The organism is Lysobacter arenosi (genome assembly GCF_016613475.2).
In the GTDB taxonomy this organism is placed as follows: Bacteria; Pseudomonadota; Gammaproteobacteria; order Xanthomonadales; family Xanthomonadaceae; genus Lysobacter_J; species Lysobacter_J arenosi.
Map to the genome: position 1 here is coordinate 3,772,028 of NZ_CP071517.1, position 113,605 is coordinate 3,885,632.

The 113,605-nt window shown below is 67.3% G+C and carries 96 protein-coding genes, 1 tRNA gene, 4 pseudogenes and 3 riboswitches (2 of these 104 cut by a window edge); of the genes and pseudogenes, 47 read left to right on the forward strand and 54 right to left on the reverse strand.

The window, feature by feature from the left end:
* The 3 genes and pseudogenes from HIV01_RS17285 to tkt form a co-directional block, all read left to right on the forward strand.
* Positions 1 to 1,193: the 3' portion of a BatD family protein gene (locus tag HIV01_RS17285; RefSeq protein ID WP_200604119.1), read on the forward strand. The gene continues 493 nt to the left of window position 1, outside the view; only the last 1,193 of its 1,686 coding nucleotides appear in the window; the start codon falls outside the window, past its left edge; its stop codon occupies positions 1,191 to 1,193.
* A gap of 61 nt (positions 1,194 to 1,254) precedes the next feature.
* Complete coding sequence (locus HIV01_RS17290; RefSeq protein ID WP_200604120.1) at positions 1,255 to 2,571, forward strand: dicarboxylate/amino acid:cation symporter; 1,317 nt, start codon at positions 1,255 to 1,257, stop codon at positions 2,569 to 2,571.
* Between the two features lie 170 nt (positions 2,572 to 2,741).
* Positions 2,742 to 4,734 (forward strand): annotated as a pseudogene (gene tkt, locus HIV01_RS17295) (transketolase).
* A gap of 308 nt (positions 4,735 to 5,042) precedes the next feature.
* Here the strand turns inward: tkt and HIV01_RS17300 are convergent.
* The 6 genes from HIV01_RS17300 to HIV01_RS17325 form a co-directional block, all read right to left on the reverse strand.
* Complete coding sequence (locus HIV01_RS17300; RefSeq protein WP_200604121.1) at positions 5,043 to 6,989, reverse strand: acetyl-CoA hydrolase/transferase C-terminal domain-containing protein; 1,947 nt, start codon at positions 6,987 to 6,989, stop codon at positions 5,043 to 5,045.
* A gap of 47 nt (positions 6,990 to 7,036) precedes the next feature.
* Positions 7,037 to 7,450 carry a YeeE/YedE family protein gene (locus tag HIV01_RS17305; protein WP_200604122.1) on the reverse strand — a complete coding sequence of 138 codons (414 nt, stop codon included), beginning with the start codon at positions 7,448 to 7,450 and terminating at the stop codon, positions 7,037 to 7,039.
* The gene (locus HIV01_RS17310; RefSeq protein ID WP_200604123.1) at positions 7,447 to 7,872 is read right to left on the reverse strand and encodes a YeeE/YedE family protein; all 426 of its coding nucleotides are present in this window, start codon (positions 7,870 to 7,872) and stop codon (positions 7,447 to 7,449) included. Before HIV01_RS17310 ends, HIV01_RS17305 begins: the two co-directional genes overlap by 4 nt.
* Positions 7,872 to 8,738 (reverse strand): MBL fold metallo-hydrolase, encoded by an 867-nt coding sequence (locus HIV01_RS17315; RefSeq protein WP_207527024.1) that lies wholly within the window; start codon positions 8,736 to 8,738, stop codon positions 7,872 to 7,874. The genes HIV01_RS17310 and HIV01_RS17315 overlap by 1 nt, the downstream gene beginning before the upstream one ends.
* 49 nt (positions 8,739 to 8,787) lie before the next feature.
* Positions 8,788 to 9,606: a S1/P1 nuclease gene (locus HIV01_RS17320; RefSeq protein ID WP_200604125.1), complete on the reverse strand. Its 819-nt coding sequence runs from the start codon at positions 9,604 to 9,606 to the stop codon at positions 8,788 to 8,790.
* Positions 9,607 to 9,681: 75 nt separating this feature from the next.
* Positions 9,682 to 10,305, reverse strand: coding sequence for an OmpW/AlkL family protein (locus tag HIV01_RS17325; RefSeq protein ID WP_200604126.1), 624 nt, complete (start codon positions 10,303 to 10,305; stop codon positions 9,682 to 9,684).
* 211 nt (positions 10,306 to 10,516) lie between these two features.
* Here HIV01_RS17325 and gap point away from each other — a divergent pair, with 211 nt between their 5' ends.
* Both gap and HIV01_RS17335 read left to right on the forward strand, forming a co-directional pair.
* A complete protein-coding gene (gene gap, locus HIV01_RS17330; protein WP_200604127.1) occupies positions 10,517 to 11,521 on the forward strand; it encodes a type I glyceraldehyde-3-phosphate dehydrogenase in 1,005 nt (334 codons plus the stop codon).
* Positions 11,522 to 11,622: 101 nt separating this feature from the next.
* On the forward strand, positions 11,623 to 12,033 hold the full coding sequence (locus tag HIV01_RS17335) for a group III truncated hemoglobin (RefSeq protein ID WP_200604128.1): 411 nt from the start codon (positions 11,623 to 11,625) through the stop codon (positions 12,031 to 12,033).
* 9 nt (positions 12,034 to 12,042) lie between these two features.
* Here HIV01_RS17335 and HIV01_RS17340 read toward each other — a convergent pair whose 3' ends face one another.
* From HIV01_RS17340 to HIV01_RS17360, 5 genes are all read right to left on the reverse strand, one after another.
* Positions 12,043 to 13,554, reverse strand: a complete 1,512-nt coding sequence (locus HIV01_RS17340) for a glycosyltransferase family 39 protein (RefSeq protein ID WP_200604129.1) — start codon at positions 13,552 to 13,554, stop codon at positions 12,043 to 12,045.
* Positions 13,555 to 13,682: 128 nt separating this feature from the next.
* Positions 13,683 to 15,959, reverse strand: coding sequence for a 5-methyltetrahydropteroyltriglutamate--homocysteine S-methyltransferase (gene metE, locus HIV01_RS17345; RefSeq protein WP_200604130.1), 2,277 nt, complete (start codon positions 15,957 to 15,959; stop codon positions 13,683 to 13,685).
* Between the two features lie 184 nt (positions 15,960 to 16,143).
* Positions 16,144 to 16,322, reverse strand: a riboswitch (cobalamin riboswitch).
* Positions 16,323 to 16,396: 74 nt separating this feature from the next.
* Positions 16,397 to 16,804, reverse strand: coding sequence for an acyl-CoA thioesterase (locus HIV01_RS17350; RefSeq protein WP_200604131.1), 408 nt, complete (start codon positions 16,802 to 16,804; stop codon positions 16,397 to 16,399).
* The gene (locus HIV01_RS17355) at positions 16,791 to 17,819 is read right to left on the reverse strand and encodes a ribonucleotide-diphosphate reductase subunit beta (RefSeq protein ID WP_245156862.1); all 1,029 of its coding nucleotides are present in this window, start codon (positions 17,817 to 17,819) and stop codon (positions 16,791 to 16,793) included. The genes HIV01_RS17350 and HIV01_RS17355 overlap by 14 nt, the downstream gene beginning before the upstream one ends.
* Before the next feature lie 103 nt (positions 17,820 to 17,922).
* Complete coding sequence (locus HIV01_RS17360; RefSeq protein ID WP_245157019.1) at positions 17,923 to 20,283, reverse strand: ribonucleoside-diphosphate reductase subunit alpha; 2,361 nt, start codon at positions 20,281 to 20,283, stop codon at positions 17,923 to 17,925.
* Between the two features lie 330 nt (positions 20,284 to 20,613).
* A riboswitch (cobalamin riboswitch) is annotated at positions 20,614 to 20,850 on the reverse strand.
* 177 nt (positions 20,851 to 21,027) lie between these two features.
* On the opposite strand from HIV01_RS17360, the gene HIV01_RS17365 reads away from it, so the two are divergent.
* From HIV01_RS17365 to HIV01_RS17385, 5 genes are all read left to right on the forward strand, one after another.
* Positions 21,028 to 22,200 (forward strand): phosphoglycerate kinase, encoded by a 1,173-nt coding sequence (locus HIV01_RS17365; RefSeq protein ID WP_200604133.1) that lies wholly within the window; start codon positions 21,028 to 21,030, stop codon positions 22,198 to 22,200.
* A 13-nt stretch (positions 22,201 to 22,213) separates the two neighbouring features.
* Positions 22,214 to 22,852, forward strand: a complete 639-nt coding sequence (locus HIV01_RS17370; RefSeq protein WP_200604134.1) for an HAD hydrolase-like protein — start codon at positions 22,214 to 22,216, stop codon at positions 22,850 to 22,852.
* Positions 22,853 to 23,061: 209 nt separating this feature from the next.
* Positions 23,062 to 24,528, forward strand: coding sequence for a pyruvate kinase (gene pyk, locus HIV01_RS17375; protein WP_200604135.1), 1,467 nt, complete (start codon positions 23,062 to 23,064; stop codon positions 24,526 to 24,528).
* Between the two features lie 244 nt (positions 24,529 to 24,772).
* Positions 24,773 to 25,375 (forward strand): hypothetical protein, encoded by a 603-nt coding sequence (locus HIV01_RS17380; protein ID WP_207527025.1) that lies wholly within the window; start codon positions 24,773 to 24,775, stop codon positions 25,373 to 25,375.
* A gap of 151 nt (positions 25,376 to 25,526) precedes the next feature.
* A complete protein-coding gene (locus tag HIV01_RS17385; protein WP_200604137.1) occupies positions 25,527 to 26,537 on the forward strand; it encodes a class I fructose-bisphosphate aldolase in 1,011 nt (336 codons plus the stop codon).
* Positions 26,538 to 26,620: 83 nt separating this feature from the next.
* On the opposite strand, the gene HIV01_RS17390 is transcribed toward HIV01_RS17385, so the two are convergent.
* A complete protein-coding gene (locus HIV01_RS17390; RefSeq protein ID WP_200604138.1) occupies positions 26,621 to 28,309 on the reverse strand; it encodes a M14 family zinc carboxypeptidase in 1,689 nt (562 codons plus the stop codon).
* 240 nt (positions 28,310 to 28,549) lie between these two features.
* Between HIV01_RS17390 and napE the strand changes: the two genes are divergently transcribed.
* From napE to HIV01_RS17420, 6 genes are read left to right on the forward strand one after another with little or no spacing between them, the layout of a single operon-like run.
* Positions 28,550 to 28,711, forward strand: coding sequence for a periplasmic nitrate reductase, NapE protein (gene napE, locus HIV01_RS17395; protein ID WP_200604139.1), 162 nt, complete (start codon positions 28,550 to 28,552; stop codon positions 28,709 to 28,711).
* Position 28,712: 1 nt separating this feature from the next.
* Positions 28,713 to 29,210, forward strand: a complete 498-nt coding sequence (napF, locus tag HIV01_RS17400) for a ferredoxin-type protein NapF (RefSeq protein ID WP_200604140.1) — start codon at positions 28,713 to 28,715, stop codon at positions 29,208 to 29,210.
* Positions 29,207 to 29,515, forward strand: coding sequence for a chaperone NapD (locus HIV01_RS17405; protein ID WP_200604141.1), 309 nt, complete (start codon positions 29,207 to 29,209; stop codon positions 29,513 to 29,515). Before napF ends, HIV01_RS17405 begins: the two co-directional genes overlap by 4 nt.
* Positions 29,512 to 32,004, forward strand: a complete 2,493-nt coding sequence (gene napA, locus HIV01_RS17410) for a periplasmic nitrate reductase subunit alpha (protein ID WP_200604142.1) — start codon at positions 29,512 to 29,514, stop codon at positions 32,002 to 32,004. Before HIV01_RS17405 ends, napA begins: the two co-directional genes overlap by 4 nt.
* A 12-nt stretch (positions 32,005 to 32,016) precedes the next feature.
* Entirely contained in the window at positions 32,017 to 32,595 is a 579-nt protein-coding gene (locus HIV01_RS17415) for a nitrate reductase cytochrome c-type subunit (RefSeq protein ID WP_200604143.1), read from the forward strand.
* Complete coding sequence (locus HIV01_RS17420) at positions 32,595 to 33,194, forward strand: NapC/NirT family cytochrome c (protein WP_200604144.1); 600 nt, start codon at positions 32,595 to 32,597, stop codon at positions 33,192 to 33,194. The genes HIV01_RS17415 and HIV01_RS17420 overlap by 1 nt, the downstream gene beginning before the upstream one ends.
* A 24-nt stretch (positions 33,195 to 33,218) precedes the next feature.
* On the opposite strand, the gene HIV01_RS17425 is transcribed toward HIV01_RS17420, so the two are convergent.
* Both HIV01_RS17425 and cysK read right to left on the reverse strand, forming a co-directional pair.
* Complete coding sequence (locus HIV01_RS17425; RefSeq protein WP_200604145.1) at positions 33,219 to 33,743, reverse strand: O-acetyl-ADP-ribose deacetylase; 525 nt, start codon at positions 33,741 to 33,743, stop codon at positions 33,219 to 33,221.
* Positions 33,744 to 33,759: 16 nt separating this feature from the next.
* Positions 33,760 to 34,713, reverse strand: coding sequence for a cysteine synthase A (gene cysK / locus HIV01_RS17430; RefSeq protein ID WP_200604146.1), 954 nt, complete (start codon positions 34,711 to 34,713; stop codon positions 33,760 to 33,762).
* 302 nt (positions 34,714 to 35,015) lie between these two features.
* On the opposite strand from cysK, the gene HIV01_RS17435 reads away from it, so the two are divergent.
* Entirely contained in the window at positions 35,016 to 36,113 is a 1,098-nt protein-coding gene (locus HIV01_RS17435; RefSeq protein WP_200604147.1) for an efflux RND transporter periplasmic adaptor subunit, read from the forward strand.
* 3 nt (positions 36,114 to 36,116) lie between these two features.
* Positions 36,117 to 39,242 carry an efflux RND transporter permease subunit gene (locus HIV01_RS17440; protein WP_200604148.1) on the forward strand — a complete coding sequence of 1,042 codons (3,126 nt, stop codon included), beginning with the start codon at positions 36,117 to 36,119 and terminating at the stop codon, positions 39,240 to 39,242.
* Between the two features lie 80 nt (positions 39,243 to 39,322).
* On the opposite strand, the gene HIV01_RS17445 is transcribed toward HIV01_RS17440, so the two are convergent.
* The gene (locus HIV01_RS17445) at positions 39,323 to 39,523 is read right to left on the reverse strand and encodes a DUF3079 domain-containing protein (RefSeq protein ID WP_200604149.1); all 201 of its coding nucleotides are present in this window, start codon (positions 39,521 to 39,523) and stop codon (positions 39,323 to 39,325) included.
* A 248-nt stretch (positions 39,524 to 39,771) separates the two neighbouring features.
* Between HIV01_RS17445 and HIV01_RS17450 the strand changes: the two genes are divergently transcribed.
* The 6 genes from HIV01_RS17450 (at position 39,772) to HIV01_RS17475 (ending at position 45,818) form a co-directional block, all read left to right on the forward strand.
* Positions 39,772 to 40,518 carry a M48 family metalloprotease gene (locus HIV01_RS17450; protein ID WP_200604150.1) on the forward strand — a complete coding sequence of 249 codons (747 nt, stop codon included), beginning with the start codon at positions 39,772 to 39,774 and terminating at the stop codon, positions 40,516 to 40,518.
* Between the two features lie 46 nt (positions 40,519 to 40,564).
* On the forward strand, positions 40,565 to 41,140 hold the full coding sequence (locus tag HIV01_RS17455; protein WP_200604151.1) for a hypothetical protein: 576 nt from the start codon (positions 40,565 to 40,567) through the stop codon (positions 41,138 to 41,140).
* Positions 41,141 to 41,256: 116 nt separating this feature from the next.
* Entirely contained in the window at positions 41,257 to 42,780 is a 1,524-nt protein-coding gene (locus HIV01_RS17460; RefSeq protein ID WP_207527026.1) for an OmpA family protein, read from the forward strand.
* 286 nt (positions 42,781 to 43,066) lie between these two features.
* Positions 43,067 to 43,648, forward strand: coding sequence for a GNAT family N-acetyltransferase (locus HIV01_RS17465; RefSeq protein WP_200604153.1), 582 nt, complete (start codon positions 43,067 to 43,069; stop codon positions 43,646 to 43,648).
* Positions 43,638 to 44,612, forward strand: coding sequence for a TrmH family RNA methyltransferase (locus HIV01_RS17470; protein ID WP_200604154.1), 975 nt, complete (start codon positions 43,638 to 43,640; stop codon positions 44,610 to 44,612). The genes HIV01_RS17465 and HIV01_RS17470 overlap by 11 nt, the downstream gene beginning before the upstream one ends.
* 90 nt (positions 44,613 to 44,702) lie before the next feature.
* Entirely contained in the window at positions 44,703 to 45,818 is a 1,116-nt protein-coding gene (locus HIV01_RS17475) for an alpha/beta fold hydrolase (RefSeq protein WP_245156863.1), read from the forward strand.
* Between the two features lie 10 nt (positions 45,819 to 45,828).
* Here the strand turns inward: HIV01_RS17475 and HIV01_RS17480 are convergent, their stop codons facing one another.
* Positions 45,829 to 46,617: a serine hydrolase domain-containing protein gene (locus HIV01_RS17480; RefSeq protein WP_280633602.1), complete on the reverse strand. Its 789-nt coding sequence runs from the start codon at positions 46,615 to 46,617 to the stop codon at positions 45,829 to 45,831.
* A gap of 601 nt (positions 46,618 to 47,218) precedes the next feature.
* Between HIV01_RS17480 and HIV01_RS17485 the strand changes: the two genes are divergently transcribed.
* On the forward strand, positions 47,219 to 48,325 hold the full coding sequence (locus HIV01_RS17485) for an NAD(P)-dependent alcohol dehydrogenase (protein WP_200604156.1): 1,107 nt from the start codon (positions 47,219 to 47,221) through the stop codon (positions 48,323 to 48,325).
* On the opposite strand, the gene pip is transcribed toward HIV01_RS17485, so the two are convergent.
* The 6 genes and pseudogenes from pip to HIV01_RS17515 form a co-directional block, all read right to left on the reverse strand.
* Positions 48,312 to 49,292: a prolyl aminopeptidase gene (gene pip, locus HIV01_RS17490; protein ID WP_200606221.1), complete on the reverse strand. Its 981-nt coding sequence runs from the start codon at positions 49,290 to 49,292 to the stop codon at positions 48,312 to 48,314. The genes HIV01_RS17485 and pip overlap by 14 nt on opposite strands.
* 79 nt (positions 49,293 to 49,371) lie before the next feature.
* Positions 49,372 to 49,848, reverse strand: coding sequence for a helix-turn-helix domain-containing protein (locus HIV01_RS17495; RefSeq protein ID WP_207527028.1), 477 nt, complete (start codon positions 49,846 to 49,848; stop codon positions 49,372 to 49,374).
* Positions 49,849 to 50,070: 222 nt separating this feature from the next.
* A pseudogene (locus tag HIV01_RS17500) lies at positions 50,071 to 51,496 on the reverse strand (M28 family peptidase).
* A 94-nt stretch (positions 51,497 to 51,590) separates the two neighbouring features.
* Positions 51,591 to 51,992, reverse strand: coding sequence for a large-conductance mechanosensitive channel protein MscL (gene mscL / locus HIV01_RS17505; protein WP_200604159.1), 402 nt, complete (start codon positions 51,990 to 51,992; stop codon positions 51,591 to 51,593).
* Positions 51,993 to 52,055: 63 nt separating this feature from the next.
* Complete coding sequence (locus HIV01_RS17510; protein ID WP_200604160.1) at positions 52,056 to 52,790, reverse strand: fumarylacetoacetate hydrolase family protein; 735 nt, start codon at positions 52,788 to 52,790, stop codon at positions 52,056 to 52,058.
* A 4-nt stretch (positions 52,791 to 52,794) separates the two neighbouring features.
* Positions 52,795 to 53,109 (reverse strand): hypothetical protein, encoded by a 315-nt coding sequence (locus HIV01_RS17515; protein ID WP_200604161.1) that lies wholly within the window; start codon positions 53,107 to 53,109, stop codon positions 52,795 to 52,797.
* Positions 53,110 to 53,220: 111 nt separating this feature from the next.
* Between HIV01_RS17515 and HIV01_RS17520 the strand changes: the two genes are divergently transcribed.
* Entirely contained in the window at positions 53,221 to 53,556 is a 336-nt protein-coding gene (locus HIV01_RS17520; protein WP_200604162.1) for a Rieske (2Fe-2S) protein, read from the forward strand.
* A 13-nt stretch (positions 53,557 to 53,569) separates the two neighbouring features.
* Here HIV01_RS17520 and HIV01_RS17525 read toward each other — a convergent pair whose 3' ends face one another.
* The 6 genes and pseudogenes from HIV01_RS17525 to thiS form a co-directional block, all read right to left on the reverse strand.
* Positions 53,570 to 53,710: a hypothetical protein gene (locus HIV01_RS17525; protein WP_200604163.1), complete on the reverse strand. Its 141-nt coding sequence runs from the start codon at positions 53,708 to 53,710 to the stop codon at positions 53,570 to 53,572.
* 108 nt (positions 53,711 to 53,818) lie between these two features.
* Positions 53,819 to 54,655 carry a helix-turn-helix transcriptional regulator gene (locus HIV01_RS17530; RefSeq protein WP_200604164.1) on the reverse strand — a complete coding sequence of 279 codons (837 nt, stop codon included), beginning with the start codon at positions 54,653 to 54,655 and terminating at the stop codon, positions 53,819 to 53,821.
* A gap of 15 nt (positions 54,656 to 54,670) precedes the next feature.
* Positions 54,671 to 56,509 carry an SLC13 family permease gene (locus HIV01_RS17535; protein WP_200604165.1) on the reverse strand — a complete coding sequence of 613 codons (1,839 nt, stop codon included), beginning with the start codon at positions 56,507 to 56,509 and terminating at the stop codon, positions 54,671 to 54,673.
* A 38-nt stretch (positions 56,510 to 56,547) separates the two neighbouring features.
* Positions 56,548 to 57,289, reverse strand: a pseudogene (gene trmB, locus HIV01_RS17540) (tRNA (guanosine(46)-N7)-methyltransferase TrmB).
* The gene (locus tag HIV01_RS17545; RefSeq protein ID WP_200604167.1) at positions 57,289 to 58,083 is read right to left on the reverse strand and encodes a thiazole synthase; all 795 of its coding nucleotides are present in this window, start codon (positions 58,081 to 58,083) and stop codon (positions 57,289 to 57,291) included. The pseudogene trmB and the gene HIV01_RS17545 overlap by 1 nt, the downstream one beginning before the upstream one ends.
* 62 nt (positions 58,084 to 58,145) lie before the next feature.
* Positions 58,146 to 58,346, reverse strand: a complete 201-nt coding sequence (thiS, locus tag HIV01_RS17550; protein ID WP_200604168.1) for a sulfur carrier protein ThiS — start codon at positions 58,344 to 58,346, stop codon at positions 58,146 to 58,148.
* Between the two features lie 216 nt (positions 58,347 to 58,562).
* Here thiS and HIV01_RS17555 point away from each other — a divergent pair, with 216 nt between their 5' ends.
* The 6 genes from HIV01_RS17555 (at position 58,563) to HIV01_RS17580 (ending at position 64,554) form a co-directional block, all read left to right on the forward strand.
* Positions 58,563 to 60,374 carry an autotransporter domain-containing protein gene (locus tag HIV01_RS17555; protein WP_200606229.1) on the forward strand — a complete coding sequence of 604 codons (1,812 nt, stop codon included), beginning with the start codon at positions 58,563 to 58,565 and terminating at the stop codon, positions 60,372 to 60,374.
* 180 nt (positions 60,375 to 60,554) lie between these two features.
* Positions 60,555 to 60,628 (forward strand) — tRNA-Gly (locus HIV01_RS17560).
* 28 nt (positions 60,629 to 60,656) lie between these two features.
* The gene (locus tag HIV01_RS17565; RefSeq protein ID WP_342367053.1) at positions 60,657 to 61,169 is read left to right on the forward strand and encodes an ATP-dependent zinc protease family protein; all 513 of its coding nucleotides are present in this window, start codon (positions 60,657 to 60,659) and stop codon (positions 61,167 to 61,169) included.
* Positions 61,166 to 62,071 carry a 30S ribosomal protein S6--L-glutamate ligase gene (gene rimK, locus HIV01_RS17570; RefSeq protein ID WP_200604169.1) on the forward strand — a complete coding sequence of 302 codons (906 nt, stop codon included), beginning with the start codon at positions 61,166 to 61,168 and terminating at the stop codon, positions 62,069 to 62,071. Before HIV01_RS17565 ends, rimK begins: the two co-directional genes overlap by 4 nt.
* 442 nt (positions 62,072 to 62,513) lie before the next feature.
* A complete protein-coding gene (locus tag HIV01_RS17575; protein ID WP_158733826.1) occupies positions 62,514 to 63,194 on the forward strand; it encodes a response regulator transcription factor in 681 nt (226 codons plus the stop codon).
* A gap of 4 nt (positions 63,195 to 63,198) precedes the next feature.
* Positions 63,199 to 64,554: a sensor histidine kinase gene (locus tag HIV01_RS17580; protein WP_245156864.1), complete on the forward strand. Its 1,356-nt coding sequence runs from the start codon at positions 63,199 to 63,201 to the stop codon at positions 64,552 to 64,554.
* Between the two features lie 48 nt (positions 64,555 to 64,602).
* On the opposite strand, the gene HIV01_RS17585 is transcribed toward HIV01_RS17580, so the two are convergent.
* From HIV01_RS17585 to metK, 6 genes are all read right to left on the reverse strand, one after another.
* A complete protein-coding gene (locus HIV01_RS17585) occupies positions 64,603 to 65,514 on the reverse strand; it encodes a branched-chain amino acid transaminase (protein ID WP_200604171.1) in 912 nt (303 codons plus the stop codon).
* 85 nt (positions 65,515 to 65,599) lie between these two features.
* Complete coding sequence (locus HIV01_RS17590; protein ID WP_200604172.1) at positions 65,600 to 66,163, reverse strand: hypothetical protein; 564 nt, start codon at positions 66,161 to 66,163, stop codon at positions 65,600 to 65,602.
* 111 nt (positions 66,164 to 66,274) lie between these two features.
* On the reverse strand, positions 66,275 to 66,853 hold the full coding sequence (locus tag HIV01_RS17595; RefSeq protein WP_207527029.1) for a hypothetical protein: 579 nt from the start codon (positions 66,851 to 66,853) through the stop codon (positions 66,275 to 66,277).
* Between the two features lie 78 nt (positions 66,854 to 66,931).
* Entirely contained in the window at positions 66,932 to 67,753 is an 822-nt protein-coding gene (gene metF / locus HIV01_RS17600) for a methylenetetrahydrofolate reductase [NAD(P)H] (protein WP_200604174.1), read from the reverse strand.
* Between the two features lie 128 nt (positions 67,754 to 67,881).
* Positions 67,882 to 69,327: an adenosylhomocysteinase gene (ahcY, locus tag HIV01_RS17605; RefSeq protein WP_200604175.1), complete on the reverse strand. Its 1,446-nt coding sequence runs from the start codon at positions 69,325 to 69,327 to the stop codon at positions 67,882 to 67,884.
* Between the two features lie 42 nt (positions 69,328 to 69,369).
* A riboswitch (S-adenosyl-L-homocysteine riboswitch) is annotated at positions 69,370 to 69,450 on the reverse strand.
* A 455-nt stretch (positions 69,451 to 69,905) separates the two neighbouring features.
* On the reverse strand, positions 69,906 to 71,129 hold the full coding sequence (gene metK, locus HIV01_RS17610; RefSeq protein WP_200604176.1) for a methionine adenosyltransferase: 1,224 nt from the start codon (positions 71,127 to 71,129) through the stop codon (positions 69,906 to 69,908).
* 227 nt (positions 71,130 to 71,356) lie between these two features.
* On the opposite strand from metK, the gene olsF reads away from it, so the two are divergent.
* Both olsF and HIV01_RS17620 read left to right on the forward strand, forming a co-directional pair.
* On the forward strand, positions 71,357 to 73,123 hold the full coding sequence (gene olsF / locus HIV01_RS17615) for a bifunctional ornithine lipid synthase OlsF (RefSeq protein ID WP_200604177.1): 1,767 nt from the start codon (positions 71,357 to 71,359) through the stop codon (positions 73,121 to 73,123).
* On the forward strand, positions 73,120 to 73,944 hold the full coding sequence (locus tag HIV01_RS17620) for a UDP-2,3-diacylglucosamine diphosphatase (protein WP_200604178.1): 825 nt from the start codon (positions 73,120 to 73,122) through the stop codon (positions 73,942 to 73,944). The genes olsF and HIV01_RS17620 overlap by 4 nt, the downstream gene beginning before the upstream one ends.
* Positions 73,945 to 73,963: 19 nt before the next feature.
* On the opposite strand, the gene HIV01_RS17625 is transcribed toward HIV01_RS17620, so the two are convergent.
* The 5 genes from HIV01_RS17625 to HIV01_RS17645 all read right to left on the reverse strand — a co-directional run bounded on the left by HIV01_RS17625 (position 73,964) and on the right by HIV01_RS17645 (position 82,981).
* Positions 73,964 to 78,259, reverse strand: a complete 4,296-nt coding sequence (locus HIV01_RS17625; protein WP_200604179.1) for a WD40 repeat domain-containing serine/threonine protein kinase — start codon at positions 78,257 to 78,259, stop codon at positions 73,964 to 73,966.
* A complete protein-coding gene (locus HIV01_RS17630) occupies positions 78,256 to 78,906 on the reverse strand; it encodes a hypothetical protein (RefSeq protein ID WP_200604180.1) in 651 nt (216 codons plus the stop codon). The genes HIV01_RS17625 and HIV01_RS17630 overlap by 4 nt, the downstream gene beginning before the upstream one ends.
* 17 nt (positions 78,907 to 78,923) lie before the next feature.
* On the reverse strand, positions 78,924 to 81,713 hold the full coding sequence (locus HIV01_RS17635) for a TonB-dependent receptor domain-containing protein (RefSeq protein WP_200604181.1): 2,790 nt from the start codon (positions 81,711 to 81,713) through the stop codon (positions 78,924 to 78,926).
* Positions 81,714 to 81,865: 152 nt separating this feature from the next.
* On the reverse strand, positions 81,866 to 82,189 hold the full coding sequence (locus HIV01_RS17640) for a hypothetical protein (protein ID WP_200604182.1): 324 nt from the start codon (positions 82,187 to 82,189) through the stop codon (positions 81,866 to 81,868).
* A 102-nt stretch (positions 82,190 to 82,291) separates the two neighbouring features.
* A complete protein-coding gene (locus tag HIV01_RS17645; protein WP_200604183.1) occupies positions 82,292 to 82,981 on the reverse strand; it encodes an RNA polymerase sigma factor in 690 nt (229 codons plus the stop codon).
* 98 nt (positions 82,982 to 83,079) lie between these two features.
* On the opposite strand from HIV01_RS17645, the gene HIV01_RS17650 reads away from it, so the two are divergent.
* The gene (locus HIV01_RS17650) at positions 83,080 to 84,162 is read left to right on the forward strand and encodes a metal-dependent hydrolase (protein WP_200604184.1); all 1,083 of its coding nucleotides are present in this window, start codon (positions 83,080 to 83,082) and stop codon (positions 84,160 to 84,162) included.
* A gap of 135 nt (positions 84,163 to 84,297) precedes the next feature.
* On the opposite strand, the gene HIV01_RS17655 is transcribed toward HIV01_RS17650, so the two are convergent.
* From HIV01_RS17655 to HIV01_RS17695, 9 genes are all read right to left on the reverse strand, one after another.
* Positions 84,298 to 84,615 (reverse strand): hypothetical protein, encoded by a 318-nt coding sequence (locus tag HIV01_RS17655; protein WP_200604185.1) that lies wholly within the window; start codon positions 84,613 to 84,615, stop codon positions 84,298 to 84,300.
* A 231-nt stretch (positions 84,616 to 84,846) separates the two neighbouring features.
* The gene (locus HIV01_RS17660; protein ID WP_200604186.1) at positions 84,847 to 85,680 is read right to left on the reverse strand and encodes a class I SAM-dependent methyltransferase; all 834 of its coding nucleotides are present in this window, start codon (positions 85,678 to 85,680) and stop codon (positions 84,847 to 84,849) included.
* 53 nt (positions 85,681 to 85,733) lie between these two features.
* Complete coding sequence (gene dusB, locus HIV01_RS17665) at positions 85,734 to 86,747, reverse strand: tRNA dihydrouridine synthase DusB (protein WP_200604187.1); 1,014 nt, start codon at positions 86,745 to 86,747, stop codon at positions 85,734 to 85,736.
* 25 nt (positions 86,748 to 86,772) lie between these two features.
* A complete protein-coding gene (locus tag HIV01_RS17670) occupies positions 86,773 to 87,846 on the reverse strand; it encodes a PepSY-associated TM helix domain-containing protein (protein ID WP_200604188.1) in 1,074 nt (357 codons plus the stop codon).
* 13 nt (positions 87,847 to 87,859) lie between these two features.
* Positions 87,860 to 89,977, reverse strand: coding sequence for a TonB-dependent receptor (locus HIV01_RS17675; RefSeq protein ID WP_200604189.1), 2,118 nt, complete (start codon positions 89,975 to 89,977; stop codon positions 87,860 to 87,862).
* A 121-nt stretch (positions 89,978 to 90,098) separates the two neighbouring features.
* The gene (locus HIV01_RS17680; RefSeq protein WP_200604190.1) at positions 90,099 to 91,073 is read right to left on the reverse strand and encodes a ribokinase; all 975 of its coding nucleotides are present in this window, start codon (positions 91,071 to 91,073) and stop codon (positions 90,099 to 90,101) included.
* Positions 91,074 to 91,086: 13 nt separating this feature from the next.
* The gene (locus HIV01_RS17685) at positions 91,087 to 92,382 is read right to left on the reverse strand and encodes a NupC/NupG family nucleoside CNT transporter (RefSeq protein ID WP_200604191.1); all 1,296 of its coding nucleotides are present in this window, start codon (positions 92,380 to 92,382) and stop codon (positions 91,087 to 91,089) included.
* A gap of 124 nt (positions 92,383 to 92,506) precedes the next feature.
* Positions 92,507 to 93,643 carry a GGDEF domain-containing protein gene (locus HIV01_RS17690; protein WP_200604192.1) on the reverse strand — a complete coding sequence of 379 codons (1,137 nt, stop codon included), beginning with the start codon at positions 93,641 to 93,643 and terminating at the stop codon, positions 92,507 to 92,509.
* A gap of 92 nt (positions 93,644 to 93,735) precedes the next feature.
* Positions 93,736 to 94,329, reverse strand: a complete 594-nt coding sequence (locus HIV01_RS17695) for a TMEM165/GDT1 family protein (protein WP_245156865.1) — start codon at positions 94,327 to 94,329, stop codon at positions 93,736 to 93,738.
* Positions 94,330 to 94,675: 346 nt separating this feature from the next.
* Between HIV01_RS17695 and HIV01_RS17700 the strand changes: the two genes are divergently transcribed.
* The 4 genes and pseudogenes from HIV01_RS17700 to HIV01_RS17715 all read left to right on the forward strand — a co-directional run bounded on the left by HIV01_RS17700 (position 94,676) and on the right by HIV01_RS17715 (position 99,447).
* Positions 94,676 to 95,644, forward strand: a complete 969-nt coding sequence (locus HIV01_RS17700) for an aldo/keto reductase (RefSeq protein ID WP_200604193.1) — start codon at positions 94,676 to 94,678, stop codon at positions 95,642 to 95,644.
* Positions 95,645 to 95,728: 84 nt separating this feature from the next.
* Positions 95,729 to 95,947 (forward strand): hemin uptake protein HemP, encoded by a 219-nt coding sequence (locus HIV01_RS17705; RefSeq protein ID WP_200604194.1) that lies wholly within the window; start codon positions 95,729 to 95,731, stop codon positions 95,945 to 95,947.
* A 197-nt stretch (positions 95,948 to 96,144) separates the two neighbouring features.
* Positions 96,145 to 98,457 (forward strand): TonB-dependent hemoglobin/transferrin/lactoferrin family receptor, encoded by a 2,313-nt coding sequence (locus HIV01_RS17710; RefSeq protein WP_200606233.1) that lies wholly within the window; start codon positions 96,145 to 96,147, stop codon positions 98,455 to 98,457.
* Positions 98,458 to 98,555: 98 nt separating this feature from the next.
* Positions 98,556 to 99,447 (forward strand): annotated as a pseudogene (locus HIV01_RS17715) (DUF6607 family protein).
* A 102-nt stretch (positions 99,448 to 99,549) separates the two neighbouring features.
* On the opposite strand, the gene HIV01_RS17720 reads toward HIV01_RS17715, so the two are convergent.
* The 3 genes from HIV01_RS17720 to HIV01_RS17730 are packed head-to-tail and all read right to left on the reverse strand — an operon-like array spanning position 99,550 to position 102,417.
* Positions 99,550 to 100,773, reverse strand: a complete 1,224-nt coding sequence (locus HIV01_RS17720) for a PDZ domain-containing protein (RefSeq protein ID WP_200604196.1) — start codon at positions 100,771 to 100,773, stop codon at positions 99,550 to 99,552.
* Between the two features lie 50 nt (positions 100,774 to 100,823).
* Positions 100,824 to 101,708: a hypothetical protein gene (locus HIV01_RS17725; protein ID WP_200604197.1), complete on the reverse strand. Its 885-nt coding sequence runs from the start codon at positions 101,706 to 101,708 to the stop codon at positions 100,824 to 100,826.
* Positions 101,701 to 102,417 (reverse strand): RNA polymerase sigma factor, encoded by a 717-nt coding sequence (locus HIV01_RS17730; RefSeq protein ID WP_245156866.1) that lies wholly within the window; start codon positions 102,415 to 102,417, stop codon positions 101,701 to 101,703. The genes HIV01_RS17725 and HIV01_RS17730 overlap by 8 nt, the downstream gene beginning before the upstream one ends.
* A gap of 57 nt (positions 102,418 to 102,474) precedes the next feature.
* On the opposite strand from HIV01_RS17730, the gene HIV01_RS17735 reads away from it, so the two are divergent.
* From HIV01_RS17735 to gcvH, 6 genes are all read left to right on the forward strand, one after another.
* Positions 102,475 to 103,431, forward strand: coding sequence for an SPFH domain-containing protein (locus HIV01_RS17735; protein ID WP_200604198.1), 957 nt, complete (start codon positions 102,475 to 102,477; stop codon positions 103,429 to 103,431).
* Positions 103,432 to 103,451: 20 nt separating this feature from the next.
* Positions 103,452 to 103,886, forward strand: a complete 435-nt coding sequence (locus tag HIV01_RS17740; RefSeq protein WP_200604199.1) for an NfeD family protein — start codon at positions 103,452 to 103,454, stop codon at positions 103,884 to 103,886.
* 7 nt (positions 103,887 to 103,893) lie between these two features.
* Positions 103,894 to 104,415, forward strand: a complete 522-nt coding sequence (locus HIV01_RS17745) for a hypothetical protein (protein ID WP_200604200.1) — start codon at positions 103,894 to 103,896, stop codon at positions 104,413 to 104,415.
* Positions 104,416 to 104,529: 114 nt separating this feature from the next.
* Positions 104,530 to 105,651, forward strand: a complete 1,122-nt coding sequence (gene gcvT / locus HIV01_RS17750) for a glycine cleavage system aminomethyltransferase GcvT (protein WP_200604201.1) — start codon at positions 104,530 to 104,532, stop codon at positions 105,649 to 105,651.
* A 19-nt stretch (positions 105,652 to 105,670) separates the two neighbouring features.
* Positions 105,671 to 106,303 (forward strand): 2-hydroxychromene-2-carboxylate isomerase, encoded by a 633-nt coding sequence (locus HIV01_RS17755; protein WP_200604202.1) that lies wholly within the window; start codon positions 105,671 to 105,673, stop codon positions 106,301 to 106,303.
* Positions 106,304 to 106,432: 129 nt separating this feature from the next.
* The gene (gene gcvH / locus HIV01_RS17760; RefSeq protein WP_200604203.1) at positions 106,433 to 106,828 is read left to right on the forward strand and encodes a glycine cleavage system protein GcvH; all 396 of its coding nucleotides are present in this window, start codon (positions 106,433 to 106,435) and stop codon (positions 106,826 to 106,828) included.
* A gap of 1,083 nt (positions 106,829 to 107,911) precedes the next feature.
* Here gcvH and HIV01_RS18210 read toward each other — a convergent pair.
* The 3 genes from HIV01_RS18210 to HIV01_RS17775 form a co-directional block, all read right to left on the reverse strand.
* Positions 107,912 to 108,340, reverse strand: a complete 429-nt coding sequence (locus HIV01_RS18210) for a hypothetical protein (RefSeq protein ID WP_245157020.1) — start codon at positions 108,338 to 108,340, stop codon at positions 107,912 to 107,914.
* Positions 108,341 to 108,634: 294 nt separating this feature from the next.
* Positions 108,635 to 110,008: a serine hydrolase domain-containing protein gene (locus HIV01_RS17770; RefSeq protein ID WP_200604205.1), complete on the reverse strand. Its 1,374-nt coding sequence runs from the start codon at positions 110,006 to 110,008 to the stop codon at positions 108,635 to 108,637.
* A 224-nt stretch (positions 110,009 to 110,232) separates the two neighbouring features.
* The gene (locus HIV01_RS17775) at positions 110,233 to 111,813 is read right to left on the reverse strand and encodes a GMC family oxidoreductase (protein ID WP_200604206.1); all 1,581 of its coding nucleotides are present in this window, start codon (positions 111,811 to 111,813) and stop codon (positions 110,233 to 110,235) included.
* A 212-nt stretch (positions 111,814 to 112,025) separates the two neighbouring features.
* Between HIV01_RS17775 and HIV01_RS17780 the strand changes: the two genes are divergently transcribed.
* Positions 112,026 to 113,429 carry an NTP/NDP exchange transporter gene (locus tag HIV01_RS17780; protein WP_200604207.1) on the forward strand — a complete coding sequence of 468 codons (1,404 nt, stop codon included), beginning with the start codon at positions 112,026 to 112,028 and terminating at the stop codon, positions 113,427 to 113,429.
* A 110-nt stretch (positions 113,430 to 113,539) separates the two neighbouring features.
* Positions 113,540 to 113,605: the start of a YciI family protein gene (locus tag HIV01_RS17785; RefSeq protein ID WP_200604208.1), read on the forward strand. 288 nt of this gene lie beyond the right edge of the window; the window shows 66 of its 354 coding nt (coding positions 1-66); the start codon lies at positions 113,540 to 113,542; its stop codon lies beyond the right edge, outside the window.

The window sequence follows — 113,605 nt, forward strand, 5'->3', positions numbered from 1 at the left end:
ACCAGCCCGCCCCGGAGGGCGCCTCGCTGCAGCGTGTCGGTGACGATGCCCAGTACCAGCGCGACGTCGGTGGCCGTCGCTACAGCGTGGTCGAGCGCCGGTTCCTGCTGGTGCCAGAGCGCAGCGGCACGCTGACGATCCCGCCGGCGAGCTTCGAGGGCCGCGGCGCCGGCGGCTTCTTCGACGATCTGTTCGGCAGCAATCGCGGCGCACTGCAGGCGCAGGCGGCGCCGCGCTCGCTGCAGGTGCGGCCGGTGCCCAACGATGCACCACAGCCTTGGCTGCCGCTGCAGGACCTGCAGTTGCGCTACCAGTCGACGCCACAGGAATTGCGCGCAGGTACGGCCGCGACCCTGGTCGTTGAAGCCGTTGCCGATGGCGCCACCGCCGTGCAGATGCCGGAACTGCAGTTGCCGGCGATCGATGGCGTGCAGGTGTTCGCCGAACCGGTCCAGGCCGACGAACGTTTTGTCGATGGCAGGCCGCGGGCGAAGCTGACACGGCGCTTCTCGCTGGTGCCCTCGCGCGCAGGCAAGATCCAGCTGGGTGGCATGCGCATGAGCTGGTGGGACGTGCGCGCCGGGGCGGTTCGCACCGCCACCCTGCCGCCGTTGTCCTGGACGGCGCTGGCCGGTGCCGCGCCAGCGTCGGCGGCAGCAACTTCCGCCACGGCCTCGCCAGCCCCGGCTGACATCGTGGCAGCCGACACCGAATCGTCGCTGCTGCCCATCCCGGGCGCCAGCAAGGGTTGGGTCCTGGCGACGCTGCTGTTCGCCGCCCTGTGGCTGTTCACCCTGGTCTGGGGTCTGCACCGCGGCGATGCGCGGGCCGCGGCCACTGCGCCTGCCACTGACGGCGGGGACGCGCCCGCCGCCAGCGGCGGCAACCTCAAGCAGGCGCTGGACCGTGGCGCGCTGGGCGACGTGGCCGAGGCCTTGTGCGCGGCGGCGAAGCCACGCGCGCAGGATCTGGAAGAGGTGGTCGCACGTCTGTCCGACCCCGACCAGCGTGCGGCAGTGGAAGCGCTCCAGCGTGCGCGCTGGGGCGGCGGAGATGGCGTCGCCGCGCGGCAGCAGCTGCGCAAGGCGTTCGCATCCGGTGCGCGCTGGCGAGAGCGCTCGGTCGATGCGCCTTCGCCATTGCCGCCGTTGTACCCGCCTGCGCCCGACCGATCCGGACGACTGCGCGGTTGAGCGGGGCAGGGTGCCGCCGGGCGGTTTGCTAAGCTCGCGCGGTTCCCCGAGGAGTTGCAGGATGAGTGATTCGAACACCAGCGCCGGCAAGGGCAAGCTGCCGCTGCACTGGAAGATGGCGATCGGCTTCGTCGCCGGCCTGCTGCTGGGCCTGGTCGTGCATTACGGCGTCGGCGCCGACACGGCCTGGGTCAAGACCTTCACGACCTACGTGACCCAGCCCGCAGGCACGCTGTTCCTGCGCCTGATCTTCATGCTGGTGATCCCGCTGCTGTTCTCGGCGCTTGTCATCGGCGTCGCCGAAATGGGCGACGTGCGCGCGCTGGGCCGAATCGGCTGGCGCACCCTGGGCTACACGGTCGTCGTCTCCGGCATCGCGGTCATCCTCGGGCTGCTGCTGGTGAACTGGCTGCAACCTGGCGCAGGCGTCGATCCGGTGCGCGCGCAGCAGCTGCTCAGCGAAGGCTCCGAACGTGCCAGCGCCATCGTCGGCAGCACCCACGTCCAGCCCAAGGGCCTGGACATGCTCATGGCGATCGTCCCCGACAACATCGTCAAGGCCGCCGCCGACAACACCATCCTGGCGGTGATGTTCTTCGCGCTGATGCTCGGCATCGGCTTGGTGCTCACCCGCACCAAGGCCACCGAAACCCTGCAGCGCGCCATCGAAGGCCTGTTCGAAGTGTCGATGACGCTGATCGGGATGGTCATCAAGCTGGCGCCGTACGCGGTGTTCTGCTTCATGTTCAACCTGGCGGTGCTGTTCGGCTGGGAGCTGCTCGGCAGCCTCGGCGCCTATGTCGGCGTGGTCGTCCTGGCGCTGGCGCTGCACATGTTCGTGGTCTATTCGCTGGTGCTGAAGTTCGCCGGCGGTTACTCGCCCAGGAAGTTCTTCAAGGGCGTGCAGGAAGCGATGGTGATGGCGTTCTCCACCGCCTCGTCCAACGCCACCCTGCCGACTGCATTGCGCGTGGCCGACGAGCAGCTCGGCCTGCCACGCCGGGTCTCGCGCTTCGTGCTGACGGTGGGCGCCACCGCCAACCAGAACGGCACGGCCCTGTTCGAGGGCGTCACGGTGCTGTTCCTGGCGCAGTTCTTCGGGGTCGAGCTGACCCTGGTGCAGCAGGCCACGGTGATGTTCGTCTGCATCCTGGGCGGCATCGGCACCGCCGGTGTCCCGGCCGGCTCGCTGCCGGTGGTGGCGCTGATCTGCGGCATGGTCGGCGTGCCGCCGGAGGGCATCGGCCTGATCCTGGGCGTCGACCGCTTCCTCGACATGTGCCGGACCACGCTGAATGTCACCGGCGACCTGATGCTCGCCACCGTCGTCTCGCGCGGCGAGCCGGCGGAAGTGCCGGCCGAGCCGGCCACGGCGTAGGCCTGCGGCAAGGGGGCCAGGCCTTGCCTGGCCTTTTCCTGGCCCCGGCAGCGGGCCGGGGCGACAGGGCGGCGCGGCAATGGGACAATGGCCAGCCCGTCCGGCCCGGCTTCGACCGCCAGGTCTCGCGCATGGGCCCCTCCCCGCAGCCGAAGACCCGCCCCGACGCCATGACGACGCCCAGCCGCCGCGAACTAGCCAACGCCATCCGCTTCCTTGCCATCGACGCCGTCCAGGGCCGCCAACTCCGGCCACCCGGGCATGCCGATGGGCATGGCCGACATCGCCGAGGTGCTGTGGAACGATTACCTCAGCCATAACCCGAGCAACCCGAACTGGTTCAACCGCGACCGCTTCGTGCTGTCCAACGGCCACGGTTCGATGCTGCAGTACGCGCTGCTGCACCTGTCGGGTTACGACCTGTCGATCGACGAGCTGAAGAATTTCCGCCAGCTCAACTCGAAGACCCCGGGCCATCCGGAAAACTTCATGACGCCGGGCATCGAGACCACCACCGGTCCGCTCGGCCAGGGCTTCGCCAATGCCGTCGGCATGGCGCTCGCCGAGAAGCTGCTGGCACAGCGCTTCAACAAACCCGAGCACAAGATCGTCGACAACCGCACCTTGGTATTCATGGGTGACGGCTGCCTGATGGAAGGCATCTCGCACGAGGCCGCATCGCTGGCCGGCACCTGGGGCCTGCACAAGCTGGTCGCGTTCTGGGACGACAACAAGATCTCGATCGACGGCAACACCGATGGCTGGTTCACCGACAACACGCCGGCGCGCTTCGAGGCGTACGGCTGGAACGTCGTGCGTGGCGTCAACGGCCAGGATGCCGCCGAGATCAAGACCGCCATCGAGACCGCGCTGAAGTCGACCGACAAGCCGACGCTGATCTGCTGCCGCACCACCATTGGTTACGGTTCGCCGGCCAAGGCCGGCAAGGAATCGTCGCACGGTGCGCCGCTGGGCAAGGACGAAGTCGCCGCCACGCGCCAGGCGCTGGGCTGGGAGTATGGTCCGTTCGAAATTCCCGAGGCGATCTACGACGGCTGGCGCGTGCGCAGCACCGGCGGGCAGCGCGAGTCGGAGTGGAACCAGTTGTTCGCCGCCTACAAGAGCCAGTACCCGGAGCTGGCCGCCGAGCTGACCCGTCGCGCCAGTGGCGCGCTGCCGGAAGGCTTCGTCGAGGCCGCCGATGCCTACATCGCCAAGCTCCAGGCCGAGGGCCCGGTGATCGCTTCGCGCAAGGCTTCGCAGATGGCGATCGAGACGTTCGCGCCGTTGCTGCCGGAACTGATCGGCGGTTCGGCCGACCTGGCGCATTCCAACCTGACCCTGTGGAAGGGCAGCAAGTCGGTCGCCACCGACGATCCCAATGCCAACTACATCTATTACGGTGTGCGCGAGTTCGCGATGACCGCGATCAGCAACGGCCTGGGCCTGCACGAGTGCTTCATTCCGTACGACGCGACGTTCCTGGTATTCAGCGATTACGCGCGCAATGCCGTGCGCATGAGCGCGCTGATGGGCGCGCATGCGATCCATGTCTACACGCATGACTCCATTGGCCTGGGCGAGGACGGTCCGACCCACCAGCCGATCGAGCACATGGCGTCGCTGCGCTACATCCCGCACAACGATCTGTGGCGTCCGTGCGATGCGGTCGAGTCGGCGGCTTGCTGGAAGGCGGCCATCCTGCGCGACGATGGTCCGAGTTGCCTGGTCTTCTCGCGCCAGAACCTCGCCCACCAGCAGCGCAACGAGCAGCAGGTGGCCGACATCGCCCGCGGTGGTTATGTGCTGAAGGATTCCAATGGCGCGCCGGAGGTCATCCTGATCGCGACCGGTTCGGAAGTGGGCCTGGCGATGGATGCGGCGGCGCAGCTCGGCGACAAGGTGCGCGTGGTGTCGATGCCGTCGACCAACGTGTTCGATCGTCAGGATGCGGAGTACCGCGAGTCGGTGCTGCCGCGCGATTGCCGCAAGCGCGTCGCAATCGAGGCTGGCGTGACCGGCTTCTGGCACAAGTACGTCGGTCTGGACGGTGCGGTGATCGGCATCGACGACTTCGGTGCGTCGGCTCCGGCCGAGAAGCTGTTCCCGGAGTTCGGCTTCACGGTCGAGAAGGTGGTCGAGGCGGCACGCGCGCTGGGCTGATTCTCCGCTGCGTGTAGCGTGTGTTGAAAGAAGCGGCTTCGGCCGCTTCTTTTTCTCGCGCGGCGCCTTTGCGTTTGCTGCTGCGGAGCGGCGTCGTCCGCCGGGCCGGGGATTGCTCCGCCCCTTCGTTCGGACATCCTGTCCGAAGGCGGGGCGTGGGCCATCCATGGCCCACTGCTGCGCAATCCCCGACCCGGCGGACGACGCTCCGGCATTTCATTGCCCGGTCTTCGGTGCGAACGCTCTGGGACACCGTCATCCCCGCGAAGGCGGGGATCCAAGGACGCCCTTTCTCTGCTGCTAGCGCCTCAACACTCGCTCGAAGCCTGCGCCAGCGCCAGATTCAGCAGGTGCGCCTCGATCCGCTCGCCAAAGCTTGAAGGCGCGGCCAGGCCCATGCGCTGCAGGGCTTCGTGGTCGGTCTCGCGTGCCGAAAGTGCGCGCCAGATTGTTCGCAGTTTCCCCCAGCGCGTTGCCGTGTTCGTCTTGAGCCATCCAAGTGCTTTCACCAGACGTTGTTCGACCTCGGTGAAGTCGCTGCCCAGCGGATAGTCGGGCAGGTTGCCATTGCGGCGAAACGGTTGCAGCTTTCCCTGCAGCGATTGCGCCGTGTTGCCGGCAGCACGCGCGGGCAGGACGAAATCACGGCGCAACTTGCCAGCGTTGCGCGCGGTGTCCAGCAGCGACTGCTGGAAGCGCGAGTCGCATATCGCTGCCATCGCCATGATGCAGTCCTCGTCGCTGCGCCCGCGCACATCCGCGATGCCGTACTCGCTGATGTAGATGTCGCGCAGGTGGCGCGGAATGGTGGTGTGGCCGTAGTTCCAGACGATATTGGACGTGGTCGCGCCGCCGGACTCGCGGCTGGCGCGCAGCAGCAGCACCGAGCGTGCATCGGGCAGCGCGTGCGCCATTGCCACGAAGTTGTACTGGCCGCCGACGCCGGAAACGACACGGCCGTCCCCGAGCGCATCCGACACCGCAGCGCCCAGCGCGGTCGCCATCATGCAGGTGTTGAAGAAGCGGGCGTCGCGACGTTGCAGGCGCTCCAATACCTCGTCGCCGCCGTAAAGTTCATTGACCTCGCCGACGCGCTTCATGCCGATGCCGCGACGCTCCTCGTCGCTGAGATCGCGCAGCCACTGGTAGAAGTCCGGTGAGCCTAGGTAGAAGGCGCCGTGCAGGAACTCGCCTTCGTGCTGCAGTCGTGCCAGGTCGTCCACGCTGGCCTGGCCGTCGGCAACGCGCTGCATCAAGCCGCGATCTTCGATGACCTTGCGCGACAGCACGCCGACCTCCACCAGACGGCGGAAGCCTTCGTTGATCATCTCGCTGCAGCCGTACAGGCCCTGCGCAAACGGCGCCAGCGCCGGGTCTTCGGCCTGCGCCGAGCCAAGCGCACGCAGCACCGCGCGGTAGGCCGCGTTGTCGGTGTGGCGCAGGACGAGGGCGTGGCACAGCGCGTCGGCCAGTGCGCCGATGCCGATCTGCAGCGTGCCGCCGTCGCGCACCAGGGTGCTGGCGTGGAAGCCGATAGCGTAGTCGACGTCGCTGACCGGCTGGCGTGGCAATCCGAACAGCTTCGGGTAGGGGCCGGGCGGTTGCACGATGGCGTCGAAGTAACCGGCATCGACTTCCGCGCTGCCGCCGAGCCAGGGCAGTTCCGGGTCGACTTCGGCGATCAGCAGCGGTCGCGGCAGGCCGCGTGCCGCGATCGCGTCGAGCGCATCGAAGGTGAGGTCGGTGTTGCACGACAGCGACAGCTTGGTGCCGTCCGCCGAGCGCGCCACCTTCTGCACGATGGCGTTGAGGCCGCGGTCGGCAAGCGCGCGCGCGACGTGGGTGTAGTTGAGGCTGGCGTAGCGCCGCTGCACCTGCGTCGAGCCGAGCATCGCGCCCGATTGCAGGTAGAACTCCTCGACTTCGATGTGCGCTGGCAGCGCATCGCGTTTAGCCGCCTGCACGTAGGCCAGGCGCGGGAAATCGTCGCCGAAGTGGCGTTGCGCGAATGGCTTGATGAAGCGGGCCTCCAGGCCCTTTCCGCCGCCGGGCGGGTCCAGCGACAGCGCGGTGTACAGATGCAGGGGGCGCGACGGATCCTTTTCGACGCGCGCATACAGCGCGTTGAGCAGGCGATGCGGCTTGCCCAGTCCAAGTGGGGCGCCGACATGCAGCGGGCCGTGACGGACGGTGAGCAGGAACTCGACGGCGGCGTCGAGTGAGTCGAACAGGGTTGGGGCGGGTCGTTCGTTCATGGCGACAGCCTAAGCGCTACGCGTGTAGGCATTGCCAAGAAACATGCTCACGTCCGCGCTACCAGACGGGCCAGTTGCGAGCCTGCCAGCAGCGCGACGACGAATACAACCGCCTCCTGCGTGCCATGGGCGAGGTTGGCCAGGGCCGGGCCGGGGCAGTAACCCGCGATGCCCCAGCCGATGCCGAACAGCGCGCTGCCAAGGAGCAGGCGACGGTCGATCGTGGTAGACGGTGGCGTCGGCATCGGATCGCCCGACAACGTGCGGCCGCGGCGGCGCACCCAGGCGAAACCCGGCAACGCCACTGCCAACGCGCCGCCCATGACCAGCGCCAGCGATGGATCCCAATGCCCGGCCAGGTCGAGGAAGTTCAGGACCTTGTCCGGATCGGTCATGCCCGATACCGCCAGACCCAGGCCGAACAGTGCGCCGGCGATGGCGCCATGGACTATCGGTCTCATGCCACGCCTCCGATCACGTGGCGCAGCACGTAGACGGTGGAGAAGCCGGCAGCCATGAACACCAGCACGGCGAGCAGCGAGCGCTTCGAAAGGCGCGCCAGTCCGCAGATGCCGTGGCCGCTGGTGCAGCCGTTGCCGAGTCGCGTACCAAAGCCGACCAGCAGGCCGCCGGCGATCAGCCACGGCAACGGGAAGCCGTGGCGACCGGGCGCTCCGGACCAGGCAAACCATGCACCTGCGGCGATCACCAGCCCGACCAGGAATGCGACGCGCCAGCCGCGTCCGGCGTCGCCATCGACGGTGCTGTTGAGGATGCCGCTGATGCCGGCGATGCGGCCGAGCGATAGCAACAGCCAGGTGGCGGCAAGGCCGATCAGGGCGCCGCCGATCAGCGCGGAAACTGGGGTGAACTGTGTGGGCATCAGATCTGGTCGAGTGGAATCTTGAGGTAGCGCACGCCGTTGTCTTCCGGCGGCGGCAGGGCGCCGGCGCGGATGTTGGCCTGCACCGCGGGCAGGATCAGCGCCGGCATCGCCAGCGTTGCATCGCGGGCCTCGCGCAGCGCGACGAACGCGTCTTCCTCGGTGCCGTCGCGGACATGGATGTTGTCGCGCTTCTGCGCACCGATCGTGGTTTCGCAGGCCACTTCGCGTCCGCCGGGGCCGTAGTCGTGGCAGACGAATACACGGGTGTCGTCGGGCAAGGTATGGAACAGGTGCCGGATCGAACGGAACAGCGTGCGCGCATCACCGCCCGGGAAATCGCAGCGTGCCGTACCGGCATCGGGCATGAACAGCGAGTCGCCGGTGAACAGCGCATCGCCGATCAGGTACGCACTGCTGTCGCAGGTGTGCCCGGGCACGGCGGTCACGCGCGCCTGGAGCGTGCCGATGTCGAACTGTTCACCGTCCTCGAGAAGATGGTCGAACTGCGAACCATCGACCGGGAAGTGTTCGCCAAGATTGAAGATCGGACGAAACGTTTCCTGCACCTTGCGGATGCCTTCGCCGATCGCCAGCCTGGCCTGCGGCCATTGCGACTTGAGCCAGTGGCCGCCGCTGAGGTGGTCGGCGTGCGCGTGCGTTTCCAGGATCCACTGCACCTGCAGGCCACGATCGCGCACGTAGTCGACAAGCTGCTGCGCGGAGGTCGTCGAAGTGCGCCCGGCCTTGGCATCGAAATCCAGGACCGCGTCGACCACCGCCGCGGCCTGCCCGGCGGGTTCGTGCACGACGTAGCTCCAGGTGTTGCTGTCGGCGTGGAAGAACGGCTGGACGTGGGGTTTCATCGTCTTGTCCGTGGAGGAACCGTGCCGGCAGTCTAGGCCGGTCCGGTCCCTAGCGTCGGACAAGCGCTGCGTTGAGGGTCGCCGCGAGCTCGGCGCCGGCAAGCCGCAGCTGCGCTTCGGCCACGGGGCGCCATGCCTGCAGGTAGTCCGGGCCGATCTTCGCGCGGGCCGGATACAGACCCGTGCGCCGGACGATCGCGCAGGATGCCTCGGCCCAGACCACGGACTGCGGCGGCAGGGGCTTGCCGGGCGTCAGCGTCGGTGCCGGCAGGGCGCGCAGTCGCGCCAGGTAGGCCGGCTCGTCGAGACCGGTGTTCTTGAGCATGCCGCTGTCCCACAGTGAATGCAGGTTGCTGCCGCCGCCGTTGGGCGTGATGCCATCGAGGTTGACCTGGAAGTCGTTGCCGCCCTTGTCGTGGCCGTAACCGGCATGCAGCGGCTGGTGGACGTCGCCGACGAAGTGGACGACGAACTTCAGTGCCTGCAGCCGTTCCGCCTTCGGCCGCTTCGTGTCGGCGAGGATCGCCGTCTGCGCGCGGATCGCCTCGACCACGCAGTCGCCATTGCGGCAATGGCGCGTCTGCTCGTAGACGCAGCCGTCCTCGGCGATGTTCACGTAGTGCCACTTGCTGGTGCGCTTGCCCAGGTCGGGGTCGTTATCGCGCAGGTCGTCGGCCCAGCTGGCGATGCCGGCCAGGGTCGGCTCCGGTTCGCCTTCGAGCAGCTGCAGGGCGGCCGCGCGGGCCGCCGGGGTCATTCCGTCCCGGGCCAGCGACGCCACCAGGCGATGGCCGAGCCGGCCCCACGCGGCAGCGGGGGCGGGCAGGAGGCTGAGGACAAGCAGGAAGGCGGTGAGGGCTCTGATCATGGCGCGCACTTTAGCCGACCTTCGATGACAGGCCTTTGCGCGTCGGGGTGTTCCCTGCGGAACGCGGTCCCGGGATCAGAACTTCATGACGTACGCCGCGCCATACACGATCGGATCGATCGCGACGGTGCCCAGCCTGGCGCCGTTGAGTGCCACGTCGCTGTCGATGTCGATCCAGCGCGCATCGATGCGGATCGCGCCGCGCTGCCCGACCGCGAAGTCGACGCCGGCATGCGCCGCCAGGCCCCAGGAGTCGTCGAGCTTGAGCTTGCTGCCGGCCAGCGCGCCGGTGGTGTCCTCGCTGAAGAACGCGGTGTAGTTGATGCCCGCGCCCACGAACGGCGAGATCCGTCCCTGGCCGTTGAAGTGGTACTGCAGCGAGACCGTCGGCGGAAGTTGCTTGGTGCTGCCGACGCGGCCCAGGCCGGCGATTTTGATGTCGTGCTCGAACGGCCAGGCCGCGAGCACTTCCACGCCGAGGTTGTCGCGCACGAAGTACTCGAAGGTCAGGCTTGGCTTGATGTCGCGGTCGACGTCGACGGCGAGGGTTCCGCCGGCCAGACGGCCGTTGTTGGACTTGGGGTCGACGGCGTGGACGCCGACGCCCAGGGTCCAGTCGCCGGCCGTCTGGGCCAGGGCGGGCAGGGCGGCGGTGCCCAGGACCAGCGCGGCGGCGCAGGAGAGGAGCGGCTTTTGCATGGTTGAGGAGCCTCGTTGTGGGAGGTCTCCAGTGTCTGCAGGGGGCTGCGGGCGCGCTTGATTCGGATCAAGTCCCCGTGGCCGGAGCCTAAATCGGCGTGACCCTTTCATCCCGGCCCCGCCGACGGGTCTGTTGGAATGGGCAGCCTGTTAGAATGGGGGTTCCCCGTCCATCCGCCGCGCCGGGCGCGGCTGCAGGAGTTTTCCAGCTATGACCATCAAGGTTGGTATCAACGGCTTCGGCCGCATCGGGCGCAACGTGCTGCGCTCGGCCGTGCAGAATTTCAATGGCGAGATCGAGATCGTCGCCATCAATGACCTGCTGGAGCCGGACTACCTGGCCTACATGCTCAGCTACGACTCCGTCCACGGCCGCTTCAAGGGCGACGTGAAGGTCGAGGGCAACACGCTGCTGGTCAACGGCAAGAAGATCCGCCTGACCCAGGAGCGCGATCCGGCCAACCTGAAGTGGGATGAGGTCGGCGCCGATGTCGTCATCGAGTCCACCGGTCTGTTCCTCGACAAGGCCACCGCGCAGAAGCATCTCGATGCCGGCGCGAAGAAGGTCGTGCTGTCGGCGCCGTCGAAGGACGACACGCCGATGTTCGTCTACGGCGTGAACCACACCAAGTACAACGGCGAGGCGATTGTTTCCAACGCTTCGTGCACCACCAACTGCCTGGCGCCGATCGCCAAGGTCGTCAACGACAAGTGGGGCATCAAGCGCGGTCTGATGACCACGGTGCACGCTGCCACCGCCACGCAGAAGACTGTCGATGGTCCGTCCAACAAGGATTGGCGCGGTGGCCGCGGCATCCTGGAAAACATCATTCCGTCCAGCACCGGCGCGGCCAAGGCCGTCGGCGTGGTGATCCCGGAGCTCAACAAGAAGCTCACCGGCATGGCGTTCCGCGTGCCGACCTCGGACGTGTCGGTCGTCGATCTGACCGTCGAGCTGGAAAAGCCGGCGACCTATGCCGAGATCTGCGCGGAAATGAAGGCGCAGTCGGAAGGCGCGCTCAAGGGCATCCTGGGCTACACCGAAGACAAGGTCGTGGCGACCGATTTCCGCGGCGACGTGCGCACCTCGATCTTCGACGCCGAAGCCGGCATCGCGCTCGACGGCACCTTCGTCAAGCTGGTCAGCTGGTACGACAACGAGTGGGGCTACTCGAACAAGTGCCTCGAGATGGTCAAGGTTGTCGCTGCCAAGTAAGGCGCGCCTTTACCGCATTACAGACAAGGCCGGCATTTTGCCGGCCTTGTTTTTTTGGGGTTACCTTGATTTCCAGGCCAAAAACCCCCAGTTGAAGAGCCATGAGCCAAACCCCACCGCTCGACGAGCAACAGCTGGCAACTCTCGTGGACCGCTTCTACGAGCAGGTCCGCGTGCACCCGGAACTCGGCCCCGTCTTCAACGCCGCCATCGACGACTGGCCCGAACACAAACGCCTGCTGACGTCGTTCTGGTCGTCGGTCCTGCTGGGCACGCGCAGCTATCGCGGCCAGCCGATGGCCGCGCACCGGCCACACCCGATCCGCCCCGAGCATTTCGACCAGTGGCTGGCGCTATGGCAGAAGACCGCGGACTCGTTGCTGGCACCGGAACATGCAGCGCTGGCCCGCGAACACGCCGAGAAAATTGGCTACAGCCTGCGTTACGGCCTTGGCCTGCAGGAGCGCAAGGGCGCCCTGCCGCTCGGCGTGCCGATCGCTGGCAACGCCTGAGCCATCGGATCAGCCGAACTTCTGCATCTTCGGCCACGCCTGCGGCCACGGAATGCGCAGGTCCCGGCAGATGAAGATGTCGGGATGGTCTTCCGTTTCCTCATTGGGCACGTTGTGGCGATTGCGGACCCGACCGGCGAACTCGCAATGGGCCGGTGCATCGGCGATGTCCTCGGGGGTATCGCCGAGCACGATCACCGTCTGCGGCGGCGTCGCACCATAGCCCTTGTACCAGTACGAATTGACCGGGCTGATCGCCGTCGGCAGACCCAGCTTCGGCCCGTACAGATTGATCGCCCCGGCCTCGCCGTAGTTGTTGGTGAACACCGCGGTGTGCGCGCGCTCGGCTGGCGGCAGTGCGTGGTAGATGCGCGCGACTTCCTCCACCAGCTCGGGCCAGCCGATCTGCTCGGCGAAGTTGTCGTGCGCGGCGCGGCTGATGCGCCAGCCTGCAGAGTTGACTGGCGAGAACTGCAATCCGATCAGGCCGCTGGCCATGGCCATCGCCACCACCCAAACGGTCAGCAGGGCGGTGCCGGTGAGTGCGTAGCCGGTGCGCAGCGGTCCCTGCCGGTGCAGGAACTGTTCGATCGCGACGCAGCCGGCCGCGAGCAGCATCGGATAGGCGCCCGCCAGGTAGTAGGAGCGGCCCTGGGCGAGCACGAACAGCAGCAGCGGTACCAGGTACATCCATGCGACCACCGCGTAGCGCCGGCCTGCCTTGGACAGCGTCAGCCACACCAGGCCGGCAAACCAGACCGGCAACGCCATCAGGCCGGCGTTGCCGTACAACTGCTCGACCAGGAAGTCGCGCGTGCGGCCAATGCGCACGTCACGCGCATGGATGAACTGCAGGAAATCCAGCGAGATGAAGTCGTGCCGCCATTGCCATAGCGCATTGGGCAGGAACAGGAGCAGCGAAATGGCGACGCCCAGCCACAGCCAGCGGCTGCGCAGGTGCGAGCGCAGCGGCGTCGCCAAGGTGGCGATGACTATGCCGGCGACGCAGAACACCATCGTGTACTTGGTCAGCATGCCCAGGCCGATGACCGCGCCGATCGCCAGCCACCAGCGCGCGTCGCCGCTGTTGACCAGTCGCAGAACCAGCCAGGCCAGCAACACCCACCACAGGTAGTCGATGCTGACGTACTGCATCAGCCCGCCGGCCACCATCGAGAACGGTGCCAGCGCGGTGAACAGCGCGGCGACTATCTGCGTGGCGCGCGTGCCGCCCATCTCGCGCGCGATCAGGCCGGCGAGGACGGCGGCGATGCTCTGCGCCAGCGCCGCGAATACACGGAAGCCACTGAGCGAATCACCGAACAGTTCCAGCGAGGTCCGTGCAAGCGCAGGCGTCAGCGGCGGGTAGGCGACGTAGCCCCAGGCCAGGCTGCGCGCGTCGTCGAGCAGCGCCAGTTCGTCGCGGTGGAAGCCGTAGTGCTGGTTGCTGAAAAGTCGCAGGACGAACAGCGCGATCGCGATCAGGGCGAGCCAGACGACATGGCTGCGGGGCAGGCGCATTGGCATGGCAGCGGCGATTCCCGTTCAGGATGTCGGCTATTTAGGCCTGCGTGCGGCCCGGATGCAATGGAGGAGGGGCGCAATGGAGGCCGCCCGCCGTTGGGGCAGGGCAGGCGGCTCCATCTTCGTCAGGAGGCCGCCAGCCCCAGGCGCAGTTCGCGCGTGGCCTGGACCATCGCGCTCAGCGCCTTGCGCACCTCCGGCCAGCCGCGCGTCTTCAGGCCGCAGTCCGGGTTGACCCACAGTTGCGCCGCCGGAATCACCTGCAACGCCTTGCCCAGCAGTTCGCCGATCTCCGTGGGCGACGGCACGCGCGGGGCGTGGATGTCATACACGCCCGGCCCGATGCCGTTGGGATAGCGGAACCTTGCGAAGGCATCGAGCAGCTCCATCCGTGAGCGCGAGGTCTCGATCGAGATCACGTCGGCATCGAGCGCGGCGACCGCGTCGATGATGTCGTTGAACTCGGCGTAGCACATGTGGGTATGGATCTGGGTGGTGTCCGCCACCGCGCCGGCGGCGAGGCCGAATGCTTCCACTGCCCATGCCAGGTACCGCGGCCAGTCCTCGCGCCGCAACGGCAGGCCTTCGCGCAGCGCCGGTTCGTCGATCTGGATGATGGCGATGCCGGCCGCTTCCAGCTCGAGCACTTCGTCGCGCAAGGCCAGGGCGATCTGCCGGCAGGTGTCTGCGCGCGGCTGGTCGTCGCGCACGAACGACCACTGCAGGATGGTGACCGGTCCGGTCAGCATGCCCTTCACCGGATACTGCGTGCGCGACTGTGCGTAGCGGGTCCACTCCACGGTCATCGCGCGCGGCCGGCTTACGTCGCCGTAAAGCACCGGCGGTTTTACGCAGCGCGAGCCGTAGCTTTGCACCCAGCCGTGCGAGGTGAAGGCGAAACCGTCGAGCTGCTCGCCGAAGTACTCGACCATGTCGTTGCGTTCGAACTCGCCATGCACCAGCACATCCAGGCCGATCGCCTCCTGCTCGCGCAGGCAGTTGTCGATCTCGCGCTCGAGGAACATGCGGTAGCCGGCGTCATCGAGCTTGCCGGCCTTGTGGTCGGCGCGTGCCTTGCGCACCAGCGACAGCTGCGGGAATGAACCGATCGTGGTGGTGGGCAGTGGCGGCAACGCGAGGCGCTCGTGCTGCAGTCGCGCGCGCTGCGGGTAGGGCGTGGTGCGCTGGCTCATTGCTGGCAGCAGGCCGGCCAATCGCGCGCGTACCGTGGCGTTGCCCAGTTCCGGCGCATTGCGATGTGCAGTGCGCGCTGCCTGTGCGCTGGCAACTGCTGCCGCGGCGGCGGCATCGCCGGCGTGGGCATCGGCGAGCAGTCGCAACTCCTCCAGCTTCTGGCGGGCGAACGCCATGCCGCCACGCAGGGGCTGTGGCAGCTTGCGCTCGAGTTCCAGGTCGATCGGCACGTGCAGCAGGGAACACGACGGTGCCAGCCAACGCACGCGCGACCCGGCGGTGTGCACAAGCGCCAGTGCCGCATCGAGGTCGGTGCGCCAGACATTGCGTCCATCGACAACGCCAAGACTCAGCGATTGCTCGGCCGGCCACGCTTCAAGCACTCGCGAGAGCTGCTGCGGCGCTCGAGCCAAGTCGATGTGCAACGCGTCCACCGGCAGCGCGGCCACCAGTTCCAGGTTGTCGCCGAGATCGCCGAAGTAGGTCGCAAGCAGGATCTGCGGGATGTCTGCGGCAGCCAGTGCGGCGAATGCGCGGCGGTAGGCGTCGCGGTCGGCGTCGCCCAGGTCGAGTACCAGGCACGGTTCGTCGATCTGCACCCACGACGCACCCTCGGCCTTCCACTGCTCAAGCAGGTGCACATACGCCGGCAGCAGCGCATCGAGCAGTTCGAGCGGGCAGCCGCCGTCTTCCCGTTTGCCGAGCTTGAGGAACGACACTGGCCCGAGCAGCACGGGGCGCGCCTCCAGCCCGAGCGCACGGGCTTCACGCAGTTCGGCCAGCGGCTTGTCGCCGCGAAGCCGGAACGTCTGGTCGACCTGGAACTTCGGCACGAGGTAGTGGTAGTTGCTGTCGAACCACTTGGTCATCTCCAGCGCGTGCAGGTCGTGCTGGTCGTCCTGCAGGCCACGGGCAAGGGCGAAGTAGCCCGCCAGCGGATCTGGCTCGAACACGTCGCGGTGCGAGGGCGGGATGGCGTCGAACAGGACCGCTGTGTCGAGCACGTGGTCGTACAGGGAGAAGTCGTTGCACGGAACGACATCGACGCCGGCATTGCGTGCCAGCTGCCAGTGCCGGGCACGCAGTTCGCGTGCGGTTGCGTGAAGGTCGGTCGATGTCGTCTGGCCTTTCCAGAACGATTCGAGGGCCTGCTTGAGCTCGCGTCGCGCGCCGATGCGCGGGAAGCCGAGATGGGTTACCTGGATCATGGTGATGTACCTGCGATGCGTTATGCATGACGCAGGGCAACGAAGGAGGGCACGGCCACGCACCGACGCCGCGAACGGCGCCGGAAGGAGACCTGCCTTCGACCTTCGCCCCCGCGGGCGAACCGGCCGCGCGGCGTGAGCCGTGCGGTCGGGGGTCGGACGGAGGGCGGACCCTCCGGTCGGGGCAGGTCTTCGGGCTCGTGGGCGCGGGGACACGAGGTCCCCATCTACTGGCCACCGCTTCCCGGACAACGCCCAGTGCATGGATGGCGGTCGTTCCCATATACCGCTGCGGGGCAGCTCCGGAATTGGACGGGTGTCCGTACCGGATTCCCTCTGGCGCCGCCGGTCACCCGGCGGTACTTGTCACATCGCTCCATCTTTATGAAGCGATGATCACCACGACGGCGCTACGTTAGCCCCGCGGGCAGGGGGCGTCAATCGCCCGATGGCGCCAGCGCGGGAACCGGCGTCGGCTGGCCGTGCATGTCGAGCGCGACCATGGTGAAGCGGCCGCGCGTGGCCAGCTGCGTGTCGCCGGTCATCAGGTCCTCGCGGTGCATGTCGACTTCCACCTGCAGCGAGCTGCGGCCGGTGGCGACCACGCGCGCGACCAGTTCCACCAGCGCGCCCTTGGGCACGGCGACGTGGAAGTCGATCTGTTCCGAGCGCGCGGTGACCACGGTGCTGCGCGCATAGCGCGAGGCGGCGACGAAGGCGGCCTTGTCCATCCATGCCAGTGCCTGGCCGCCGAATAGCGTGCCGAGGTGGTTGGTGTGGTCGGGGAAGACTATCTCCGTCATGCGCGCTTCGGTGGGAGGCGACGCCGCTTCAGAACGCGGCATCGAAGGCGACCTCGCCCTGCACGCCGACCTGGTAGGCCGAGACGCGACGCTCGAAGAAGTTGGTGACTTCCTGCACGTCCTGCAGGTCCATGAACGCGAACGGGTTGGTCGCGCCGAAATGGCGCGGCATGCCCAGCTGCGCCAGGCGCTGGTCGGCGCAGTACTGCAGGTACTGGCGCATGTCCTTCGGCGAGAGGCCGGCAACGCCGCCCGACAGCACGTCCTGGGCGAACTGCATTTCGCACTCCACCGCTTCCTCCAGCATCTGCACGACCTGGCGCTGCAGTTCGTCGTCGAACAGTTCCGGCTGCTCGCTGCGCGCGGTGCGGATCACTTCGAAGGCGAAGGCCATGTGGCAGCTCTCGTCGCGGAACACCCAGTTGGTGCCCGACGCCAGGCCGTGCAGCAGGCCGCGCGAACGCAGGTAGTAGACGTAGGCGAAGGCGGCGAAGAAGAACAGGCCCTCGATGCAGCAGGCGAAGCAGATCAGGTTGAGCAGGAACTGGCGGCGCTGTTCGGTCGTTTCGATGCGGCGGATGTCCTGGATCGAATCGATCCACTTGAAGCAGAACTCGGCCTTGGCGCGGATCGAAGGAATGTTCTGCACCGCATCGAACGCTTTCGCGCGTGCGACCGGGTCGGGCAGGTAGGTGTCGAGCAGGGTCAGGTAGAACTGCACGTGCAGCGCTTCCTCGTACAGCTGCCGCGACAGGTACATGCGCGCCTCGGGCGCGTTGATGTGCTGGTACAGGTTCAGCACCAGGTTGTTGGCGACGATGCTGTCGCCGGTGGCGAAGAAGGCCACCAGTCGCTCGATCAGATGCCGCTCGGCCGGCCCCAGCTTGTGCTTGAGGTCGTTGACGTCGAGCGAGAAGTCGACCTCCTCGACGGTCCAGGTGTTGCGGATCGCGTCGCGGTACATCTCGTAGAACTGCGGATAGCGCATCGGCCGCAGGGTGAGGTCGAAGCCGGGGTCGAGCAGGCGCATGTCGGTGGTCATGGAAATCCTTTGCATGGAATCCCTCTCCGCTGGCGGGAGAGGGTGGCGCATGGCGCCGGGAGAGGGGGACGCTGTTGTTCTTCCTGGGGGGAGGGCGCGTCCCCTCTCCCTGGCGCAACTACTGGCAGGCCTCGCAGCTTTCCGGGTTCTCGAGCGAGCACGCCACGGCTTCCACCGCGCTGTACTCCGGCTTGGCCGCTTCGGCGACGCCGCTGACGGTGGCCTTGGCGATCTTCGTCGCCGGACGCGAGCGCAGGTAGTAAGTGGTCTTCAGCCCCTTCTTCCACGCGTACATGTACATCGACGACAGCTGGCCGATGTTCGGGCTCTCGATGAACAGGTTCAGCGACTGGCTCTGGTCGATGAAGGCGCCGCGGTCGGCGGCCATGTCGATCAGCGAGCGCATCGGCAGTTCCCACGCGGTGCGATAGACCGCGCGCAGCGACTCGGGAATCTGCGTGATGCCCTGGATCGAGCCTTCGGCCATCTTGATGCGGTCGCGCAGTTCCGGCGTCCACAGGCCCAGCGTCTTGAGTTCTTCGGCGAGGTAGCGGTTGACCACGAGGAAGTCGCCCGACAGCGTCTCGCGCTTGAACAGGTTCGACACCTGCGGCTCGATGCACTCGTAGCAGCCGGCGATGGAGGCGATGGTCGCCGTCGGCGCGATCGCGATCAGCAGCGAGTTGCGCAGGCCGTGCTCGGCGATGCGGGCACGCAGGCTGTCCCAGCCGTGGGCGTCGGACGGCGTCACGCCCCAGGCTTCGAACTGCAGCTCGCCCTGCGAGGCGCGCGTGTCGGCGAAGGACGGATGGCGGCCGCGTTCCATCGCCAGCTCGTTGGAAGCCGACAGTGCATGGAAGTACACCGCCTCGGCGATCTGCTTCGACAGTGCGCGCGCCTGGTCGGAGTCGAACGGCATGCGCAGTTTGAAGAACACGTCCTGCAGGCCCATCACGCCCAGGCCGACCGGGCGCCACTTGAGGTTGGCGCGGCGGGCGGTCTCGATCGGGTAGAAGTTCAGGTCGATCACGCGGTCGAGCTGGCGCACGGCCAGGCGCACGGTCTCGGCGAGCTTCTCGAAGTCGAAGCGACCGTCCTCACCGTGCACCGGACCCTCGGCGAACAGCTCGACGTGGTGGGAGAGGTTGATCGAGCCCAGGTTGCACACCGCGGTCTCGTCCTGTGAGGTGACTTCCAGGATCTCCGTGCACAGGTTCGACAGGTGCACCACGTTGCCTTCGCGCAGGGTCTGGTTGCAGGCGCGGTTGGACTTGTCCTTGAAGTTCATCCAGCCGTTGCCGGTCTGCGCCAGCGTGCGCACCATGCGGCTGTACAGCTCGCGTGCCTTGACGGTGCGCGCCGCAAGGCCGGCCACTTCGGCGGCGTGGTAGGCGCGGTCGAAGGCCTCGCCCCACAGGTCGGTCAGCTGCGGCACCCTGGCCGGGTCGAACAGCGACCAGTCGCCGTCGGCCTCGACCCGGCGCATGAACTCGTCGGGAATCCAGTTGGCCAGGTTGAGGTTGTGCGTGCGCCGCGCCTCGTCACCGGTGTTGTCGCGCAGTTCCAGGAACTCCTCAACGTCGGCGTGCCACGGCTCCAGGTACACGCAGGCCGCGCCCTTGCGCTTGCCGCCCTGATTGACCGCGGCGACCGAGGCGTCGAGTGTCTTCAGCCACGGCACGATGCCGTTGCTCAGGCCGTTGGTCGAGCGGATCAGCGAGCCGCGCGAACGGATGCGGGTGTAGCTCAGGCCGATGCCACCGCTGAACTTGCTCAGCTTGGCCACGTCCATGTAGCGCTTGTAGATGCTTTCCAGCGAGTCTTCCGGCGAGTCGAGCAGGAAGCAGCTCGACAGCTGCTCGTGCGTGGTGCCGGAATTGAACAGCGTCGGCGAGCTGGGGATGTAATCCAGCTGCGCCATGCGCCGGTACAGCGCCAGCGCGTCGCTGACATCCTCGCTCAGTGCGCAGGCGATGCGCAGGAAGAACTGCTGCGGCGTCTCGATCACCGTGCGCGCGGTCGGGTGGCGCAGCAGGTAGCGGTCGTAGAGCGTGCGCAGGCCGAAGTAGTCGAAGCGCTGGTTGAGGCTCGGGTCGATCGCGTCGTTGAGCTTGCGCGCGTTGGCCTGGACGAAGGTCAGCAGGCGCTCGTTGATCAGGCCTAGGTCGAAGCCGCGCTGCACCGACTGCGAGAACGCGTGGATCTCGATGCCGGCGACTTCCTTCTCGATCACGCCGGCGAGCAGGCGCGCGGCGAGGCGGCCGTATTCGGGTTCTTCGGCAGTGAGCAGGGCGGCGGTGCGGATCGACAGTTCGTCGAGCTCGCGCGTGGTCGCGCCGTCATACAGGCCGGAGATGGTGCGCGTGGCAACGCGCATCGGATCTACGGAGAACAGGCCTTCGCAGTTGCGCGTCACCGCGCGCACGATCTTGTTGAGGTCGACCGGGTCGCGGCGGCCGTTGCGCTTGGTCACCGTCATTGTGAGGTTGGCGGCCGGCGGGGTCAGGGTGAAGCCGGCGGGGGCGGTCTGTTCCGAGCCGGCCTGCGCGGACGTGGCGGCGGCAGGCTTGCTCACGGCAGGCGCGTTGGTGGTGGTGGTCATGGCGGTAGCTCCGGTGCGTGGGCGCACGGCTCGTTGTCCTTCCCTCGAAGGGCAACGTGGCGCGGGTTCCGAAGCGTGCGGTTGCGGCGTCGCGCAGGCCGAGACGGACCTGTGGTGGCGGGCGCGTTCCTCGAGAGAAAACGGGCGCCACCCTGCGACACCGACCGTCTTCCCTCCGAAGACTCGCTGGCCGGTCACCGCGCGGTGTGCAACGCGCGGCTGTCGGCAGGTCTTCGGGCTCTGGACGCGAGGACCGGGCGCATGCCGCTGGTGCCTCACCTAATGACCGTCGCTTCCCAGGCCCATGCCCAGTGCCATGACGGCGTTCGTTTCCACTACCGCTGCGGGGCAGCGCCGGAGTTGGCCGCTCGCTGTGAGCGTGGCCGCACCGGACTTCCCTTTTAAGCCGACCGCGAGGTCGGCACCGACGGCCACAACATAGTGGGGGTTGGATGATCCGTCAACGCTAAATGTTGTGGATAAGTTGTGAGCGAGTGCTGGCGCGGATTTGCCGTGCGGGAGCATCGAAGGGACAATGCCGGTCCTCGTCGCGTTGTCGCGACTGCAACCCATCCCCTCCCAACCCTCCCCACGAAAGGGGGGCTTCAAAGGCCAATGCCCATGTCCATCCTCCGCATGTCCGACCTCGACCTCGCCGGCAAGCGCGTGCTGATCCGCGAAGACCTCAACGTGCCGATCGACGACGGTCGCATCACCTCCGAACAGCGCATCACCGCCGCCGTGCCGACGATGAAGCTGGCGCTGGAGAAAGGCGCGGCGGTGATGGTCACCTCGCACCTGGGGCGGCCGAAGGAAGGCGTGTGGAGCGAGGCCGATTCGCTGGCGCCGGTCGCCAGGCGCCTGTCGGAGCTGCTCGGCATCGACGTGCCGCTGGTCAAGGACTGGGTTGACGGCGTCGATGTCGCACCGGGTCAGTTGGTGCTGCTCGAGAACTGCCGCATGAATGTCGGCGAAGGCAAGGACGACGAAGCGCTGTCGAAGAAGTACGCGGCGCTGTGCGACGTCTACGTCATGGACGCCTTTGGCACCGCCCACCGCGCGCAGGCGTCCACGCACGGCGCGATCCGCTTCGCCAAGGTCGCCGCCGGCGGTCCGCTGCTGATGGCCGAACTCGATGCGCTGGCCAAGGCGCTCGACAACCCGGCGCGTCCGCTGCTGGCGATCGTCGCCGGCTCGAAGGTCTCGACCAAGCTTGAACTGCTGTCGTCGCTGGTCAGCAAGGTCGACCAGCTGATCGTCGGCGGCGGCATCGCCAACACCTTCATCGCCGCGATGGGCCACGGCGTCGGCAAGTCGCTGGTCGAGAACGACCTGATCGACACCGCGAAGAAGATCATGGCCGACGCCAAGGCCCGCGGCGCCGACATCCCGGTGCCGACCGATGTCGTGGTCGCGCCGGCCTTCGCCGCCGATGCGCCGGCCACGGTCAAGGCCGTCGATGCCGTCGGCGCCGACGACATGATCCTCGACATCGGCCCGGACACCGCGGCGCGTTATGCCGAGCTGATCAAGGCCGCCGGCACCGTGGTCTGGAACGGCCCGGTCGGCGTGTTCGAGTTCGATGCGTTCGGCAAGGGTACGCAAACCCTGGCGCGTGCGATTGCGTCCAGCAAGGCGTTTTCGATCGCCGGCGGCGGCGACACCCTGGCCGCGGTCGACAAGTACGGCATCGAGCAGGACGTGTCCTACATCTCCACCGGCGGCGGCGCCTTCCTCGAGTTTCTCGAAGGCAAGGAACTGCCGGCCGTGACCGCGCTCAAGGCGCGCGGCTGAGTCCGTAACCGCGATGGCCACGGTGTTCTTCGACATGGACGGCACGCTGATCGACTCGGCCGTCGGCATCACCCGCTGCGTCGAGCATGCACTGGTGAAGATGGGCCTGCCGGTGCCGCCGCAGTCGGAACTGCGGCGCTGGATAGGTCCGGCGCTGCGCACCAGCTTTGGTCCGCTGCTCGACGATCCGCAGGACGTCGAGCAGGCGGTGCTGCACTACCGCGACCGCTTCGAGAGCGACGGCTGGGCCGAGCACGAGGTCTATGCCGGCATCGGCGAGACGATCGAGGCGCTGCATGCGGCCGGGCATCGGCTGGCGGTGGTCACCGCCAAGAACGAGCCGCACGCACGCAAGATCGCCGCGCACCTGCCGTTCGGGCATCGCTTCGACGACATCGTCGGCGCGACCCTGGACGGTCGCATCAGCCACAAGGACCAGTTGATCGCCGAAGCGTTGCGGCGCTTCGACGTTGCCGCCGGCGAGTGCTGGATGATCGGCGACCGGCGCATGGACATCGAAGGCGCGCGTCATCACGGCATGCGCAATGTCGGCGTGCTGTGGGGTTTTGGTGGCGAGGCGGAACTGCGCGAGGCCGGGGCGCTGCACCTGGCGGCTGCGCCCGGGGAGCTGCAGGGGCTGCTGGCGGCCTGATCGCGGGTCGGGAGTGTGGGTGGTCTGCTTTTGGTGGGGTGATTCCAGACCACTTGCCTGCATGCCCCGCGGTATGGACGACCCTCGTCCCGGATTGCATGCGTATTCAATTCGAATGACCGCACAGCTGTGCTAGCGTCGCCCGAATCAACGGATTCGCTCTTGAGCCAATCCGCACCGACAATCCGCACCAGGCGAAGCAGCATTCGATGACGACCACCCAGCGCCGCACCAAGATCCTCGCCACCCTCGGCCCGGCCACTGATCCGCCGGGCGTCCTCGACGCACTGCTCACTGCCGGCGTCGACGTAGTCCGACTCAATTTCTCGCACGGCGATCCGTCCTCGCAGGTCGCCCGCGCCGAAGCCGTGCGCGAAGCGGCCAAACGTGTCGGCGTGGAAGTCGGCATCCTCGCCGACCTGCCCGGTCCGAAGATCCGCATCGAGCGATTCGCCGAAGGCAAGGTCCTGCTCAAGGCCGGCGACCGCTTCGACCTGGTCGCCAGCGCCGATGCGCCTCCCGGCAACCTGCGCGAGGTCGGCGTGAGCTACCTCGGCCTGCCCGACGACGTGCGCCCCGGCGACGTCCTGCTGCTCGACGATGGCCTGCTGCAGCTGCGCGTCGGAGCGATCGAAGGCGAGCGCATCATCACCACCGTCCTCAACGACGGCGCACTGTCGGACCGCAAGGGCCTCAACAAGCAGGGCGGCGGCCTGTCGCTGGGCGCGCTGACCGAGCGCGACAAGGAACTGATCCTGGTCGCGGCCGAACTGGGCGCAGACTTCATCGCGGTGTCGTTCTGCCGCAACGCCGAAGACATGAACGAGGCGCGCCGCATTGCCCGCGCCGCCGGCTGCGACGCCGCACTGGTGTCGAAGATCGAGCGTGCCGAGGCGATCGAGAACCTGTCGGAGATCGTCGACGCCAGCGACGTGGTCATGGTCGCGCGCGGCGACCTGGGCGTGGAGATCGGCGATGCCGAGCTGCCCGGCCTGCAGAAGAAGATCATTCGCGAGGCGCTCGAGCGCAATCGCGTGGTGATCACCGCCACGCAGATGCTGCAATCGATGGTCGACAGCCCGATCCCGACCCGCGCCGAAGTGCTCGACGTCGCCAACGCCGTGATCGACGGTACCGACGCGGTCATGCTGTCGCAGGAATCGGCCGCCGGCCGCTATCCGGTGAAGGCGGTCGAGGCGATGGCGCGCATCTGCCTGGGTGCCGAACGCCAGTTCAACCGCGACACCGATTTCGAGGCCGCCCCGCGCAACCTCGAGCGTGCCGACCAGGCGATCGCGATGGCGGCCATGTTCCTGTCCGAGCACATCGGCGTGCGCGCGATCGTGGCGATGACCGAATCGGGCGGTACCGCGCGCTTCCTGTCGCGCTTCCGCTCGCAGGTGCCGATCTTCGCGATGTCGCGCCACGACGGCGCGCGTCGTCGCATGACGATGATGCGCGATGTCGTCGCCTATGCCTTCGACAGCCGTGGCCTGAGTTCGCGTGACGCCGCGCGCAGCGCGATCAAGGAACTGTACGACCAGGACCGTCTCAGCGTCGGTGACCGGGTGATGTTCACCAGCGGCGACCACATGGAACAGCACGGCGCGACCAACACGCTGCGCCTGTTGCAGGTCGGTGCGGACGGCACCGCCGAAGGCCTGGGCGAACTCTAGCCTGCCATCCGCAGGAGCGAGCTTGCTCGCGACGAAGTTCGCTCCTACGAATGCTGGAAATCGTGCGAAGGCGGCGTGATGGCCGCCTGATCAATCCGGGCGCGTTGGCGATAGCAATCCCTCCCCCAGGGGAATTGCCGTGGCAAACGCAAGGTTCGGTAGACCCAGCCGCTCGTCGCTGCTGTTGCAAGGCATCGCGACAATCGCCTCCAGCATCATGCTGTGCGCGTGCACGACCGTGGGCATGCACACCCAGGAGCGATTCGCCGTCAATTACGGTCCGCCGGTGCAGATGCGCGTGTGCGTGCTGCGCACGGCCGATGTCAGCGAGCAGCGCGTCGAGAAGTTGATCGCCGCGGTCAACACCGAGTTCGAGCCCTACGGCATCGACGTGGTGGTGCCCTGGGTGCGGCCATGGACGCGTTCCGGTTTCGCCCACCGCAGCCTGTTCGACGATGTCATCGCACACGAACTGGAAGCGCCGTGCGATCGCCTGGTGGCCTTCGTCGACCGCAACGCCGGCGATTTCCTCTGGGGCCTGCTGATGCCCGAAGTGCTGGGCAGCGTCGATGATCCCACCCACACGCGCGGCTTCGTGGTGGCCACGCAGGTCTCGCTCAACCAGGTGTTCACGCCGCCGGGCAAGGCGACAGTGCACGAGTTCTACCATCTGCTTGGTTGTCCGCACGCCGGCGAGTTGACCGACTGCTACGCGCAGATCGCGGCACTCAAGCGCAACATCGATCCTGCCGCCGATTTCTTCCCGGGGGTGGACGAGTACGGCCAGCCGCTGAAGACGCGGGACGCCGCCAACCACACGTTGCGCCAGGCCATCGCTGGGCAGTGAGCCGGCGCGGGCCGGCAACGGCGCCCGAAATTGGTATTGAAATTCGGGGTGCCGGTTGCGCAAGTCATTGATTCACCGTGGCCGGCCCCGGGCGGGAATGCTGCGCTGCCGCTATAATGCCGGGCTTCCCACCGCTCCCGCAGGACGTCTCATGAGCATCGAACAGCTTGCCGAAACCGCCCAGGCCATGGTGGCCCCGGGCAAGGGAATCATCGCCATCGATGAGTCCACCAGCACCATTGCCAAGCGCTTCGCAGGCGTCGGCATCGAGAACACCGAAGAGAATCGCCGCGCCTACCGCGAGCTGCTGCTGGCCACGCCCAAGCTGAACGACTACATCTCCGGCGCGATCCTGTTCGACGAGACCATCCGACAGTCGACCAAGAGCGGCATCCCGTTCGCCCAGTACATGTCCGACAACGGCATGATCCCGGGCATCAAGGTCGACAAGGGCACTCATGCGCTGGCCGGCTTCCCGGGCGAAGTCGTCACCGAAGGCCTCGATGGCCTGCGTGCGCGCCTGGAGGAGTACTACAAGCTCGGCGCCCGTTTCGCCAAGTGGCGCGCGGTGATCAACATCGGTGACGACATCCCGTCGGGTACCTGCATCGACTCCAATGCCCATGCGCTGGCCCGCTACGCGGCGCTGTGCCAGGAGCAGGGTCTGGTGCCGATGGTCGAGCCGGAAGTGATCATGGACGGTTCGCACGACATCGAGACCTGCTACGAGGTCACCGAGGTCACGCTGCGTTCGCTGTTCGCTTCTCTGTACGAGCACAACGTGATGCTGGAAGGCACGATCCTGAAGGCTTCGATGATCCTGCCGGGCACCACCAGCGGCGAGAAGGCCAGCGTCGAGGACGTCGCCGCGGCGACCCTGCAGTGCCTGAAGTCGACCGTGCCGGCGACCCTGCCGGGCATCGTGTTCCTGTCCGGTGGCCAGGCCGACGAGGACGCCACCGCGCACCTCAACGCCATGAACCAGATGGGTCCGAACCCGTGGCCGCTGTCGTTCTCCTACGGCCGCGCCATGCAGCAGGCGGCCCTGAAGCTGTGGTCGCAGGACCTGATCAACAACTTCGCCAAGGCCCAGCAGACGGTGTACGAGCGCGCTCGTGACAACGGCCTCGCCGCGCTTGGCCAGTGGAAGCAGGCCGCGTAAGCGTCGCTTTCAGGAACCATCAGAAAAGCCGGCCTTGTGCCGGCTTTTTTGTTGGCGAGTGGTCTGCCGGCGGACCGGTGTGCCTAGTCGGCGATTACCGTGAAATACGCCGCATCCGGCGTGCCGACGCTGCCACCGGCGTCGCTGCCGCGGACGAAGACGACATGGCGGCCTGGCGCCAGGCCCTGCGTGTTGACCACCGCGCGAACGCTCTCGCGGCTGGTGTCCCAAGTGCCGTCGCTGGGCTGCATCGCGACCCTGGTCGCACCGGCGGTCCAGGGACGCTGGTCGAGGTAGGCCGAAGCGGCGCGGATCGCGTGCACCGGCTCGGCACCGTTGCTCTGGTTGCTGCGGCCGTCGTCGATCGTGGCGGTCACGGTCACTGCCTGGCCGGCGCTGACGCTCGCCGGCGATACCGCCACCGCCAGCGTGTCGGGCCCGGTCGGATAGACGTAAGGCGCGGTCAGGTTGCGCGCGGCGTAGCGCAATGCCGCCAGGTTCTTCGGCAGCGTGGTGGACTCGAACGTCGCGCAGCTCTCGAAGAACGCCACGCCCATCTCGATCGTGTAGCTGGGCACGCCGAGCAGGCCGTACATCGTGTCGGTGTTGGTGCCGTCGGCGACATACAGCCCGACCCACTGCTTCGGCGCATAACCGTTGTGCCAGGCAATCCGGCGGCCGAGCGTGCGCAGCGCCGTCGCGTTCGCGGTCGCCGTGGAGGAGTACGCCCAAGGCCACAGCACCAGGCGCGAGTAGCTGTGCAGGTCGACGAACAGACCGCGATAGTCCTGCGGTGCCGCGGCCGTGGCGGCATCGCCACGGCGATCGGGGAACACGCCGCCGCGCCAGGTGCCGCCGGCATCGGCGACACCGGCGATGTAGCGCAGCAGGTTCTGCGTTTCCGGCTCCGAACCCTGCTGCGGACCGCGATAAGTGCCCGCGCACGGATTGCCGCTGGAGCCACCGGCGGCGCCGTTCCAGCGAAACGGGAAATTGCGGTTGAGGTCGATGCCGTAGTTGCTGGCGGTGCACGAACCGTTGCTGGTGTTGACGTTCTTGCGCCACGAGGCGCCAGCCTCGGCGCGCTTGCGCCCGTCCGGATTGCCCTGCAACACGAAGTGGAAGCGGTACGTATCCAGCAACCACGTCGCCTCGGCGTTGCTGCCGTACCCGTCGACCAGCCATTGCGCGAAGCGGGTCAGCACCTCAGCAGGCGTGTACTCGCGCGCATGGATGGAGCCCAGCAGCACCATGCTCGGCTTGTTGGCAATGCTGGCGTCGGTGGCGCTGTTTCCGAGCACCAGCACCTTCATCGGGTAGCCCGCCGCCGGATCGCGACTGCGCAGCCAGCTCGGACCGATGTCCACGACCCGCGCCAGATCCGGCCGGTCTCGCGCGATCTGCTGCATTGTGTCGTAGGTTTCCTCGATGGTGCGGTAGCAGGCGAACCCGGGGATCGCCTCGGTGCGCACCTGCCCGGATTGCAGCAGCGCTTCATCCACTTCGCGCATGCGTTCGGTGGCGACCTCGTCGACGCGGGCATCGACACCAGCCCTGCGCAGCGCAAGGTACTCGTCGTAGGTCGCCTCGAACGCGGCGGTTCGGGCGTGCTCGTCAACGCTCACGTGCTGGAAACGTGCCGCCAGGTATTGCAGCTGGGCACGGTTCCCATACTGGACGCTGACGAAGAGCAGCTGATCATCTTTGCCGACCGCGCCCGCGCCACTTGCGGCGGCCGACCATAACAACAGCGCAGCGAGTCCCGGGCGCATCAAACAGCTCCATTGCCGGACTTCCGGATCGTGCGCCGGTACGGTGTAAATGCGGCTGAAGCCCGCGCACGCGGTCATTTTACGGAGCGTTAACACGAGGCCTTAACACGCCGTGGGTTACCAATGACGGCGGCGTTGATCCGTCCCTTCCTGACCGGATTTGAGTTGGATCAAGGAAGGCGACGGAGCGTGGCGTCATCCTCGCTGCGAACGGAATGGATCTTCGTGATGGAGCCAGCCATGGGCCAGCCAGACCACGCGGTCATCAAACGGCGCGAACGCATCGCCTTCCTGCTGCTGACCGCGGTCGTATTCCCGCTGGTGACGGTGATGATCGTCGCCGGCTACGGTTTCCTGGTCTGGATCTGGCAGATGTTCGCCGGCCCGCCGACGGGCCACTGACATGTCCGCCGTGCCGGATCGCTCACGTCGCGCGCTGCTGCTGGGCCGCAGCCAGGCCCGCGCGCCGCTGCGCCCGCCGTGGGCGTTGGCCGAAGCCGACTTCGTCGAGGCCTGCACCGGCTGCGGCGCCTGCATCGAGCGCTGCCCCGAGCAGGTGCTCGTGCGCGGTGCCGCCGGCTACGCCGTGTTCGACCCGCGCCTGGGTGAGTGCACCTTCTGCGGCGATTGCGCCGACGCGTGCGAGCCGAGGGCGATCAATCGCGCCGCTGTCGACGTCCCCTGGCGCACGCTGGCCAGCGCCGGCGACGCCTGCCTGCCGCGCCATGGCGTGGTCTGTTCGAGCTGCCGCGATGCCTGCCCGGAGCGGGCGATCGCGTTCCCCCTTTCGACTTCCGTGCCGACGCCCGTCATCGACCCCGCGCGCTGCACCGGCTGCGGTGCCTGCGTGAGCGTGTGTCCGGTCGACGCTCTGACACTGATGCAGCAGGAGCAGGCATGAGCAGCGATACCAGCGCCAACGAAGTCCACATCGCCAGCTTCGTCGTCCAGCACCGTGACGAGGCCGCGGCCGCTCTCGCGACCTGGATAGCCGCCAGCGACGACATGGAGCTGGCGCGCAGCGAGGGCACGCGCAGCATCGTGCTGTGCGAATGCGCCGACCAGTACGCGCTGCTCGATCGCATCGAGGCCCTGCGCTCCGTCCCGGGCGTGCTCAACGTGCTGCTGGTCTACCACCACGCCGAACCGGGCGATGCGCTCGACGCGCCCATGCCCACACTTACCGTCACCGGAGTCGCGCCATGACCACCCGCCGCGAGTTCATCCGCAATACCGCGGTCACCACCGCCGCGGCCGCCGCCGGCATGTCACTGCCGGGTGGCGCCGCCAACATCGTCACCGAAGGCGACCTGACCGCGTTGAAGTGGGACAAGGCGCCGTGCCGGTTCTGCGGCACCGGCTGCGGCGTCAACGTCGCCGTCAAGAGCGGTCGCGTCGTTGCCACGCACGGCGATGTCCATGCCGAGGTCAACCGTGGCATCAACTGCATCAAGGGCTACTTCCTGTCGAAGATCATGTACGGCAGCGACCGCCTGACCAAGCCGCTGCTGCGCAAGAAGGACGGCGTCTACGCCAAGGACGGGGACTTCGTCGAAGTGGAGTGGGACGAGGCCTTCGACGTCATGGCCGCGCAGTTCAAGCGTGTGCTCAAGAACAAGGGCGGCGACGGCATCGGCATGTTCGGCTCTGGCCAGTGGACCATCTTCGAGGGCTACGCCGCCAACAAGCTGATGAAGGCCGGCTTCCGCAGCAACCACATCGATCCGAACGCGCGCCACTGCATGGCCTCGGCGGTGATGGGCTTCATGCGCACCTTCGGCATGGACGAGCCGATGGGTTGCTACGACGACTTCGAGCACGCCGACGCGTTCGTGTTGTGGGGTTCGAACATGGCCGAGATGCACCCGATCCTGTGGACGCGGGTGACCGACCGCCGCCTGACCAATCCCAACGTCAAGGTTGCCGTGCTGTCGACGTTCGAGCATCGCAGCTTCGAGCTGGCCGACATCCCGATCGTGTTCAAGCCGCAGACCGACCTGGTCATCCTCAACTACATCGCCAACCACATCATCAAGAGCGGCAAGGTCAACAAGGAATTCGTCGACAAGCACACCAGCTTCAAGCAGGGCAACGACGACATCGGCTACGGCCTGCGCCCTGAGCACCCGCTGGAAGTGAAGGCGAAGAACGCCAAGGATGCCAACGGCGGCAAGGTCATCGACTTCGACCAGTTCGCCGCATTCGTGGCGCCATACACGCTGGAGAAGACGGTCGAGATGACCGGGGTGGAAGCGGGCTGGTTGCAGAAGCTGGCCGAGCTCTACGCCGACCCGAAGATCAAGGTCACCTCGTTCTGGACCATGGGCTTCAACCAGCACACACGCGGCGTGTGGGCCAACAACATGGTCTACAACCTGCACCTGCTGACCGGCAAGATCGCCACGCCCGGCAACAGCCCGTTCTCGCTGACCGGGCAACCGTCGGCCTGCGGTACCGCGCGCGAGGTCGGCACCTTCAGCCATCGCCTGCCGGCCGACATGGTGGTGACCAATCCCGAGCACCGCAAGCATGCCGAGGAGATCTGGAAGATCCCGCACGGCATCATCAAGGCCAAGCCCGGCTACCACGCGGTCGAACAGAACCGCGCACTCAAGGACGGCAAGCTCAATGCCTACTGGGTGCAGGTCAACAACAACATGCAGGCCGCGGCCAACCTGCGCGAGGAAGGCTGGCCGGGCTATCGCAATCCGGACAACTTCATCGTCGTCTCCGATGCCTATCCGACCGTGACCGCGCAGGCCGCCGACCTGGTGTTGCCGGCGGCGATGTGGGTGGAGAAGGAGGGTGCCTACGGCAACGCCGAGCGCCGCACGCAGTTCTGGCACCAGCTGGTCAATGCGCCGGCGCAGGCACGCTCGGACCTGTGGCAATTGATGGAATTCTCCAAGCGCTTCACCACCGACGAGTGCTGGCCGGCGGATATCCTCGCCGCCAACCCGGCCTTCAAGGGCAAGACCCTGTACGACGTGCTGTACCGCAACGGCAATGTCGACAAGTTCCCGCTGGACGACATCGAGAAGGGCTACGCCAACGACGAGTCCACGCACTTCGGCTACTACGTGCAGAAGGGATTGTTCGAGGAGTACGCCGCCTTCGGTCGTGGCCATGGCCATGACCTGGCGCCGTTCGACGACTACCACCGCACGCGCGGCCTGCGCTGGCCGGTGGTCAACGGCAAGGAAACGCGCTGGCGCTACCGCGAAGGCGCCGATCCCTACGTCAAGGCCGGCACCGGCTACCAGTTCTACGGCAACAAGGACAACCGCGCGGTGATCTGGGCGCTGCCCTACGAGCCGCCCGCCGAGTCGCCGGACAAGGAATACGACATGTGGCTGGTGACCGGGCGCGTGCTCGAGCACTGGCATTCGGGTTCGATGACGATGCGCGTGCCGGAGCTGTACCGCAGCTTCCCGACCGCGGTGATCTTCATGAATCCCGACGATGCCAGGGCGCGCGGCCTGAAGCGCGGTGACGACGTGCGCGTGATCTCGCGCCGCGGCGAGATGCGCACGCGGGTGGAGACGCGCGGTCGCAACCGCATGCCGCCGGGCGTGGTGTTCGTGCCGTGGTTCGATGCCGGCCAGCTGATCAACAAGGTCACGCTCGACGCCACCGATCCGATCTCCAAGCAGACCGACTTCAAGAAGTGCGCGGTCAAGGTACTGGGCGCCTAGGAGGGCATCGCCATGCGCAACAAGCCTTTGTGGATTGCCGCCGCCATGACCGTCGGGTTGATGGCGCTGATCTTCTTCGCCGGCTGGCTGTTCGGGCGAGTGGTCGGCAAGCACGAGCGCGCCTCGGAGGCACGCGTCGCGGCGACCGCGCCGGCGGAGCCCGCGGAGTCCGCGATCGGTCGCACCGGTGCGCGCCAGCTCGATGCGCTGCGCCGTGGCGTCCCGGTCGACCAGGAGGCGGTGCCGCTGCCGATGGCGCGAGTGGAGAACGTCGATCGCAAGCGCGAGCGCGCCTACCCGATGCAACCGCCGACCATCCCGCATGCCATCGACGGCTACCAGGTCGACAAGAACAGCAACCGCTGCATGCTCTGCCATGCCCGCGCCAATGCCGAGAAGTTCCAGGCGCCGCCGGTCAGCGTGACCCACTACATGGACCGCGACGACCAGTTCCTGGCGTCGATCTCTTCGCGCCGGTACTTCTGCAACCAGTGCCACGTGGTGCAGACCGATGCGCCGGTGCTGGTCGCCAACAACTTCGAGGACATCGACAAGGTCCTCGCCGCCGCTGAAGCGAAGGGGAACCCGTGATGTTCCGGCGCTGGTTCGAGCGTCTCAAACCGTACCTGCGCACGCTGCGCTCGCCCAGCGTGCATTACAGCTTGGGCTTCTTGGTGGCCGCGGGGTTCATCGCCGGCATCCTGTTCTGGGGCGGGTTCAACACCGCGCTGGAGGCGACCAACACCGAGAAGTTCTGCACCGGTTGCCACGAGATGCACGACAACGTGTTCCAGGAGCTCAAGTCGACGATCCACTACAGCAACCGCTCCGGCGTGCGCGCGACCTGCCCGGACTGCCATGTCCCGCATCAGTGGACGGACAAGATCGCGCGCAAGATGCAGGCGTCGAAGGAAGTGTGGGGCAAGCTCTTCGGCACCATCAACACGCGCGAGAAGTTCCTCGACCACCGCCTGGAACTGGCGATGCACGAATGGTCACGTTTGAAGGCCAACGATTCGCTGGAATGCCGCAACTGCCACGACTACGACTCGATGGACCTGACCCGGCAGGGATCACGCGCGTCGCAGATCCACAAGCGCTGGCTGGGCACGGGCGAGAAGACCTGCATCGATTGCCACAAGGGCGTGGCGCATCGCCTGCCGGACATGGCGGGCGTGCCGCAGGGGTGACTCGCGTCGCCTGGCTCGCGTCGCCTAGATCGAATCCAGCACAGCGCGGTAACGCTGCGCCATGTCGCTGCCGAAGCAGGCGAAGGTCACTGCAATCGGTTGCTTGTGCGCGGCCTGCCATGCATCCACCGTCGCCACCGCCAACGGCACCGCCAGTTGCGGTGGGTAGCCGTAGACGCCGCAGCTGATGGCGGGGAAGGTGATCGATTCGACACCGTGCTGCAACGCCAGCTCCAGGCTGTTGCGATAGCAGGCCGCGAGCAACGCGGGCTCACCCGCATGGCCGCCGTGCCAGATCGGCCCGACGGTGTGGATCACATGGCGCGCGGGAAGGCGATGGCCTCCGGTGATGCGCGCCTCGCCGGTCGGGCAGCGAACACCGGGCCGCACCTGCGGCAGCTTGCGGCATTCCTCGAGCAGGCCGGGGCCGGCGCCGCGGTGGATCGCACCGTCGACGCCGCCGCCACCGAGCAGTGTCTCGTTGGCGGCATTGACGATGGCGTCGACCGCCAGGATCGTGATGTCGCCTTCGAACACGTGCATGTTCATGACGGTTCCGGGTTGCTTACAACCCCGCCAGCCACTCGTCGTCGGAACCCTCGTTGACGCCCTCGAACAGGAACGTGCTCAGGTAGCGCTCGCCGGTGTCGGGCAGCATCGCCAGGATCACCGAACCCTTCTCGGCATTGCGCGCCACTTCCAGCGCCGCCGCGGCGGTGGCACCGGCGGAGATGCCGACGAAGATGCCTTCCTCGCTGGCCAGGCGCCGCGCGGTGTCGCGTGCGAGCACGTCGTCGATCGGCAGGATCGCGTCGGCGACGTCGCGGTTGAGCACCGCCGGAACGAAGTCGGGAGTCCAGCCCTGGATCTTGTGCGGCTGCCATTCCTTGCCCGACAGCAGCGCAGCGCCGGCCGGTTCGCAGGTGGTCACGCGCACTTCCGGTCGAGCGACTTTCAGCACCTCGCCGACGCCGGTGAGCGTGCCGCCAGTGCCCCAGCCGGTGACGAAATGGTCGAGCCGGCGTCCGGCGAAATCGCGCAGGATCTCGGCCGCGGTGGTCTGGCGGTGGTAGGCGGGATTGGCCTCGTTCTCGAACTGGCGGGCGAGGAACCAGCCGTGCTTCTTCGCCAGCTCCTCGGCGCGGCGCACCATGCCGCTGCCGCGTTCGGCGGCCGGGGTCAGGATGACCTTGGCGCCGAAGGCACGCATCAGCTTGCGGCGCTCCATCGAGAACGTTTCCGACATCGTCGCGACGAACTTGTAGCCGCGCGCGGCGCAGACCATGGCCAGCGCCACGCCGGTGTTGCCCGAGGTCGCCTCCACCACCGTGTCGCCCGGCTTGAGCTGGCCGCGCGCTTCGGCGTCGAGGATGATCGCCAGCGCCAGGCGGTCCTTGACCGAGCCGCCGGGATTGAAGGCTTCCACCTTGGCGTACACGGTGACGTGGTCGGGAGCGAGGCGATGCAGGCGCACAACGGGGGTGCGGCCAATCGTGTCGAGGATGCTGTCGTGGATCATTTCTTTCGACTCCAGGCTGGGGTGGGAAGTCGTGCGGGGCCGTCGCGTGGCGAGGGCCGGGCGCCGATGGGGCGCCGACAGTGTGATCGCCGGCGCAGATTGCCATAGTCCGGGCGCCGTGGGAGTCCGGGGAGCCCGGCGGGGAGCAGGGGCGAGGGCGGCCCCTGCCTCCCTGGCCGCAGGTCAGGCAGTCACAGGCTGTGCACAGTGAGCTGTCAACCAATGGCCTACGCAGGCGTTAACCCTGGACAGCTAGAATCCAATGGTTTGGGCACGCCGCTGCCCCACGTTCAGAGAGCCGCATGCGACTTACCCCGGGATTCCAAGCCAGCTGCCTGCTGGTTTTCGCCTTCGCGCTGGCCGCGTGCGGCAGCAATGACGCCAAGCAGCGCGACGGCGGCGGCGATCGTCCGATCCCGGTGACCACCCAGCAGGTGACCATGCAGCCCTGGAGCGACACCGTGCTGGCGCTGGGCAACGTCAAGGCGCGCGAGTCGATCACAGTGAGCGCCAAGGTCAGCGAGACGGTGGAGCAGGTGCATTTCAACAGCGGCGACATCGTCGTTGCCGGTGCGCCGCTGATCACCCTGACCGGCCGCCAGCAGCAGGCTGCCCTGGCCCAGGCCGAAGCGGCGGCCAACGAATCCGAGCAGCTCTTCCAGCGCCAGACCGAACTGGCCGGGCAGCAACTGATCGCACGCTCCACCCTCGACACCCAGCGCGCCGCACGCGACGTCGCCCGCGCCCGCGTCGCGCAGATGCGCGCCGACATCGGCGACCGCGTGATCCGCGCACCATTCAGTGGCGTACTGGGCATCCGCCAGGTCAGCCCGGGCGCGCTGGTCACGCCGGGCACGCCGATCGCCACCCTGGACGACACCGCGCGTGTCTATGTCGACTTCCCGGTGCAGGAGGCGATGCTGGCCAGCCTCGCCGTTGGCCAGCAGGTCAGCGGCACCAGCACGGCCTATCCGGGCCGCCGCTTCGAGGGCGTTGTCAGCACGATCGATGCGCGCGTCGACGAAGCCACCCGCGCGATCACTGTACGCGGCGACTTCGCCAACGACGGCCGCGAACTGCGTCCGGGCATGCTGCTGCAGGTGACGCTGGTACGGCCGGAGCGCCAGGCGCTGCTGGTGCCGGAAATCTCGATCGTGCAGGTCGGCACCGACAGCTTCGTCTACCGGGTCAAGCCCGATTCCTCGGTCGAGCGCGCCGACGTCAAGGTCGGCAGCCGCCGCGACGGCAAGGCCGAGGTCACGCAGGGACTGAAGGTCGGCGACCGCATCGTCGTCGACGGCACCGGCAAGCTGCGCGTGGGCAGCCGGATCACTGACCTGAAGGCCGACCAGAAAGCGGGCGCCCATGTAGACGGGGCCGCGACGGCCAACCGGGGCTGAGCCATGAACCTGTCCGATCTGTCGATCCGCCGCCCCGTGTTCGCCACGGTGATGAGCCTGCTGCTCATCGTGCTCGGCGTGATGGCGTTCTCGCGCCTGACCCTGCGCGAACTGCCGGCCATCGATCCGCCGATCGTGTCAGTGGACGTGAACTACCCCGGCGCCTCGGCGGCGGTGGTGGAAACCCGCATCACCCAGATCCTCGAGGACGCGCTGGCTGGCATCGAGGGCATCGAGAACATCGAGTCGCGCAGCGTCAACGGCCGCGCTTCGATCAGCATCGAGTTCACCCTGTCGCGCGAGATCGAGGCCGCGGCCAACGACGTGCGTGACGCGGTCAGCCGCGTCAGCAACCGCATGCCCGAGGAGGCCGACCCGCCGCAGATCGAGAAGGTCGAGGCCGACGCCGACCCGATCCTCTGGCTCAACATGAGCTCGACCAAGCTGGACACGCTGCAGCTGTCCGACTACGCCGAGCGCTACGTGGTCGACCGGCTCTCGTCCGTCGACGGCGTCGCCCAGGTCCGCATCGGTGGCCAGCAGCGCTACGCGATGCGCGTGTGGATCGATCGCGATGCGCTGGCCGCGCGCGGCATCACCGTCAACGACGTCGAGAACGCACTGGAGGCCGAGAACGTCGAGCTTCCCGCCGGCCGCATCGAGTCCAACGCCCGCGACTTCACCCTGCGCGTGGCGCGCAGCTACCAGAAGCCCGAGGACTTCGCCCAGATTCCACTGGCCAAGGGCACCGACGGCTACGTCGTGCGCCTTGGCGACGTGGCCCGGATCGAGCTGGCCTCGGCCGAACGCCGCGCCTACTACCGCAGCAACGGCGAGCCGAACATCGGCCTAGGCATCGTCAAGACGTCCACCGCCAACAGCCTCGATGTCGCCCGCGCCGTCCGCGCCGAGGCCGAGCAGGTGCAGAAGACGCTGCCGCAGGGCACCAAGATCTTCGTCGCCTTCGACACCACGGTGTTCATCGAATCGGCGGTCGAGCGTGTCTATCACACGCTGGCCGAGGCGATCGTGCTGGTGCTGCTGGTGATCTGGCTGTTCCTGGGCAGTTTCCGCGCCGCGCTGATTCCGGCAGTCACCGTTCCGGTGTGCCTGATCGCCGCGTTCATCCCGCTGTACCTGTTCGGATTCTCGATCAACCTGCTGACGCTGCTGGCGCTGGTGCTGTGCATCGGCCTGGTGGTCGACGATGCGATCGTGGTGCTGGAGAACATCCAGCGCCGCATCGACCTGGGCGAGCCGCGCCTGGTCGCGGCCAAGCGCGGCACCAAGCAGGTCGCCTTCGCGGTGATCGCCACGACCGCGGTGCTGGTGGCGGTGTTCCTGCCGGTCGGCTTCATGGAAGGCAACACCGGCCGCCTGTTCCGCGAGCTGTCGGTGGCACTGGCCGGCGCGGTGGCATTGTCGGCCTTCGTCGCGCTGACGCTGACGCCGATGATGTCGTCCAAGCTGGTGCGTGCGCACAGCGAGGAGAAATCCAACCCGATCAACCGCTGGGTCAATGCGCGCCTGGACGGCATCGGCAAGCGCTACCGCGGCTTCCTTGACGGCAGCGTCGACCGCCCGTGGGTGTTCGGCGGGATCATGATTGCCGCGATCGTGCTGAGCCTGGTGCTGTTCAAGGTGGTGCCGTCGGAACTGGCGCCGCCGGAAGACCGCGGCTCGTTCCAGATCAGCATCCTCGGCCCGGAAGGCGCCGGTTTCGATTACACGGTCGGGCAGGTGCAGCAGGTCGAGAAGATCGTCGCCGCGCACACCGGCAACGATGGCGTGATCCAGCGCTACAACCCGCGCGTGCCCGGCGGTTTCGGCGCCAGCGAAGAGATGCACACCGGCCGCATCGCGGTGTTCCTGAAGGACTGGAAGGAACGCGATATCAGCACCGCCGACGTCGCCAAGCAGTTGCAGGGCGAACTCGCCGGCCTGCCGGGCGTGCGCGCGATGCCGCAGGTCAGCGGTGGCCTGGTGCGCGGTCGCGGACAGCCGATCAACATCGTGCTCGGCGGCCCCGAGTATGCCGAGCTTGCGCAGTGGCGCGACAAGCTGCTGGCGAAGATGGAGCAGAACCCGGGCTTCTTCTCGACCGACTCGGACTACAAGGAAACGCGTCCGCAGATGCGCGTGGAGATCGACCGCCAGCGCGCCGCCGACCTGGGCGTGCCGGTGACCGACATCGGCCATGCCCTCGAAACGATGATGGGCAGCCGCCGCGTGACCACGTTCGTGCAGAACGGCGAGGAGTACGACGTCATCGTCCAGTCCGACCGCGAGCTGCGCGCGTCGCCGGCCGACCTGGAAGCGATCCAGGTGCGTGCGCGCGACGGTGCGCTGATTCCGCTGTCGAACCTGGTGACGCTGCGCGAGCTGGCCGAGCCGGGCAGCCTCAACCGCTTCAACCGCCTGCGCGCCATCACCATCAGTGCCGGCCTGACGCCGGGCTACCGCATGGGCGAAGCCATGCAGTGGCTGGAGAAGACGGTGCAGGAAGAACTGCCCGACCATGCCCAGATCGACTGGAAGGGCGAGTCGCGCGAATACCTCAAGGCCGGCGGCGCAGTGCTGATGACCTTCACCCTGGCGCTGCTGATCGTGTACCTGGTGCTGGCGGCGCAGTTTGAAAGCTTCATCCACCCGTTCGTGATCATGCTGACGGTGCCGCTGGGCGTGCTCGGCGCGCTGATCGGCCTGGCGTTGACCGGTGGCACGCTCAATCTGTTCAGCCAGATCGGCATCGTCATGCTGGTGGGCTTGGCGGCGAAGAACGGCATCCTGATCGTCGAGTTCGCCAACCAGTTGCGCGATGAAGGCCGCAGCATCCACCAGGCGATCGTCGAAGCTTCGGCGGTGCGCCTGCGTCCGATCCTGATGACGTCCATTGCGACCGTGGTCGGTGCGGTGCCGCTGGTGGTTGCCGGCGGCCCGGGTTCGGCGAGCCGCGCGACGATCGGCATCGTCGTGATCTTCGGCGTGTCGTTCTCGACGCTGCTGTCGTTGTTCGTGGTGCCGGCGTTCTACGTGTTGCTGGCCAAGTACACGAAGTCGCCAGAGGCGGTGTCGCAGGAGCTGGAGAAGCTCGAAGCACAGACACCGTCGGTAGGCGGCCACGCCTGACACAACGTCATCCCGGCGAACGCCGGGATCCAGTCTGACGTTGCCGTTCGCTCATCGGCCCTGCGTTCGAGCCGGGCCGATCAAAGCTTGGCGTTCTTTGGACTCCCAGGCGCCGGCTCGATACCCCAGTCCAGATACCACTGCTCGCCTTGCGTCTCGGCCGGATGCATGGTGCGCCCCGAGCCGTTGCCGCAAGCCAGCGAATCAGTCGCGCAATAACGGTCGCAGCCCCAGCAGATCCGTTCGGGATGCTTGGGATTCAATGGAAAGTTCTTCGCCATGTTCGCGACCGTTTCAGTTCACGCTCGCGGCCAATCTAGCCGGCGCGGCCTGGACGCGCCTTGACCTGGATCAGGGTATCGGCGCATGGCCGTAAGACGCGGCGAGCTGAATCGCTGGACCACGCGCTGGCGCTCACTGAGACCAGTCCTATGTACGCCAGTCGCCCCTTCTGGGAACGTTATCTGCGCCGCCGCGTCGCTCGACGCGGCCTGGCAACAGATGAACTGGCCCATTGGATTCGACTCGAATGCTCACGCAGCACACTCGCGCGTTGATCGCTGCAGCGCTCTGCTGCGGCGCAGTCGCAACTTCCCACGCAGCAGGAGTCGATCTCGAGAAGCTGATGGGCGCAGGCGCCAAGGCGGGCAAGGCCCTCACCTTGTCGGACAGCGAGGTGGTCGCCTCGGCCAATGATGCCTGCGCTTACTCGGACAAAGAGAACAAGGTCGCGCCCGCTGGAGACAAGTACGCGGTCCGCCTGGCAAAGATCGTCGAAGGCCTGGATAACGACGACGGCATGAAACTGTCGTTCAAGGCGTACCTGACGCCGGACGTGAATGCGTTCGCGATGGCCAACGGATGTGTGCGCGTGTTCTCTGGGCTGATGGACATGGCGAGCGATGACGAGATTCGCGGCGTCATCGGCCACGAGATCGGGCACGTGAAGCTTGGCCACAGCAAGGCCAAGCAGCGCGCCGCACTGCTGGCTTCGGCGGCGCGTGACGGCGCCGCGCTGAATGGAAAGGTGGGCGAGTACGCCAAAGGGCAGCTGGGCGATATCGCCGAGTCGGTGATCAATGCCCAGTTCTCGCAGAAGGAAGAGAGCGCGGCCGATGCATACGGTTACCGATTCATGGTCCGGCACAAGTACGACCCGAACGCGATGGTGACCTTGTTCAGGAAGATGCCCGGTGCCGGCGGCCTGACGTCGTCGCACCCGGCATCTGCCACGCGCACGAAGAACATCGAAGCCATGATCAGGAAGGGCGGCTGACGACATCACCATGTGCAGGCAATGGTTCGACAGACATCGACTGTCCGTGCACCCGGCAGCGGTGGTGGCAATCCTTCTGGCCGCAGGGGCTCTGGCAGGCTGCGACAAGGACGACGGCCACGCAGTGGCGCAAGTCGCCGCGCCGACGGTGGAGGCCCCGCTGTCGACGGCGCCGAGCGACCCCGGCACGCCCGGGGGAAAGCTGGTCTACAACCCGAAGGTCGACGAAATGCTGTTCGTTTTCGACAACCTCGGCACGGCTGTGACGATCCCCCACGCTTGGCAGGAAGGCGACGTCAGCATCGAGAAGCTGGCCACCGCCGGCGTCACGCAATCCTTGTGCGCATATGGCGCGCGGTTCCATCCTGCGCACGAGGATCCCAAGCTGTACTACCACGTGGCCCTGATTCGGGTGTACGACGAGGCGCGCTGGCAGGCGCTGAATGGCGCCGAGCGCGTGGGCGAAATCGAACTCGCCCACATCGACGGCAAGGTCTATTCCTTCGCCTCCGTTACGGCCAATCCGTTGCCGGACGGAACCGCGGAGTCGGAACGGTTCGACCAGCTCGTGATCTCCGACCAGGATGCTCCGAAGCAACTGGCCATCAAGAAGGCGTCGTAGAGCAACCTGCCGCGGCGCGATCTTTTCGCGCCTTGAGGCAATTCGCATGGATTCGGCCTCGCCGGGTCGATAGCGTTCGCAGCGTTCGCCAGGCGCCGATCGCGGGGCCAGGACGAATGATTGCGAACAAGCGCAGAGCCCTTCTGGCAGCGCACCTCAACGGAGCAGAAAGAAATGACCGTGTCCAAACCTGTGGTCTTCGTGCCGTGAACAATCAAATACTGTCGATGTTCGAGAACATCGTTGAGCAAGCATCCGTCCTGGTCGGAGACAGGAAGAAGGCCTCGCAGCTGGTAGGCATGCTGGTGGCGCTCATCTTCAACGAGAAGCGAGGCGGTCCAGGCGGTTTCGTCCAGGCGTTTCGCAACGCCAACCTCGGGCACCTGATCGCCACCTGGCTCGGTAGGGAAGCCAATTGCTCCATCAGCAGCAACCAGCTCGAGTCGGTACTGGGTCCGGCATTGCTCGGCTCCATGGCATCGCGACTGGCGCTGACGCAGAGCACCACCCTGGATGCGACGGCGAAGATCCTGCCCGAAGTGGTGGGGGCGCTCGCTCGCAACGGGCAGATGGCGCACGGCGCGATCGTGCCGGAACCGCTGCGCGGCCTCGTGGATGGCATCGGTGATTTCGTCGGCACCCTGGGCCAGTGGGGTTGGGGCGGAGTCGCAGCAGGCACGGCGGCAGTGGCGGGCGGGATCCGGGTGGTGGATCGGACCGCGCAGACGCACTCCCAAGCGCCGCGCAAGCGAACCAGCGGATCGCTGATCTGGCTGCTGTTGCTGGCCGCATTCATCGGCACGTTGCTGCTTTACCTGGGTTACTCGAGGCAGCATGCGGCCAGCGCGCAGACGGAAGCCAGTGCCCCGGTGGCTGCGGTTGTCGCCGAGCAGGTCGCCCCCCGCTTCCAGATCGAGAATGTCGACGGCAAGGTCGCGGTCGACGGCCAGCTGGCCAGCGAGCCAGAAAGAACGCGCTTGATGGAAGCGCTGCGCACCACCTTCGGAGCCGGCAACCTCAAAGGCGACATCACGGTGGATACGACCACCGCTCCGGCGCGCTGGATGGACAAGCTGATCGCACTGCTGCCGGAGCTCAAGCGCAGTGGCATCAAGCTCGGCTTCGATGGCGACAAGCTGCATCTGGACACCTCGGCGCTGCCGGAGGACCAGCGGTTCGCGTTGTCGCAGAAGCTGCGTGCCGACTTCGCCGGCCTGCAGATCTCCGGGCTGTGGGACAAGGCGATGGCGGCGCTGTCGATGCTCAAGGGAGGCTTCACCTCCGATGACCTGGTGAAGGCCCTGAACCTGTCGACGATCTATTTCGAGACCGGCTCGAGCACGATCACCGGCGACAGCATGGAAACCCTGGTCAAGGCCGCCGAGGCGATCAAGGCCGCGCCTGCGGGCACGCGTATCGAGATCGGTGGCCACACCGACAACTCGGGCGACGCCAACATCAACATGGCCGTTTCCCTGGAACGCGCGCAGGCCGTGCAGGCCAAGCTGGTCGAGTTGGGCGTGGCCGCCGACATGCTGGATGCGCGCGGATTCGGTCAGGACAAGCCGATCGCCGACAACGCCACCGAGGAAGGGCGCGCGCAGAACCGGCGCATTGAGTTCTCTGCGTTGAAGAACTGAGGGTTGCCTGGAGCAACGTCCATGGATCCCCGCCTGCGCGGGGATGACGAACTAAAGCCGAAGACCAGGCAATGAAATGCCGAAGCGTCGTCCGCCGGGTCGGGGATTGCGCAGCAGTGGGCCATGGATGGCCCACGCCCCGCCTTCGGACAGGAAGTCCGAATGAAGGGTCGGAGTAATCCCCGGCCCGGCGGACGGCGCCTTTTCGCAGACTGAAGCCGGACAAGCAACAGCACCAGCGACACAAGTAATGGTTCGCCACCGCCGCAACCGTTACCCTTGCGGCATGTCCGCACCTCCCCACCGGCACGAATTTCGCGACGTGCGCCTGGCCGGTGACGGATTCGTGCTGCGGCCATGGCGCCGCGACGACCTCGAAGACCTGCTGGCGCATGCCGATGATCCCGCCATCGTCCGCGGCCTCAGCGATCGCTTCCCGCACCCGTACACGCGCGAGGACGGCGAACGGTTCCTTGCCGGCGACGTGATCGACCTGAGCGACCCCGTCTTCGCCATCGAAGTCGACGGCCACGCCTGCGGCGGCATCGGCGCCGCACCCGGCCAGGCCGACCGACGGCACTCCGCGCAGATGGGCTACTGGCTCGGCCAGGCCCTGTGGGGTCGCGGGATCATGACGCGCGTCGTGGCACTGTACGCACCATGGCTGATGCGCGAACTGGAGCTGTATCGCCTGCAGGCGACCGTGCTCGACAGCAACCCCGCGTCGGCGCGCGTGCTGCAGAAGAACGGATTCGAAGAAGAGGGCGCACAACGTTGCGCCGTGGTGAAGTTCGGCGTGGTGCATGACCTGCGCGTGTTCGCGAAGGTGAGCCCGCCAATGAGAAGGAACCAGACAGATGCGACATGATCCGCCAGGCAAGCCGCCGCGTGGTCCGCGGCAACCCCCCACCGGCCAGCCCGGCACTGGAGGGCCCGGCACTGGAGGACCCGGCACTGGAGGGCCATGGGGTCGCCCACCGCGCGATCGCGGCGACGCCCCTCCGGAACGAGAGGCGCGACCGCCACGGGCGCCCTATGCACCACGCCCGGCCGAACCCTCGCACGAAGGCGATCACGAGCTGGGTCCATCGGCGCGCGAGCGTCGCAACGTCGAGCTGCGCCTGTACGGACTCAACGCCGTGCGCGCCGTCTTCGCCAAGCGACCGCAGGCGATCCGAAAGCTGTACCTGGCCGAGGCGCGCATCCCGGCAGTGCAGCCGATCCTGAAATGGTGCGTCGCCAACCGCGTCGGCTACCGCGTAGTCGACGAGGAAGACCTGCACAAGCTCGCCGCCAGCACCCACCACGAAGGCGTCGTCGCCGACGTGCTGCGCGAGGAACCGCTGGCATTGTCGAACTGGCTGCGTGACCTGCCGGCAGGTCCGCAATGCGCGATCTGGCTCGACGGCGTCGGCAACCCGCACAACTTCGGCGCGATCCTGCGCTCGGCCGCGCATTTCGGCGTCGGCGCGATCCTGCTGCCGAAGCATTCGACCCTGACGCTGTCGGGCGCGGCGGCACGCGTCGCCGAAGGCGGCGCCGAGGTCGTGCCGATGGTGCGCCTGGGCCGCACCGACAACGCCATCGCGCAACTGCGCAGCACCGGCTTCACCCTCGCCGCCACGGTCGTGCAGGGCGGCAGCGACCTGTTCTCGGCACCGCTGCCGCAGCGCGTGATCTACGTGCTCGGTGCGGAAGGCGAGGGCATGGATCGCGAGCTGGCCGCGGCCTGCGACCTGCGCCTTTCGATTCCGGGAACGGGTGCGGTCGAGAGCCTCAATGTCGCAGCGGCTGCGGCTGTGCTCCTGGCGAGCTGGCGCGCGCGCAGCTGACCTGCGCCGTACCATTGCAACCCTCGCGACGCTGATCGTATCCCTTGGCTCAAGGTCGGCGTATCACGCCGACTTTTCCAGGGAGAGTTCATGATCAAGAGATCGTTTGCGTTCGTGGCCCTGATGGCCGCATGCCTGTCCGCGCAGGCGCAGGAATGTCCGGACCGCTCGTCCTACGAGCCGTCGCGGGAAATCATCGCCGACATGCAGCACATCGTGGCGCCGGGCGGTGTGCAGGAGTCCTACAAGACCCGCATCGGCGGCATCGAGCAGTGGCTCAACGTGCGCGGCCAGGACCGCGGCAACCCGATGATCCTGTTCGTCCACGGCGGCCCGGCGGCACCGATCACGCCGACCGCCTGGCAGTTCCAGCGGCCGATGGAGGAGTACTTCACGGTCGTCAACTGGGACCAGCGCGGCGCCGGCAAGACCTACAACGAGACCACGCCGCCGGAGTCCATCGGCGACAGCATCCACATCCCGCGCTACGTCGACGACGCGATCGAGGTCGCCGAGTACCTGCGCAAGCGCTACCACAAGGACAAGCTGATCCTGGTCGGCCACAGCTGGGGCACGATCGTCGCCATGGGTGCCGCGCTCAAGCGTCCGGACCTGTTCCATGCCTACGTCGGCATCGGCCAGGTCATCAACACGCGCGACAACGAGCGCATCAGCTACGACTATGGCGTCGAGCAGGCGAAGGCGCACAAGAACGAAGAGGCGATGCGTGAGCTGGCATCGATCGCGCCGTACCCGGGCAACACGCCGATCACCCGCGACCGCATCATCCTCGCGCGCAAGTGGCCGCAGTTCTACGGTGGCCTGACCGCGTTCCGCGAGGACTCCAACTACTACTACCGCGGCCCGCGCCTGTCGCCCGACTACAACGATCAGGACCGTTGCGCGATCAACCTGGGCAGCATCTTCAGCCTCGGCCGGTTGCTGCCGGAATTCCTCGAGGTCGACTTCAAGGGCGTGCGTTCGTTCCCGATCCCGGTGGTGATGTTCATGGGGCGCCACGACTACACCACGCCGTCGCAACCGACCGAAGCCTGGTTGCGTCAGCTCAAGGCGCCCTACAAGCAGGGCGTCTGGTTCGAGCGTTCCGCCCACATGATGCCGTGGGAGGAACCGGGCAAGACCCTCGCCAGCCTGCTGCAGTACGTGCGGCCTCTGGCGACCGGCGAGACGCCGCCGCGCCGCTGACGTCGGACCGTCAGGGTGCCTGCGGCGTGGCTCGCCGCGCCGCGAGCACCTTGCCGATGAACTGGTCGAGCGCATCGCCGCGGTCGATCCATCGCACCACGATCAGCAGGTCATTGTCGCGGTCGATGTAGACGATGTTCTGGCCGTTGCCACGGAAGGTGACGCTGCTGGCCGGTGCCGACGGCAGTGACTTGCGGCCGGTGTTGAGGGTCCAGTTGCAGTAGCCGTAGTCGTCCTTGTCCGCGCCCGGCGTGCGCGCCTTGGCGATCCATTGCGACGAGACGATCTGCCGGTCCTGCCAACGACCGTCGCGCAGGAACAGGTAACCGAAGCGGGCCAGGTCCCAGCTGTCGATGAACATGCCGCCGCCCCAGTGGCCGCCGCCGGAGACCGACTGCATCTGCTGCCCGTCGAGTTCGATCCACGAATTGCGGTAGCCGTACCAGCGCCAGCGGTTGCTGGCACCGATCGGGTCCATGACGCGCTCGCGCAGCACTTGCGGCAGCGGCTGCCGCCACACTTGCAGCGCCGCCAACGCGAGCACGTTCACGCGCACGTCGTTGTACATGTAGTGGCTGCCCGGCGCATGGCGCGCGCGCTGCGGCCATTGCTCCTGCGGACCGGACGGCCGGTCGGCCCAGTCCGGTTTGCCCCACAGCGTGCCTTCCCAGTCGCTGGTCTGGCGCAGCAGGTGCTCCCAGGTGATGGGCGCGTTGTGTTCCGACTTGAACAGGTCGATGTCGCCGGGCGTGACGTTGCGAGGCATGTAGCCGGCAACGCGATCGTTGGTGTCGGCTATGCGGCCGTCCTGCCAGGGCCAGCCCGACCACGGTGCTGAGGAAGGACTTGGTGACGCTGTGGCTCATGTCGACACTGCGGGTGTCGCCGAACTCGGCGATCACGCGGCCGCGGTGGACGATCAGGCCATTGATGCCGGCGCGTTCCGCGGTCGGCCCGATCAGCCCGCCGAAGTGCGGTTCCCTGCTGCCGAAGCTCTGGGTCAGCGATTTCGCCTGGTCGCGCGGCTCCGGCGCTTCATGTGCCTGGGCGAAGGCGATGGCCTGCTGCAGGCGCTGCGGATCGAAGCCGGCCTGCGCCGGGGTCATCCGCTCCCAGTCACCGCGAGGTGGGTAGTAGGTAGATGCGCTCTCGCCGGCAGCAGCGACAAACGACACCAGCAGCAACAGCAGGCCCAGTGCGCGCAGGCGAAGGTGCTGGGAGAAGTCGGGCTTGGTGGGCATGTGTCGTCGACGTGGCGCGGGCGGTCGCCGGAGGATAGCGGACGCACCCGGTCCCAAGCCCCGGCCATCGGTCACGCCGACTTAACTTTTCTGGTGCAATCGTCCGCTGACACTGGAGCGCCCCGGCAACCGGAGCGACGCAGGTGCGGAGGGGACAACATGAAACTCAAGCGCGTGGCAGGCTTCGGCGCTGTCGTCGTGGTGCTTGCGATGCTGGCGTTCCTGGTCGCCTGGTGGCGTTCGGACAACGCCTGCAGTGATCCGGTGGCGATGCCGGTGCATCCGATGAAGGCGGTCACCTACTGCGATTACGGCACCGCCGATACGCTGCGCTATGGCGAAGTCGAGCGGCCGACCCCGGCCGACGATGAAGTGCTGGTGCGCGTGCGCAATGCCGCGGTCAACCCGCTCGACTGGCACTACATGCGCGGAACACCTTATCTGATGCGCATGGGCACCGGCCTGCGTCGACCGGAAGTGATCCGGCTGGGTGTCGATTACTCCGGAACGGTCGAAGCGGTTGGCAAGGGCGTCACCCGCTTCAAACCCGGCGACGAGGTGTTCGGTGGCCGCACCGGCGCCTTCGCCCAGTACGTCGTGGTCAAACAGGATCGCGCGATCGTCGCCAAGCCGGCCAACCTCGGCTTCGAGCAGGCGGCCGGCGTGCCGATCGCCGCGATCACCGCCCTGCAAGGCCTTCGTGACGGCGGCAAGTTGAAGGCCGGGCAGAGCGTGCTGATCAATGGTGCCTCGGGCGGGGTCGGCACGTTTGCCGTGCAGATCGCCAAGACGATGGGAGCCAACGTCACCGGCGTGTGCAGCACGCGCAATGTCGCGCTGGTGCGGTCGCTCGGTGCCGACCAGGTGATCGACTACAAGACCAGCGATTACACCCAGGGAACGCAGAAGTACGACGTGATCCTCGACAACGTCGGCAACCGCTCCCTTGCCGAGAACCGGCGCGTGCTCAAGCCCGATGGCCATTACGTGCTGATCGGCGGCGGCGGGCCCGACGACGGTCGCTGGGTCGGGCCGATGATCAAGCCGGTCGGGGCCGCGGTGACGTCATGGTTCGTGTCGCAGAAGATGGGCATGGTGCTGGCCGAGCTCAACCAGAAGGACCTGACCGTCCTCGCCGACCTGATGGCGGCTGGCAAGGTCACGCCGGTGATCGATCGCACCTATCCGCTGGCGGAATTGCCCGACGCGATCCGTTATCTGGAAACCGGTCGCGCCCGCGGCAAGGTGATCATCATGGTGCCGTGATCGTCGCGCGCTGCGTCGACGTCGACGTTGCCAGCGCATCGGTGGCCTCCACCAGCGCATCGACGATCGCGGGATCCGCGGCGCTGTGCCCGGCCAGCACGATCCGCAGCCGCGCCTGCGGCCACGCCGCGGCGAGGTCGCACGCCGCACGCACCGGGCAGATGATGTCGTAGCGGCCATGCACGATCGTGGCCGGAATATGGCGGATGAGGTCGACGTCGCGCAGCAGCTGGTCGTGTTCGAGGAACATGCCGTGGCGGAAGTAGTGCGCCTCGGCGCGGGCCACGGCCAGGGCCACCTGCGGGTCGGCGAAATTGCCCGGTTCGTCGGGGTCATGCAGCAGCGTGGTGCTGCCGCCTTCCCAATGCCCCCACGCATGCGCCGCGGCCAGGCGCGTCGCCTCGTCCTCGCTGTCGAGGCGGCGCCAGTAGGCTTCGATCATGTCGCCGCGCTCGGGTTCCGGAATGTACGACAGGTAGTGCGCCCAGCGCTCGGGAAAGATCTGCGACGCGCCGCCGTCGAGTTCGTTGAACCAGCGCAGCTCATAGGAACGGCCCAGGAAGATGCCGCGCAATATGAGGCCGGTTACGCGGTCGGGATGCGACTGCGCATAGGCCAGCGCCAGCGTCGATCCCCAGGAGCCGCCGAACACGGCCCAGCGCTCGATGCCCAGGTACTCGCGGATCGTTTCGATGTCGGCCACCAGGTGCCAGGTGGTATTGCCACGCAGCTCCGCGTGCGGCGTCGACTTGCCCGCGCCACGCTGGTCGAACAGCACGATCCGGTATTTGGCCGGATCGAAGAAGCGGCGATGGTAGGGCGAGACGCCCGCGCCCGGACCACCGTGCAGGAACACCACCGGAATGCCGTCGCGATTGCCGCATTCCTCGACGTGCAGCTCGTGGATCGGGTCCACGGCGAGACGGAAGCTGCGGTAGGGCTCGATCTCCGGATACAGGTCGCGCACGGTCGGGGTCCTGGTTGATCGCACCCCCGAAGTCTTGCATGCGCGCCCGGGCTTCGCACCCAAACCGCACTCGTCACCGTCAGTGCTGTTCGCGCGAAGGTTCCGGCCCGGCTTCGGGCAGGGTCGCGAAGATGTCGGAGGCCGTGCTCTCGTCTGCCGCCTGCGCGAACGGTTGGCCCAGCGTCTGGCTTGGGTACTCGCCGAAAAGCTCGTGGTACTCCGAGGCCATGCGGCCGCCGTGCGCGTATCCGAAGCGCGCGGAGATCGCCGCCACCGTGGTGTCGTAGGGGCTGGCGCGTTCGAGTGCGTCGTGCAGCATCTGCAAGCGTCGCAGGCGCAGGTAGCGGCTCGGACCGAGGTCGAACTGTTCCTTGATGATGGTGCGCAGCGTGCGTTCGCTGATGCCGGTCACCCGGCACAGGTCGGCCAGGCGCAACGGCCAATGCTGCTGGTCAATGAGTTCGAGCACCCGCGAGACCGTGGCGACCCGGGATGTCCTCGGCCTGCCGCGAACAGCGTGCTCCCGCGGCGACGCTTCGATCGTTGGAGTTCTCATCGAGATGCTCCGATCGCTTCATCCTGTCCGGAAAGACGCGTGGAGTCTGCACCCGCGAAATCGCAGCGTCATTAGCACGACGTGGCGAACTGTCGCTTCGGTCGGCTGAATGCGTGGCCACGGCGTCCCAGCCGACGAGCGGCGGGTGCCGTTGACGCAGGGATTACTTCGGCATCACGAGCGGTGCACATGCACCGCTCGTGGTCGATGCCATTGCGGCAATTACTTGCCCGGTTCCACCTTCGGTTCGCTGCCGAAGTCGCCTTCGGCCGACGCCGCCAGGTAAGCGAACACCGCGTAGGCGGCGACGTTCTGCGCCAGCGCCTTCGGATCGATCTTGTCGAAGGTGTCGTCCGGCGTGTGGTGCAGGTCGAAGTAGTCCGTGCCGTCCTGGGCCCAGGCGCGCCCAGGCCAGGCCCTTCTCGGCGAACGGACTGATGTCCGGGCCGGGGCCGCCCTTGCCGGGTGCGTGCGCGATGCCGAGCGGTGCCAATGCCTGCGCGATCTGCTCGTCGGCCTGCTTGGCGTACTCCGGTGCCGAACTCGAATACTCGTAGATGCGGCCAGCGCCGAAGTCGCTCTCGGCGCCGATCTGGTGCTTGCGCAGGTCGGCGATGTGCGCATTCGCATACGCCTTGCCGCCGTGCAGGCCCTGTTCCTCGTTGGCGAAGGCGACCACGCGGATGGTGCGCGCCGGACGCTGCTTGAGGTTGCCGATCAGCTTGCCGGCGGCCATGGTCAGGCCGACGCCGGCGCCGTCGTCGATAGCGCCGGTGCCCAGATCCCACGAATCCAGGTGCCCACCGATCACCACCACTTCATTGGGCTTGCTGGCGCCACGAATCTCGCCGATGACGTTGGCCGAGGTGTATTCGCCATCCCAGCCGCAGTCCAGCGCGACGCGCACCTTGACCGCGCCGCGCGCGAGCAGGCGCGCGAGCTGGTCGGCGTCGGGCACGGCCAATGCGGCCGACGGAATCGGCGTCAGGCCTTCATCGAAGCGGGTGATGCCGGTGTGCGGATTGCGATGCGAATCGGTACCGGCCGAACGCATCAGGTAAGCCGCGGCGCCCGCACGAATTGCAGCCGACGGACCGCGGCTGCGCACGCGCGAACCGGGACCGTAGCCGGCGCCGTCGCGGGCGCGTTCCATCTTGTAGTCGATGAAGGCGATCTTGCCGGCGAGCGAGCCGGCAGGCGCGGCCTCCAGCGCGGCCAGGTCGGCGAAGCGCACGACCTCGCCCTCGACCGTGCCTGCCGGGCTGCCGCCGAGTGCGGTCAGGTGCAGCGGCTGCGCGCTGGCGCCGAGCACGCGTGCGCTCTCGCTGCGGCGCTCCCACTTCGGGAAGGTGACCGGCTCGGTCCAGACCTTGTCGAAGCCCAGCTCCTTGAACTTGGCCACGGCCCAGGCGACGGCGCGGGCATCGGCTTCGCTGCCGGCCAGGCGCGGGCCGACTTCGGTTGTCAGCGATTCGGTGATGCGGTAACCCAGGTCGCTGGCCAGCGCGGTTTCGCGCAGCTGCGCGGCGGTGGCGATGGCCTTGTCGGGGATGCGCGTGGTTGCCTGTGCGGCAATGGCACTACCGCTGGTGGAAAGCACGGCGGCCGAAAGCAGGGTGGCGATGGCCACCGACAACGTTGCACGCATCAGCAAGGACTCCCCGAAGTCGAAACCGCGAGCGTATCAATTCGCCGGTTTGCGGTGGGGTGCCTATGGTCACGCGCAGGTGTGCGCGGTTTGGCTATTTCTTCAGCGAATCCCGGATCTCGCGCAGCAGCAGCACGTCTTCCGGCACCGCCGGGGTCGCCGCCGGCGCGCGCAGCCGGTTGTAGGCCTTGAGCACCAGGAAGATCACCAGCGCGATCAGCAGGAAGTCGATGATGGTCTGGATGAACAAGCCGTACTTGATGGCCAGTTCGGCGGCGACTTCCTTGCCGGCCGAATCCAGCTGCGCGGGCTTGAGCACGTACTTCCAGTCGGTGACGCTGGCGCCCTTGGTGAAGGCACCCACCGCCGGCATCACGATGCCGTCGACCAGCGAGGTCACGATCTTGCCGAAGGCCGCGCCGATCACCACGCCGACCGCGAGGTCGACGACGTTGCCGCGCGAGATGAATTCCTTGAACTCGCTGATCATTCCCATGGCTGCACTGTCTCCGTGGTTGCCCGAAGGTTAATGGTCCAATCCCGAAGCCGTAGCGGCCGACTATACCGCCGCGCTGTCAGCGCTCCGTGCAACGATACGGCCGGAATGCTCGACCACGCCGTCCAGGACGGCATGGAAGCGGTCGCCCGGTTGCAGCGGGCCCACCCCGGCGGGCGTGCCCATGAAGACCAGGTCGCCTGCGCGCAGCGCGTACAGCTTGGACAGCTCGTGCAGGATTTCCGGCACCGTCCAGATCAGGTCGGCGAGCGATCCAGCCTGGCGGGTTTCGCCATTGATCTGCAAGGTGAGCTTGCGCGGGCCGAGTTCGCCGACCTGCGCGGCCGGCACGATCGCGCTGATCGGCGCGGCATGGTCGAACGCCTTGCCGGTGTCCCACGGCAGGCCCTTTGCCTTGGCCGCGCCCTGCAGGTCGCGCCGGGTCAGGTCCAGGCCGACGGCGTAGCCGTAGACCAGCGCACCTGCGTCGGCCGGATCGAGCACGCCGGCGGGTGCGTCGCGACCGATCGCCACCACCAGTTCGACTTCGTGGTGCAGGTCGCTGGTGCCGGGCGGGTAGGGCACGTCCGCGCCGAGCGCGATGGCGTCGGCGGGCTTGAGGAAGAACACCGGATTGCCGCGCTCGGCCGCCGAGGCGGGAACGGCGGCGCCCATTTCGCGGGCGTGGTCGGCGAAGTTGCGGCCGACGCAATAGATGCGGTGGACAGGAAAAAAGAGATCGGCGCTGCCGTGAACCGGAACGCGCGGTTGCGGCAGCGCCGCGATCACGTCGCCCATCGGATTACAGCGCTTCGCGCTGCGAACGGGTGCGGCTGGCCTCCAGCACCTGCGCGTCGACCACGCGGTACTCGCCTTCGACGATGCGCGGATCGCGGGCGGCGGCCTTGCCGCGCCCCTTCCACAGCTTGTAGACGATGCCGGCGGCGATCATCGCCGCGCCGAGGACCACGCTGAACATCACCAGCACCAGCAACAGGCCCAACCCGACCACCCCGACTGCGAAGCGCAGCAGGCGATGACGGGGCTTGCGCGGCTCGAAAGCCGAACGCACGCGCTGGAACTGGGCGGAGTCGAAACGGAAGGTCTGGGCGAACATCGGGGACGTCGTGACACAATGCGGCAATACGCCGGGCAAGCGAGTATCGGGCCAGGGTCGGGCGAAGGTGTGAGAACTTCGTTAAGCATTGCGCACGAGGCAACCGTTCAGATGTCACCCCTGCTGCCACTGGAACGCTTGCCGGACGGGACTTTCGCCGAGGTCGAGGCGGTAATCGACGGCGATGCGGAATCGCTGATTCTGTACCGTGACGGCGATCACGTGCGTGCGTGGCTCAACATCTGCCCGCACGCGGGCCGTCGACTGGACTGGGCGCCAGGCCAGTTCCTCAAGAGCAAGGAAGGCTTGCTGGTCTGCGCCGCGCACGGCGCGAGCTTCGAACTGCGCGGCGGCGAGTGCGTGGCCGGGCCGTGCCGCGGCGAAGCGCTGCGCTCGGTGACCGTGTCGGTGCGCGACGGCGCGGTCTGGCTCGAGGGCAGCGCTTGACCGCGATCCGTCATTACTTGGTGGTGGCTTCGGCTTCGCGCAGCTTCTCCGCGCACTCCTCGCAGCACACTTCCACGGCGCGCCCGCCGATGGTCACCTTGATGGCGTTGCCGTCCAGGGGGTAGTCGCACACCGCACAGGTCTTCTCGCTCATGACACGCTCCAGTTGGTGCCCGACGTCCGGGCACGTGCAGGAGACCACCGCACAGGCATCGCCGCTGTCGGAATCTTTAGCGATGCGCGAGCCTGCCGAGGACGCGGGTCACGCGCTCTTGGCCAGCACCGAGGCGCGGAACTCGGTCGGCGTGCGGCCGTAGGCCTGCTTGAACGCAGCGGCAAAATGGCTGTGGCTGGAGAAACCCAGGTCCATCGCCAGCGCCGACATGTCCTCGCAGTCGGCGACGCGGTCGAGCGCGCGCGCCAGGCGCAGGCGCAGGTGGTAGCGATACAACGGCAGGCCTTCGACCTGCTGGAAAGCCTGGGTCAGATACACCGGCGAGCCGCCGATCTGATCCGCGATTTCCGCAAGGCTCCAGCGCCGGCCAAGATCACTGGCCAACAGCACCTTCACCCGGTCCACCAGCCGTTGCCGTCCCTGCGTCGCCGTGGTCGCATGCGCGGTTCGCGGCCCCAGGCTGCGGCAGATCAGTGTCAGCGCCAGGCTTTCGGCTTCCAGCGGCTCGATGACGCCGTGATGCAGGCTGTGCCGCAGCAGCGCTACCAGCACCTGTGCCCGCGCGTCGATCCGCAGCGCCTGCATACGGAAGCCCGTAGTGTCATGTCGCCGCAGCAGCGTGGCCGGAGACAACTCCCGCAGCAGCTCCGGCGATGTCGTCAGCACCAGGCAGGCATCGCCTCCCTCCACGGGATGGCTGACCTGATAGGCCTCGCCGGCGTTGAAGAACAGCACGTGGTTGGCGTCGGCCACCGACTGGTCATTGCCGACGTGCCGCAAATACAGTCCGCGGTACGGGAACACCAGGTGCGTCGTTGCCGAGCACTCCTCGGCACTGCGGTGGCGGCAGCTGCCCCGGCACAGCACGTCCTTCACCGTGACGGTGCCGGAGTCGAGCAATGCGCGTGCGGTCAGATCCGACATGACGTGAGCCGGCCATCAGTACATCAGGTTGATCATCGCCACGATGACCACCGTGTAGATCAGCGACAGCGGCCCGCCGATCTTCCACAGCTCCTTGCCGGTGTAGCCGGCCGGGCCGGTGATCATCGAGATCACCGGGTTGGACGCGGTCATGAAGTTGTTCGAGGCCGACAGCGCCACGATCAGCGCGAACGCAACCGGGTTGCCGCCCGCGGCCAGCGCCAGGTTGATCGCCAGTGGCACGGTCACGATGGTCGCGCCGACGTGGCTGATGACCAGCGAGAACGCTGTCGTGAAGATGCCCACCAGGATTTCCAGCAGCCACACCGGCGTGCCCGTGGGCAGTCGCTCGATGGTGTGTCCGGCCACCCACGCCGCCGCGCCGCTGGAGTCCATCGCCCAGCCCAGTGGAATCAGGCAGGCCATCAGGAAGACCGTCTTCCAGTTGATCGCCGCGTAAGCCTCGTCGATGTTGAGCACGCCGGCGATCAGCATGCCTGCCACGCCGGTCATCAGTGCGATCGACACCGGCAGTCGCGAGGACAGCGCCAGCAGCATCGAGATCGCGAAGATCGCCATCGCGATCTTGAACTTGTGCGGACGCTGTTCGCCCTTGGGGTAGTCGGTGACCACCACCAGGTCCTTGCTCTCGGCCGCCACTGCCAGGTCGGTCCAGATGCTGTGGAAGACCAGCATGTCGCCGGCGCGCAGGGCGACGTCGCGGACGTTCTCGCGCAGCACGGCCTTGTCGCGGTTGATCGCCAGCAGGCTCAGGCCCATCTGCTTGCGCAGTTGCAGGTCGCGGCCGTTCTTGCCGATGAACTTCGAGGTGGCCGGCACGACCGCTTCGGAAATGCCGGCGCGACTGGGATTGAACAGGTCGCCGAAATTCTTCAGGCGCGAGGACAGGCGCAGGAAATGGTTCTGGGCGAAGTCGCTGACCTGCTGGCGCGGGCCCATCGCGCCGAGCACGCTGCCGACCCAGATGCGCGTGTCGGCGGGCGGCGCCAATCGCGATTCGTTGTCGCTCTTGAGCGCGAGCAGCAGCGGCGCGTTGTGCAGCGCCTCGGCCTCGCCCAGCGACATGCCGACCAGCGGGCTGTCGGCGGTGACGGTGAGCTCGTAGACGTCGCCGTCGATGCCGTAGGCCTTGGCGAAGTAACTCTGCGTGCGTGCCGGCGTGGCGCCCTTGCCGTCCTCGTCGCGCAGGTTCTTGTCGCCGAAGAAGTGGAAGTAGGCCAGCGATGCCGCCAGCAGCGCCAGGCCGATCGGCAGCGGCGCGAACATCTTCAGCGGTTCGATCGTGGCCGCGCCCGAGGGCAGGTTGCTGTTGGCGGCGATCAACAGGTCGTTGAGCAGGATCAGCGGCGAATTGCCGACCATGGTCAGCGCACCGCCCATCACGATCGCGCAGGCGATCGGCAGCAGCAGCCGCGGCAGGGTCAGGCCGGTGCGCGAGGACAGGCGCGCGGCGACGGGCATGTACAACGCCATCACCGACGGGTTCTGCATGATCGAGGAGTTGATGCCGGCGACCGCGCTGGTCAGCAGCAGCAGCCGGTGCTCGACCCCGTGCGCGCGCCGCAGCAGCCAGCCGGCGAGGCGGTTGAGGGCGCCGGTGCGATCGAGTCCGGCGCCCAGGATCATCGTTGCGATGATGCTGATCACCGCGTTGCCGGAGAAGCCGTTGAACAGTTCGTCCGGCTCGACCAGGCCCGACAGGCCCAGCAGCACCAGCACGACCAGGGCCACGACGTCGGCGCGGATGCGCTCGAACAGGAACATCACCATCGTGAAGCCCACCAGCCCGAGCACGAGCTTCATGTCGGTGGTGAGCGTCAGCGCGGTATCCATGCCGGGGCGTTAGCGACTCTGCTTTTGGGGAACGCGTTTTATGGGACGCGGTCGTAGAGGAGATCCCACACGCCGTGGCCAAGCTTCTGGCCGCGGGTCTCGAAATGGGTCTGCGGTCGCCACTGCGGACGGTCCACGCTGCCGCGCGCACCGGCGCGGTTGCTCAGGCCGGGCGTTGCATCGAGCACATCCCACATCTGTTCGGCATAGTCCTGCCAATCGGTGGCAAGGTGCAAGCGTCCGCCGACCGCGAGCTTGGACACCAGCAGGCGGGCGAACTCGGGCTGGACCAGTCGGCGCTTGTTATGGCGCTTCTTGTGCCAGGGGTCGGGGAAGTAGATGCGGATCTCGTCGAGCGAGCCGTCGGCAATCTCGTTGTGCAGCACTTCGACCGCGTCGTGGTGGTAGAGGCGGACGTGGTCGCTGCCGTCCTCGGCCAGGGCATTGAGCAGGCGGCCGACCCCGGGCGCGTGCACTTCTATGCCGATCAGGTCGCGCTCGTGGTCGTTCTGCGCGGCGAAGCGCAGGGCCTCGCCGTTGCCGAAGCCGATTTCCAGCACGCGCCGGGCCTTGGCGGCCGAAGGTGGCGTCGAAGTCGCGCGGCGCCCCGGCGTAGTCGAGGCCGAAGCGCGGCCACAACTGGTCGAACGCGCGCTGCTGCGCCTCGGTGAAACGCCCCTGCCGCAGCACGAAGCTGCGCACCTTGCGGTGGCCTTCCTCGACGGTGAACGGCTTGGGTGGCGTCTTGCCCTTGGGCGCAGGAGTGCTGGGGTCCGACATCAGCCGATCAATCCATCGACCGGGCTGGAGGCGCTGGCAAAGCGCTTGCGCGGGATGCGTCCGGCCTTGAACGCGGCGCGGCCAGCCTCGACCGCGAGCTTCATCGCGTGGGCCATCAGCACCGGATCCCTGGCGCCGGCGATGGCGGTGTTCATCAGCACGCCGTCGCAGCCCAGCTCCATCGCGATGGCCGCGTCCGAGGCGGTGCCGACGCCGGCGTCGACGATGATCGGCACCTTGGCGTTCTCGACGATCTCGAGCAGGTTGTACTTGTTCTGCACGCCAAGGCCGGAGCCGATCGGCGCGGCGAGCGGCATCACCGCGACACAGCCGATTTCCTCCAGGCGCTTGGCCAGGATCGGGTCGTCGGAGGTGTAGACCATGACCTCGAAGCCGTCCTTGACCAGGATCTCGGCGGCGGCGAGGGTCTGCACCACGTCGGGGTACAGGGTCTTCTGGTCGCCGAGGACTTCCAGCTTGACCAGGTTGTGGCCATCGAGCAGTTCGCGGGCGAGACGGCAGGTGCGCACGGCGTCGTCGGCGGTGTAGCAGCCGGCGGTGTTGGGCAGGATCGTGTAGCGGTCCGGCGGCAGCACGTCGAGCAGATTGGGCTCGCCCGGGTTCTGGCCGATGTTGCTGCGACGAATCGCGACGGTGACGATCTGGGCGCCGGCGGCCTGGGTGGCCAGGCGGGTCTGCTCGAGGTCGGTGAACTTGCCGGTACCGGTAAGCAGGCGCGAGGCGTAGGGCTTGCCGGCGATGACGAGGGGGTCGTTGAGGAGCGGAGCGGTCATCGCACTAGTTTAGCAGCCGGCCCGCGGCGCCCTGCATGCACCGTGTGCACGGGTCGGGCAATTCAGCCGCCGCCCAGCGCGTGCACGATCTCGACCCGGTCGCCGTTGGCCAGTGCGCGTTCGCCGTGGTGGCTGCGCGGCACGATCTCGCTGTTGATCTCCACCGCGACCCGGCGCTCGCCGAGGCCTTCGAGTTGCAGCAGTTGCAGCACCGTGGTGTCGGCCGCGATCGCGCGCGGCTCGCCGTTCAAGAGGATTTCCATGGTGCTATTGTCGCCGCGGCCACGGCACCAGGCCAGTGTCGGCATGCTTTTTGACGCACTGCGGCGTGAGTGTGTCCGGCGCGCATGTTTCGATGCATCCATCCGCGGGCGTATGTGGGTTCCGCGGACCTTCTGCTGTCGCCACCCATCCACTGCTTTCCCACGCCTTCCGACGCCTTTCCAGGGGATTCAATGATGACACCCGTTCGCTCCGTGCTGGCCGCCGCACTGGCGCTGGCAGCCGCACCGGCTTTCGCCCAGAGCCAGCCGTATTCGCAGACCGTCTTCTTCGGTGACAGCCTGACCGACTCCGGTCACTTCCGTCCTGCGCTGGTGCAGGCCGTGGGCCCGTCCGGCGCGCTGCTGGGTCGTTTCACCACCAACCCGGGCCTGGTCTGGGCCGAGTACGTGGCCGGCTACTACGGCAGCAACGCGGCGAGCGACAACCAGGGTGGCAGCAACTACGCCGTCGGCGGTGCCCGCACCGGCACCAACGCCGCTGGCGGCCTCGGCGCGATTCCGTCGCTGCGCACGCAGATCACCAGCTACCTTACCCGCACCGGTGGCAGGGCCGACCCGAACGCCCTCTACACCGTGTGGGGTGGCGCCAATGACCTGTTCGCCGCAGCCACGGTGCCGGCGCAGGCCCAGGCGATCATCGGCGCAGCGGTAACGGCCCAGGTCGGCAACGTCGCCGCGCTGGAGAGCGCCGGCGCCCGCTACGTGCTCGTGCCGACGGTGCCGGACCTCGGCCTGACGCCGCAATTTCGCGCCGGCGGCGCCGTCGCGCAGGCGCAGGGCACGGCGCTTTCGACCGCCTACAACAACGCTCTGTTCGCCGGGCTGGCTTCGGCCAACCTGCGGGTGATTCCGCTCGACACCTTCCACCTGCTGGGCGAGATCATCGCCAACCCGGCGCCCTACGGCCTGACCAACGTCACCGGCGTGGCCTGCCGCACGCAACCTGCGCCGGCAGGCGACTCCTCGCTGTTCTGCAATCCGGCTTCCTATGCCGCGCCGAACGCGCCGGACACGTATGCCTTCGCCGATGGCGTGCATCCGTCCTCGAAGGCGCACGCGATCCTCGGTGACTACGCCGTCTCGGTCCTCGAAGGCCCGCGCCAGCTGGCCGTGCTGCCGCATTCGGAAGCCGTCATTGGCCGCGCCCGCGCTGACCGCGTGGCCGCCCAGATCGACGCGCGTCCGGAAGGCGAGGGCATGCGCTGGTGGGGCGACGTGCGCGGTGACTTCCAGCGCTACGGCGATGGCGACAACTACGACGGCATGGGCCCGGCGCTGAGCTTCGGCCTCGACTGGGCCAGCGGCAACCTCGTGTACGGCGGCTTCGCCGGTTACGGCCAGCAGAAGATGGACTGGGGCAACAACCGCGGCGAGTTCGACCAGGACGACGCCACCCTCGGCGGCTACCTGGGCTGGACCAGCGGTTCGGCGTGGATCAACGGCCAGCTGAGCTACAACTGGGTCTCCTACGACGTCGAGCGCCGCATCAAGCTTGGCCCGACCTCGCGCACCCACACCGGTTCGCCTGACGGCACCAACCTCAGCGCCGGTTTCGCCGCGGGCTGGAACTTCGGCGAGGGTTCGCTCAAGCACGGCCCGGTGGTGCAGGTGCTGTCGCAGACGATCGAAGTCGACGGCTACGACGAGAACAGCACCGAGGCCACGGCCCTGACCTTCATGGACCGTGACTACGACTCGCTGATCGGCAGCGTCGGCTGGAAGGTCGACTACACCATCAACGAGCACCTGAGCCCGTACGCCCAGCTCACCTACGACCACGAGTTCGAGGACAACGACGACGAAGTCTTCGCCCGCCTGCGTTCGATGCCTGGCACGGGAGCGTTCGCCGTCCCCGGTACCCAGTACGACCAGGACTACGGCACCCTGGTGTTTGGCGCGCGCACCGAGTTGTTCGGCCTGGCGACCAACATCGGCACCAGCGTGACGGTGGGCCAGAAGGGCGGCAATGACGCGACCGTGTTCGTCAGCCTTGGCGGCGGGTTCTGACGGCTGGTCTGACCGGTTGTCACTGCGTGTCTGAATGACATGCTCGAGCAGTGAAGAAGTTGCGGTTCCTCCGGCAGATCGTGCCGGAGGAACCGCTGTTTCGCGGGTCCGGATCCGGGTCCCGTGGCTTTTTCCAGCAGCTTTACTCCCGCTGTATCCGGGGCATAGACTTCCCGCCACGCGGGTGTAGTTCAATGGTAGAACTGCAGCTTCCCAAGCTGCTAGCGTGGGTTCGATTCCCATCACCCGCTCCACACATTTGCAGCGGCGGCCTCCTTTAAAGTGGCCGCCGCTTTTGCCTTTCAGCGGCCCACCCCCGGAGGCCCGATGGCATCGAAGATCGTATTGGGTTGGCGCGAGTGGGCTTCCTTGCCGGAGCTTGGCATCGCGCGCCTGCGCACCAAGGTCGACAGCGGCGCGCGCAGTTCGGCGCTGCACGTGGACGCGCAATGGCGTTTTTCCGAGGGCGGCGCGCCGTGGGTCGGCTTCAGGATCAGCCCGGGCGAGCGCGCCGGCATCATCGAGGCGATGGCGCCGATCTACGACGAGCGCGAGGTCACCGATTCCGGCGGCCACTGCACCCGGCGGGTGTTCGTCCGCACGGTGCTGTCGCTGGCCGGCATCGAGCGGGTGGTTGAAATCAATCTGTCGGATCGGCGCGGCATGCTGTTTCCGATGCTGTTGGGCCGTACTGCGCTGGCGAGGGTGTTCACCGTCGATCCCGCGCGCTCATTCCTGCACGGCCGCCTGCCCATTTCGGGCGCGATCGTGCCCATCGTGAAATCAATGCAATGAAACTGGCGATCCTCTCGCGCAACAGCAAGCTTTACTCGACCCGGCGCCTGGTCGAAGCCGCGCGTGAGCAGAACCACAGCGTGCGCGTGCTCGACCCGTTGCGCTGCTACATGCGCATCGCCAGCGACGGATTCAGCATGCACTACAAGGGCCGGCCCATCGCCGGCTACCAGGCGGTGATCCCGCGTATCGGCGCCTCGGTGACGCGCTACGGCTCGGCGGTACTGCGCCAGTTCGAGCTGATGAACTCGGTCACCCCCAATTCCTCCGACGCGATCCTGCGTGCCCGCGACAAGCTGCGCTGCCACCAGTTGCTGGCGGCCGAGCACATCGGCTTGCCGACCACGGTGTTCGGCGACAACCCAGACGACACCGGTGACCTGCTGTCGATGCTCGGCGCGCCGCCGCACGTCATCAAGCTCAATGAGGGCACCCAGGGCGCCGGAGTGATGCTGACCGAGAAGCTGTCGGCCTCTCGCGGCGTGATCGAGGCCCTGCGTGGTCTCTACGCCAACTTCCTGGTGCAGGAGTTCATCGAGGAGGCGCGCGGCGCCGACGTGCGCTGCTTCGTCGTCGGCGGTCGCGTCGTGGCGGCGATGAAGCGGCAGGCGCCCAAGGGTGACTTCCGCTCCAACCTCCATCGCGGTGGTTCCGCCAAGGGCGTGCGCGCCAGCGCAGCCGAACAGGATGTCGCCATTCGCGCTGCACGCGTGCTCGGACTTGGCGTCGCCGGTGTCGATCTCATTCGCAGTGCACGCGGCCCGCTGGTGCTCGAAGTCAACTCGTCGCCGGGCCTGGAAGGCATCGAGGATGCGAGCGGGGTGGACGTGGCCGGAGAGATCATCAGCTACGTCGCCGATCGGCTGAAACGCAGAATCGCGAAAAAGGCCGCCTCGCGTTGATTTTGGAAGTTGACGACAGATAGCGGCACTTTGACCGGTATTTGTCGAAATTGAAGGCGCCTATCAGAAGTCGTCCTTCCTCATAACGAAAAGTTAACGGACGTTTTTAACGACCGTTTAATCGAATTCGGCGTAGCCTGTCGGTACCGCAGCACTGCCGCTCTACCAAGTCAGTACCTGGTCGAAGCAGGTTACGGTAATCGGGGCAATACCCTTTTGGCCCAGGCGCGGTGGCCCCGCGCTTGGGCCTTTGTTTGTCTGCGCGAAGCGCATCGCGGCGTGTGCAACAGGTGACTGGAGCACACGACGGCTCTGGCAGAATCGTTAAGATCGTTAAGATCGTTAAGTCAGGGACACCGCGGCCCCCCGGTCGCCGCAGTCGCCGCTGCAACTTAGAAGACGTTCGACGGTCGAAAGCCCCACTACCCAGGAAGGTCCAGTCATGCGCATCCTCGTCATCGAAGACAACCAGGACATCGCCGCCAATCTCGGCGACTTTCTCGAGGACCGCGGTCATACCGTGGATTTCGCCGCCGATGGCGTCACCGGCCTGCATCTGGCCGTGGTCCACGACTTCGACGCCATCGTGCTCGATCTGAACCTGCCGGGCCTGGACGGCCTGGAGGTCTGCCGCAAGCTGCGCAACGAAGCGCGCAAGCAGACCCCGGTGCTGATGCTGACCGCGCGCGACAGCCTCGAGAACAAGCTGGCCGGTTTCGACTCCGGCGCCGACGACTACCTGATCAAGCCGTTCGCGCTGCAGGAGGTCGAAGTCCGACTGAATGCGCTGTCGCGACGCGGTCGCGGCGTGCAGACGCGCGTGCTCAATACCGCCGACCTCGAATACAACCTCGACACCCTGGAAGTCCGTCGCCAGGGCAAGCTGCTGCAACTCAATCCGACCGCGCTGAAGATCCTGCAGGCGCTGATGGAGGCCTCGCCGGCGGTGGTCACGCGACAGGAACTGGAAACGCGCGTCTGGGGCGAGGAACTGCCCGACTCCGACAGCCTGCGCGTGCACATCCATGGCCTGCGTGCAGTGGTCGACAAGCCGTTTGAAGTCCCCTTGATCCAGACCCGCCATGGCATCGGTTACCGCATCGCCGCCCCAGACAACGGCTGAGCCCATGGCGGTCGCCGAAGAGCCCCAGCGTCCGCCGAGCAGGACCCCAGGCAGGACTCGCTTCCGGCGGCAGCTGCGCAGCCGCATCATCCTTGCGTTCGTGCTGCTGGGCTTCGGCCTGACGGCGCTGTTCGCATGGGCGACGAACTGGACCCGGAACCGGGTCGAGAACCAGATCATCGAAGACGTGATGAACCGCAACATCGACGTTGCGGCGCGTCAGTTCGAGCAGAATCCGGACAACCCGCAGTTCGCGGTCGACCAGATCCGTGCCTACGTCTACACCTCCGACAAGTTCGACTCGGTGCGCGTCAACTGGCCGGAGTGGTACGAGCTTGCCGACGGCATCTACGGCATGACCGGCGTGGATCCCGACGGCAATTCGTTCTCCTACAAGCTGGCGGTGCGCAAGACGCCCAAGGCGTGGTTCTTCCTCGCCTACGACATGTCGCAGGCCACGCGCGGCGAGACCCAGTTCCAGCGGGCGATCTGGGCGTCGGTGTTCCTGTTCACCGTATTGTCGTTGCTGGTCGGCTGGTGGTCGGCCTCACGCGTGATGAGCCCGGTCTCGGAACTGGCCAACCGCCTCAAGCTGTCCGGGCGAAGTTCGGAGCCGGAGAACCTCGCATCGCACTTCCCGGACGACGAGGTCGGCCAGCTCGCCGAAGCGCTCGACGACTACGCCGAGCGCCTGACCGAAGTGGTCCAGCGCGATCGCGAGTTCAACGCCGACGTCAGCCATGAGTTGCGCACGCCGCTGGCGGTGGTGAAGGGCGCGGTCGAGCTGCTGCTGTCGCGCCCCGGTGTCGACGACAAGACCCGCAACCGACTGCTGCGCATCCAGCGCGCCGAGCAGCAGTGCACCGACCTGATCAGTGCCTTGCTGCTGCTGTCGCGCAATGAGCGCGGCCATGGCGCCACCGATGTCGCGCGAGTCGCCGAGCAGTTGCTCGACGCCCACCGTGCCCAGCTCGGCGGCAAGCCGCTGGAGTTGCGCGTGGAGGGTGAGCAGGGCCTGATCGTGGACGCTCCCGAAGCAGCCGTCTCGGTCGCGCTGGGCAACCTGATCGGCAATGCCGTCAAGTACAGCAACGAAGGCGAAGTGGTGGTGCGGCTGGGCAGGAAGTCGGTCGCGGTGATCGACTCCGGTCCGGGACTGAGCGCCGAGGATGCCGCCAAGCTGTTCGAACGTGGCTACCGCGGCACCCATGCCGCGCACTCGCAGGGCGGCGGCATCGGCCTTTCGATCGTGCGTCGCCTGTGCGCGCTGTATGGCTGGGAAGTGCAGGTGCGTCCGGGCGAGCAGCGCGGCGTGGTTGCCACGCTCGCATTCGCCGACGACGTATTCCCGCGCGTCTGACGACGCGACGTGGATGCAGGAGCGGGCAAGCCGCTCCTGCAATCAGGTTCAGACCGGCTCGAGCCAGCCGTACTTGTCCGGCGTCTTGCCGTCGAACAGGCCGAAGAACAGCTCCTGGATCCGACGCGTCACCGCGCCCGGCTTGCCATTGCCCACCTGGCGACCGTCGACCGAACGGATCGGCGTGATCTCGGCGGCGGTGCCGCACATGAACAGTTCGTCGCACAGGTACAGGTATTCGCGCGGCAGGTCGCGTTCGATCACGTCGATGCCGGCGTCGCGGGCGAGGGTGATGATCGTGTTGCGGGTGATGCCATTGAGCAGCGCGGCGCTGACCGGCGTGGTGTGCAGGGCGCCATCGAACACCAGGAACAGGTTCTCGCCGGCACCTTCCGAGAGCAGGCCGGTCGAGGCCAGCGCAATGCCTTCGCCAAAGCCCAGGCGGCGGGCTTCGCGCGCGACCAGCTGGCCCGAGAGGTAGTTGCCGCCGGCCTTGGCGCCCGCCGGAAGGGTGTTCGGTGCGAACCGCTGCCAGCTCGACACGCAGGCATCGATGCCCTGGTCGACCACGCTGGCGCCCAGGTACTGGCCCATCTTCCAGGTCGCCACGGCAACGTCGGTCGGGGTGTCGGCCGACAGGCCGAAGCCGCCCAGGCCGCGGTAGGCGACCGGACGCAGGTAGTCGGTGGTGTTGTCGTTGGCCTTGAGCACTTCGCGGCAGGCGGCGTTGATCTGCTCCAGCGAGTACGGAATCGCCATGTCGTAGATCTTGGCCGAGGCGTACAGGCGCGTGTTGTGGTCGGTGAGGCGGAAGATCACCGGGCCGGAAGGCGTCTGGTAGCAACGGATGCCCTCGAACACCGAGGAGCCGTAATGCACCACGTGGGCCATCACGTGCGTGGTGGCTTCAGCCCAGCGCTTGATGACGCCGTTCTGCCAGATCCATTCGGGGTATTGCATCGCCGGCCATCCGTCAGGGGGAAACGCCTATTGTGCCTGCGCCGGGGGCCCGGACCCAAGTCGCGTCGTGGCCGCTCGCCAGGCCTCAGCCCTTGATCCACCAGCAGCCGAAGTATTTCTGCAGGCCGAACACGGTGCGCGATGGCGTGCTGCCGTTGGCCAGCGTCTGCTCCACGCGCAGCGCCACGGGCGCCTGCCTGGGCCGGGGCGGCGGCGCTGGCTCGGTGCCATCGTCTGTGCCGGCCTCCGTCGACAGCATTTCGGCGGGTTCGGAGGGCATGACCGGGTAGATGCCGACCAGCGGTCGCTGCACCATCGCATCGAGCCGTTCCAGCGCAGCGTAGGCGGCGCTGCCCGACATCCCGTTCCAGTTGTAGACGCCGGCAAGGCGATTGGCGTCGCGGGCGTCGAAGGCGCCGTTGAGCTCCTGGACCAGGTCGCGAAGGCTGCGCGCGCAGCCGCCGCTTCGCTCGCGCGAACCAGCCGCCGGCGCGGTCTTTGGCGGCTGCTCGACGGCACCGACATCCGCGCACTGTCGGTCGGTGAAGATGTCCATGCCTTCCGGCGTCGTGCATTTGTGCACCTGCGCGGCGACGGGCTGCCATGTCGCCGCGGCGAGCAGCACGGACATCAGCAGGCATTTCGACATCGGCATCGTTGCAGACTAGCTTGGGCAGGCGGAACGGGACGATACGCCCATCGCAGTCCAATCAAGGAATGGTGATTGAAGAATGGAGGTCGCAGGCCGTCTTGCCGCAGTTCAGAAGCGGACGAAATAGCAGCCCGAGTAGCGCTCCACGCCCAGCTCCAGCACCTGCTGCGGTTCGGAGAAGACCAGTTGCATCGCGCCGCCGCCATCGCCGGCGCTGGCAAGCGACGGCCAGTAACTGGCGTCGACCAGTGACTGGCGCGCCAGATGCCGCAGGCGATTCATCACCAGCTGCGCCTGCTGGTGCTGCAACCCTCGCCAGTGGAAGCTTTCGGCGATGCGGTTGACGTCGCCCATGGCGAAGGAACCCATCAGGTCCAGCGACAATTGCCCGACGTTGCGCGCGCAACCACTGGCAGCCGGGCGGCGGATCGGAATGGCGCCGCGAGGATTGTTCCGCAGCATGCCCAGGCTGGCCGACGACGACGCATCGAAGGTGAGGCGGTTGACCAGTTCGGCGGACATCGGCGCAGGCGCGGCCCCCAGCGCTGCGCAGGCAGTGTCGGTATAGATGGCTTGGCCGTCGTGGGCCTGGCAGCGATGGAGGCTGCCGACGGCGTGGGCCGGCGCCGCCAGCAGCAGCGCCCATAACCAGACCCAGGCCGCCACCCGACGTGGCTGCGTGTTCATGTTCGGCCCGCGGGGGAACGGGAGGTTTCATCCTCCGCCCGCGGGCGTCAATGGCGTGTGGTTGCCGGCAGCAGTGGGCTACAGGCGCGAGATTACCGACAGCGTCGGCTTGGACAGGTTGAGCGTGTAGAAGTGCAGGCCCGGCGCGCCGCCTGCGACCAGGCGCTGGCACATGGAGGCGACCAGGTCGGCGGCGAACTCGCGGATCGATTCGGCGTCGTCGCCGAAGGCCTGCATGCGCTTGCCTATCCAGCGCGGGATCTCGGCGCCGCAGGCATCGGAGAAGCGGCGCAGCTGGCTGAAGTTCGAGATCGGCATGATGCCCGGCACGATCGGCACGGTGACACCCAGCCGGCGCACATCATCGACGAAGCGGAAGTACGCATCGGCGTTGTAGAAGTACTGGGTGATCGCGCCATCGGCACCGGCGTCGATCTTGGCCTTGAAGTGGCGCAGGTCGGCGTGGGCGTCATCGGCTTGCGGATGGCACTCGGGATAGCAGCCGACTTCGATGTGGAAGAAGCCGTCGTGCTCGCGGCGGATGAACTCGACCAGTTCGGTGGCGTAGCGGAAGTCGCCGGTGTGGCCCATGCCCGAGGGCAGGTCGCCGCGAAGCGCAACGATGCGGTGGCAGCCCATGGCCTTGTAGCGTTCGAGCAGCTCGCCGAGCTCGGCGCGGGTTCCACCGACGCAGGACAGATGCGGAGCGGCGTCGAGGCCGTGGGTCTTGTGCAGGCGTTCGACGGTCTCCGGCGTGTAGCTCAGGGTCGAACCGCCGGCGCCGAACGTGCACGAGACGTACTCGGGGTTCTGCAACTTCAGCCTGGCCGCGGCCTTGTCCAGCTGCGCGCGCTGCTCGTCGGTCTTGGGCGGGTAGAACTCGAAGCTGATCGGGGTCATGCGTGGCCGCCGGTGCTGGGGTGGGACGTAGTCTATCGCTCTATCGCGATGGAGTGAAATGTGGGGGCGGGCAAAAAAACGGGCGCCGAAGCGCCCGTTTCCTTGCATCGCAAAACCGACGCGATCGATCAGTAGCGGTAGTGCTCCGGCTTGTACGGACCGTCCGCCGACACGCCCAGGTAGGCGGCCTGCTCGTCGGTCAGGCGGGTCAGCTTCACGCCGATCTTCTCCAGGTGCAGGCGCGCGACTTCCTCGTCGAGCTTCTTGGGCAGGATGTAGACCTTCGGCTCGTAGCTGTCCTTGTTCGCCCACAGGTCGATCTGCGCCAGGGTCTGGTTCGAGAACGAGTTGGACATGACGAAGCTCGGGTGGCCGGTGGCGCAGCCCAAGTTCACCAGGCGGCCTTCGGCCAGCAGGAAGATCGAGTTGCCACCCTTGAAGGTGTACTTGTCGACCTGCGGCTTGATGTTGAGGCGAACCGCGCCGGAGGCGTTGAGCTTGTCGACCTGGATCTCGTTGTCGAAGTGGCCGATGTTGCAGACGATCGCCTGGTCCTTCATCTGCGACATGTGCTCGAGCGTCAGCACGTCCTTGTTGCCGGTGGTGGTGACGTAGATGTCGCCACGGCCCAGCGTGCTCTCGACGGTGTTGACCTCGAAGCCTTCCATCGCCGCCTGCAGGGCATTGATCGGATCGATCTCGGTGACGACCACGCGCGCGCCGTAGGCACGCAGCGAGTGCGCCGAACCCTTGCCGACGTCGCCGTAACCGCAGACCACGGCGACCTTGCCGGCCAGCATCACGTCCATCGCGCGCTTGAGGCCGTCGGCCAGCGATTCACGGCAGCCGTAGAGGTTGTCGAACTTGGACTTGGTGACCGAGTCGTTGACGTTGATGGCAGGCACCAGCAGCGAGCCGGCTTCGGCCAGCTGGTACAGGCGGTGCACGCCGGTGGTGGTCTCTTCCGAGACGCCCTTCCAGTCGCGCACGACGGTGTGCCAGAAGCCCGGACGCTCGGCGTGGACGCGCTTGAGCAGGTCCTTGATCACCTGTTCTTCGTGGTTGCCCGAGGCGGTGTTGACCCAGTCGCTACCGTTCTCGAGCTCGTAACCCTTGTGGATCAGCAGGGTGACGTCGCCGCCGTCGTCGACGACGAGCTGCGGGCCGAGGTACTTGTCGGCGCCGGTGCCCGGGAAGGTCAGGGCGGCGAGGGTGCAGTCCCAATACTCTTCCAGCGATTCGCCCTTCCAGGCGAACACCGGGGTGCCGCTGGCGGCGATCGCGGCGGCGGCGTGGTCCTGGGTCGAGAAGATGTTGCACGAGGCCCAGCGCACGTCGGCGCCAAGGTCACGCAGGGTCTCGATCAGCACCGCGGTCTGGATCGTCATGTGCAGCGAGCCGGTCACGCGCACACCCTTGAGCGTTGCGGTGGCGGCGTACTTCTTGCGGATGGACATCAGGCCCGGCATCTCGTGCTCGGCGATGTCGATCTCCTTGCGGCCCCAGTCGGCCAGGGAGATGTCGGCAACTTTGTAATCGCCTTCGGTGGAGAAGGTCTTGGCTACGGCATTCATTGTGAAGCTCCGGTTTTTGGGTGAGGGCAGGCGTGAGACCTGCCAAACCGGGCGCCGTTGTACGTGTTGCGTCCCGCCGAGCCTGATTCCGGATTGCCCGGACTTGCAGCGCCCCTCGGCGAGGCTCGCCATTTTAGCGGTTTGCGGTTGCGGATGGATGAACCCGGTAGCCCAGACTCCATCCTGGCTTTAGTCGGGGCGCGGGACATCCATGTCCCGCTGCTCCGCAATCCCCGTCCCGGCGGACGACGCTCCGGCAATTCGTTGCGTGGTCTTCGGCTGCCCTCTCCCTGAGGGAGAGGGGCTCAACAGCGCGAGTGGGTCTGGAACGACCACTTCCTTTCGCGGGCGTACGGGACCCAGATCACCGAGCAGACGTGCGAATGAGCGAGGGCACGGGCACCGTCCAGGGCCGGCACAGCGCGAGTCCGACCGTCGCAGCTGCATCACGCGGGCACTGCGCTCTCGCCAATAGGTGAAGTCAATAAAACGATGGCGGCTTCCTCCCCACTGACAGCCAAAAAGAAAACGGACCGCAATGCGGTCCGTTCTCTTCAACCCGAATCTTCAGGCGCTGATTACTTCTTCAGCCCCGAATCCTTGCGCAGGTCGTCGGCCCTGTCCGTCTTCTCCCACGAGAAGGCGGTGGCGGTGTGCTTCTTGCCGGCGCCGTCGACGTAGGTCACTTCGTGCGGCTTGCGGCCGAAGTGGCCGTAGGCGGCGGTTTCCTGGTAGACCGGGTGGATCAGGTCGAGCATCTTGACGATGCCGTACGGGCGCAGGTCGAAGTGCTTGCGGATCAGCTTCTCGATCTTCTCGTCCGGAATCTTGCCGGTGCCGAAGGTGGTGACCGAGATCGAGGTCGGCTCGGCCACGCCGATGGCGTAGGAGACCTGCACTTCGCACTTGTCGGCCAGGCCGGCGGCGACGATGTTCTTGGCGACGTAACGCGCAGCGTACGCAGCCGAACGATCGACCTTCGACGGATCCTTGCCCGAGAACGCGCCGCCACCGTGACGGGCCATGCCGCCGTAGCTGTCGACGATGATCTTGCGGCCGGTCAGGCCGCAATCGCCGACCGGGCCGCCGATCACGAAGATGCCGGTCGGGTTGATGTGGATCTTGTTCTTCGGCAGCGACTCGAGCCACTTCTTCGGCAGCACCGGCTTGAGGACGTGTTCGTACACGCCTTCGACCAGGTCCTTCTGCTTGATGCCCGGATCGTGCTGGGTCGACAGGACCACCGCATCGAGGCCGGCCACGTTGTGGTTGGCGTCGTAGCGCAGGGTCACCTGCGACTTCGCGTCCGGACGCAGCCACGGCAGCGGCGAATTCTTCTTCTTGCGGATCTTGGCCTGCTGCTCGACCAGGCGGTGCGAGTAGTAGATCGGCGCCGGCATGAACTCCGGGGCTTCATTGCAGGCGTAGCCGAACATCAGGCCCTGGTCGCCAGCGCCCTGTTCTTCCGGCTTCTTGCGGTCGACGCCGGCGGCGATGTCCGGCGACTGCTTGCCGAGCATGTTGATGATCGCGCAGGTGTGGCCGTCGAAGCCGACACTGGAATTGTTGTAGCCAATGTCGTTGATGACCTTGCGTGCAAGCGCCTCGATGTCGACCCAGGCGTTGGTGGTGACCTCGCCGGCGACGATCGCCGCGCCGGTCTTCACCATCGTCTCGCATGCCACGCGCGCGCGCTTGTCCTGGGCCAGGATGGCATCGAGGACGGCATCGGAGATCTGGTCGGCAATCTTGTCCGGATGGCCTTCGGAGACCGATTCGGAGGTGAAGAGGTAGCTGGACATCGAGGCTTTATCCCCGTATTCGGATGAAAGGATGGCCGCGCATGATACAGGCTCGGCCGGGTCGGCGCATTGTGCGTCATTCAGGTGTTGGCTTAGGGTTAATTTCGCCGCGCCGGGGGCTTCCACGACCGTGTCATGGGATTGACCCGAAAACGCCACGTCGTTGTCGCCGCGCCGCAGCAGGCTGCGCGGCGAGACGCCCCGTCGGGGCGAGCCGTGACGCCCGAATGCCGCTTGAGCGCCGCCTGCAGGAACGCTTTCCGCACTGGTTCAACGGGCGCCGGGCGTCCTTCGCCCGCCCGTTGCTGCGCACGCTGGGCCGCTGGTCCGGGTTCGACCAGATCGAGGCGTTCCTCCAGGCCAACGGCCACCTGCGCGACTTCGCCTTCGTCGAGGCCGCGCTCGACCACCTCCAGGTGCGCTACCTGGCGGATCCGGCCGAAGTGGCCGGCATTCCCGCCAGTGGCCGCCTGCTGATCGTCGCCAACCATCCCTCCGGCGCGATCGACGCGCTGGCGCTGCTGGACGTCGTCGGCCGCGTGCGCCGCGACGTCAGGATCGTCGCCAACGACCTGCTGTCGGCCCTGGACCCGCTGTCGGGCCTGCTGCTGCCGGTGCGGATCCTCGGCGGCCGCCCCAGCGCGCAGAGCCTGCAGGCGATCGACGATGCACTCCAGGCCGAACAGTGCGTGATCGTGTTCCCGGCCGGCGAAGTGGCGCGGCTGGGCCTGCGGGGCGTCACCGATGGACGTTGGCGCCGCGGCTTCCTGCGCTTTGCCCGCGCCAGCGGCGCGCCGGTGCTGCCTGTGCGGATCGAGGCGCGCAACTCGGCCCTGTTCTACGGCGCTTCGGCCCTGTTCAAGCCGGTCGGCACGGCGCTGCTCGCGCGCGAGATGTTCGCCCGTCGCGCCCACCGCATCGCCATGCGCATCGGCACGCCGCTTTCGCTGCCGGCCGACGGCGATCCCGAGCGGTTGATGCGCCAGGTCCGGCGCGAACTTTTCTCGCTCGGCAACGGACGCAGTCGCGGCGGCAACCGCATGGCAGTCGAGCTGGCGACCGATATCGCCGCGCCCGGCCGGCCCGCGGCGGTGATCGACGCGATCGAGCCACAGCAGGTGCGCGCCGGAGTCGAGTCGCTTGCACTGCTGGGCCGTACGCTCGATGGCAAGCAGATCCGGGCCGGACGCCTGGCGGCCGGGTCGCCGCTCTTGCAGGAGATCGGACGGCTGCGCGAGGTGACGTTCCGCGCGGTCGGCGAGGGCACGGGCCAGCGCCTGGACGTCGACCTCTACGACAGCTGGTACGAGCACATCGTGTTGTGGGACGACGAGCCCTCGCGCATCGCCGGCGCCTACCGTGTCGCCCGCGGCGCCTGCGTGCTGGCCGAGCGCGGCCTGGCGGGGCTCTACACCGCGTCGCTGTTCCGCTATGCCGACGATGCGATTCCACGCATCGCCCAGGGCATGGAGCTGGGACGCAGCTTCGTCACCCCGGACTACTGGGGCGGTCGCAGCATCGACTACCTGTGGCAGGGGATCGGTGCCTACCTGGCTCGACACCGCAATGTGCGCTACCTGTTCGGCCCGGTGTCGATCAGCGCAGCGCTGCCTGAGCAGGCGCGTGAGCAGATCGTCGCCTACTACGCACGCTTCTACGGTTGCGGCCAGGCCGACGCCGTATCGAAGCAGCCGTTTGCCTACCGCGCCGCGCCGCCACAGTTCGATTCGCTCGATGCCGCAACCGCCTTCCGCGTGCTCAAGGCCAACCTCGACGCGCTCGGGGCGACGCTGCCGATGCTCTACAAGCAGTACACCGACCTGTGTGAACCGGGCGGAGCGCGCTTCCTGGCGTTCGGCGTCGATCCCGCCTTCAGCGATGCGGTCGATGGGCTGATCGAGGTCGACCTGCAGCTGCTGCGACCGAAGAAGCGCGAGCGCTACCTCGGCAGCCATTGCATCGAAACGCCCGCCATCACGGAGACAGGTGGATGACACAGCAGCCGACTGCGTTGCCTTTGCGCCGCCGCGCGGTTTTCGTGTCCGATGTCCACCTGGGTTCCAAACATTGCCATGCCGCCGAGTTCGCCGACTTCCTGAGCGGGCTTCGTTGCGACCGGTTGTACCTGGTCGGCGACATCGTCGACCTGTGGTGGATGGCCCAGCGCCGGCCGAGCTGGGGCCATGCCCACAACCGCGTCATTGAAGCGCTACACGGGCTGCGCCGCGCCGGCACCGAGCTGGTGTACGTGCCGGGCAACCATGACCGGCCGATACGCCGCTTCTGCGGCCTGACCCTGCCGCGCATGACCGTCCGGCGGCGCGCGATCCACGTCACCGCCGATGGCCGCCGCCTGCTGGTCACCCACGGCGACGACTACGACGGCGTGACCCACTTCGGCGGGTTGCAGGAGCAGTTCGGCGACTGGCTGTACTACCGCATCCTCACCGGCAACCAGTGGCTCAACCGCGTGCGTCGCCATTTCGGCCGGCGTTACTGGTCGTTGTCGGAGTTCCTCAAGCGCCAGAGCGGCGCGGCCGAGCGCTACATCGAACGCTTCGTGCAGGCCGGACTCGATGATGCACGCCGGCGCGGGCTCGACGGGGTGATCTGCGGCCACATCCACCGCGCATCGCTGCGGGAGCGCGATGGCCTGCTCTACGCCAACGACGGCGACTGGGTCGAGAGCCTGACCGCGCTGGCAGAGGATCCGGATGGCACCTTCCGGCTGCTGTCGCATACCGGCGAGACGCTGGCGCTGTGTGCGGCGCCGGTCCGCATGGTGGCGGAGCCGGTGCATCCACGGGCCGCGTAGGCACGATCAGCGCCGCGCGTCACGGCTGTCCGAGTGGATCCCGCAACGGTGCGGCCGCGACCTCCTGCAGCGTGATGGCAACGAAGATCGGCGCGCTCCAGTACTGTTCGGTGGCTTCCAGGTCGATCGATTCGATCACCCGCTCCGGATGCGGATTGACCAGGCGCATCTCGAACAGCGACGTGGAGTCGGAGCCCCAGCCGTTCTCCATCGGCATGTACCAGGCGAGCCGTGGTTGCTGGAACTGGCGCGGGTCTTCCCAGAATGCGACGAAATCGCGGCCCCATATCAATGGCAGACGCGCAGTCGCCCCATCGCGGTAGTGGAGTACGACGCGACCGAGTTCGGTGGGCTGGCGGGACTGCGCCAGAGTGCCGGACGAGCCGAGGATGACGAGTCCCCGGGCCTTCCTGCCGACGGGTATGCCCTTGACCGCGTCCACGAAGCTGCCGCTCCAGCTGGTGCCCAGCTCTTTCATCGTCAGGTAGATGAAGCCGCGAACGTCGTAGTCGGTTCCAAGAAACCGCTGGTGGCCACTGGGTAGCCGGCTCAGGTCGATCGTGTTGCCGCCCTGTGCCGCGGCCTGGTCCAGCGCCGCTGTGTAGAACGCGCCGAGGTCCAGTGCCTGCGACGGCAGGGTCCGGCTCCGCGCGGGCGCCGGGCGGGTGACGGCGTGCAGCGGCGGCGAGAGTGCAACCGCGCCCGGGTCGTTACGTCGCAATGCAGAGCGAGTGGCTGGCGTCAGCGGCGCGGAGAGCGGCGTCCCATGGTCGGATTCGGCGGCGCCGAGCAGTTGCGCATCCCGTGCGATCTCGGCCACGGGGCGCTTGTCCGGCCGCAATGGCCAGACGATGCGCCGCCCAAACCACGTGCTCGCGAGCAGGCTGCTGCCGTCGTCGGCGAACGTCACCGAAGCGATCCAGTCCGGGTGCGCCACCGGAAGACGCAATGGCGGTGCCAGCGGTTGACCGCTGCCGGCATCGGCCAACTGCACGCCGCGGCGCAGCGCGAAAGCGACCCAACGGCCATCCGCGCTGAGGGCGGCGGACAGCAATGGTTCCTGGTCGGGCTGCTTTGGCAACCGCCCGACGATGCGCCCATTGCCGTCCAGCAGCGTGCGGGTCGGCCCGCCGACGGCCAATCGCGAGCCACTTGCGGACACGGCCAGCGCAAGCGGCTCGCCGGTCAGCTGCGTGCGCCCCAACAGCTTTCCCGTTTGCGTATCCCAGCGCAGCAACTCGTTACCCTGGGAGAGGTCCGCCTTGGCGGCGAGTACGGCGTTGAAGGTCTTGTTGTCGCTGCTGAAGGCGCCATCGCGCACATCCCCCTCGGCGTAGGGTATGCGCAAGCGCAATGGCGGGCGCGACAACAGTTCGACGCGGATCAGTCGCGGATCGGATTCGACCCCGCCCCACGCGGCGATGGTGCTGGCGTCAGTGCTGAAGCGCATGCCCGCCAGCGGGCCGGCCAGCGACGCTTCACTCGGCAGCAACGTACCGCGACGCAGGTCGAGGACGCGCAGGACTTCGACGAAATCGCGCCCTTGCGCACGGGCGTAAGTGAATGCAAGCAGATCGCCGCGGGCACTGAGCGTCGCACGCTGCGGCGTCTGCGTGAGAAGCACCGGTCCATGGAGCACGCGCCCCGTTCGCCAGTCCCACGTCCGCGCCTCGCGACCGGACAGTGTCACCAGCGTATTCGCGCGCGCATCCAGTTCGGCAAAGTACACAGGTTGTGGGTGCACCAGCGGAGCGCCCAGGCGGCGTCCGCTTCTGGCATCCACCACACCTGCAATGCCGGCATCGACGTAGGGCAGGTGCTGGCCGTCGAACGAAGCGTAGTCCGATGGCATGGCCGCAGCGAGCGGGTCGACGGCGTGCCAGGGCTGCGTCAGGCGCCACAGCCGCAGCTCGCCTTCGGCACCACCGGTGGCGATCATCCCGTTGTCAAAGTTGACGTCCGCCGACCACATGAAAAGCAGGCCGGGGCTCGACAGCGGCGGGCCCAGAGGCAGCGGCGCGCTGCGTGGGTCACTGAGCTGGAACACCTGCAGGCGGTTGTCGGCGCGTACCGCGAGCAATCCGCGCTTGCGGTCGATCTTTACCCAGATCGCCTGGGACTGCCGCATCGGCGGCATGACCTGCGCGCCATCTTCGACATTCCAGGCGTGGACTTCGCCCGGTTCCGATGCACTCGCCAGCCACGCCCCGTCAGCGCTGAACGACAACCACACCACTCGGCCACTGGGTTGCGGCACCAGCCTGCGTTCGCTGCCATCGCGTGTGTCCACCAGGCGCACACCGCCATCGTTGTCGCCCAGCGCCAGCTGGCGGCCGTCAGGGCTGAAGGTCCAGGCCGTGGCACGTGGGGTGCGATGCTGCAACGCGAACGTGTCCGGATCGAGCAGGTCGACGCTGGAGTCACCATCGCGCGTATACCAGACCGCCAGATGTCCCGCCGCAGGCGCGAACAGCCACCCTCCGATTGCAAAGTCGCGACCGGTCGCGGGGCCACGTGGCATCCAGTCCCGCGTGCGGAAACTGCGGCTGATGCCGTCGCTGCTGCGCAGTATCGCGGTGCTCCCGTCGGCGCTGAATGTGGCGTCCTGGAAGCGGGGAAAGGTCGCCGGTGGCGCCTGCATGCGGCCAGTGGCAACGTCGATCAGCATCATGCTCTGGCCGCTCGGGTTGACGACCGGGGTCGGCCAGGTCGCGGTAGCGATCAGGTAGCGGCCGTCGTCAGAGAAGGCCAGGTGGCCAATCGAATCGCGATCGTTGAGCACCTTCGGAAAATCGGCCGTGGCCAGGCGCCAGCGTTCGCGGCCGCTCGCCGTCTCGAACAGGCGGATCTCGCCGTCGGCGCAACCGGCGGCGACCAGGCTGCCATCGGCGCTGAGCGCGACGGCGTCGATGCGATTTGCGAGCGCGATCACGTCGATCAGGCGTGGACTGGAATCGAGCAGAAGGCCGATGCGTGTGCGCTCCGTGCTCGCGTCTGCGGTCGCAGCGCTCGCTTGCGCCTCGCGCAGGTTGGCGACGAGCAGCGGCAGGGCAGTGAAGGCATCGTTGTCCGCAAACTGATGCCAGGCTGCATCGCGCCGTTGCTGCCACAGGCTGTCGCGCACGCGCACGGACTCGGCGGCGGCGCGGTTCGCGTTCTGCTCGGCGCGTCGCCACTGCAGCGATGTCGCAATCACGCCGGCAAGGAGGACGATGACGGCCAGGGATGCAACCGCGGCCAACCTGGGCTCACGCCGGGCCCAGCGCAGCGCGCGCTGCGGAATGCCGATCTGGCGCACGCTGACGGCGCGTCCATCGAGAAAGCGGGTCAGGTCATCGGCCAACGCACGTGCCGTCGGATAGCGCTGTCCCGGGTCGCGCTGCAGGCAATGCAGGCAGATTGCTTCGAGGTCGGCAGGAATGCCGGCACGCAGCTTGCTGGGCGGCTCGATGTCGCGCGTCCGCACGCGCTCGATGACGTCGCGTGCATGTGCGCCCAGGTCGCGATCGTCACCGGGCGTCCGTTCTCCACGCACTGGCGGCTGGCCGGTCAGCAGCTCGTACAGGATCGCGCCAAGGCCCCATACGTCGGTCCGCCGGTCGAGGATTCCCGCGCCCAGTTCGGTTTGCTCCGGTGCCATGTATTCCGGCGTGCCCGAGACCGCCTCATTGTCGGCGCCGGCACCGTGCACCAACCGCCGCGCCAGGCCGAAGTCGGCGATCTTGGTGGTGCCACCGACAGTCCTCAGGACATTGCCGGGCTTGAGGTCCAGGTGAAGCACGTCGAGCCGGTGGGCATAGTCGACTGCTTCGGCGACGTCGCCCAGCAGTGTTGCCGCGGCGCGCGCCGACATAGGGCCGTCGCGTTGCAACTGGACGTCGAGACTGACGCCCTCGACCAGTTCCATGGCGTAATAGATCAGCCCGCGGTGGTCGCCGATCTCGTAGACGGTGACGATGTTGGGATGCTGCAGGCGCGCGGCATGCTGGGCTTCGCTCTGGAATCGCGCGACGAACAGGTCCGATGCCCACGGGCCGGCCGACAGCAGCTTCAGCGCCACGTCGCGCTCCAGGCGATGGTGGCGGGCCCGGTAGACCATCCCCATGCCTCCCTGGCCGATCAACTCCAGCAACTCGTATTCCCCGAGCGCGCGCTGGCCGGGATCGCCGAGGTCGAGCGCAAAGTCCGCGCCTGCGCCGGCGTCCTGGTCGAGCGCGTCGATCGTGCCGCTGCCAAAGGCAAGCCGCACCAGCATCAGCCGGGAAGACCTGCGGCCCGGATCGGCAGAGGTGCCTTCGACCTGGGCGTCGGTCATGGCGCGCGTTCCAGTGCTTCGCGCATCGCCTCGCGCTCAGCCCGATAGTCGTCGCTGCTGCGGGTGATTTCGGCCAGCTCCTCGTCGACCAGTTGGCGAAAGCGCTGGCGCAGGCGACGCACGGCCATCACGACGAACAATGGATGCACGCCGAGGGCGGCTGCGTCGCGGTCGTGCTCGGCCTTGCTGCCTTCGCTCGACAGATAATGCTGGAGGCGCTCGAAAACAGCCTGCCGCCCGGCCTCGTCCGCTTCGATCCGCAAGCGCCGCATCGCCAGTGCGATGACCTCGATCGCGAATTGCTGCCGCAAGGTCTGCTCATCGTGTCCGGAGTGCGCGGCATCGGCTTGCGTTGCCTGCGTCTGCGCCACGTAGCGTTCCAGCTCATCGAGCAGGAACAGGCGGAAGCGGCCGTACTCGGCGGCGCGGGCGATGCCCTCGCGGACAAGGTGATCGAAGAAGCCGCGGGTCATCCGCACCGCCTCTTCCGGCTCGAAGCCTCGATCGGCGAAGCAGGCTTGTACCGGTACCCAGTAGCGGATGCACAGTTCATCCAGGCGCGCCTGCCCCTGCTGTGGCTCCTGCAAGGCCGCCACCAGCGACCAGCGGGTGTTGTGGAAGTCGGCGATGGAGCGCGGCGTGGTCATGTGTCAGGTCGAGGAGGTCAGAAACGCTGCCGCCAGTTCACGTACCACATGCGCCCCGGGATGTCGTAGCTGGGGTCATAGGAGTTGAACGCGACATACGAAACGGGAGGGCCGCGGTCGAACAGATTGTTTACGCCAACACTGATCTGGATACGCGCGTGCGGTTCCCAGCGCCACTGCAGGTCGGTGTAGGTCACGGCATCGATGATGTGCTCGGGCGATCCAAAGAAGGTCGGGCTCTGGAAGTCGGGGCGATCGCAAAGTTCGACATGGCCAGCCCCGGCGGGCTTCTCGCAGCTCTCGTCGAGCGGCGAGAAATAGCGCAGCCGGATCGTCGCGCCGAGCGACTGTCGACTCCAGTCCAGCGACAACACCGAGCGAATGCGCCAGGCAGGGTCGAACAGGAAGAAGTTGCCGACAGCCGAAACCGGTGGCGCGTGCCTGGGAATTTCCTTCAGGTACTGGCTGAGGTAGACGGTGTCCCAGGCAAGACGGAAATCACCCGGTGCCGCTTGCCAGCCGTATCCCAGCGACAGGTCGTAACCCTCCAGTTCGTAGGCGCCGTAGTTGAACCGTCGTGCATCGATCTCGGTCAGGACACCGGTCGAAGGGTCTCGCCGCACTTGCTGGCACGCGCTGGCAATGGCCTCGACGTAGCACAGCCATGGCAGCAGGTAATCGGGGATCTCGTCGATCGTGTCCTGCAGTTCGATCCGCCACCAGTCCAGCGACAGGTCCAGGCCGGCGATGGCGGCGGGACTCCACACCACGCCCAGGGTGCGGTTGCGCGCCTGCTCGGGTTGCAGGTCGGGATTCGACCCGGAACGCACCTTGGGGCCGACCTGCGGATCGAACCCGTCTGCCGGCACGCCGTCGGCCTGGCAGCGTTCGGCGGTGGCCTGCGTCGGTGGATACACGCACGGGTCAAGGCCGGGAATGTCCAGGCCGGCAGCCTGGAACGAGCCGCTGAAGGCGAACAACTCACTCACCGACGGTGCCCGGTAACCCTGCGACCACGTGGCGCGAACCAGCCAGTCCGCACCGGGCCGCCAGGCGATGCCGAGCTTGTAATTGCTGGTGCTGCCGAACGTGGAGTAGTCCGAATAGCGCATCGCTGCGCTGACCTCGAGGGTGTCCGCCAACGGCCTATCGGCCAGCAATGGCAGGTTGAGCTCCATGTAAGCCTCGCGGGCGCGGACATGGCCGGAGATGGCGTCCGTCAGGTTGCTGCCGAAGCTGATGGTGTCGTCAGCCAGCAGCGGGTCCAGATCGATGCGGGCGCTCTCGCGGCGGTATTCCATGCCGGCGGCTACCGCGAGGGGACCCGCCGGCAGTTCGACCAGGTCTCCGCTGATGCCGACGGTGACGTCGCGAAGCTCGCGTACTTCGTCCAGCCCGCCGGTGGCGGAGATCGAGGCGAGCATTTCTGCGCTCAGCCCGTCCTGCCCGTGCAGGAAGTCCAGCGGCACACAATCGGGCACCGGTGCCGTCGCGGTGCCACAGCGCGGCGTGCCTACGGCGTCGCGGAACGAGGGGCCGATGCCCAGTCCCAGCCGATCCAGATCGTAGCCGCCGGAGATCGACTTCTCCTCGTGCGTTCGACCGTCGATCACGTTCACGTCCCAATCAAATCGCCGGCGTCCCCACTGCACGACCCCTTCGAGGCCCAGCGAGAGGTAATGCGTCTGCACATCCTGCTCGAACCGTCGCTTGCGACCGACCGGGCGAAAGCTGAAGAAGGTCACCGGTTGCCCGAACGAGTTGTAGATGCTGTCGCTGGCAATGGCGTGCTGGCCCGGCTCGTCGCCCGCGTCGAACTGGGTGATCGGCGTGGGCGCCAGTTCCTGGCTGGACCGGCGCCGATGCAGCAGCAGTTCCGAACGGAACAACACGGCATCCGACAGCTCGTAGTGGGCCTGCGCAAAGAGCGCGGTGCGCTCGTATGGCGTGCGCAGATAGTTCTCGGGCGCGAAGTTGTAGCTGTCGCTACGAAAATCGAAGGTGCGATAGCCGCCCTGTTGTCGATCCCAGGTCAGTTGCCCGTCGGTCGCGCCGTCGGGGAGCAGATCACCGCCCGGGCCGAAACCGAACCGGCCGTCGGGGGTGTTCGCCGAGGCGCCGGCAAACTGGTCATTGGCTGGAAGGCCGAACGTTGGAACTGCCGAGATGGCGCGATCGCCGGCCCATATCGGCCGCTGGTCAGCGAACGACAGGTTGACGACCACGCCGCCGCGGGCACCGCTGCGGCCCCAGGTGATGTCGGCGGCGCGACGTTCGCCGTCGCCATGTTCACTGCTGGCGTAGTAGAGGTTGGATTCGACTCCGTCGTAACTGTCGCGGGTGATGATGTTGACCACGCCTGCAATCGCGTCGGAGCCGTAAATCGCCGACGCGCCGTCGGTGAGGACCTCGATTCGTTCGACGATCGGAAGCGGAATACTGCCGACATCGATCGCCCCGTCGAGCGAGTTGACGTAACGATGACCGTTGAGCAGCACCAGCGTGCGCACGGCGCCGAGGTTGCGCAGGTCGACCCGCGTCTCGCCATTGCCACCGTTGTTGTAGTCGCTGTTGAGGTCGGACCCGTGCTGCGGCAGTTGCTGCAGTATTTCCCCGACGTTGCTCAGGCCGGTCTGCAGCAACTGTTCGCGATCGAGCACGAGCAGCGGCTGCGAAGTCTCCTGTTCAACACGGCGCAGATGGCTTCCGGTCACCTCCACCGTGGCCAGCGTCGTTGCATCCTCTTCCGGTGCCACCTGGGCGACGGCCGACGCCTGCCACAGGGCAAGCGCGAGTGCGCCGCTCACGGTGGCCCGATGCGGGGGCGGGTGCCGCTGGCAAGGGCGGTGGTCCATCAGTCTGGCGAACGTGACCGTCTCGCGGCGGCGGCCGTCACGGGGCGGCCGCCGCACGTGCGCCTGCCCAGCGGTGGCAGGCGCGAACTTGTCCGGTTGCGTGCTCAATCGTGGTTCGAGACGTCGGCGACCGAACGATCGCCGTCGGCACGCCCATCGACCTGCGGTGGCGGGAGCTCGATCGGCTGGCCGCTGAGCAGACGCTCGTAGTTGGCCTTGCCGACCGACTTGATCAGCTGCCGCCTGGAGCGGTCGTAAGTAGCACGGTACTCGGCGAACGCCGTGCGGTTGCCGACGAGCATGCGCACCTTGCGTTCGCTCAGGCCCGACTGCTTCGCGAGCACGCTGATGGGGTTCTCCTCGGCGAATGCCGGTGCCAGTACGACGGCGATCAGGACGGATACGGTGATTGCGTGACGGGATTTCATGGCGGTCTCCTGGGTTGGCTCCTGGTCCGGGCGATCGTTGTGTCCCGGCAGAAACAGGTTCAGGAAATGCGCCGGAAGATTACGACCGGACGCTTGCGCAGTTCATGTCATCTCGTCCAGCGCGCCACGAAGTTCCGCCAGTTCGCGCTCCAGTGCCTCCGGGCTGCCGACGGTCTGCAGCAGTTCCAGCCGCACCAGCTGGCGCAGGCGCTGGCGCATCCGGTGCGTCTGCACGGCCAGGGTGTTCGTGCGTAATCCATTGGCGACGGCGATCGCCCTGAGCTCGTCGCCTTCGGCACGTTCCAGCAACAGCGGCGCCAGTTGCCGGAACTGGTCGAGCTTGCCGGCGCTCGACCATTCTTCTTCGAGGCGCTGCATTGCATGCTCCAGCACCGTGCCCATCCACGCTCGCATGAACGCGTCCTCAGGCGATTGACCATCGCTGGCGATCACTTCCAGCAAGGATCCGGACTCGACCGTCCTGCCACCGCGCTTGAGCGCCCCGGCGCGTTCGTACTGGTCGGACAGGAAACGACGCAGTGCGGTCAACATCAACGCGCGGAAGCTGCCGCGCTGAGGGTCGGCTTCGGCATACCAGCCGCGTTCGATGAAGCGCAGGAAGAAGGCCTGGGTCAGGTCTTCTGCATCGTTGCCGTAGCCGCTGTGGCGAATGAACGCCAACACCGGAGGGCGATAGGCCTGGCACAACTGGTCCAGCGCGGCCTGGGCCCGTGACGGCGAGTCACGGGCGGCCGCGATCAGGCTCCAGCGGGTGGTCCGGAACGCGTTCATCGGAACGGCCTCGTCAGCGTGGGTCCATCGACGATCCTTGCAGGTCGCAACAGCCAGAACGCGGCCAGTTGCTCCGGCCGGTCTGCTAACTTTGCTGAATGGACTCACTGACCCAGATCGTGCTCGGCGCCGCCGTCGCCGCCGCCATCGCCCCGCCGGGGCATCGACGCGCGGCGCTGTTGGCTGGCGCCGCCCTGGGCACGTTGCCTGACCTCGACGTTCTGCCAGTCAATCTGCTGACCAGCGACCCGGTCGAACGGATGACCTGGCACCGAAGTCTGAGCCACTCGCTGCTGGTGCTGCCGTTCGTCGCCTGGGCGATCTGGGCGTGGTTCCGCGGTCGCGGCGGCCGTGTGGCGCAGGCGCCGCGTCGATGGTTCTGGGCGATCGCGCTGGCGCTGGTCACGCATCCAGTGCTGGATGCATTCACCGTGTACGGAACCCAGCTGTTGTGGCCGCTGCCGTTCAGGCCAGTCATGTGGTCGAGCGTATTCATCATCGACCCGCTCTATACGATCTGGTTGCTGCTCGCCTGCGTGATCGCCTGGTTCTGGCGCGAGCGGCGACTGGTGCAGCCGGCGCTGCTGGCAGGGTTGACGATGAGCACGCTCTATCTGGGGGCGTCGCTGTGGGCCAAGCACCAGGTCGAACAGGAAGCCGAGCGCGCGCTGGCCGCGCACAACCTCGAAGACGCACCGCGATTCTCGGTGCCGATGCCGTTCAACATCCTGTTGTGGCGGGTGGTGGCGATGACGCCGGAGGGATTCGTCGAAGGTGAGCGCTCATTGGTGGCCGACCGTGGGCCAATGCGATTGCGCGAGTACCCCTCGGACGTGCAGGCGCTGGCTGCAGTCTTCGACTATCCCAGCGTGCAGCGCCTGAACTGGTTCAACCGTGGATTCATGAAAGCGCAGGAGCGCGATGGCGTGCTGGTGCTGTCGGACCTGCGCATGGGCGCCGAACCGGATTACACCTTCCGCTTTGCCGTTGCCCGGCGTGAAGGCGGCAGCTGGGACGAAATGCCGCCCGAGCAGCTGAAATGGCCCTGGGAGGCCAATCGCAGGCTCAGTGCCATGTGGCAACGGATCTGGAATGCGCCGACGAACGAATCCGATGTCAGCGGCGCGGCGATGCAGCGGCCGTCGGTGAGGGCGGCGGCGGGGACCACGGTCAAACGCTGAGTCATGCACCTGGCCAGCCACCTGGGCCGCGTGTCATTCACACGGCCCTTGGGTGGAAGGTGACCTCATGGTTGTCCGCCTCGGGACGTGCCAGCCTCGGTTCCCGCAAGCAATCGCGGGATGCGTTGAGTGGGATTACAGGGCGTCGTTGAATTCGCGCTTTACCTGGACGATGTATTCGCGACCGTCCTTGTCGGTGATCGCCACGGACTCGCCGTTCATCAACTGCTCGTACCTGACCTCGCCGATGGCATTCACGAACTTCTTGAGTGCGCGATCGTAGGTGTAGGGATACTCGGCGAATGCGGTGCGGTTGCCGACGATCATCTGGACCTTGCGCTCACTCAGTCCGGTGACCTGTGCCAGGTCGCCGATGGGGTCCTTGCTCTGCTCCGCCCACGCCGGCATCGATGCCGCAAGCGCCAGCGCGATAAACGCAATCTTCGCTTTCATGAGTTGCCTCCTGATCGGATCGATCCACCGGGGCGTTACGGCGGGGTCCGCAGTAGGGGACACCCCGGCATGGCATAGAGTCGGTCAAAAGACGTGGCGATTGCATCGCCCATAGGGGACTGTGACTTTCGACCTGCACCACTGGTCGCAATCACAACTGCAGCACAATCGTCACGCAATGCGCGTATGCGTGCGATCGATTGGTTTCATCCGAAATTGATGAAAGTCTCGTCAATACACGGTCGCGCGCGCCTGCACGAAGGCGTAGAAGAACACGGCATTGGGATCGTTTTGCACCTGCTGCATCTCGCGACGCATGCCATCGACGATATCCTGCGTCACGCGCTGCGCGGCCAGCAGCTGGTCGGCGGCCGACAACAGCAGCTCCTCCCAGAACGCGATCATTGTCTTGCGTCGCGCCGGTTCGCGATTGTCGAAGTAGAACGTCTTGACCACGGTCGAGACGTCGCGAAATCCGCCGGCGAGCAGCAGGTTGCCAAGCTTGGCGCCGACGAACGGATCGCCGCCGCTCTCGTACTGGAAATCGTTGAACGCCATCCAGTAGCGCCAGACGTTCGGCGAGTACGGGTCGAGCAGGAACGAGGAGTTCATCACTTCGGTGATGTAGACCGGCGCTCCCGGAGCGAGCACGCGACGCACTTCGTTGAGCACGCGTGCGGGTGAGGGCACGTGTTCGAGCACCCAGCACAGGAAGGCGGCATCGAAGCTGCGTGGTTCGAAGGGCAGGTTGGTGGCATCGGCCAGGTGCAGGTCGTAGCGACCGTCGAGCCAGGACATCGAACCGAGGTTGGCGCGGGCGGCGCCGAGCTGGGCTTCGTTGAGGTCGACGCAGGTCGCGTGCAGGTCCGGGAACCGGCGCAGCAGGATCTCGGTCTGCGCGCCGACGCCGCTGCCGACTTCGAGCAGGCGCCGCGCGCCGCTGTAGTCGATGTCGTGGAAGATCGTCGACTCGGCCAGTCGCGCCTGCTTCATCAGGCGTGCCTGCTCGGTCTGCGAGAAACCGTGCAGGTACGGAAACTCGGTGGCGCTGGATGACTCGCTCATGTGGCCTCCATTGCGGAACTCATGACCGTTAAGCGCATGCCCGCGGGCATGCATCAGGCGGCGGCCGGGAGCTCCGGGGTGACGCCCGCGATCAGGGCGTCGAAGTATTCGCCGGTCAGGTGCAGTTGCGCCTGGGCGGTTTCAGCACGGTTGACCACGGCGCGGAACGCCTGGTTTTCCGGACGATCCTTGGCGTACCAGCCCAGGTGCTTGCGGGCGATGCGCACGCCGGAGACTTCACCGTAGAACTCGTGCAGGTGGTGCAGATGGCCGATGAGTACATCGCGTACTTCCTGCACGGTCGGTTCGGGCAGCAGTTCGCCGCTGGCCAGGTAATGGGCGATCTCACGGAAGATCCACGGCCGGCCCTGTGCGGCGCGACCGATCAGCACCGCGTCGCAGCCGGTACGCGCGAGCACCTCCGCGGCCTTCTGCGGCGAATCGACATCGCCGTTGGCGAATACCGGAATCGACAGCGCCGCCTTCACTTCGGCGATCGTGTCGTACTCGGCGGTGCCGGTGTACTGCTGGTCGCGCGTGCGGCCGTGCACGGCGAGCGCGGCGATGCCAGCGCTCTGCGCGACTTTCGCGATCGCCAGCGCATTGCGCTGGTCGGCGGCCCAGCCGGTGCGGATCTTCAGCGTCACCGGCACGTCGACGGCGTTGACCACTGCATCGAGGATGCGCGCGACCAGCGCCTCGTCACGCATCAGCGCCGAGCCGGCCCAGGCATTGCAGACCTTCTTGGCCGGGCAGCCCATGTTGATGTCGATGATCTGCGCGCCGTGGTCGACGTTGTAGCGCGCCGCATCGGCCATCACCTCCGGCACGGTGCCGGCGATCTGCACGCTGATCGGCGCGGGCTCGCCGTCATGGTCCATGCGATGGCGCGATTTGGCGGTGTTCCAGAAGCGCGGATCGGACGTTGTCATTTCCGACACGCACAGACCCGCGCCGAGGCGCTTGCTCAGCACCCGGAACGGTTTGTCGGTAACGCCGGCCATGGGCGCCAGGATGACCCTGGGCGCGATCTGGTAGGGGCCGATATGGAAGGACGTGTCCGCCATGGCCGGCATTGTACCGGCAGGGGTGTCAGCGACGCCCGCGCCGGCGGCGCCAGAACAGGAATCCGGTCACCAGCAGGAACATCGGCAGCAAGCCCACCACCGCCGTCGCCCACTTCATCACGCTGCCACCCACCGCGCCGACATGCAGCGGGAAGATCGCCTGGCTCATGCGCATGCCCAGCTTGTTGGCGGTGGCGTCATTCACCTGCAGCACGCCCGAGCCGGCCTTGGCGATCGCAATCGTGCTGCGCCCGACCGGGTGCCACTCGCCGTCCGCACGGGCGCGGAGCGAGACCACGCCATCATCGGACTTGGGCACCGAAACCCGGCTCAGCCGTGCACGCGGCAATGCACCGTCGGCCTGGCGCAGGACTTGCGGCCAGTCGACCGTGCCTTCGCCGGCAAGCTTGGGGGGCTTGACCGTGTCACCGCCGAACGCTCCCACGAGCACGGCCTGGAATCCCTTCGAATAGACCATGCCGACGCCCGTCAGGGTCGCCAGCAACAGCAGCGGAAACAACAACGCGCCACTGCTGCGGTGCCAGCTCAGCCAGCGTCGGACTGGCGGGCCCGAGTGCATCTTCAGGTGCGCCAGCCACTGACCGCGTCGTGGCCACCACAGGTACAAACCGGTCACGATCAACCCCAGCGCGATCCAGCCGAACACGCCCAGCACTTCCTCGCCGGTCTCGCCGCCAAGCAGGTGGGTGTGCCAGTCGTGCAGCCACATCAGCACGTCGTCTTCGTGGCTGCGATAGAGCAGCAGCGCGCCATCCTCGGGCGCGAAGTAGGCGCGGTGGCCATCCTCGAAGTAGCCCTGCCAGACCGGCAGGTCGTCATGCGGCAGGTCGAGCGAGCGTAGCCCTTCCGGGCGCCAGCGTTCGACCAGCCCGGCCAGCACGCGGCCGTCGGCGACCGCGGCGTGCTGCGCCAGTTGCGGGTGCTGCAGGCGCAACAGGTCGGTGTGGAACACCAGCACGGTGCCGGTAATGGCGACCAGCGCGAACACGACACCGACGCTGAGACCGACCCACAGGTGCAGCCACGACAACACCGCCCGCAGGCGGCGCGAAAACGGTCGTGGCGCGGAGCCGGTCATCAGCGGTCGCCGATCAGAACCGGTTGGCCCAGCTCAGGGTCAGCACGCGACCGCGGCCGGCGACGTAGGTGTCGTTGCGCGGCGTGCTCTGCGAGTAGTAGGTGACGTACTGCTCGCCGAACAGGTTCTCGATGCCGACGTTGAGCTGGCCCAGCGGCAGCTGGAAGCGGGTCTGCAGGTCGACCGTGGTGTAGCCGTCGAACTCGGCGACCTGGACGCCGCGCAGGTCGAACTCGCGGTCGAGCGACTGGCTGGCCTGCAGGCGCGTGGCGATGCCGGGCGTCCAGTCCTGGTCCCAGAACGCGGTGATGCGATCGGGGCTGACGTTGATGCCGGGCAGGTCGCTGTCGACGCGGTCGTCGCCGTTGCTGTCGTAGCGACCGTCGGTCTGCGCGTAGCCCAGGCCGATGCGGGTCGTCTCGCTGAACTGCCAGGCGACGCTGGCCTCGATGCCTTCGATTTCGGTGCGTTCGCGAACGACGTTGTAGCTCTGGCTGCCCGGGTCGAAGGCCAGTCGCGAACCCAGGTCGGAGTCGGACTGGTAGATGGCCAAGTGCGCGAGCCAGCGGCCGTCGTCGTAGTCGACGCCGATTTCCTGGTTGTCGGCGATCACCGGCGACAGGTCGACCAGCGTGTCCACGCGCTGGCCAGGCGTGCTGATGCCGCGCAGTACGCGACCAATGTCGGCGACGCTGTAGCCTTCCGAGTACGAGGCGTAAAGCTTGAGCGCATCGGTGACTTCCCAGACTGCGCCGAAGTTGGGCAGCACTTCGCTGGTGGTCGGCGATCCGCCCTCGACGAACTGGCCGCCGTTGTTGGACGGAATGGTGGTGAAGTCGTCGACCTTGAGCTTGCCGCGCTCGTAGCGCAGGCCGCCGCTGAGCATCACGCGGTCGGCGACCCACCACTCGGCCTGCACGAACGGCGATACCGATTCGTAAGAGGTCTTGGGCACCCAGTCGAGGCCGCTGACGACCAGTTCCTGATGCGTCGTGTCGCGGGCCAGGTCGAGGCCGGTGGTCACGCGCAGGCGCAGACCGAACAGATCGCCACGCGACCAGCTGAACTTGCCGCCGAGCTTCTCGGACACGTTCTGCGACTGGTCGAACCAGTGCAGGTCGCGGCCGTCGCCCCAGAAGTTGCCCCAGTCGGTGCCGCCGTACAGCGCTTCGAAGTCGACCCAGTACAGCTGCGCCTGGAAGTAGCCGCCGGCCATCGCCTTGTCGGTGTAGTCCAGGTTCAACGAGGTCGAGCGGTTGCGCGGACCATCGCCCTCCTTCTCGCCGCGGATCGAGGTCGCCAGCTGGCCGGTGGCGATGTTGCCGTTGACGGTGGCGTAGTCGTTGTTGCCCTGCAGCTCGTAGTGGTTGACGGTCAGCTGCAGGCGCTGCTCATCGTTGATGTTCCAGCCGCCCTTGGCGAACACGTTGTACGACTGCGCGTCCATCAGGTCGCCCTGGACGTCGTTGACGGCGATCGCATCGCCATCGCCGTCGTAGTACAGGCCTTCGCTGGCATAGGATGCGCCGCCGACGAAGTCGAACGCGCCGCTGCGCGTGCCCAGCACATAGGAGGCGCGGTAGCCGGTGCTGTCGCTCTCGTGCGGCAGGGCGCTGCTGGCGGCGACGTTGACGTCCTGGAAGGTCTCGCCGTCCTGGCGCGGGGCGCGCTTGGTGATGATGTTGATGATGCCGCCCGACGCGCCCAGGCCCTGCAGCGCGTTGGCGCCGTGGATGACCTCGATGCGCTCGATCATCGCCGGGTCGATGGTGTGGCCGTCACGGCCGCCTTCGCGCAGCGGCGTCGACTGCGGCACGCCGTCGACCAGGTACAGCGGCTTGCGGCCGCGCAGGGTCTCGCCGCCGTTGGTCAGCTTCTGCCGCGAGGGCGAGAACGACGGGATCAGGTTGGCCAGCACCTGCGAGATGTCCTGGGTCAGCGCCAGCTGCTGCTGCAGCTGCTTCTGGTCGATCACGGTGATGGTGTTGGGCAGCGCGGCATCGGAATCGGGAATGCGGCTGGTGCTGGCCGAAACGGTGACACGGTCGATGTCGGTGGCATCGTCGGCATGAGCGACAGGCATGGCAAGTGCAGCCAGCAGGGCGCTGGCCAGGTGGTGTCGACGGAGCATGGGGAGGGGGATCCGGACTTCGAGTCAGGCGCGTATGGTAATGCGAACCATTCGCGTTTTACAGGCCAAGTCTGGCGGATTCGCCAGGCGGCAGCCTCCCGCCAGGTGCCAAAAGCGCGATCTAGGCGCCGAAACGCGCCCGCAGGTCGGCCTCGTGGGGCATGGCCGAGGCCGCGCCCGCGCGCTCGGTCGACAGGCCGGCATAGCGATTGGCGAAGTGCACGTGGTCGGCGAACGCGGCGTCGCCACGGCGGGCCACCGAGGCGGCGAGGGCGCCGTTGAAGGCGTCGCCGGCACCGGTGGTATCGATCGGCTGCACGGGCGCCGCGGCGACCCGGTAGTGGCTGCGCGCGTCGTTGTGCAGGTCGATGTCCGCGTGCGAGACGAAACAGCCTGCCGCGCCGAGGGTGATCACCACCGTGCCGTGTGGCAGCAGGCGCCGGCACAATGCGTGCAGGGTGTCGTCGTCCTGCGCGGCCAGCGTGGCGGCATCGACCTGTTGCGACGTATGGCGGCCGAGCTGCGCGCAGAACTCGGTTTCGTTCGGCGTGATCACATCCGACAGCAACAACAGCGACGGCGGCGCCTGGGCATCGGCCGGCGCCGGGTTCAGCACGGTCATCACGCCGGCAGTACGCGCCGCGGCGAACGCGGCTTCGACGGCCGCCACCGGCGATTCCAGCTGCGCCAGCACGACCCGGGCGACGGCAATGGTGCTGGCCTGCTGGTTGACGAAATCGGACGATAGCTCGGCGTTGGCGCCGGGCCCGATCACGATTGAATTGCGTCCCGCGTGATCGACGTAGATACCCGCGGTGCCGGTGGGCGCGTGGCTGGGCAGGTCGTGCAGGTCGATGTCGTCGGCAACGGCCAGCGCATGCGCGAGCTGGCCGCCGAGATCGTCGCCGAGCGCGCAGACGAAACTGGTCTTCGCGCCGGCGCGCGCGGCGGCGGTGGCCTGGTTGAAGCCCTTGCCGCCGGGACCGGTGCGGTAGTGCCCGGCGAGGGTCTCGCCGGGTCGTGGCAGCGTCGCCACCGTCCACACATGGTCGACGTTGAACGAGCCGACCACCACCACGCGCGCGCTGTCGTTCATGCCTGCGCCGGGCTCAGCTGAAGTAGGTGAGCACGCCGGCGATGGTCGCGGTCATGAACGTCGCGATCGAACCGCCGAGGACCGCACGCAGGCCGAAGCGGGCGAGGTCCTGGCGACGTTCCGGTGCAAGTCCGCCGATGCCGCCGATCTGGATCGCGATCGAGCTGAAGTTGGCGAAACCGCACAGCGCGTAGGTCGCGACCAGGCGACCCTGCTCGCTGAGCGTGACGCCGGCGACCTTGCCGTTGACGATGTCGGCCAGCTGCAGGTAGGCGACGAATTCGTTGATGACCACCTTCTGCCCGATCAGGCTGCCGACAATCGGCGCGTCCGCCCACGGCGTGCCGATCACCCAGGCAAGCGGCGCGAGCACGTAGCCGAAGATCGTCGCCAGGTCGGTCGGCTTGCCGATCGCCGCGGCAATGCCGGTGACATCGCCCAGCCAGGTCAGCGGCCAGTTGATCAGCGCGATCAGGGCGATGAAGGCCAGCAGCATCGCGCCGATGTTCAGCGCCAGGCGCAGGCCGTCGCCGGCACCGGCGGCGGCCGCGTCGATGATGTTGGCGGTGTTCTTTTCCACTTCCATCTTGACCGTGCCGCGGGTCAGCGGCTCGCCGGTCTCGGGCACCAGGATCTTGGCGATCACCAGCGTCGCCGGCGCGGCCATGATCGATGCGGCGAGCAGGTGCTTGGCGTAGAACGCCTGCTGTTCCGGATCGCCACCGCCGAGCATGCCGACGTAGGCGGCGAGCACGCCGCCGGCGATGTGGGCCATGCCGCCGATCATCATCGTGATCAGCTCCGACTCGGTCATCTTCGGAATGTACGGACGCACCGTCAGCGGCGCCTCGGTCTGGCCGATGAAGACGCTGGCGCAGACGCTGGTGGTTTCCGCGCCCGACACGCGCATGACCTTGGTGATCGCCCAGGCCATCGCGCGCACGATCGCCTGCATCACGCCCAGGTGGTAGAGCACGCCCATCAGCGCGGCGAAGAAGATGATCGTCGGCAGCACCTGGAAGGCAAAAATGAAACCATATGTCGAGGTGTCCATCAGGCTGCCGAAGATGAACTTCGAGCCTTCGTTGACGAAGCTGAGCACCTTCACGAAGCCGTGGCCGATGGCGTCGAACGCCTCGCGGCCACCGGGCATCAGCAGCACGACGGCGGCGAAGGCAATCTGCAGCGTCACGCCGGTAGCGACGAGTTTCCAGTCGACCCGGCGCTTGTTGATCGAGAACAACCAGGCGATGCCGATCAGTACCGACAGGCCAAACAGGCCAAAAGCCACCCGCGCAATTGCTTCCACTCAGTTCTCCCCATGCAACCGGCAGCCGGCAGCGCGTCGTTGTAGTTATAGGCCCGCCGCAGCGGCGGCGCGGCGTAGTTTACCCCGGCCCCCTCTCCCTCTGGGGGAGGGCGCAGGCGTGGCCTCAGCCGTCCCGCGCGACCACCTTGTTCCGCCCCTGCAGCTTCGCCTGCTGCAGCCGGCCGTCGGCCCGACGCAGCAGCCGTGACAGGTCCGAGCCCTCGTGCGGGAACCCCGCCAGGCCGGCACTGAAGCTCAGCGGCATCGCGTCGGCGCCGCGCTCGGGCTGGAACGGCCGCTCGCCCAGGGCCCGGCGGATCGCATCCACGCGCTCCCAGGCCGTGCCGATGGGCTTGCGCAGCAGCAGCACGAATTCCTCGCCGCCGATCCGCACCAGCCACTCGCCCGGCTCGGCCAGTTCGCGCAGCACCGCCACGACGTGGCGCAGGGCGCGGTCGCCGGCATGGTGGCCGTGGGCGTCGTTGATGCGCTTGAAGTGGTCCAGGTCGATCAGCGCCAGGGTCAGGCTGTCGCCGTCGTGGCGGACGCTGTCGAACAGGCGCGGCACGCGGTGCAGCAGCCAGGTGCGGTTGGGCAGGCGGGTCAGGCCGTCGGTGCCCGACAGCTCCACCAGGCGCTGCATCCGGTAGACCACCATGGCGGTGATCAGGGTGAACATCATCAGCAGCACCAGCCGCTGGGCCTGGCTGCCCAGGGTCACGGATCCATAGTCACTGGACAGCAGCTGCTCCGGCGAGCTGGCCAGGGCGAACACCGCCAGCACCAGCAGGCCGTACTGGCCGATCGCCAGCGTGCCGGCGAACAGGGCGATGCGGCCGTCGCTGCGCAGTGCGGTCAGCAGGATCGCCAGGATGTAGCCGCACCAGACGATCAGGCTGTTGAGGCCGGCCGGCAGGTGGTTGGCGGCCAGCGCGACCAGCACCAGCGTGGTCGCGGTGACGTCGAATGCCGACGAGGCGAAAGGCAGCCAGCGGTACAGGCGCCGCCGGCGCGCCAGCGACAACCAGACCTGGGCGAACACGTTGACGACCAGGGCGCCGCCGAGGCCGATTATGGTCTCGTTGATGCCGCCGCCGCCGAGGGCGTTCGCCAGCGGCAACAGCAGCAGCATCGCCGCGAGCGCCGCGCGCAGGCGTGCCACCAGCAGTTCGCCGCCGGCGCCGATCTCGAGCATGATTTCGTCCGGTCGCGCCAGCAATGAAGCAACGACCTCGCGGATCCTGCCGCCCGTCATGTGCATCGGTGTCCCCTTGATGCCCGCGCCGAGCATAGCGCGGGTCCCGGGTCGGCATGCAGCCGTGGGAGGGGGACGGTCCGGAACCCCAGCCGCGGCTAGCCCAGCCCGCGCAGTCCCACCCAGGCGGCCAGCGCCAGGAACACGATCGCGGCGACGGTGCGGGCGGTCTTCAGCGGCAGGCGGTCGGCCAGGCGGCTGCCCAGCAGCACCACCGGCACGTTCGCCACCAGCATGCCCAGCGTCGTGCCCGCCACCACTTCCCAGAACGGCTGGTAGCGGGCGGCCAGCAGCACGGTCGCGACCTGGGTCTTGTCGCCGATCTCGGCCAGGAAGAAGGCGATCGTGGTGGCAACGAACGCACCCCGGGCGGGCAGGGCACCGTCCTCGTCGTCGAGCTTGTCCGGCTTGAGCGTCCACACGGCCACGGCGAGGAAGCTGATCGCCACCACCCAGCGCAGTACCTGTGGATTGAGCCACTGCGCGACCAGCGTGCCGAACCAGGCCGCCAGGGCATGGTTGAGCAGCGTGGCGACGAGGATGCCGGCGACGATCGGCCAGGGCTTGCGGAAACGCGCAGCCAGCAGCAATGCCAGCAGTTGGGTCTTGTCGCCGATTTCGGCAAGCGCGACGGTGCCGGTCGAGACGGCAGCGGTCATCAGGGGGACGTTACCCAGCGTGAACTGATCCATGGAGACTCCGGAGGTCGGGCTTCCGCGTGGACGCGAAAGGCAAACGCCACGCGGCCCGACCCGGCATATGCCAGTTGCTCGCGTGACGCCTGCCTTCGGTCTTGCCCGTGGTCGCTCGCCGGCGTGTGCCGGCTGGCTGCCGCTCCTGCGCCATGGCCGTTGGGCCAAGTGTGTTGACGCAGGTCCCGGCAGATCGTCAGTCGCTGACGCTCGCCGGTGGGCTACTCCCCGGAGGAGGGATGGCGCGCATTGTACAGATGCGATCGCCGGGCGCGCACGCCGCCGAACTGCAGGTCGCTAAACTGAACGCCTCGTCATTGAACGACCCGTCCCGGGAGTCTCCCCCATGCAATACCGCCGCCTCGGTTCCTCCGGCCTGCAACTGTCGGCGCTGTCCTTCGGTGCCTGGCTCACCTTCGGTTCGCAGATCGGTCGCTCGACCGCGCGCGACCTGATCGCCGCCGCCTGGGACAACGGCATCAACTTCTTCGACAACGCCGAGACCTACGCCAATGGCGAGGCGGAGAAGGTGATGGGCGACGTGATCGCCGACCTGCGCCTGCCGCGTGACGGCTTCTGTGTGTCGAGCAAGGTCTTCTTCGGCGCCGCTGCCGAGCCGCGGCCGACCCAGCGCGGACTGTCGCGCAAGCACGTCACCGATGCCTGCCACGCCGCCCTCAGGCGCCTGCGTGTCGACTACCTCGACCTCTACTACTGCCACCGTCCCGATCCGGACACGCCGATCGAGGAAACCGTGCGAGCGATGGATGCGCTGGTCGGCCAGGGCAAGGTCCTGTACTGGGGCACCTCGGAATGGACCGCGGCGCAGATCCGCGAGGCGCACAAGGTCGCCCGCGCCCAGCACCTGGTGGCGCCGACGATGGAGCAGCCGCAATACAACCTGCTGCACCGTGAGCGCGTCGAACTCGAGTACGCGCCGCTGTATGCCGAGGTTGGCCTGGGCACCACCACCTGGTCGCCGCTGGCGTCGGGCGTGCTGACCGGCAAGTACAACGCCGGCGTGCCGACCGAAGCGCGCCTGGGTCGTGAGGGCCTGGGCTGGTTGCAGCGCAGCGTGCTCGGCGAGAACGAAGGGCGGGTGGAACGCGCGCGCCGGTTCGTCGAACTCGCCGGAGAGCTGGCGGTGGCGCCGGCACCGCTGGCAATCGCCTGGTGCCTGCGCAATCCGCATGTATCGAGCGTCATCCTCGGCGCGAGCCGACCCGAGCAGCTGCTGCAGAACCTGGAAGCGCTGGAGCTGGCGCAGCGCCTGCAGGAAAGCGACTGGCAACGAGTGGAAGCCGCCGTGCGCTGAGCCGGTCCATCGGTCCCGCTCGGGTGTTGACGCAGTAATGAGAATCATTATCATTACTCGCGTCACCCCGACCGAGCCACGAACATGTCTCTGCGCCAACCACTGCAGCTGAAGCCACGTTCCGACCGTTCCGCGCCCCTCGTCCCGCCGATCTCACTCGCCGCTCCGGGCCTGACCCTGTCCGCCTCGCTGGTCGAGAGCGATGACCTGCTGCGCGGTGGACGCGAAGTGCTGATCCGCCACGGCGACGAGGTCTATCGCCTGCGCCACACGCGCAACGACAAGCTGATCCTCACCAAGTAATCCAACAGATCACCGATCGGCGCGCCCCGGGGAATCCGGGCGCGCCGGCATGCCGCGTCGCCGCCCTGGGGAGGGTGGTGCGCGAAGGCGGACGGCAAGGATGCTGCCGCTCCCACTCAACGTCTCTCTCCAAGGCCCGCAAGCCCGCCGTCCGAACGGCTGCCAGCACGCCTCGACAATCACTCGAGCCCGTGTCCATGCATCCCGTTTCGACCCAGTTTGTCCCGACCACCCTCGCCGTGGCCCTCATGCTGGCGCTGCCAGCCCATGCCCGTGCCGCCGACAGCGGCGCCGAACCCTCCGCGACGCTGACCGGCGCCGCAGCCGCGTCCGGTGTCACCAGCGAGTTCGACCGCATCGTCGTCACCGCCACCCGCACCGAGCGCGCGCTCGACGACGTGCCGTCGGTGGTCACCGCCATCGACCGCGAGCAGATGGACCGCGAACTGGTGCGCAACCTCAAGGACCTGTTCCGCTACGAGCCAGGCATCACCGTCACCACCGGCACCGGCCGCTTCGGCCTGGGCGACATCCGCATCCGCGGCCTGGGTGGCAACCGCGTCCGCATCGAGACCGACGGCATCGCTGTGCCGGACGCGTTCTCGATCGGCAGCTTCTCCACCGCCAACCGCAACTTCGTCGACCTCGACACGCTCAAGCGCGTCGAAGTGTTGCGTGGCCCGGGCAGCGCCTTGTACGGCTCCGATGCACTGGGCGGCGTGGTCGCGTTCGCAACCAAGGATCCCTCCGATTATCTGGAGGAGGGCAAGGACGCCTACTTTGGTTTCAAGCTCGGTTACGAAGGCGCCGACGATGGATTGTTCGGCGCGGCCACTGCCGCCTTCGGTGGCGATCGCTGGTCGGGCCTGGTCGCGGTGAACCATCACCAGGGCCAGGAAACCGAGACCATGGGCGAGGACCGCAGCGAGGGCGCCAGCCGCACCGCCGCCAACCCGCAGGATTACGACGGCCGCAGCCTGCTCACCAAGCTGGTGTTCGCACCGAGCGGGAACCAGCGCTTCAAGCTCACCGTCGAAGGCAACGAAGACCAGGTCGACACCGACGTGCTGACCTCGCGCGTGCTGGCAGCGCTGCCGCCGGGCTCGCCGCCGACCACGCCGCGCACCCGCACCACCTCGCTTACCGGTGACGACACGCAGACGCGGGCCCGTGTCTCGTTCGCGCACGAAGTCGACTCGATCGATTCGGCGCTGGTCGACTCGCTGCAGTGGCAGGTCTATCGCCAGGACAGCGAGACCACGCAGAAGACCTTCGAGCTGCGCGAAACCGTCAGCAGCACCGGCCGGGTGACCAACCCGACGCGTCGCGAGCGCGAGTTCAACTTCGACCAGCGCCTGGTCGGCGCCGAGGCCGTGCTGCACAAGGACTTCAGCAGCGGCAGTGTCGAGCACAGCCTGACTTACGGTTTCGAGTACACCGACACGGAGTTCAGGCAGAAGCGTGACGGCCGCTCGATCAACCTGACCACCGGTGCGGTCAGCAACGCGATCCTGCCCGACGTGTTCCCGGTGCGCGATTTCCCGACCAGCACCACCACGCTGGCGGCGCTCTACGTGCAGGACGAGATCTCCTTCGCCGACGGCCAGCTCCGCCTGATTCCGGCCTTGCGCGTGGACCACTTCGATCTCGACTCCAGCATCGACCCGATCTATGCCGCCGACAATCCGGGCCTGGGCGTGGTCGACATGACCGAGACCAGCGTGTCGCCGAAGCTCGGCGCGGTCTGGCACTTCACCCAGGACTGGTCGCTGTTCGGTGGCTACCAGCACGGCTTCCGTGCGCCGCCTTACAACGACGTCAACCTAGGCTTCACCAACCTGCAGTTCGGCTACACCGCCGTCCCCAATCCGGATCTCAAGCCGGAGACCAGCGATGGCGTCGAGCTCGGCGTGCGCTTCTCCAACGAGGCCGTGTTCGCCGAGTTCTCCACTTACTACAACCGTTACGACGACTTCATCGAATCGCTGCGCGATACCGGCACCAATGCGCAGGGGCTGATCGTCTTCCAGTCGCAGAACGTCGCCAACGCCGAGATCTACGGCGCCGAAGCACGCGCCGGCGTCGACCTGGGCGCGCTGTCGGAGGCGCTGGCGGGATGGTCGCTGCGCGGTTCGGCGGCCTGGTCAAAGGGCGAGGATCGCGACACCGGCACGCCGCTGGAGTCGATCGACCCGCTGCGGGCATCGCTGGGCATCGCCTACGACCGCGACAGCTGGGGCGTCGAACTGGCCGGTCGCTTTGCCGGACGCGACGACGAGCTGCCGGTGGCAGGGCGCTTCGAGACTCCGGGCTACGGCGTGTTCGACCTGCTCGGCCACTGGGCCTTCGCGCCTGGCGCCGAGTTCAACGCCGGCGTGTTCAACCTCGCCGACCGCAAGTACTGGGAGGCCGGAACGATCGCCAGCCAGCAGGCCGCGACCAGCACCGTGCTCGATCGCTACACCAGCCCAGGCCGCAACGTCGGCGTCAGCCTGAGCGTGAGCTGGTGATGCAGCCGGCGCCACGAAATTCCTTTCAACTTCACACAGAGCCAGCCATGAACATGCGCCCGCACCTGCTTCTGCTTTCCGTCCTCTCCGTGCTGCCGATGCAGGCCATCGCCGCGCCGGCGGCGACCGACACCGCGCGCGACCGCGCTTCGATCCTTGCGATGAAGGGCGAGTACATCGTCGACTTCGCCTTCGATGAGACCGTGCTGCTGCAGCCCGGTTACGAGCGTCACCCGGCGATGCGCAGCGGCGGCAACGAGGTCGTGATCGTCGTCGAGGACACGCCGACCAGGGTCGTGCTGCAGCACATCCTGGTGGACGAGAAGAGCGGCCACGTCACCAAGCACTGGCGCCAGGACTGGACGTACGAGGCGGCCACGCGCTTCGAGTTCACCGCCGAGCAGACCTGGCAGGTGCGCCCCGGTTCCGGCGGAACTGACGCGCGGTGCCTGGACCCAGTGCGTGTACGAGGTCAGCGACGCGCCGCGCTACTGTGGCACCGGCGCATGGACCTACGACAACGGCGTGGCCACGTGGACCAGCGACCTGAGCTGGCGTCCGTTGCCGCGTCGCGAGTACACGCAGCGCCACGACTACAACGCCATCAGCGCGGTCAATCGCCACACGCTGACGCCGATGGGCTGGACCCACGAGCAGTTCAACACCAAGGTGCTGCGCAAGCCCGACGGTTCACAGGTCGAGCTGGCACGCGAGTTCGGCTTCAACGATTACCAGAAGACCACCGAGGTCGACTTCGCGCCGGCCTACAAGTACTGGGATGCGACCAACGGCTATTGGGCCAAGGTGCGCGCGCGCTGGGACGGTTTCCTCGGCAAGGCGCCGGGCGTGCATCTGAAGACGAAGATCGACGGCATGGCGATGATCATGCCGCTGTTCGAGCAGGCCTCGCAGCTGGAGGACGGCAAGAAGGTCGGTGACGCGAAGATCGACGCGGTGTTCAAGAAGTGGGTCGAGCCTTCGTCGATGTGAGTCTGCGTTGACGCGGGACATCCATGTCCCGCTGCTGCGCAATCCCCGACCCGGCGGACGACGCTCGGCGATTCATTGCCGGGTCTTCGGACCGCGAATTCTCTACAGCAGCAACGAGAACGTCGGCGGTGCCGGCGGTGCGGGTGCTGCGGGTGGCGCAGGCGGTGCCGGCATCTCCAGCGCCTGCGGCGGTGCCGGCGGCTTCGGCGCAGCCGGTGCCTTCGGCGCAACGGGTGCCTTCGGTGGTGCCGGCGGTGCAGGTGGCACCGGCGGCAGGCGCAGCATCGCGGTCCTGGGCACGGTGATCTGCGCGGTGGCGCTCTTGCGATCCCGCAGATAGGTCACGCCGACCTTGCTGTCGGCCGGTTTGTCGCGCAATGCCGCCATCGCTTCGCGCGGCGTCTTCACGTCCTTGCCGTCGATGCGCTGGATCACGTCGCCGGCCTGCAGGCCGTCGAGCTCGGGACCGGTGCTCACCACCAGCACGCCGTGGTCGGTGCCGAAATAGCGGCCGAGCTGGCCGTCGACGGCGGCCAGGTTCAATCCGCTCCAGCGGAACGTCTCGGCCAGCAGCGGCAGGCGGCAGTCCGCGCCCTTGCAGTCGCCGGTCGGTCCCATCCGGATGATCTCGGTGCGAACCTCCGGCGAGATCAGCGGCAGGGGCATCGGTCGCGGCTGTGCGCCTTCGCCATCGGGCGTCCACATCAGCGGGCCGTCCATGCCTTCGCCGCGCCCGGCGAACACGCCGCCGTTGCCATCGCGCATCAGCCACACGCGGTCGCCGATCTGCGGGGTGACCTTCGCCGATGCGGTCTTGCCATCGCGCTCATAACCGAGGGTGATCGCCTTCTGCGTGTCCAGGTCGCCGAGCTGGGCGCGTGCGGCCGTCAGCCGCTGGTCGCTGTCCTTGCCGGCGAGCGGCTTGCCATTGATCGTGGTCAGCAGGTCGCCGCTGCGCAGGCCGGCCTTGGCCGCCGCGCTGTCGGGCGTGACCGCGGCGATGCGCACGCCGACCTTGGCCTCGGGCGCCAGCACCACGCCGATCACCGGACGCTGCTCGAAGCGGCGCTCGAGGTTCATCTGTCGCGCAACGTCATACCCGCCCGACAGTTCGGCCACGCGCTTGGCGGCCTGCCTGAGATCTTCGCGCGCCGCGGCCAGCTCCTTCGCCTTGGCGGCATCGGCGGCGCCGGTGCCGGTGGTCTGCGCTGTCGCGACGAATGCGAACAGCAGGCCAATGGACAGGCCAATCGATGCCGCCAGCACGGTGGGTTTGAACATCGCCATCCCGCGTCGCTGCGCGCGCAGGCTGGAGCGGGAACTCATGGAATCGGTCGGCGTCATGGCTGAAAGTCCTGCAATGAAAGGGATGGAAGTCAGTCGACGCTGACCAGGGCACCGTCGTAGCGCTCGCCATGGCTGACGAGCCAGCGCTGGGTGGTTTCTACTTCGGCAAGCGCGCGCATCGTGGTGACGCGCTGCTGCCACAGGACGGCGCGTTCGCTGTCGGCCAGGCCCGGTTGCGACAGCGAGGCATCGATGCGGCCGATGCGCTCGTCGAGTTCGACACCCAACGCCGCGCCGCTGGCTGAGGACACGCGTGAATCGCGAGCGAGCGCGACCAGAGCCTCCAGCTGGGCCGACTCGGCCTGCAGCGACTGGATCTCGGCGGCACGGTTGGCGAGCGCGGCTGCGGTCAGGTCGGGTGTCGTCGCGGTGGCATCGCTGCTCGCGACGCGGGTGGCATTGTCGTTGCGACCCGGAAGCGGTGATGCCGCCGGTGCCGGCTTGCGTGTCGGCGTGCCGGTCGGCTTGCGCTTTGCGACGTTGCGCTCGGCCGGTTGCGTCGTGGCGATGGCGACTTCGGGCACGGCGGTCGAGCCGGACGAAGGCGTCGTGACAAGGGTCGTTGCCGGCGTTGCGGCCGGCGTCGGTGACGACGCAGACGGTGACGGTGCGACGGCAATCTGCGCAGGTCCCGTCGACACCGGTGAACCATCCTGGTCGCGCAGCACCGGCACCAGCGCCACCGCGGACACGGCGGCAGCGGCGGCAAGCCACATCGGCCAGCGGTTACGACGGCGCATCGAAGGACGGGGGCGGGCGGTCGCGTCCGCCGCGGCGCCATCGAGCGCGCGGGTCAGTCGCTGCCAGCCGTCGGTGCCGGGCGATTCGATCGGCAGCGCGGCGAAGGCTTCGTTCCAGTTGCCAGGCATCGGGTCGCCAGGCATCGGGATGCGGGGGCGGTCGGCATCAGGCATGTGCCTTCTCCTGGTTCATTCCAGCTTGATCGGGTTCGAGCAGCTCACGCAGGCGGCGTCCGCCGCGTGCCAGCTGCGACTTGGAGAAGCTCGCCGTGCGCTGCATCAGCGCCGCGATCTCCTCGTGGGTGTAGCCCTCGGCGTGGTAAAGCCACAGCACGCTTCGGGTGGTGGTGGGCAACTGGGCCAGGGCGCGACCCAGCGCCGCGGCATCGGCGGCGGCGGTCGGCAATGGACCCGGGTCCATCACCAGGTCGTCGCCGTCCAGCGGCACGTCGTGGACGTGGCGGCGCTGGCTGCGCAGCCGCATCAACGCCTCGTTGACCGCGATCTGCCGCAGCCAGCCCCAGAACGGGCTGCCGTTGCCGCGGAACTCGCCGAGCTTGCCGTAGACCTTGAGCATCGTTTCCTGCAACACCTCGGCCGCTTCCTCGCGGTCGCCGGCGTAGGCGCCGCCAAGGATCCGCAACGCCAGGTTGAACACCGGCCGCTCGAACCAGCGGTAGATCTGCTCGAACGCCGAGCGGTCTCCGGCCCGCGCCCGCGCCAGCAGCGCGTCGGGCACGTCGATGGCGAAACTGCTGCGCGGGGCACCCGACGCCGGCGTCGACGGGCAGGGGGCGGGCGCGCTGGCGGGTATGGGGTTCAGTGGCATGTCACTGGTCTGGATGCGGCGACCGTCGAAACCGTCGCAGGCGGTGGCCGCCATGCTCTGGGCTCCCGTGGTCTGGGCCTATACTCGGCCCACAGACAGGGAGGGGAAAGCATGGGTTCGATTCTGGCCGTAGTGCTGTTGCTGGCAGGTGTGGTGGTGCTGTTCAAGACCGTGCGGATGGTGCCGCAGGGATATGAATGGACAGTCGAGCGCTTCGGCAAGTACACCCACACGATGGACCCCGGATTGCACTTCCTGATCCCGATCGTCTACGGCGTCGGCCGCAAGATCAACATGATGGAACAGGTGATGGACGTCCCCAGCCAGGACGTGATCACCAAGGACAACGCCGTGGTCAAGGTCGACGGCGTGGTCTATTTCCAGGTGCTCGATGCCGCCAAGGCGGCCTATGAAGTGGCGACGCTGGAGATCGCCATCCTCAACCTGGTGATGACCAACATCCGTACCGCGATCGGTTCGATGGACCTGGACGAATCGCTGTCCAAGCGCGACGAGATCAACACCAAGGTGCTGGTCGCGGTGGATGCAGCGACCCATCCGTGGGGCCTGAAGGTCAATCGCATCGAGCTCAAGGACATCCAGCCGCCGCGCGACCTGGTCGATTCGATGGCACGGCAGATGAAGGCCGAGCGCGAGAAGCGCGCCAACATCCTCGAGGCCGAGGGCTTCCGCCAGGCGGCGATCCTCAAGGCCGAAGGCGAGAAGCAGTCGGTGATCCTGGAGGCCGAAGGCAACAAGGAAGCGGCGTTCCGCGAAGCCGAGGCGCGCGAGCGCCTCGCCCAGGCCGAAGCCAAGGCGACCGAGATGGTCTCGACCGCGATCGCGCAGGGCAACGTGCAGGCGATCAACTACTTCGTCGCGCAGAAGTACATCGAGGCGTTCAAGGCGCTGGCCGAGGCGCCGAACCAGAAGTTCGTGATGATGCCGATGGAGTCGGCCGGCGTGATCGGCTCGCTGGCCGGCATCGCCGAGCTGGCCAAGGAGGCGCTCGATCGCCAGCAGGTGCGCGCACCGGTCGCGCCGCCGCCGCCGCGCGTGGGAGGCTGAGCATGCAGTGGGGTGCATCCATGAACTGGCATGTGTTCACCTGGGCCGTCGTGGCGTTGTTGCTGTTCGCGGCCGAAGCGCTGGCACCTGGAGCGTTCATGCTGTGGCTGGGCTTTGCCGCCGTGGCCGTGTTCGCGATGGTGCTGCTGATCCCCGACATCCCGGTGCTGGCGCAGGTTGCGGCGTTCATAGTGCTGAGCTTCGCTTCGATCCAGGTCTACCGGACCTGGTTTCGCGGTCGTGAGCGCGGCAGCGACCAGCCCAACCTCAACCGCCGCGCCGAGGCCCTGGTCGGGCGCGTGGTCCCGCTGGATCAGCCGATCGTCAACGGCCGCGGCCGCGTGCAGATCGCCGACGCGTACTGGGAAGTGACCGGTCCCGACCTGCCCGCAGGCTCGGCCGTGCGCATCACCGCCAGCCGCGGCATGAGCCTGCAGGTCGAGCCCGCGGGCTGAGCACGAGATGCGTCGATCGTTACTGCTCGCGATGTCGTTTTTCATCGCAACTGCAGCGATCACCGCATCGGTGTCGGCGGCCGAACCGAGCCTGGTCGGCATGATCGTGCCGCCCTGGCCGGAGGGACTGAAGTCCAACACTGGCAGCTGTGTCGGCTCCGGCAGCGAGCCCGGCCAAGTCTGTGCGCGCAGCATCGCCACCCTCGACGACGCCGAAGACCGCACCTTGAAGCTGCTCGCCTCGGAGTTCGTCGATCGCCTCGGTGACGAGCCACGCTGGCGGATCACCGATGCGGTGCCGTACCCGATCCTGCGCCGCGACGAGCTGGTGGTCATCGCCACCTGCCAGCGCGATGGCATCGACGACGCCGGGCTGATCGCGATCATCGACACCGGCGCCGTTCATGCGGCCGAGCTGGAGATGCTCCCGGCCACGCGCTGGGCGATGCGCCTGGACCGGGCCACCGGCAAGTTCGTCCGCGTCGCCCCGAGCCGCGTGCGCTGCTACAACGAAGGCTCGACCGAGTAGGAGGGGCAGCGGGCAGGCGCCAGAGCGCGCACACCATGCCCCACAGCATGGTCTGCAGTCGCACGGCCGCAGGTGTGATAATTGCGGGCTCGCCCCTGACAGATCCCCCGAGCCATGACCCAGAAGACGATCCTCAACGACACCCACCGCGCCCTCGGCGCCAAGATGGTCGACTTCGGCGGCTGGGACATGCCGATCCATTACGGCTCGCAGATCGAGGAGCACCACCTGGTGCGCAGCGACGCCGGCATGTTCGACGTCAGCCACATGACCGTGGTCGACCTCAAGGGTGCGCGCGTTCGCGAGTTCCTGCGCCGCCTGGTCGCCAATTCGGTCGACAAGCTCAAGGTGCCGGGCAAGGCGCTGTACACCTGCATGCTCAACCCGCGCGGCGGCGTGATCGACGACCTCATCATTTATTTCCGTGACGAGGACTTCTTCCGCCTGGTGGTCAATGCCGCCACGCGCGACAAGGACCTGGCGTGGATCAGCGAGCAGGCCAAGGCGTTCGACGTGAGCGTCACCGAGCGTCCCGACTTCGGCATGATCGCCGTGCAGGGCCCGACCGCGCGCGACAAGGTGCTCGGCCTGCTGCGCGAGGAAGACCGCGCCGCCGTCGCCAAGCTCGGCAAGTTCGCCGCCGCGCAGGCGCGCACCCAGGGCGGCACCGACGTGTTCGTCGCCCGCACCGGTTACACCGGCGAGGACGGCTTCGAAGTCGTCGTGCCGGAAGACCAGACCGTCGCCTTCTGGAACGAGCTGCTCGCCGCGGGCGTCAAGCCGGCAGGCCTGGGCGCGCGCGACACGCTGCGCCTGGAAGCGGGCATGAACCTCTACGGCCAGGACATGGACGACGACGTGACGCCGTACGAAGCCGCGCTCGCATGGACGGTGGCACTCGACGAAGGCCGCGACTTCATCGGCCGCGACGTGCTGCAGGCACAGAAGGCCGCCGGCGCACCGCGCCAGATGATCGGCCTGGTGATGGACGAGAAGGGCGTGCTGCGCCACGGCCAGAAGGTCCTCACCGACAACGGCGAGGGCGAGATCCTGTCGGGCACGTTCTCGCCGACGCTGGGCAAGGCGATCGCGTTCGCGCGCGTGCCGGCCGGCGAGATCCCGCTGGGCACCGCCGGCAACGTCCGCGTCGACATCCGCGGCAAGGAAGTGCCGGTGCGCGTGGTCAAGTTCCCGTTCGTGCGCGACGGCAAGGCCCAGGACGGCGTGCTCGGCTGAGCCGGCGAAGGGGACTTCGGTGAGCGCGACGGTCACCTATTACTACAGCCTGATCTCGCCGTATGCCTGGTTCGGGCATGCGGCCATCCGCCAGGTGGCGCGCGAATGCGGCGCCACCCTCGTGCATAGGCCGATCAGGATCTTCAAATTGTTCGATGCCAACGGCGGCCTGCCGCTGGGCAAGCGTGCACCGGCGCGGCAGCGCTACCGCCTGGTCGAGCTGCAACGCTGGCGCGCCCGGCGCGGCCTGCCGCTGAACCTCAAGCCGAAGTTCTGGCCGGTCGACATCGCCCTGGCCGACCGCTGCCTGATCGCGCTGGTGGAGGCCGGTCACGATCCTTCCGACTACGCCGACGCCGCCTTCCGCGCGCTGTGGGCGAACGACCAGGACCTGGCCGACCCCGACGTGGTCGCCGGGCTGCTCGCCGCGCAGGGTGTCGATGCGAAGCGCGTGATGGCGCAGGCGGCGGAAGACGCCGTCGAGGTGACCTACGCGCGCAACACCGCCGATGCGATCGCCGCCGACCTGCCGGGCCTGCCCGGCTATGTGCTCAACGGCGAACCGTTCTGGGGGCAGGACCGCATCGACGACCTGCGTGATGCGCTGATCAGCGGGCGTGCGCCTTTCCTCGTCGACCCGGCACCGCTTTGATGGGCACCGCTGTGATCGGCACGATTCTCGCCGGGCCGATCCGTTCGTCCCCCACCTCTCGCATGTTGCTTCCGCGTCGGTAAACTAGGCGCCGTCCCCAAGCAGCCCCCGCAAAGTTCGAGGCCAGTCATGAGTGAAATTCCCGGCGATCTGAAGTTCATGAAGTCCCACGAGTGGGCACGCGTCGAAGGTGACGGCAAAGTCACGATTGGCATCTCCGACCACGCACAGGGCCTGCTCGGCGACCTGGTGTATGTCGAGCTGCCGAATGTCGGCGACCGCGTCGAAGCCGGTACCGCCTGCGCCGTGGTGGAGTCGGTCAAGGCCGCTTCCGACGTCTACTCGCCGGTGACCGGCAAGGTGACCGCGGTGAACGCGGCGCTCGCCGACAAGCCCGAGACCATCAACGAGGACGCCTACGGCGAAGGCTGGATCTTCACCGTCGCCATCGAGGAACCCGACCAGCTCAACGAGCTGCTGGCGCCGGACGACTACGCCGAGCTGCTCGAAGAAGAAGACAACTGAGTCACCGCCTCGCCACCCCGCAGGGCGTGGCGAGCAACAGGCGGTCGTGCGATGCACGACCGATCCCGCCACCGGCCGCCATGTGCGGCCGGTTTGCGTTTCGGGGCGCGGCCTTCCGATCGAGTTCGGAAAGTGACGATGAGGTGATTCGTAGTCGGCGGCGCCATGCCATCGCTGCACTCGCACCGACTTCCCGAACGCATGTCGGCGCTGCCGCGAACCGGCATCGCAGGACGTCGAGCGCACCTCGACGACGGTGGCGACAGGGTGCGTCGAAGCAGCCGAGCGAACTCGAGCGATGCGTCGTCGACGACTCCGAACTGCTTCGACCGACACCGCAGTGCGGTCGGCGGGTGCCGGAAAAGTTCGCGCACTTTCGCGCAAATCGGCTTGTGCGACGCGAAACCGGAGCGCCTCGATGCACCTTCCGACAGGGGGCGTTTGCCCGACCGCGGAGCGCGTTTCGATCGGCATGCGGAAGCCGTGCGAGTTCGCCGTCGATTGCGCATGCACCAGTTTCTGTTTTCGCAAACCCCTTAAATAAAGCAGTTTCAGAAAAACATTCTGGCGAGCCCGGCGATCGTCGCGCGAAGCACGCGCGTCGCGACGCGCCGCCGACGGCGGCGACCGGCCGGGCCGGGTGCCACGCCGGCCCAAAAAAAAATCGGCCAATGTGTTGACAGTATGAAAAAGCGTGATTAGGTTTCGCCCAGCAGACGTCTCCTGCGGAAGCGAGTGAGTACGAACAAAGAAACAACTCGCGGTACAAAACGAACCTCCGACCGGGCAGTCGACACGGTGGAAGCAGGGATCGTTTCCTTCGCGAAACGGGTTTTCGCAAAGGCGCAGGTATCGAGTTTCATCCAACCCGGCTCGCTTTCGGCGGTCCGGGTTTTTGTTTGCCCGCCGCTTGGCGGGCGCCTCATCCGTACCGGCGCGCGTTGCGTGTCGGCGGCTGCACGCGGGTCCGACTCCCGCGGCCCGGGCGCGCACAGACCGGCTCCATCGGCCTGGACGCACCCGACTAGTTCAGCAAGTTCTACTGGGCTTTATAGACCTGCAAGACCACTGATCAATCTCTGATCAACCACTGACGAGGAGCCATCCCATGGCCATGAAGAAAGCTGCGAAGAAGAAGCCCGCTGCCAAGAAAGCTGCCAAGAAGGTAGCCAAGAAGGCTGTCAAGAAGGTAGCCGCCCGCAAGAAGGCAGTGAAGAAGGCCGTCAAGAAGGCCGTCAAGAAGGCCGTGAAGAAGGTCGCTGCCCGCAAGAAGGCAGTGAAGAAGGCCGTCAAGAAGGTCGCCAAGAAGGCAGCAGCCAAGAAGACCGCTCGCAAGAAGGTCGCCAAGAAGGTTGCCAAGAAGGCCGTAGCCAAGAAGACCGCCCGTAAGAAGGCCGTCAAGAAGGCCGTCAAGAAGGTTGCCAAGAAGGCCGCCAAGAAGGCCGGTGCCCGCAAGTCGGCCGCCAAGAAGGCCGTGAAGAAGGTTGCCAAGAAGAAGGCGGCCCGTCGCAAGTCGGTCAAGAAGGCCGTTGCCGCTGCAATGCCGGCCACCCCGGCACCGATGATCTAAATAAGAAAGTCCCGATTGCCGTAATCCAGCTCTCTCCCCGCAGCCCAGGTGGGGGGAGAGTTTTTTTTTGGGGATCCGGAAATGCGCGACGCCCGGGACCCCGTCATCCCGGCGAACGCCGGGATCCATCTTGCTGTTGCCTTCGCGTCACCGCCAACGTGGATCCCGGCTTTCGCCGGGATGACGGTGCGGACGGTGGTGCGTCTGCCCGGCGCGATCGCCGGACTACGCGAGGATCAACGCGGAGCGGAGCTGGCCGTCTGTGCCTGGCTGCCCGGTGCGTTCGGCGAGGCCGGCTGTGCGGCGTCGGCGTAAAGGGTCTCGTCGATGTCGTCGTCGAGCCACTGCTGCTGCGACAGGCCCAGTGCGCGGTCGAGGATGGTCGGCACCAGGCCGGAGGGCAGCGAGCTCTCGCTGTTCCACATCACGGCGACGCCGAAGTCGCGGTCGGGCACCATCGCGATCATGCCGCGATAGCCCTGCACCGCACCGCCATGGAACACGATGCGATGGCCGCCGTAGTCGTAGACGCGCCAGCCCAGTGCATAGCCGGCGGAGGTAAGACGCTGGCGGCGCCAGGAAGAACCGCGCATCTCGCTCGGCGTGTCGACCAGCGGCTGGTGCAGCGTCGCCAGCAGCGGCGCCGGCAGCACGTCGGGGCGATGTCCGGTGTGGGCGAGCAGGTACTGCGCCATGTCACTGGCGCTGGCGTTGACGCCAGCGGCCGGCAGCACCTGGTAGTAGGTCGACTTGGGCATCGTCGACACCCAGCCGCCACGACCGCGCACGTGCGGACGCGCCCAGCTCGGGCTGGCCTGGATGCCTTCCAGGCCGAGGCTGGCGTCGTTCATGCCCAGGGGCTTGAACAGACGGCGCTGCACTTCCTGCGCATAGAAGTCGCCGGTGGCGGCAAACACCACGTCGCCGATCAGGCTGAAGGCAATGTTCTGGTAGCTGTAGCAGGTGCCCGGTGCGCACTTGAGCGGCGCGTACGCCAGCTTCTGCGTCAGCGTGCGGTAATCGGTGAAGCGCTCGAGGTCGCGGTCGAAGGCATTGTGGGTCAGGCCGACGCGATGGCTGAGCAGGTCGGCGACGGTGAGCTGCTGCGACGCGGACGGATCGCTGAGCTGGAAGCTCGGCAGGTACCGCACCAGCTTGCTGTCCCAGCGCAGCGAGCCGTCATTGACCAGCAAGCCGGTCATCGTGCCGGCGAAACTCTTCGACAGCGATGCCAGGCGGAACACGGTGTGCGAGTCGACCGCGGTCGCGTGGCTTACGTCGGTGATGCCGTAGCCGCGCGCGCTGATGATCTGGCCGTTGTGCACCAGCGCCATCGCCAGGCCGGGAACGCGCTGGCCGGCGACCAGCTGCTGCGCCATCGATTCGAACTGGCGTACATCGAATCCCGGTGCCAGCGGCGGCGCCGGCGGGAGCGGTGCAGTGCGGGTGGTGACCGTGACGCTGCCCTGTGCCGCGACGCTGGGCGTGCTCGGCTGCGGGTTCCAGTGCAACGGGGTCTGTGCGGTGGAGCCCAGGGTCAGCGGCAGCAGCAGGGCGATGGCGCCGAGTCGCGGGAGGGCGCGGGAGCGCTTCTTGTTATTGGTATTCATGGCCCTGAGCGCCTGTTCGTGCTGCGATCCGGCCCGATTCTAGCTCCGATCTCAGGGGTTGTGGCAGCTATGGGACTCACCGGACTGATTTGGCTGGGATAAGTGCCGGGCATCTCATTTCGCAGGCCCTGCTGGCACCTGTTCAGATTTTTGCGTGTTCGGGCACTGCGCAAAATGAACGTCGCACCCGCGTGCTTGGGCTAGCGTGCTTCAGCCCGCGTGCTTCAGCCCGCGCGGATGAAGTCGGCGGCACGCTCGGCAATCATCATCGTCGGCGCGTTCGTGTTGCCGCCGATCAGCGTCGGCATAACCGAGGCATCGACCACGCGCAGGCCTTCGACGCCGCGCACGCGCAGCTGCGGGTCGACCACGGAGGCCTCGTCGTGGCCCATGCGGCAGGTGCCGACCGGGTGGTAGATGGTCTCGGCCTTGGCGCGGATGAATTCCATCAGCTGCGCGTCGTCGAGATCGTTGCGTGCCGGGAAGATCGGCGCGCCGCGGTAGGCATCGAACGCCGGCTGCGCGAGCAGCTCGCGCGACAGCCTGGCGCACTCGACCATCATCTTCATGTCGAAGCCATCGGCATCGCTGAGGTAGTTGGCTTCGATCCGCGGCTTGTCGCCGGCGCGCGCGCTGGCCAGGGTGATGCGGCCGCGACTGCGCGGACGCAGGAAACAACCGTGCACGGTGTAACCGATGCCCTTGAGGCGGTGGCGGCCGTGGTCGTCGAGCATGGCCGGGACGAAGTGCAGCTGGATGTCCGGACGATCGTCGGGCGCGAAGCGTGAGCGCACGAACGCACCGGCTTCGGCGATGTTGCTGCTGCCCACGCCGCTGTGGCCGCGCATGTAGTAGTCGAAGGCGACCTTGGCGTCGTTGAGGCGGTCGTAGGTCACCGGCTGCGTGGCGTGCTGCAGCGTGCAGATGTCGAGGTGGTCCTGCAGGTTCTCGCCGACCTGTGCGGCGTCGGCGACGACGTCGATGCCGTGGCGGCGCAACAGCGCGGCCGGGCCGACGCCGGACAGCATCAGCAGCTGCGGCGAGTTGATGGCACCGCCACACAGCAGCACTTCGCGCGCTGCCGGCTGGTGGAAGGCACGGCCCTTGGAGGTATAGATCACGCCGTTGGCGCGGCCGCGCTCGAAGGTGATGCGGTTGACCTGGGCATCGGTGACGATGGTCAGGTTGCGGCGCTCACGGATCGGATCGAGGTAGGCCACCGCGCTGGAGCAGCGGGCGCCGTTCTTCTGCGTGACCTGGTAGAGGCCGAACCCTGCCTGCGCGGGACCGTTGAAATCGCGGTTGAGCGGATAACCGGCCTGATGGCCGGCCTCGATGAAGGCCTGCGACAACGGGCTGCTGTAGCGCAGATCGGACACGTACAGCGGGCCTTCGTCGCCGTGCAGCGCGTCGGCGCCGCGCTGGTTGCGCTCGCTGCGGCGGAAGTAGGGCAGCACCGACTTCCAGTCCCAGCCATCGGCGCCGAGCGCGGCCCACTCTTCGTAATCGCCGGCGACGCCGCGCGTGTAGCACATCGCATTGATCGAACTGGAACCGCCCAGCACCTTGCCGCGCGGCCACCACAGCACGCGGTTGTCGAGCTGCGCTTCGGCTGCGGTGTGGTAATCCCAGTTGACCCGCTTGTTGTTGACCAGCTTGGCCAGGCCGGCGGGCATGTGGATGAAGGGATGGCTGTCGCGCGGGCCGGCTTCGACCAGCAGCACCCGGACGTCGGGATCGGCGGACAGGCGATTGGCGAGGACGCAGCCGGCGGAGCCGGCACCGATGATGATGTAATCGAACACGTTGCCTGCGCCCTGCTCGTGGAGACTGCCCTACAGCCGAGCGACCGTAAGGGGGGCCATTAGAGCAAATGCTCCCGCGGGACGGTGCGGGGCAGGGCCGGCCCGGCGACCGCGCCTGTGGCCGCTCCCGCGCCTGCTTCACGCCCCGTCGGCCGCTCCCCTATCATCCGCCCAACCCACAGCGCGCCGGCCGGCCGCGAGGAAAGCGGAACATGGCGACAGGCGGGCACGGCGAGGGCGCGGTCGGCGACGGCGCGGGCGAGCGTGGCCGGGGCGAGCGTGGCCGGAGCGAGGGCGGCCACCTGCGCAACTTCCAGGCCGCGCTGCGCGAGTCGCCGCCGCTGTGGTGGTCGCTGCTGTATTTCTTCTGCCTGCTGTGTGGCTATTACGTGCTGCGTCCCGTCCGCGACGCCATGGGTGCCTCCGGCGACATCGCCACGGTATTCCCGCAGGCCAGCATCGACTGGGCGGCGGCGCACGGCTTCGCCCTCAAGGACTTCACGCTGCAGGTGCTCTTCACTGGCACCTTCCTGACGATGGTGCTCTTGCAGCCGGTGTACGGGGCGCTGGTGTCGCGCTTCCCACGCCGCGTATTCCTGCCGGCGGTGTACCTGGTCTTCATCGCCTGCCTGCTCGGCTTCTACTGGGCTTTCGACCACGACGTGCCGGGGCGCGGCGCGGTGTTCTTCATCTGGGTGGCGGTGTTCAACCTGTTTGCGGTGGCCGTGTTCTGGAGCTTCATGGCCGACGTGTTCGACAACGACCACGCCAAGCGCCTGTACGGCTACATCGGCGCGGGCGGCACGATCGGCGCGCTGGTTGGCCCGCTGCTGACGACCAGCCTGGTAGGCACGATCGGCGTGGCCAACCTGCTGCTGGTGTCGGCCGGCTTCCTCGCGGTGTGCCTGCTGTGCATCCTGCAGCTGCGCAAGTGGGCGATCCGGCGCGAGCAGCTCAGCGGCGGCGTCGACGGCGAGTCCGCGATGGGCGGATCGATCGTGGCCGGCCTGCGCCTGGTCTGGCAGCGGCCGCTGCTGCGCGCGCTGGCGATCACGGTGTTCTTCGGCGTCGGCGTCGGCACGCTGCTCTACAACGAGCAGGCGGCTATAGTGAAAGCGTTCTACCCCGATGCGCGCGCGGCCACGCGCTACTACTCCATCATCGACGGCGCGGTGAACACCGTGACCATCCTGGTGCAGTTGCTGCTCACGCGCTTCCTGCTGCGTCGCTACGGCGTCGGGCCGACGCTGCTGATCCCCGCGTTCGCCATCCTCGGTGGCTACGCGATGCTGGCGCTGTCGCCGGTGCCGCTGCTGGTGGCGATGGTGCAGGTGGCTACGCGCGCCGGCGAGTTCTCGCTGGCCAAGCCCGGTCGGGAAACGATCTACACCCGCGTCGATCGCGAATCGCGCTATAAGGCCAAGGCGGTGATCGACACGGTGGTCTATCGCGGCGGCGACCTGACGTTCGTGTGGCTGCACAAGGCGCTGTCGGCGTTCGGCTCGCGGCTGGTGTTCGTGGCCGGCATGGCCGTCGCGCTGGGCCTGACCTTTGGCGCATGGAAAGTGATCCGCGCGCAGCGCACGCTGCCTGACGAATCGAGCCCGTCTGCGTAATCCCCCGGACCGGGATGTCGAAACCCGGCACCTGGGGACGACTATCCGGTAAGGCGGCACGAACCGGCCGCCCCTGCCGCGCCCCGGCGCAATCCTCACAGGAGCCGACCATGAAATACGCCTGCCTGATCTACGACGACGAGAAGCTGTTCGACGCCATGCCCAAGGACGAGGTC

Bases quoted from the DNA above. Each gene is read 5' to 3' on its own strand.
- HIV01_RS17290 (WP_200604120.1), top strand. From the start codon at position 1,255: ATGAGTGATTCGAACACCAGCGCCGGCAAGGGCAAGCTGCCGCTGCAC.
- HIV01_RS17300 (WP_200604121.1), bottom strand. From the start codon at position 6,989: ATGAACGAACGACCCGCCCCAACCCTGTTCGACTCACTCGACGCCGCC.
- HIV01_RS17305 (WP_200604122.1), bottom strand. From the start codon at position 7,450: ATGAGACCGATAGTCCATGGCGCCATCGCCGGCGCACTGTTCGGCCTG.
- HIV01_RS17310 (WP_200604123.1), bottom strand. From the start codon at position 7,872: ATGCCCACACAGTTCACCCCAGTTTCCGCGCTGATCGGCGGCGCCCTG.
- HIV01_RS17315 (WP_207527024.1), bottom strand. From the start codon at position 8,738: ATGAAACCCCACGTCCAGCCGTTCTTCCACGCCGACAGCAACACCTGG.
- HIV01_RS17320 (WP_200604125.1), bottom strand. From the start codon at position 9,606: ATGATCAGAGCCCTCACCGCCTTCCTGCTTGTCCTCAGCCTCCTGCCC.
- HIV01_RS17325 (WP_200604126.1), bottom strand. From the start codon at position 10,305: ATGCAAAAGCCGCTCCTCTCCTGCGCCGCCGCGCTGGTCCTGGGCACC.
- gap (WP_200604127.1), top strand. From the start codon at position 10,517: ATGACCATCAAGGTTGGTATCAACGGCTTCGGCCGCATCGGGCGCAAC.
- HIV01_RS17335 (WP_200604128.1), top strand. From the start codon at position 11,623: ATGAGCCAAACCCCACCGCTCGACGAGCAACAGCTGGCAACTCTCGTG.
- HIV01_RS17340 (WP_200604129.1), bottom strand. From the start codon at position 13,554: ATGCGCCTGCCCCGCAGCCATGTCGTCTGGCTCGCCCTGATCGCGATC.
- metE (WP_200604130.1), bottom strand. From the start codon at position 15,959: ATGATCCAGGTAACCCATCTCGGCTTCCCGCGCATCGGCGCGCGACGC.
- HIV01_RS17350 (WP_200604131.1), bottom strand. From the start codon at position 16,804: ATGCCGCGTTCTGAAGCGGCGTCGCCTCCCACCGAAGCGCGCATGACG.
- HIV01_RS17355 (WP_245156862.1), bottom strand. From the start codon at position 17,819: ATGCAAAGGATTTCCATGACCACCGACATGCGCCTGCTCGACCCCGGC.
- HIV01_RS17360 (WP_245157019.1), bottom strand. From the start codon at position 20,283: ATGACGGTGACCAAGCGCAACGGCCGCCGCGACCCGGTCGACCTCAAC.
- HIV01_RS17365 (WP_200604133.1), top strand. From the start codon at position 21,028: ATGTCCATCCTCCGCATGTCCGACCTCGACCTCGCCGGCAAGCGCGTG.
- HIV01_RS17370 (WP_200604134.1), top strand. From the start codon at position 22,214: ATGGCCACGGTGTTCTTCGACATGGACGGCACGCTGATCGACTCGGCC.
- pyk (WP_200604135.1), top strand. From the start codon at position 23,062: ATGACGACCACCCAGCGCCGCACCAAGATCCTCGCCACCCTCGGCCCG.
- HIV01_RS17380 (WP_207527025.1), top strand. From the start codon at position 24,773: ATGCACACCCAGGAGCGATTCGCCGTCAATTACGGTCCGCCGGTGCAG.
- HIV01_RS17385 (WP_200604137.1), top strand. From the start codon at position 25,527: ATGAGCATCGAACAGCTTGCCGAAACCGCCCAGGCCATGGTGGCCCCG.
- HIV01_RS17390 (WP_200604138.1), bottom strand. From the start codon at position 28,309: ATGCGCCCGGGACTCGCTGCGCTGTTGTTATGGTCGGCCGCCGCAAGT.
- napE (WP_200604139.1), top strand. From the start codon at position 28,550: ATGGGCCAGCCAGACCACGCGGTCATCAAACGGCGCGAACGCATCGCC.
- napF (WP_200604140.1), top strand. From the start codon at position 28,713: ATGTCCGCCGTGCCGGATCGCTCACGTCGCGCGCTGCTGCTGGGCCGC.
- HIV01_RS17405 (WP_200604141.1), top strand. From the start codon at position 29,207: ATGAGCAGCGATACCAGCGCCAACGAAGTCCACATCGCCAGCTTCGTC.
- napA (WP_200604142.1), top strand. From the start codon at position 29,512: ATGACCACCCGCCGCGAGTTCATCCGCAATACCGCGGTCACCACCGCC.
- HIV01_RS17415 (WP_200604143.1), top strand. From the start codon at position 32,017: ATGCGCAACAAGCCTTTGTGGATTGCCGCCGCCATGACCGTCGGGTTG.
- HIV01_RS17420 (WP_200604144.1), top strand. From the start codon at position 32,595: ATGTTCCGGCGCTGGTTCGAGCGTCTCAAACCGTACCTGCGCACGCTG.
- HIV01_RS17425 (WP_200604145.1), bottom strand. From the start codon at position 33,743: ATGAACATGCACGTGTTCGAAGGCGACATCACGATCCTGGCGGTCGAC.
- cysK (WP_200604146.1), bottom strand. From the start codon at position 34,713: ATGATCCACGACAGCATCCTCGACACGATTGGCCGCACCCCCGTTGTG.
- HIV01_RS17435 (WP_200604147.1), top strand. From the start codon at position 35,016: ATGCGACTTACCCCGGGATTCCAAGCCAGCTGCCTGCTGGTTTTCGCC.
- HIV01_RS17440 (WP_200604148.1), top strand. From the start codon at position 36,117: ATGAACCTGTCCGATCTGTCGATCCGCCGCCCCGTGTTCGCCACGGTG.
- HIV01_RS17445 (WP_200604149.1), bottom strand. From the start codon at position 39,523: ATGGCGAAGAACTTTCCATTGAATCCCAAGCATCCCGAACGGATCTGC.
- HIV01_RS17450 (WP_200604150.1), top strand. From the start codon at position 39,772: ATGCTCACGCAGCACACTCGCGCGTTGATCGCTGCAGCGCTCTGCTGC.
- HIV01_RS17460 (WP_207527026.1), top strand. From the start codon at position 41,257: ATGATTGCGAACAAGCGCAGAGCCCTTCTGGCAGCGCACCTCAACGGA.
- HIV01_RS17465 (WP_200604153.1), top strand. From the start codon at position 43,067: ATGTCCGCACCTCCCCACCGGCACGAATTTCGCGACGTGCGCCTGGCC.
- HIV01_RS17470 (WP_200604154.1), top strand. From the start codon at position 43,638: ATGCGACATGATCCGCCAGGCAAGCCGCCGCGTGGTCCGCGGCAACCC.
- HIV01_RS17475 (WP_245156863.1), top strand. From the start codon at position 44,703: ATGATCAAGAGATCGTTTGCGTTCGTGGCCCTGATGGCCGCATGCCTG.
- HIV01_RS17485 (WP_200604156.1), top strand. From the start codon at position 47,219: ATGAAACTCAAGCGCGTGGCAGGCTTCGGCGCTGTCGTCGTGGTGCTT.
- HIV01_RS17495 (WP_207527028.1), bottom strand. From the start codon at position 49,848: ATGAGAACTCCAACGATCGAAGCGTCGCCGCGGGAGCACGCTGTTCGC.
- mscL (WP_200604159.1), bottom strand. From the start codon at position 51,992: ATGGGAATGATCAGCGAGTTCAAGGAATTCATCTCGCGCGGCAACGTC.
- HIV01_RS17510 (WP_200604160.1), bottom strand. From the start codon at position 52,790: ATGGGCGACGTGATCGCGGCGCTGCCGCAACCGCGCGTTCCGGTTCAC.
- HIV01_RS17515 (WP_200604161.1), bottom strand. From the start codon at position 53,109: ATGTTCGCCCAGACCTTCCGTTTCGACTCCGCCCAGTTCCAGCGCGTG.
- HIV01_RS17520 (WP_200604162.1), top strand. From the start codon at position 53,221: ATGTCACCCCTGCTGCCACTGGAACGCTTGCCGGACGGGACTTTCGCC.
- HIV01_RS17525 (WP_200604163.1), bottom strand. From the start codon at position 53,710: ATGAGCGAGAAGACCTGTGCGGTGTGCGACTACCCCCTGGACGGCAAC.
- HIV01_RS17530 (WP_200604164.1), bottom strand. From the start codon at position 54,655: ATGTCGGATCTGACCGCACGCGCATTGCTCGACTCCGGCACCGTCACG.
- HIV01_RS17535 (WP_200604165.1), bottom strand. From the start codon at position 56,509: ATGGATACCGCGCTGACGCTCACCACCGACATGAAGCTCGTGCTCGGG.
- HIV01_RS17545 (WP_200604167.1), bottom strand. From the start codon at position 58,083: ATGACCGCTCCGCTCCTCAACGACCCCCTCGTCATCGCCGGCAAGCCC.
- thiS (WP_200604168.1), bottom strand. From the start codon at position 58,346: ATGGAAATCCTCTTGAACGGCGAGCCGCGCGCGATCGCGGCCGACACC.
- rimK (WP_200604169.1), top strand. From the start codon at position 61,166: ATGAAACTGGCGATCCTCTCGCGCAACAGCAAGCTTTACTCGACCCGG.
- HIV01_RS17575 (WP_158733826.1), top strand. From the start codon at position 62,514: ATGCGCATCCTCGTCATCGAAGACAACCAGGACATCGCCGCCAATCTC.
- HIV01_RS17580 (WP_245156864.1), top strand. From the start codon at position 63,199: ATGGCGGTCGCCGAAGAGCCCCAGCGTCCGCCGAGCAGGACCCCAGGC.
- HIV01_RS17585 (WP_200604171.1), bottom strand. From the start codon at position 65,514: ATGCAATACCCCGAATGGATCTGGCAGAACGGCGTCATCAAGCGCTGG.
- HIV01_RS17590 (WP_200604172.1), bottom strand. From the start codon at position 66,163: ATGTCGAAATGCCTGCTGATGTCCGTGCTGCTCGCCGCGGCGACATGG.
- HIV01_RS17595 (WP_207527029.1), bottom strand. From the start codon at position 66,853: ATGAACACGCAGCCACGTCGGGTGGCGGCCTGGGTCTGGTTATGGGCG.
- metF (WP_200604174.1), bottom strand. From the start codon at position 67,753: ATGACCCCGATCAGCTTCGAGTTCTACCCGCCCAAGACCGACGAGCAG.
- ahcY (WP_200604175.1), bottom strand. From the start codon at position 69,327: ATGAATGCCGTAGCCAAGACCTTCTCCACCGAAGGCGATTACAAAGTT.
- metK (WP_200604176.1), bottom strand. From the start codon at position 71,129: ATGTCCAGCTACCTCTTCACCTCCGAATCGGTCTCCGAAGGCCATCCG.
- olsF (WP_200604177.1), top strand. From the start codon at position 71,357: ATGCCGCTTGAGCGCCGCCTGCAGGAACGCTTTCCGCACTGGTTCAAC.
- HIV01_RS17620 (WP_200604178.1), top strand. From the start codon at position 73,120: ATGACACAGCAGCCGACTGCGTTGCCTTTGCGCCGCCGCGCGGTTTTC.
- HIV01_RS17625 (WP_200604179.1), bottom strand. From the start codon at position 78,259: ATGACCGACGCCCAGGTCGAAGGCACCTCTGCCGATCCGGGCCGCAGG.
- HIV01_RS17630 (WP_200604180.1), bottom strand. From the start codon at position 78,906: ATGACCACGCCGCGCTCCATCGCCGACTTCCACAACACCCGCTGGTCG.
- HIV01_RS17640 (WP_200604182.1), bottom strand. From the start codon at position 82,189: ATGAAATCCCGTCACGCAATCACCGTATCCGTCCTGATCGCCGTCGTA.
- HIV01_RS17645 (WP_200604183.1), bottom strand. From the start codon at position 82,981: ATGAACGCGTTCCGGACCACCCGCTGGAGCCTGATCGCGGCCGCCCGT.
- HIV01_RS17650 (WP_200604184.1), top strand. From the start codon at position 83,080: ATGGACTCACTGACCCAGATCGTGCTCGGCGCCGCCGTCGCCGCCGCC.
- HIV01_RS17655 (WP_200604185.1), bottom strand. From the start codon at position 84,615: ATGAAAGCGAAGATTGCGTTTATCGCGCTGGCGCTTGCGGCATCGATG.
- HIV01_RS17660 (WP_200604186.1), bottom strand. From the start codon at position 85,680: ATGAGCGAGTCATCCAGCGCCACCGAGTTTCCGTACCTGCACGGTTTC.
- dusB (WP_200604187.1), bottom strand. From the start codon at position 86,747: ATGGCGGACACGTCCTTCCATATCGGCCCCTACCAGATCGCGCCCAGG.
- HIV01_RS17670 (WP_200604188.1), bottom strand. From the start codon at position 87,846: ATGACCGGCTCCGCGCCACGACCGTTTTCGCGCCGCCTGCGGGCGGTG.
- HIV01_RS17675 (WP_200604189.1), bottom strand. From the start codon at position 89,977: ATGCTCCGTCGACACCACCTGGCCAGCGCCCTGCTGGCTGCACTTGCC.
- HIV01_RS17680 (WP_200604190.1), bottom strand. From the start codon at position 91,073: ATGAACGACAGCGCGCGCGTGGTGGTGGTCGGCTCGTTCAACGTCGAC.
- HIV01_RS17690 (WP_200604192.1), bottom strand. From the start codon at position 93,643: ATGCACATGACGGGCGGCAGGATCCGCGAGGTCGTTGCTTCATTGCTG.
- HIV01_RS17695 (WP_245156865.1), bottom strand. From the start codon at position 94,329: ATGGATCAGTTCACGCTGGGTAACGTCCCCCTGATGACCGCTGCCGTC.
- HIV01_RS17700 (WP_200604193.1), top strand. From the start codon at position 94,676: ATGCAATACCGCCGCCTCGGTTCCTCCGGCCTGCAACTGTCGGCGCTG.
- HIV01_RS17705 (WP_200604194.1), top strand. From the start codon at position 95,729: ATGTCTCTGCGCCAACCACTGCAGCTGAAGCCACGTTCCGACCGTTCC.
- HIV01_RS17710 (WP_200606233.1), top strand. From the start codon at position 96,145: ATGCATCCCGTTTCGACCCAGTTTGTCCCGACCACCCTCGCCGTGGCC.
- HIV01_RS17720 (WP_200604196.1), bottom strand. From the start codon at position 100,773: ATGAGTTCCCGCTCCAGCCTGCGCGCGCAGCGACGCGGGATGGCGATG.
- HIV01_RS17725 (WP_200604197.1), bottom strand. From the start codon at position 101,708: ATGCCTGATGCCGACCGCCCCCGCATCCCGATGCCTGGCGACCCGATG.
- HIV01_RS17730 (WP_245156866.1), bottom strand. From the start codon at position 102,417: ATGGCGGCCACCGCCTGCGACGGTTTCGACGGTCGCCGCATCCAGACC.
- HIV01_RS17735 (WP_200604198.1), top strand. From the start codon at position 102,475: ATGGGTTCGATTCTGGCCGTAGTGCTGTTGCTGGCAGGTGTGGTGGTG.
- HIV01_RS17740 (WP_200604199.1), top strand. From the start codon at position 103,452: ATGAACTGGCATGTGTTCACCTGGGCCGTCGTGGCGTTGTTGCTGTTC.
- HIV01_RS17745 (WP_200604200.1), top strand. From the start codon at position 103,894: ATGCGTCGATCGTTACTGCTCGCGATGTCGTTTTTCATCGCAACTGCA.
- gcvT (WP_200604201.1), top strand. From the start codon at position 104,530: ATGACCCAGAAGACGATCCTCAACGACACCCACCGCGCCCTCGGCGCC.
- gcvH (WP_200604203.1), top strand. From the start codon at position 106,433: ATGAGTGAAATTCCCGGCGATCTGAAGTTCATGAAGTCCCACGAGTGG.
- HIV01_RS17770 (WP_200604205.1), bottom strand. From the start codon at position 110,008: ATGAATACCAATAACAAGAAGCGCTCCCGCGCCCTCCCGCGACTCGGC.
- HIV01_RS17780 (WP_200604207.1), top strand. From the start codon at position 112,026: ATGGCGACAGGCGGGCACGGCGAGGGCGCGGTCGGCGACGGCGCGGGC.